We start from the raw sequence: 115343 nt of genomic DNA on the forward strand, positions 1-115343 counted from the left end.
GCGGAATTGGTAGACGCACCAGATTTAGGTTCTGGCGCCGCAAGGTGTGAGAGTTCAAGTCTCTCCTTCCGCACCATTATCGGAAAACCCAGCATGACTTTGCTGGGTTTTTTCTTTTTTTAGTTCTGGACTCGGGAAATCATTAGATTTGCCGAATTAAAAAAGCGAGCTCATGGCTCGCTTTTTTTCTATCTGTGATTTGAGTAGCTTACTACATACCTAACGCGTATTTCAGTACTTGAGCCTTAATTGGCCCTGAGTTTTCAGCAAGCTTCAATGCAGCATTACGTACGAACTTCAATGGCCCAAGATCGTTGCTAAAACCTTTATAGAAAAAGTCCATGCCCGTCTGCATGAGTAAGTTGTCAGGTCGACGTGCGCGTTCGTATTTCGCGAGTAAGGTATCTTCCAGCTTTTCTTGTTGTTCTGTTACCGAAAGGAGAACGTCTACATCTTTGAAGCCTAAGTTTACCCCTTGCCCTGCAAGCGGGTTGATCGTATGGGCAGAGTCACCCACTAACACGCAATTTTTGCTTGAGTAGCTTTGCGCATGACGACGAGTGAGTGGGAATGAGCCAAACTGTAAAACTTCAATATCGCCCAATTCAGCAGGGAAATGACGTAAGATTTCTTCCCTTAGTTGAGGTTTACCCATCGCACACAGTTGTTTAATACGTTTAGGCGAGTCATACCAAACCAAAGAACCTTGGCCTACTACTTGACCATTGTCGTTACTCAAAGAGCACAGAGGTAAAAATGAACGTGGGCCTGAAGGTGTAAATTGTTGCCAAGTAATATCTTGCTGAGGCAATTCTGTTTTCACGTTAATCAACATGCAGTGTTGTCGGTAATCCCACGCAGTTACACCAATTCCAGCCAATTGACGAACTTTAGAGTTTGCACCATCAGCACCAATCACCCAGTTAGCTTCAAACTGCGCCCCACTTTCTAGTGTCACAAGATTTACATCTGCAAACTCAATGGCTTTTAATCGCTCAGGACACATCACGGTTAGATTTTCATACTGAGAGAAGACTTGCCAAAGACCTAATTGGATTAGGCGGTTTTCAACGATGTAACCTAGCTGATCCAATGACAATTCATCAGAGTGAAAACGAGTACGGCACTCTGGGTGCTCCCAAGTTTCTAAGCGCCGATAAGGACAAACTCGCATCCTCTTGATCTCTGACCATGCTCCGAGTGAATCAAGTAACTCCACCGACTGGTGCGAGATTGCAGATACACGAATATCCATCGCCTGAGCGGCATCAAAAACTTTAGGTTTTGTACCTTCGACCAAGACAACGCTTCTGCCCTGCTTGGCAAATCCAACAGCGACGGCTGCCCCGACCATACCGCCACCGATCACGGCGATGTCATACTTGTTCATTTTTCACTCTTCATCGTGCTGATTAATTGGCGTTTTTTATTGTACTTTCCATGGCTATTTTTACAAAATTGTTTAACAAAAAACCTTGTTCTGCATAGGGCGAAAAACTAGATTTCATCAGGCTTTGCAGAGAATTAGCTAGATCACTAGTCAGGTGCTTTTTAAAGCAGTACAATACGCCGCTTACCGCCGTGATGGCGGCTATAATTTGAGCAATAGCTCTCCGATTTAAGTACAACTGAACGAGCGAAAGTGAGATGAGTAAGAAACTGCTAATTAAAACCTGGGGCTGCCAGATGAACGAATACGATTCATCAAAAATGGCCGACCTGCTTAATGCTGCAAACGGCTACGAGCTGACGGAAGAGCCAGAGGAAGCAGACGTACTTCTACTTAACACCTGTTCGATCCGTGAAAAAGCGCAAGAGAAAGTTTTCCACCAGCTAGGCCGCTGGAAAACACTAAAAGATAAAAAACCTGGCGTAGTTATCGGTGTAGGTGGTTGTGTAGCAACACAAGAAGGTGACCATATTCGTGAACGTGCACCATACGTTGACGTTATTTTTGGCCCACAAACTTTGCACCGCCTACCTGAGATGATCAAACAATCTCAGTCCGATGATGCACCAGTTATGGACATTTCGTTCCCAGAGATCGAAAAATTCGACCGCCTACCTGAACCTCGCGCTGAAGGTGCGACAGCATTCGTTTCTATTATGGAAGGCTGCTCTAAGTACTGTACTTACTGTGTCGTACCGTACACTCGTGGTGAAGAAGTAAGCCGTCCAATGGATGACGTACTGTTCGAAATCGCCCAACTTGCTGAACAAGGCGTACGTGAAGTAAACCTTCTGGGTCAAAACGTAAACGCGTACCGTGGTCCTATGCACGATGGTGAGATCTGTTCATTTGCAGAACTGCTTCGTTTGGTTGCTTCTATCGATGGTATCGACCGTATTCGTTTCACGACGAGCCACCCGTTAGAATTCACAGACGACATCATCGCAGTATACGAAGATACGCCAGAACTTGTGAGCTTCCTGCACTTACCTGTGCAAAGTGGTAGTGACCGTATCCTAACGATGATGAAACGCCCTCACACCGCTATCGAATACAAATCGATCATCCGTAAACTGCGTAAAGCTCGTCCTGATATCCAAATCAGTTCAGACTTTATTGTTGGTTTCCCTGGTGAGACAGACAAAGACTTCCAAGACACCATGAAGCTAATCAAAGATGTAGACTTTGACATGAGCTTCAGCTTTATTTTCTCTCCACGTCCAGGTACGCCAGCAGCGGATTACCCTTGTGATGTGTCAGAACAAGTGAAGAAAGAGCGCCTTTACGAACTACAGCAAACTATCAATGCTCAAGCGATGCGTTACTCTCGCTTAATGCTTGGCACAGAACAACGTGTTCTAGTTGAAGGTCCTTCGAAGAAAAACCTAATGGAACTACGCGCTCGTACAGAAAACAACCGTGTAGTAAACTTTGAAGGTAGTGCAGACCTAATTGGTCAGTTCGTTGATGTGAAGATCGTAGACGTATTTGCAAACTCACTGCGTGGTGAGCTAGTACGTACTGAAAAAGACATGGATCTTCGTAGTGTGATTTCCCCAACGCAGATGATGGCGAAAACACGTCGCGAAGATGAGCTGGGTGTAGCTACTTTTACGCCGTAAGCTCGTATAAATAGCCATAGAGAGCCTGGTCGTTATCAGGCTCTCACTAAGTGGCAAAAAATGAGAGGCAACATTGAGCAATAAAATCGTAACTCTAGAAATTAACCTAGAACCTTCAGACAACCGCCGACTAGCTAGCCTGTGCGGTCCATTCGATGACAACATCAAGCATTTAGAACGTCGTCTAGGCGTTGAAATTAACCACCGTAGTGACCACTTTACGATTGTCGGTAAACCTCATACCGCATCAGCTGCGTTGGATATCCTGAAAACTCTATATGTTGATACCGCACCTGTACGAGGTGAGATCCCAGATATTGAGCCTGAGCAAATCCATCTAGCGATCAAAGAGTCTGGTGTTCTTGAGCAGAATACTGAGTCTAACATCGAGCATGGTAAAGAAGTCTTCGTCAAAACCAAGAAAGGTGTGATCAAACCACGTACGCCAAACCAAGCGCAGTACTTGGTTAACATGGTCACGCATGATATTTCTTTTGGTATTGGCCCGGCTGGTACAGGTAAAACCTACCTTGCTGTAGCAGCAGCTGTTGACGCACTAGAGCGCCAAGAGATCCGTCGTATTCTACTTACTCGTCCAGCGGTTGAAGCTGGTGAGAAATTGGGCTTCCTGCCTGGTGATTTAAGCCAGAAAGTCGACCCATACCTACGTCCGCTATACGATGCCCTATTTGAAATGCTGGGCTTTGAGCGCGTAGAGAAGCTGATTGAACGTAACGTGATTGAGGTTGCTCCTCTTGCTTACATGCGTGGTCGTACTCTAAACGACGCCTTCATCATTCTTGATGAGAGTCAGAACACCACTGTTGAGCAGATGAAGATGTTCCTAACGCGTATTGGTTTTAACTCTCGCGCGGTTATCACTGGTGATGTCACGCAGATTGACTTACCTCGTGGTGCGAAATCGGGTCTTCGTCATGCTATTGAAGTACTAAGCGAAGTCGACGACATCAGCTTTAACTTCTTCTTAGCCGACGACGTTGTACGTCACCCTGTGGTTGCTCGTATCGTTAACGCGTACGAGAAGTGGGAAGCACAAGACCAGAAAGAGCGTAAAGAGTTCGAGAAACGCCGTCGTGAAGAACGCGATGCGAAGTTACTAGAAGCAGCAAAAGCCGAACTGAATGCACAAGTTGCTTCAACTAAGGAATAATCATGGCGATTGAACTTGATCTGCAACTGGCAGTCGAAAATGAAGAAGGTCTGCCTTCGCAGCAAGATTTCCAATTGTGGCTAGATAAGACAATTCCTCTCTTCCAGCCACAAGCCGAAGTCACCATTCGTATTGTTGATGAACAAGAAAGTCATACGCTCAACCATGAGTATCGCGGCAAAGATAAACCAACTAATGTGTTGTCGTTTCCATTTGAAGCACCTCCTGGTATGGAAATAGATTTACTTGGTGATTTGATTATTTGCCGCCAAGTTGTTGAAAAAGAGGCGGTTGAACAGAGCAAGCCTCTGCTAGCACATTGGGCGCATATGGTTGTACATGGCAGCTTGCATCTGCTAGGTTATGATCATATAGAGGATGACGAAGCCGAAGAGATGGAGTCCCTCGAAACCGAAATAATGCAAGGTATGGGTTATGAAGATCCTTACATTGCTGAAAAAGAGTAGCTATTGGCCACTCGACAGGGAAAGGCGAACCACCTAAATGACTCTCGTGTTCGCCTCTCTATGTGTGCTATCACACTTCTGATAGCGTTACTTAATTGAGAAACAATGAACGAAGATAATTCTCCCTCTTCTAACGAAGATAAGAAAGAAAAGGCAGAAGGTCCGAGTAGAAAGTCCTTCTTTGAACGTCTAGGTCAACTATTTCAGGGCGAACCAAAAGATCGCCAAGAGCTTGTGGATGTTATCCGCGACTCTGAAGTTAACGACCTGATTGACCATGACACTCGCGATATGCTTGAAGGTGTTATGGAAATCTCCGAAATGCGTGTGCGTGATATTATGATCCCGCGTTCGCAAATGGTTACAGTTGAGCGTACTCACGACCTTGATACCTTGGTTGCTTTGATTACCGATGCTCAACACTCTCGCTACCCTGTGATCAGCGAAGATAAAGACCATGTGGAAGGCATACTTCTAGCGAAGGACTTACTTAAATACTTAGGCTCAGGCAGTAATCCATTTGATATCGAAGAAGTCATTCGACCAGCGGTTGTGGTACCGGAAAGTAAACGCGTTGATCGACTGCTGAAAGAATTCCGTGAAGAACGTTATCATATGGCCATTGTTGTCGATGAATTCGGTGGTGTTTCTGGTCTTGTGACCATTGAAGATATCCTTGAGGAAATCGTAGGGGATATTGAAGATGAATTCGATGAAAGTGAAGAGACGGACATTCGTAAGCTGAGCAAGCATACGTTTGCTGTCAGAGCGCTGACAACCATCGAAGAGTTTAATGAGACATTCGGAACCAACTTCAGCGATGAGGAAGTTGATACCGTTGGTGGTATGGTCATGACTGCCTTTGGTCACTTACCTTCTCGTGGTGAACTGGTTGAAATTGAAGGCTACAACTTCAAAGTCACCGCTGCCGATAACCGTCGTGTCATTCAACTCCAAGTGACGATCCCAGACGAAGAAACCCTGGTTGAAGCCACTCAAGAGTAACGCGATACCCATTGGGAATCTCAGAAAATTACAATGATGAATGAACTCTTTCATCGCCTTAAGCGGCCCTTAGTGGCCGCTTTTGTTGGCGCCTCTACTACACTCGCTTTCGCTCCTTACCAGCTGTGGCCTATTGCCATTCTTAGCCCTGCAATTCTACTGATTCTTCTTGCTAACCAAACTCCGAAACGCGCACTATGGATTGGTTATGCTTGGGGGTTAGGTCAATTTGCAACTGGCGTTAGCTGGGTTTACGTCAGTATCTCCGGTTTTGGCGGTATGCCGCTCATAGCCAATTTATTTTTAATGGGCTTACTTGTTGCCTACTTGGCTGTTTATTCAGGCTTATTTGCTTGGCTCAACAACAAGCTGTTTTCTCAATTTACGCTCACAAAAGCACTTCTCGCTGCACCTGCTTTATGGCTGATCAGTGATTGGTTGCGTGGTTGGGTGATGACCGGCTTCCCTTGGTTATGGCTAGGCTATAGCCAGATAGATGCTCCACTCGCAAGCTTTGCACCAATTGGCGGCGTAGAACTGCTTACTCTATTTATCCTTATCAGCGCAGGGGCGTTAGCCTATGCATGGATTCATAAGCAGTGGCTGATGGTGATTATCCCTGCGGTACTACTCAGTACTGGCTTTGGGATTCGCAACTACGATTGGGTAACCCCCCGACCAGAAGACACGACTAAGCTCGCACTGATTCAAGGTAACGTAGACCAAAACCTAAAGTGGCTACCAAGTCAACGCTGGCCAACCATCATGAAATACGCTGACTTAACTCGTGAAAACTGGGACGCTGACATTATCGTTTGGCCAGAAGCAGCAATTCCTGCTTTTGAAATTGAAGTGCCTTCATTTTTGAGCAATATCGACAGCGCTGCAAAAATGAATAACAGCGCAATCATCACCGGTGTCGTCAACCAAGCTGACGACCGACAGTTCTACAACAGTATTCTGTCCCTCGGCATCACACCATACGGTGACTACAGCTTCGATTTAAGCGAACGTTACCATAAGCATCACCTACTACCGTTTGGTGAGTTTGTACCATTTGAAGATATTTTGCGCCCATTAGCGCCATTCTTTAACCTACCGATGTCGTCGTTTAGCCGTGGGGCTTTTGTGCAGCCAAACATCGTTGCGAATGGCATGCACATGGCACCAGCGCTTTGCTATGAGATCATCTTTAATGAGCAAGTGCGTCAAAATGTGACTGACGAAACAGACTTCATTCTAACGCTTTCGAACGATGCATGGTTTGGTCACTCTATCGGTCCTCTTCAGCATATGGAGATCGCCCGTATGCGTGCCTTAGAGTTGGGCAAACCGCTCATCCGCTCGACTAACAACGGATTAACAGCGGTAACCGATCACAAAGGTAAAATCGTTGAGCAAGTACCGCAGTTTGAAACTGCAGTACTGCGCGCAGAGCTCACCCCAACCGATGGGAAAACGCCATATCGAATCGTTGGTACTTGGCCATTGTATATTTGGGTTGGGTTAAGTTTAGCGCTGACTTTCGGTTTAAGAAGAAAACAGAGCTGATAACAGCTTGAAAGTAGAAAAGACAAAAAGAGGCGACTAAGCCTCTTTTTTCTTCATTGCATTATACAGTCGTTACTCGCCATTTATGGCTTTAATGACTGACGAGTGAAGCCTTTGTGACCACATTTAATACACGGAATGATTACAGTTGGGTGGTTATACGTTGTCTTGTGACCACACTCATCACAGACTAAAGTGCCTAAGCCTATCACCTCTCCTGCTTCATATAGCCCTTGATGCTCTAAGTCATCGAACAACTCAACCCACTCAACTTTAGTTCGGTCTGTAATCTCTAACAGCCCTTGCCATATCGAGTCCGCAATCGTTAAGTAAAACGGGCCGCTTTTACTGTCCTCGTAACTCTCTGAAAACTCTTTTAAGTCGGCTTTAAGGTACGCTTTGATTAAAGCCAATTCATCTTTGGTCAAGTCATTAGCAGCATCCACCACTTTGCCCGACGTCTCAATCGCTTTGTTAACTTCTTCCGGACTGTGCTTCAAGGTTTCAATCACATCCTCGAGCATTTCCTCATAACCTGTTTTACGTTTAGGCATAACTGACCTCCATCTTTCTCCTACCTGCGTCACTTAAGGGCGCATGGGTACAGATTGGCTATTGTTGTGATCCCTAGCTTTAGGTATTCTATGACGATCTATTTAAGTCTGTTCTAACCGAACTCACAAATTCCAAGATAACGGATACCATCGATGCAAGAACAATACAACCCACAAGATATTGAACAAAAAGTTCAAAAGCACTGGGATGACAACAAAACCTTTGTTGTAAGTGAAGACCCAAATAAAGAAAAATTCTACTGTCTGTCCATGTTCCCATACCCAAGTGGTCGACTGCACATGGGTCACGTGCGCAACTATACTATCGGTGATGTAGTATCTCGTTTCCAACGCCTACAAGGCAAAAACGTGATGCAACCAATCGGTTGGGACGCATTCGGTCTACCTGCAGAAAACGCAGCAGTAAAAAACAAAACTGCGCCAGCACCTTGGACTTACGAAAACATCGAATACATGAAGAACCAACTTAAGCTTCTAGGCTTTGGTTACGATTGGAACCGTGAATTCGCAACATGTACACCGGAGTACTACCGCTGGGAACAAGAGTTCTTCACTAAACTTTACGAGAAAGGTTTAGTTTACAAAAAGACTTCTTCTGTTAACTGGTGTCCTAACGACCAAACTGTTCTTGCAAACGAGCAGGTTGAAGACGGTTGTTGCTGGCGTTGTGATACGCCTGTAGAGCAAAAAGAAATCCCTCAATGGTTCATCAAAATCACTGAGTACGCTCAAGAGCTACTAGACGACTTAGACAAGCTTGAAGGTTGGCCTGAAATGGTGAAAACCATGCAGCGCAACTGGATTGGTCGTTCTGAAGGTGTTGAACTGAAGTTTGAAGTTAAGGGTCAACAAGACCTAGAAGTTTACACAACACGTCCAGATACGCTAATGGGTGTGACTTACGTGGGTATCGCAGCCGGCCACCCTCTTGCAGCTCTTGCAGCAGAGAACAATCCAGAGCTTGCAGCGTTTATCGACGAATGTAAGAACAACAAGGTTGCAGAAGCTGAGCTAGCGACAATGGAGAAGAAAGGTATGGCAACTGGCCTTACTGCTATTCATCCATTGAACGGCCGCGAAGTACCAGTATACGTAGCAAACTTCGTTCTAATGGACTACGGTACAGGCGCGGTAATGGCTGTACCTGCGCACGACCAACGTGACTACGAGTTCGCAACGAAGTACGGTCTAGACATCGTGCCAGTTATCAAGCCTGCTGATGGCAGCGAGCTAGACATCTCTGAAGCAGCATACACTGAGAAAGGTGTACTGTTCGATTCAGGTGAATTCGATGGCCTAGAATTCCAAGCGGCATTCGACGCAATCGCAGCGAAGCTAGAAGCAGAGGGCAAAGGCACTAAGACTGTAAACTTCCGTCTACGCGACTGGGGTGTATCTCGTCAACGTTACTGGGGCGCACCAATCCCAATGGTAACGACTGAAGACGGTGAAGTTCACCCAGTACCTGCTGACCAACTACCAGTGATTCTTCCAGAAGACGTGGTAATGGACGGCGTCACTAGCCCAATCAAAGCAGACAAAGAGTGGGCGAAGACAACCTTTAACGGCGAACCTGCTCTACGTGAGACAGATACGTTCGATACGTTCATGGAATCTTCTTGGTACTACGCGCGTTACTGTTCACCACAAGCGGACGACATCCTAGACCCAGAAAAAGCAAACTACTGGCTACCAGTAGATCAATACATCGGTGGTATCGAGCACGCTTGTATGCACCTACTGTACTCACGCTTCTTCCACAAACTACTGCGCGATGCGGGTTACGTAACTTCTGACGAACCGTTCAAGCAACTACTGTGTCAAGGCATGGTACTGGCTGATGCGTTCTACTTCGAGAACGAGAAAGGCGGCAAAGAGTGGGTAGCTCCAACAGACGTAGCCGTTGAACGTGATGGTAAAGGCCGCATTACTTCTGCTAAAGACACTGAAGGTCGTGATGTAACGCACTCAGGCATGATCAAGATGTCTAAGTCTAAGAACAACGGTATCGACCCTCAAGAAATGGTAGACAAGTACGGCGCTGACACAGTACGCCTATTCATGATGTTCGCGTCTCCAGCGGACATGACACTTGAATGGCAAGAGTCTGGCGTAGAAGGTGCGAACCGCTTCCTAAAACGTGTTTGGAAACTAGTTAAAGAGCACACAGCGAAAGGCGCAGCAGAAGCAGTAGATACCTCAGCGCTTTCTGGTGATCAAAAAGCACTTCGCCGCGACGTTCACAAGACTATCGCGAAAGTGACGGACGATATCGCTCGTCGTCAAACATTCAACACCGCGATCGCTGCGATCATGGAGCTGATGAACAAACTAGCGAAAGCGCCTCAAGAATCTGCGCAAGATCGTGCAATCCTTGACGAAGCACTGAAAGCTATTGTTGTCATGCTTTACCCTATCACTCCGCATATCTCATACGAGCTATGGGCAGCACTAGGTGAAACAGACATTGATAACGCGGCATGGCCGACGTTTGACGAAAAAGCGCTAGTTGAAGACGAAAAAACTATCGTTGTTCAAGTTAACGGTAAGCTACGTGCGAAGCTAACAGTCCCAGCTGATATCTCTAAAGACGATATCGAACAGCTTGGTCTAAACGACGAAAACGTGGTTAAGTTCACTGATGGCCTGACTATTCGTAAAGTTATTTACGTTCCAGGTAAACTGCTGAACATCGTTGCAAACTAATCGCAGCTGCCAATTTGTCTCTGTGTAGCGAACTTATTTGTTAACCAAGAGTCATTAAACAGGGTAGTTTTCTACCCTGTTTATTTACCTCAAACCATTCACATGAGTGGTTTAAGGTAAATAACCCCTTCAATTTAGGATGAATACAATCAATGCGCTTTTTCTCTTTGATTAAACTACCAGTGGTATTGGTATTAGCGGGGCTTCTTTCTGCCTGTGGTTTTCACCTTCGCGGCGAGTATTCCGTACCGGAAGAGCTGCACACTATGTCTTTCTCCAGCTACGATGAATACAGTGAATTAACTCGCTATGTTCGCTCTCAACTCGAACTGAACAAAGTTGAACTTGTTCAACCATCATCGACGGTACCCAACCTTCATTTGACGGAAGCGACAATCGATGAGCGTACACTATCGCTTTATCAAAATAGCCGTGCAGCAGAAAAAGAGCTGACATACGTAGTAAAATACCGTGTGACAATTCCTGGCTATGGCTCTAAAAACTTTACGACAACAGTAAACCGCAACTACCTAGACAACCCGTTGACGGCACTTGCAAAATCTGTTGAACGTGACGTAATTGAAGACGAGATGCGCTTGCAAGCTGCAAAACAGATGATGCGCCAGTTGGGCCGTATTCGTGCCGAATATGAAGCAGGACAAATCTCTGAGCCAGCGAACACAAACTCTTAATCACTATGCGAATTTATGCCGATAAATTAACGGATCATTTAACTAAACACGTTAAACAGGTTTACCTAATCTTTGGTAATGAGCCGTTACTGCTTCAAGAGAGCCGCCAAGCAATCCAAAAGGCAGCGTTTCAACAAGGTTTTGAGGAAAAACACCGTTTTGCGGTAGACGCAAGCATCGACTGGAATCAAGTTTACGATTGCTTCCAAGCGATGAGCCTGTTCTCAAACCGTCAATTGATCGAGCTTGAAATTCCAGAGAGTGGCGTGACAACCGCCGTCAGCAAAGAGCTGCAAACACTGTGTGATATGCTGCATGATGACATCATGCTCGTCATTGTTGGTAGCAAACTGACCAAAGCCCAAGAAAATGCGAAATGGTTCAAAGCATTAAGCTCAAAAGGCGACTGGGTAAGCTGTTTGTCGCCAGATCTACAACGCTTACCTATGTTCATTCAGGCACGTTGCCGCACGTTGGGCCTAAAACCCGATCAACAATCACTGCAAATGTTGGCTCAATGGCATGAAGGTAACCTATTTGCATTGACACAAAGCTTAGAGAAATTGGCCCTACTCTACCCGGATGGTGAGCTGACCATCATACGTTTAGAGGAAGCCCTAAGTCGCCATAACCACTTCACTACCTTTAACTGGATCGACGCCTTACTGGCAGGTAAAGCAAACCGTGCACAACGTATTCTTCGCCAACTTGAGGCGGAAGGGGTTGAGACCGTGATCTTGATTCGAAGTGTACAAAAAGAGTTGAGCCAACTTTTAAATATGCATCAAGACTTAACTCAAATGGGAATGAACCAGGTATTTGAGAAATATCGAGTTTGGCAAAACAAGCGTCCACTCTATAACGCAGCACTGGCCCGCTTATCAGCGAGTCGTATTTGTGCATTGCTCTCCTTGTTGGCTCAAGCCGAGATAAAAGCCAAAACTCAGTATGACGAGTCTGTATGGCCAACTATTCATCAGTTGAGCTTAGAAACCTGCTCTCCTGATATTAAGCTGGCAATTTAAAAATCAAAGCGTGATATAGTGCGCGACCTGTTTTGCAAGCAAGAATGTAAAACACTGTAGAGATAAGAGACAAACCGAGGAAAACCGAGTGCTTCGCGAAGAACTGAAAGACTTTTTAGCTGATAAAGCCGACGACATGAAAGCGGAAGACATTATCGTCCTAAATGTGGAAGATAAATCAAGCGTGACAGATTACATGATCATCTGTACTGGTACATCCAAACGCCACGTTTCATCCATCGCTGACCATGTTGCAACAGAGGTGAAAAAAGCCGGTCTTGAGCCACTAGGAATGGAAGGTGAAAACGAAGGTGAATGGGTAGTCCTTGATATGGGCGACGCCATGCTTCACGTGATGCAAGAAGAGCACCGCGAACTCTACCAGCTAGAAAAACTCTGGGGTTAATCTTTTGAAAATTCAACTAATTGCTGTTGGCACAAAAATGCCAAAATGGGTTGAGGAAGGCTTTCAAGAATATCGTCGCCGTTTCCCGCATGATATGCCGTTGGAGTTGATTGAAATCTCTGCTGGCAAGCGTGGTAAGAATGCCGATATCGCTCGCATCCTGCAAAAAGAAGGGGAAGCGATGCTCGCTGCGGTACCAAAAGGCAACCGTATCGTCACGTTAGATATCCCAGGTAAAAAATGGGACACTCCTCAACTCGCTGAGCAGTTAGAAGCTTGGAAATTAGATGGCCGTGATGTATCAATATTAATCGGCGGTCCTGAAGGACTCGCTCCTGCATGCAAAGCTGCAGCAGACCAAAGCTGGTCATTGTCTGCCTTAACGCTACCCCACCCTCTAGTGCGTATCGTAATGGCAGAAAGCTTGTACCGAGCGTGGAGCATCACCGCTAACCACCCTTATCATCGCGAATAATCGTTGTTTAACTTTAGAGCCAAGCGTTAATGATTCGTAAACGCCGCAGTCAAATCCGAGATTATCAAGCCGAAGCGCGTCTGTTTGCCAGCCGCGCTATTGTTGCTTTTATCGGCATTGTTGTCTTGATGGGAGCTCTGGTTGCCAACATGTACAACATTCAGGTGAACCAGTTTCAAGACTATCAAACCCGCTCGAACGATAACCGCATCAAAGTGGTGCCTATCGCGCCTAACCGAGGTCTAATTTATGACCGAAATGGCGTTTTACTGGCAGAGAACCGTCCCGTCTTTAACTTAGAACTGACCCCAGAAAAAATTAAAGACATTGATGCAACCATCCAAGAATTACAAACTATTCTGGAAATTACACCAGACCAGATTGAACGTTTCCACCACGAGCGTAAACGGACTCGTCGATTTAAATCGGTCCCACTGCTTACCCAACTGAACGAAAAACAAGTAGCGGTATTCTCCGTCAATCAGTACCGCTTTCCAGGTGTGGAAATAAGTGCGACCTTAAAGCGCTACTACCCTTTCAGCGAAGTCTTAACCCACGTGATTGGGTATGTTTCTCGAATTAATGATCGCGACATGCAACGCCTGATCCGAGAAGAAAAAGACGCAAACTATCAAGCCACTCGCGACATTGGTAAGCTGGGTATTGAAAAATACTACGAAGACCTCTTACACGGTACAGCCGGATATCAAGAAGTCGAGGTAAACAGCCGCGGCCGAGTAATTCGTACCTTAAAGTACGTTCCACCTGTACCCGGAAAAGACATCGTTTTAAACCTTGATATCAACTTGCAGTTGTACGTACACCAATTGTTGGACGGCCGCCGAGGCAGTGCTGTAGTAATCGATCCTAGAGACAACGGCGTACTGGCTATGGTTTCAAGCCCTAGCTACGATCCTAACTCGTTCGTGCACGGAATCTCAGGTAAAGATTATCGCGCCCTTTTGAACGATAAAAACCGTCCTTTGGTCAACCGCACTACACTTGGCATTTACCCTCCGGCCTCTACCATCAAACCATTTATGGCGGTAGCCGCGCTGCAAGAAGGTGTCGTCACACCTAACACCACACGAAATGATCCTGGTTATTGGCGCATACCAAACTCTAACACACGTCCGTTCCGGGACTGGTTGCGTTGGGGACACGGACGCGTCGATATCATTAAGTCGATCGAAGAGTCTGTTGATACCTTCTACTATCAAATCGCTTATGACATGGGCATTGACCGTATTTCGAATTGGATGATGATGTTCGGTTTTGGTGATTACACTGGCATTGATATCTACGAAGAAAGTAAGGCGAACATGCCGACTCGTGACTGGAAAATGTCTCGCCATAAAACCCCGTGGTATAAAGGTGATACGATCCCTGTAGGTATCGGCCAAGGATATTGGACAGCAACACCAATGCAAATCGCCAAAGCAACCTCCGTATTAGTAAACGAGGGAGAAGTGATCGCACCTCACTTGCTCAAAGCGACGATAGAAAATGGTAACGACTTCGAAGAGCAGCAAACGACAGAATACGTGACTTACCCACCAATCAAGAATGTGCCTAAAAAGTACTGGGATATGGCGAAAGAAGGCATGCGTCGGGTAAACCATGGCACGCGCGGAACAGCTCGTCGCTCATTCTACAAAATGAATTATGAAACAGCGGGTAAATCAGGTACTGCACAGGTCTTCGGTCTGGGTGAAAACGAAGAGTACAACGCCGATGAGATCGCCGAGCACTTACGTGACCATGCGTTATTTACTGGCTTTGCACCATTTGATGATCCTAAAGTGGTCGTCACTGTAGTACTAGAAAATGCCGGTGGTGGTTCTAGTAACGGTGCCCCAGTAGTAAGGAAAATTTTTGACCGAGTCGTTCTTGGTCCAGAAGAAATTGAGCCTGAAAACAATGCGAAGAAAGAGGTAAAACAGTAATGAAGATGGATCCCTCTACAGGTAAAAATCGCGCCCTGTTTGAACGCTTCCATATCGACTTACCACTCCTACTTGGCATACTGGCCCTGATGGGGTTTGGCCTGGTGATCATGTACAGCGCCAGTGGCCAAAGTTTACTGATGATGGATCGCCAAGCCATGCGAATGGTGCTTTCACTCGTTGTGATGCTCGTCCTTGCACAGCTTTCTCCACGAACTTACGAAAGCTTGGCACCTTTGATGTTCGTTGGTGGCGTTATACTGCTTTTCGGCGTGCTGTTTTTCGGTGAAGCATCGAAAGGCGCGCAGCGTTGGCTTAACCTCGGTTTTGTGCGCTTTCAACCGTCAGAGCTATTGAAGCTCGCGGTGCCATTAATGGTGGCTCGCTATGTTGGTAGACAGCCCCTCCCACCAACGCTAAGAACACTCATTGTTGCACTGATTATGGTCTGCTTACCAACCATTCTCATTGCAAAACAGCCTGACTTAGGTACCTCAATCCTGATCGCGGCTTCCGGTATTTTTGTTATCTTCCTCGCAGGCATTAGCTGGAAAATAATTGCTGGTGCTGCGATTGCATTAGGTGGTTTCATTCCAATTCTGTGGTTTTTCTTGATGCGAGAGTATCAAAAAGTGAGAGTTCGTACTCTATTTAACCCGGAGTCTGATCCGCTAGGAGCGGGCTACCACATTATTCAGAGTAAAATTGCGATTGGCTCCGGCGGTATTTCCGGCAAAGGTTGGTTGCAAGGTACGCAGTCACAACTAGAATTTCTTCCTGAACGACACACTGACTTTATCTTTGCAGTAATTGCTGAAGAATGGGGTATGATTGGCTTCCTTTGCCTTTTAGCCATCTATCTATTTATTATTGGACGAGGTTTATATCTCGCCAGCCAAGCGCAAACCGCATTTGGACGAATGATGGCAGGCAGTATTGTACTCAGCTTCTTCGTGTATATTTTTGTAAATATTGGCATGGTAAGTGGCATCCTACCTGTAGTAGGTGTACCGTTGCCACTCATCAGTTATGGCGGCACATCAATGGTAACCTTGATGGCTGGTTTTGGTATTCTGATGTCGATTCATACGCACCGAAAAGCATTCTCTAAGGCGACCTAGACATGCAAAAACGCGCTTTATATTCCTTGGTTTTCTCTGCTCTTATTTTGGCAGGCTGTTCATCAACTAGCCAAAAAGAACAAGAAGGCCGTTACGAACTCGAATCCGATGTTGCACCGGATACACCGCTTTCAGTCGAACACATCGAGGATGCGCATCCTAAATATGAACCGTACAGCCTAGGTGGGAACAAAGATTACCACTTGCGTGGCAAAGACTACAAAATAGTTCGCAATGCGAAAGGCTTTAAAGAAAAAGGCCGAGCATCTTGGTATGGGAAAAAATTCCAAGGTCATTTGACTTCTAATGGCGAAATCTATGACATGTACTCAATGACGGCAGCGCATAAAACGCTACCGTTACCAAGTTACGTAAAAGTTACCAATACTGACAACGGCAAAACCACCATAGTACGAGTTAATGACCGAGGTCCTTTTCACGATGGCCGTATCATTGATTTAAGCTATGCCGCCGCGCACAAGTTAGATGTCATAAAAACAGGCACCGCGAACGTGGAAATTGAAGTGATCAGTATCAATCAGCCTACGGACAAAAAGTCATTAGAAGCGCACCCTAGGTACGTTATTCAAGTAGCATCATCAAAAAATGAAGAGCGCGCGCGAACTTTAGGTACCGAGCTTGGTCAAAAATTGGATACAGAAACTTTCCTAGAGAGTGCGAAAGAGTCTTATCGCTTGTTGTTAGGGCCATTTACTGACTATTCCCTGACGCAAGCCACACTAGATAAAGTAAAGTTGCTCGGCTATTCGTCTGCATTTATTAAAAAACACAACACTGCCAAATGACCTCGTGTCATGAATTTCTCTTTGATCCCCCTCTTACATAACTAGGGATTCTGATAAGATGTCTGCAGTTAACCCAAAAATTTGAATTACCATGAATAAAAATAAGTTTGTGAAATCTATTCTCGTTTCTTCGGTTGCCCTTTCTGCAACTTTCGCTCAATCTGCTCTTGCATCACCTATCGTTGTTCCAGATGCCCCTCAAATCGCGGCGAAGGGCTACGTGCTGATGGATTATCATTCAGGTAAAGTACTGGCAGAGAAAGAGATGAACACAAAATTGTCTCCAGCTAGTCTGACTAAGATGATGACCAGCTATGTAATCGGCCAAGAGCTAGCGCGTGGTAATATCTCAGAAGATGATGATGTCACCATCAGTAAAAATGCGTGGGCGAAAAACTTCCCTGATTCATCAAAGATGTTCATTGAAGTAGGCACAACAGTTAAAGTACGTGACCTGAACCGAGGCATCATCGTCCAGTCAGGTAACGATGCCTGTGTTGCGATGGCAGAACATATTGCAGGTTCAGAAGATGCGTTTGTTGACCTAATGAACGCTTGGGCCAACACATTGGGTATGACTAACTCGCACTTTGCCAACGTTCATGGCTTAGATAACGCAGAGTTGTACTCAACACCATACGACATGGCACTGCTAGGTAAAGCACTTATCCGTGACGTACCAAATGAGTACCGAGTGTACTCAGAGAAGAAATTTACTTACAACGGCATCACCCAATACAACCGTAACGGTCTACTTTGGGATAAGAGCATGAACGTTGACGGCATCAAAACGGGTCACACAAGTAATGCGGGTTACAGCCTAGTAAGTTCAGCAACTGAAGGTCAAATGCGCTTGGTTGCGGTCGTTATGGGTACTAAAGATGCCAATGCTCGTAAGTCAGAAAGCAAAAAGCTGCTAAGCTACGGCTTCCGTTTCTTCGAAACAGTGGCACCGCACAAAGCAGGTGAAACGTTCGTAGAAGAAAAAGTGTGGATGGGTAACAAAGACACCGTAGCACTGGGTCTTGACCAAGATACTTACGTAACACTACCGCGTGGTGAAGCGAAAAACCTAAAAGCAAGCTTCGTCCTTGAAAAAGAGCTAGAAGCCCCAATTAATAAAGGTGATGTAGTTGGTAAGCTATACTATCAGATCGATGGTGAAGATATTGCCGAGTACCCACTAATGGCACTAGAAACCGTAGAGCAAGGTAGTCTATTTAGCCGCATGTGGGATTACATCGTATTGTTATTCAAGAGCTTCTTCTAAAAAGAACATTAGAGTAGCAAACTTATTCGCAAAGCCGCCTGAATGGGCGGCTTTTTAAGTTTGAGCTCCTCGTCTTGAGTTCCCCCTAATTTGACTGTACTATTTCGCACCGCAACGAATATCTACTGGAGTTATCGATATGCTAACCATCAACTCTGATGCAAAATTAAAAGACCTGCTTGAGTTCCCTTGTTCATTTACTTACAAGGTAATGGGTCATGCAAAGCCTGAACTTCCAGAGCTTGTTCTTGAAGTTATTCAGCGCCATGCTCCAGGTGACTACAGCCCGACCGTTAAACCAAGTGCTAAGGGCAACTACCACTCTGTGTCAATCAACATTACTGCAACCTCTATCGAGCAGGTCGAGACACTGTACAAAGAGTTAGGTGAAATTGACATCGTACGCATGGTTCTATAATTTTTTGATAGATTAAATTTTTTTTGAAAGCAGCCTTGGCTGCTTTCTTTTTATTTATCAAATAGATAACGAGGATTTACATCACTTTCAGTTAAAAATCTGTTACGCAGCGGTAGAGCATCAGGGTTATCCGGTTTATAATCCAAAAACTTTATATATTAGCAACAGGAATTCCCATGCAACACCAACTTGTTGTAAAACGACTTGGCCGCCAAGACTATGAGCCTGTATGGAAGGCGATGCATGAGTTCACCGACCAACGCACAGAAGAAACCCGTGATGAAGTCTGGTTGGTAGAACATAACCCAGTATTTACGCAAGGACAGGCAGGTAAAGCTGAGCACTTGATTAACACTGGCGATATTCCTGTTGTACAAAGTGATCGCGGAGGTCAGGTTACGTATCATGGCCCTGGTCAGTTGGTCGCCTACTTCTTGATCAACCTACGCCGCAAAAAATTAGGTGTACGAGATCTCGTTACCACAATCGAGAACCTCGTGATCAACACGCTAAAAGCATACAATATTGACTCAGCCGCGCGACCTGACGCACCAGGTGTCTACGTTGCCGGTAAGAAAATATGCTCTCTCGGTTTACGCATTCGTAAAGGATGCTCGTTTCATGGTTTAGCCTTGAACGTAAATATGGATTTAACACCGTTTCTGCGTATTAACCCTTGTGGTTATGAAGGTATGGAAATGGTTCAGGTCAGCCAATTTGGCGGCCCAGACAATGTAGAAGCCGTAGAAAAACAATTAATAGAAGAACTCGTTACTTTGCTCGATTATGAGCAAGTAGAATTCAGCACAGAAGCACCTTCTCAAGGTAATAAAGCATGAGCAAACCAATCCAGATGGAAAAAGGCGTTAAATATCGTGACGCCGATAAAATGGCATTGATTCCCGTAAAGAACATGCCTACAGAGCAGAAAGAAGTGCTACGTAAGCCTGATTGGATGAAGATCAAGCTACCAGCCGACAGCCAACGAATTCAAGACATCAAAGCGGCGATGCGTAAGAATAAACTTCACTCCGTATGTGAAGAAGCATCTTGCCCGAACCTAGCGGAATGTTTTAACCACGGTACAGCAACCTTCATGATCTTAGGTGCTATTTGTACTCGTCGTTGTCCTTTCTGTGACGTTGCTCATGGCCGCCCATTACCACCGGAAGCAGAAGAGCCTCAAAAACTGGCGAAAACCATTGCCGATATGAAGCTGAAATACGTAGTAATCACTTCTGTTGACCGTGACGATCTGCGTGACGGCGGTGCACAGCACTTTGCCGATTGTAACCGCGAGATCCGTGCGTTAAACCCGCATATTAAGATTGAAACACTGGTTCCTGACTTCCGTGGTCGCATGGATGTAGCGCTTGATCTAATGAAAGACAATCCGCCAGATGTCTTCAACCACAACTTAGAAACAGCGCCACGTCTTTACCGTAAAGCTCGCCCAGGTGCGAACTATAAATGGTCACTTGAGCTTCTTAAGAAGTTCAAAGAGCAGCATCCCGATGTACCGACCAAGTCTGGTTTGATGATGGGTCTTGGTGAAACCAAAGAAGAAATCATCGAAGTACTGAAAGATCTACGCGCACACGGCGTAACGATGCTGACTCTAGGCCAGTACCTAGCGCCAAGCCGTCACCACTTGCCAGTAGAACGTTACGTTCCACCATCAGAGTTTGACGAGCTAAAAGAAGTTGCACTAGAACTTGGCTTCACGCATGCAGCGTGTGGTCCATTTGTTCGCTCTTCTTACCATGCCGATATGCAGGCTCAAGGTATCGAGATTAAATAAACTCTCGCTTGTTTTGAAAAGCTTGTTTTGAAAAGAAAGGTTGGCTCAGTGCCAACCTTTTTTGCATCTGGCAAATGATGATAAAAAGCCATTCTACCACCGTCATTCTGAACTGCGAGGAACGAGCGTGATTCAGAATCTGTTTTCAGAATACTGATGATTTTTAGGGAAACTCTGAGTAAAAGAGTGTGCCTCAACAAGATTCCTGATCTCGCCTAGGCTCGTCGGAATGACGTGGTTTGGATATATTGAAAAGGGACAGTGTTGGTAGCCATCCCCTTATCACACTCTCTCGCTATATCTCATTCCAAACGCCAGACAAACAAAAAGGCCCTCAAATGAGGACCTTTCATCAATCAAATAATCAAACCGAATCGCAGAAATAGAACGAGTTCGCCTGAGTTATTTTCAAAAAATGTTAGGCGTAAACTGGTAGACGCTTACAAATTTCTAGCACTTTCTGTTTTGTCGCTTCGATAACTTCTTCGTTGCCGATGTTATCTAGAACGTCACACATCCAGTTTGCTAGCTCTTTTGCATCTTCTTCAGTGAAGCCACGGCGAGTGATCGCTGGCGTACCTACACGAATACCAGACGTTACGAATGGGCTGCGTGGGTCATTTGGTACTGAGTTCTTGTTTACAGTGATGTTTGCTGCACCTAGTGCCGCGTCTGCGTCTTTACCAGTGATATCTTTGTCGATTAGGTCAACAAGGAACAAGTGGTTTTCTGTACCGTTAGATACGATTTTGTAGCCACGCTCTTGGAACTGACCAACCATTGCTTTTGCGTTTTTCACTACGCGAGCTTGATAAGCTTTGAACTCTGGCTCCATCGCTTCTTTGAACGCTACTGCTTTACCAGCGATAACGTGCATTAGAGGGCCACCTTGACCACCAGGGAACACTGCTGAGTTCAATTTCTTGTACATATCTTCGCCAGCATTTGACAAGATAAGACCACCGCGAGGACCTGCTAGTGTTTTGTGCGTCGTTGTTGTTACCACATGAGCATGCGGTACTGGTGTTGGGTATTCACCGGCAGCGATAAGACCAGCTACGTGCGCCATATCAACAAATAAGTAAGCACCTGCTTTGTCAGCAATTTCACGCATGCGTTTCCAATCAACGATTTGCGAGTAAGCAGAGAAACCACCGATGATCATCTTAGGTTTGTGTTCAAGTGCTAGCTGTTCCATCTCGTCGTAGTTGATTTGACCAGCTTCATCGATACCGTAAGGGATAACGTTGTAGTGCTTACCCGAGAAGTTTACTGGTGAACCGTGAGTTAGGTGACCACCGTGCGCTAGGCTCATGCCTAAAACTGTATCGCCAGGGTTAAGAAGCGCCATGTAAACTGCGCTGTTTGCTTGAGAACCTGAGTGAGGCTGTACGTTAGCGTACTCACAACCAAATAGTTGGCATGCACGCTCAATTGCTAGTGCTTCAGCTTTATCTACGTACTCACAACCGCCGTAGTAACGCTTACCTGGGTAGCCTTCAGCGTATTTGTTCGTTAGCTGAGAACCTTGCGCTTCCATTACACGTGGGCTTGTGTAGTTTTCAGAAGCGATAAGTTCAATGTGTTCTTCCTGGCGAAGAGTTTCTTCCTGGATAGCTGCGAACAGTTCCGCATCGTAATCTGCGATGTTCATATCACGCTTAAGCATCTGTATCTCCTGACTCAGATTAGTACTGAAAGTTGCAAAAAAACTGTTGAATGACCCGACGCAAACGTTTTCGTCACCCTAATGGCGCGCATTCTACATAATTTGATTTAGGTCATAAAGAGAAATTTACAATTTTTCTCATGCAGTTTTTTCATGATGACAAGCAATGTTTATCATGCCAGCATTGCAATCGCATAACGACAATCTATTGCCTGTCAAATTTGTGCTTTACACCCTGTAAAACAGCAATTACATAGGTTTACCGTAAATTTTACCCTCTAGCTACCGAAAAGATCATCTTTTTACTACTATGCACGCCTTATTTATCACTAATGACTGCAACATTGATGGAAAAACACTCATTAAAAGAAGACTGGATAGCGATTCTCACGGGTACCTTTTTAGTAGCTCAAGGCGTTTTCTTTCTCCAATCCGCGAACCTTCTAACGGGAGGCACGACTGGATTGGCTCTGCTTATTAGCCAATTTACACCTTTTACCTTTGGTGTGCTGTACTTTTTAGCAAACAGTCCTTTTTACTTACTAGCATGGAAACGCTTCGGCCGTCATTTCGCCATTAATAGTGCCATTTCTGGCGCGTTGGTTTCTATCTTTGCCGATCATCTTTATTTGCTAATCTCGCTCGAATCGGTAAATGAAGTTTATTGCGCCGTCGCAGGCGGGCTTTTAATGGGGCTCGGTATGCTGATCCTATTCAGACATCGCTCCAGCTTAGGTGGCTTTAACGTGCTGTGTTTGTTTATCCAAGACAAATTTGGCATTTCAGTTGGCAAAAGCCAAATGGCAATCGATGCATGTATCCTGTTTGCTTCATTCTTCTTTGTCACACCAGAAGTGATTGGCCTTTCAATTTTGGGGGCGTTTGCACTCAATGTCGTGTTAGCGATGAACCACAAACCGCACCGCTATTCCGTGACCTACGGTTCATAAATTTTTGATAATGATTGAAGCGCGATTTATAAGATTTCGCGCTCCAATCGCTATATAATACTTCGCGATTTCCAAATAGATCGGTACGGTATGCGCGACTTTCTGCAACAAGCTAAACAGACTCACAGTTGTATTGCGATTGGAGAGCTGATCTATAACCCGAAGACACAGAGCCTTCATCAAGATGCTATCGCGATTGATCTTGAACCTCGCACCGTTGAATTATTAGAACTGCTGTTAACAAGCGTTGGCCACCCACTCTCTGCCGATACCATTATCGAAACCATTTGGCAGAGCAAATTCATCTCTAAGAATGTGCTCACGAACCGCATTAGCACCTTACGTGCACTGCTACAGCAGTACTTACCCGGATACGATGCCGCTAAGCTTTTAGTCACTTACCCCCGCAAAGGCTACTTTCTTAACCCTGCCAATATTCGTTTAGTGCCACCAGCGAAAAGCCATCGGCGCGTTATCTCAACCCAGGTGGCGAGTAATAAGAACTTCAAGCTGATTTTTGCTTACAGCTTATGTGCCGTACTTGTAGTTTGTAGCGTGACGCTCGCAAGCTTGTTATGGCAACGCCAAGAAATCTCAACACAACAAACACGTCATCAACTACTGATTCCCAAAGTCGAGCTACTACTCAACCGTGTCGATTCAATCGGCTCTCAGGCGCGAAAATACCGCATACTGGTCAAAGCCATCTTGCTGCAACAACAGGTCGAATATCCATACACCGACATCGCCAACCAAGATGCTCCTAGTTACTTTCTTGATCCTATCGGTCATACGCCATATTTCCCTGGCGCACGAAACATGCAGACCAGCGACTACGAGCTCAATATCGAGTTAAAAGACGGCACAAAACAGGGCATCTTGAAAGCGCAGATGAACCTTATTTATCCTGCGACGGGCAAGCTGGCGTTTCGCAATGAGTACACACTGCGTTTATCTGCCTTACAATCGGATATTTTCCAAATGCACTCGGATGTCGCGCAATACTTCAATCTGCCTGCACCTTCGGCAAGTTCGTGGCAGCTTTCGGATATTCACAAAAAAATGTTATTCGAGAATGCCTTTTCTAGCCAACCTCTCCGACAATCTGATGAATTTGCGGCTATAACAACGGCAAGACATCTCGCCTTATACGAGCACGAACATCAAAAGCTGGAAGCGTATTTAACTCAAGTACAATCGTCGTTTGATGTTTTGCCAGATGAGCTGAGCCTCTGGTTAGGTCTATTGCATTTCAAATTAGGTAACTTAGACAGGGCAAAAGCTCTGTTAACGACACCAGATGGCGACTCACGTATCCAAAACGCACTGATTTATACCTTTGTGTCTCACATTGCTTATAAGCAGAACAAACTTGAACAGTTCCGTCTCAACTACATGGAATCACTGGTGGCGCTGCTGCGCGTTTTACCTTCCGAAACCTTGTTTGAGCGTCTTTCTCAATCTGAATCAAAAGAGACTTGCCTCCAACCGTGGAAAACGTTGCATGTTAGTGTGACCGATCAAGAAATCATAAGCCGATGGAAAGCGCTCATTAACGAGTATTGCACTAACGTAGCCAACGAAATAACCCCAAACAAAACAAAGACCTAAATATAAAATTAAGCTTTCATTAACCCCTGTTAGCTTTTGTTTTTTGCCCTTTTTCTCTCACTGAACTTAGCATGCTCGCATTCAAGCAACGGCCCAACATGAAACGGCCTTATCAATCAGGAATGTAAACCATGCTAAACAAAATGACGCTTATCGCAGCAGCAACTCTGGCTCTTTACGGCTGTGGCGGAGGTTCGTCTTCTGGCAGTGCGAATCCAAACAAAATGCCTCAAGAAAGTTTCGACGTCTCGATTCACAACTCAATCTTCGCTCCTGTACCAAACACACAATTGAGCTATTCGTTTAGCTTGGATGGCCAACCAGAGGGCGACATGAAACTGAGCTTCCAAGCGATGGATAGCGAGCAAATATTGGCAGCATTGGCACAAATCCCAAACAGCGAGGCAATGGTCCAGTTGGTTAATGACTTGGTGAACTACGGCGCCGAACAGTTCTACTATTCAGACGAGCAGTACAACGACGACCAAGAGAGCAATACGCTTTACTTTGCAGGATCAGATGGTGCACTCCATGAAATCACTGACGCTTATTTCATTGGTCATCAGTTTATTGCCATGCTTATGCACAGCGGTCCGATTTTCCGCCTAAACGGTGACGACGTAAAAGAGAAAAGCCCGAATATTGACATCGGTGAAGAAACTATGTCTCTGCAAACCACTCTTACAGGCTACGCAGTTCACAACCTTCTAGACCGTTTTGAAGATCATGAGTGGGTACAAAACCTTCCTATGACAGCATCTTGCCAAGTGGTTTGGCAACAGCAAATCCGAGAGACTGGTATGCGTAAAGCGTTCTCGATCTCAGGCAAGAAAATTGAAGCGGCATACCTGATGGAAGAGAACATCTACAACCTAAACTGTGATGATATGGACTCAATGGAGTTCGCCACTTCGGCAGAACGTTGGTTTAATCCGAGCTTAGGTCTGATAGAACAAATTGAACTGCTGAAAGTACAACAAGTACAAATCAACGAAGAGAAAGTGCAGCTAACAGCGATTGAAACAAAATAAGCTCGCATTTTTTATAGATATCTCAATAAAAGAAGGCTTTGGGGAGCACACCAAAGCCTTCATCTCGAACATCAATCTTAGGGGTGATGACACCCGAGTTTATTCTTCTATCAATAAAATACGAGTTTCGTAAGGTCGTAACACTTGATGGTTTGACGCGACTGCGCTCGCTGAGTTTTGATAGTTAGATAGCAAGTTTTTCGCCTTACTCATATCAAAACGTTCTGGCAGAACGCATTCCACCTCTTCAGCGTAGTAGTTATTGATACACAGCAGCGTTTGCTTATCGTTCTGACGAGCGTAAGCGAAAATACGTTTGTGCTCTGGCAGTAAATCTTCATAACGGCCATCGGTGATGACTGGAACCTGTTTACGCAGTTCAATCAGACGCTTGTAAAAGTAGAACACCGAGTTCAAATCGGCAACCGCAGCTTCAGCATTGATTTCAGAGTAATTCTGCGCCACTTCAAGCCACGGCGTTCCCTCAGTAAAGCCCGCATGTTTTGCACTGTTCCATTGCATTGGTGTACGTGAATTATCACGCGACTTCTGTGCCAAGATCGCCATCATATCGTCATGAGATACACCATCACGGTTGACCATAATGTCGTACATGTTAGTACTTTCAACATCACGATATTGGCTGATTTCGGTATAACCCGGGTTGGTCATGCCGATCTCTTCCCCCTGGTAGACATAAGGCGTACCTTGCATCATGTGTACCGATGCCGCAAGCATCTTGGCAGATTCAACACGGTATTGCTCGTCGTTACCTAATCGGCTCACAACGCGTGGTTGGTCGTGGTTACACCAGAACAGCGCCCCCCACCCTTTGCCATTTAAGCCCGTTTGCCAATGATTGAAGATCTGTTTTAACTGAATGAAATCAAACGGCGCTTTGGTCCATTTTTCACCATTTGGATAATCGACTTTCAGATGATGAAAGTTGAACACCATGGATAGCTCTTTGCCGTCTAGCGAAGAATATTGCTGGCAGTGCTCTAGCGTGGTGGAAGACATTTCACCCACCGTCACGCTGCCGTATTTTTGAAACACAGATTCGCTAATCTCTTGAAGGTATTCGTGCACACGTGGACCATCCGTGTAGAAACGACGACCATCACCAATATCGTCACTTGGAAAATCTTGCTGCTTGGAAATCAGGTTGATAACGTCGAGACGGAAACCATCCACTCCTTTTTCTGCCCAGAAGTTGATGACTTCTTTCACTTCTTCACGCACTACTGGGTTTTCCCAGTTTAAGTCCGCTTGCTCTTTAGCAAAAAGGTGCAAATAGTACTGGCCTGTTTTTTCATCCAGCGCCCAAGCGTTGCCACCAAACTTTGATTGCCAGTTGTTTGGTTCTACACCATCTACCGGATCTTTCCAGATGTAGTAATCACGGTATGGGCTGTTTTTATCACCCAGTGCGGATTGGAACCACTTGTGTTCTGTCGACGTGTGGTTCACTACAATGTCCATGATGATACGAATGCCCAACTGATGCGCTTCTGCTAGCAAAGTATCGAAATCTTCCATAGTGCCGAACTGTGGATTGATCGAGTAGTAATCGGAGATGTCATAACCGTTGTCGATCATTGGCGATTGGTAAACCGGCGTCAGCCAAATCGCATCCACACCAAGATGCTTAAGATAATCCAGCTTAGAAATGATCCCTTTGATGTCGCCCGTGCCTTTACTGCCACTGTCACAAAAGCTTTTTGGGTAAATTTGATAGATGGTTGCGGTTTTCCACCAGCTCTCATCATGCTTGGTCATAGCCATTTCTAACACTCACTTACCAGTAATCGGAAACTTAAAATTTGAAAAGAAAAATAGGAGGAGGCAGCCAAGTCACTGCCTCAAATAGAATTACGCGTTTGCAGGCTCAAGCTCACCTTTGGCTTGTGCACGCTTATAAAGAATTAACGTTAATGCAGCAGGTACCAGCATTGCGACTAACATAGCCAAAGCAAAAATGCCCCAGAACTGCGGTTGGATAGACAAGATGCCCGGCAAACCGCCCACACCGATACCGTTCGCCATTACGCCCGCACTACCACAAATAGCAGCAGCACACGCACTACCGATCATCGCGCTCAACATTGGGAACTTGTATTTCAAGTTGATGCCGTACATCGCCGGTTCAGTCACGCCAAGGTAAGCAGAGATAGCCGCAGGCACTGAGATATCACGCTCGCCGTGTTTTTTACTGATGATAATGATGCCGACGACCGCAGACGCTTGAGCAATATTTGAAAGCGCAATCAGAGGCCAAATTGGCGTGCCGCCTAGCTCTTGCATTAATTGAAGGTCAACCGCGTTGGTGGTGTGGTGAATACCAGTAATGACCAATGGCGCGTATAGGAAGCCGAAGATGGTTGAGCCAATCATTGCGAAGTCACCCGTCATGGCTGCTTTTGCTGCGAATGCCACGCCGTCACCCAACATACGACCGAATGGACCAATGATAGAGTGCGCAAGAATCACAGACACAATGATTGAGACAAACGGCACGACCACTAGGTAAAGGTAAGACGGAATGATGCGTTTTAAGTTGGTTTCAATAAACGCCAGAGCCATACCAGCAAGCATTGCTGGAATCACTTGCGCCTGATAGCCCACTTTCTCGATGGCAAATAAGCCAAAGTCCCACACTTCGGGTACTTGCTTACCAATCAGGTAGGCGTTCATCAACTGTGGCGAAACCAATGTTACACCAAGCGTGATACCCAGAATCGGAGTACCGCCGAGCTTTTTCACTGTCGACCAACACACGCCAACCGGTAGGAAGAAGAAGATCGCCTCACCAATCAGCCATAAGAAAGAGTGTACCGTTGCCCAAAACTGGCTGATTTCCGTTAGCGTTTGACCATCAAACATCTTGATGTCGCCAATAACGTTACGGAAACCAAGGATCAGACCACCGGTGATGATCGCTGGTAGCAGTGGTACAAAGATTTCTGCAAGGTGGGAAATACCACGCTCAACGATATTCATGTTTTGACGAGCAGCGTTCTTCGCTTCGTCTTTGCTGGCTTCACTTTTACCCGTCAGTCCGATCAGTACCTTGTAAACTTCATCCACTTCAGTACCGATAACCACTTGGAACTGGCCTGCGTTGGTAAAACAGCCCTTCACCATCGGTAATGCTTCTAACTGTTTCGTATCTGCTTTGTCCGTATCATTTAGAACAAAACGCAAGCGAGTTAAACAGTGACTTACACTGGCAATATTGTCCGGCCCCCCGACCAGCTCAATAAGACGCTCCACGTCTTTACGCGCAATCTTACTCATAATTTTGTCCACCCTGTATTGGATACATTCGATTCATCATTTTGTTTTTATAAATGGGAACATTCCCATTTCTTAATTTTAATATTGCCATTCGAAGACAAAAAACAAAATGGGAACAGTCCCATTAATTGAGAATGATCACAGTATAATTTTAGAGCAGATCGTTTTAGTGTGGATTAACAAACGATAGGCTGTTGAGTAAAGTGAACCACTTCCTCATCGCCATTTAATTGATTGATCAGCATGTTAGCGGACTTCTCACCTGCAAGGGTATAACCTGGGTCGACACTAAACACTTTAGGAAAAAGGAAAGAGAGCAATTCATTACCACCAACACCTGTCACAACCACGTCTTCACGTCCTAACTCTTGAAGACGCTTAATCACGCCCAACGCGATAGTGTCACTGGCGCACACGATGGCCTGAGTGTCAGATTGAAGGACTTTGTCTACCAACTGATAAGCACTTTCATGGCTCAACTTACCCGTTTGGAAACAAGGTGCAATTTGCTTGCGTTGACACCAAGCTTTATAAGCATTTAGACGAGCTAAGCCAGTGGTTTTGTCTTCAGGATCAACACCAATATAAGCAATGCGAGATAAAGATTGCTGCTCAAGGTGAGACAAAGCCATGTCTATCACACCTTGGTTATCGTAGTTGATCGAGGAAACCATTTGCGTGTCCATCGCGATCACGACGATACGATTCCCCCACTCCGCCAATGCTCGCTCATCACATCCAGTAAAGCCAAACACGATCACCCCATCGACGTTGCGACGTTTAAGCACATCCAAATGTTCATTGGTTTTATCGCGATCGAATTGGCTCTCCATGATCACCGCATCATAACCAGCGGAATACAAAGCATTGAGCATTGTACCAACGGCGCGATTTTCTGATGGTGAATCTAAACGGGAGATGATAACCCCAATAACTTTTTGGCTGCCGCCACGCATTGATTGCGCAGATTTGGACGGCACATAACCAGATTCACGAATGATTTGCTCAACCTTCTCTCGCGTTTGGGGTTTCACTTTTGGATCGTTAGTAAGCACACGGCTTACTGTCGATTTGCCCACGCCTGCCAATTTTGCGATATCAAGAATGGTGAGTTTTTTGCTCATAAGTGTTCAGATTAAAAGAAGGAATCAAACAAAAGGGAAGCAGTGGCTTCCCTTATCTCAGTCAGTAATGAAGATTACTTGTTTAAGTACGCAGGCACATCTGCAATGCTATCTAATACTACCGTTGCAATGGCTTCGCCCTGTTCCGTTACTGGCTTACCAGTGCGAACCAAAATCTTAGTGCCAACGCCTGCCGCTTCTGCTGCCATCATGTCTTCAGCTTTATCGCCGATCATCACAGATTTCTCCATGTCGATCTTCAAGAAGTCACGCGCAGAAATGAACATGCCTGGTTTTGGCTTACGGCACTCACAATCTTGCTTGTACTCGCCAATGCCATGTTCTGGATGATGTGGACAGTAATAGATACCATCGAACTCAACACCATTATCAGCAAAGTTCCAATCCATCCATTGAGTCAGAGACAAGAAACGGTCTTCACTGAATTTACCGCGTGCGATGCCCGATTGATTCGTCACTAACACTAGAAGGTAGCCTTTATCTTTTAGCGCTTTCGTCGCTTCAAATACACCATCAATGTACTCAAAATCATGTTCGTCATGAACGTAGCCGTGGTCAACGTTTATCACGCCATCACGATCGATAAAAACAGCAGGTTTTGCCAAAACGTATTTCTCTATTAACTCGGTTTAATCAGATTATTACATACCTTATAAACTTCAACACTATCTAATTCATTCTAGGCCTCGACAAAACGGTTGATTTGTTGGGCAAGAATCGGTAAATCTGAGGGTGCCCCGCCGTCTACCTCCTGCTTGTTATCTATACATCTTCGTTTCAAAACAGAACATCCATACATTTAGACGTCTAGACGTAAAAATATCTATTGACTTCATTCTGCTTAACCCATAGCATCAACTGAAAATTGAGATAAAGCTCAACATTAAGTTCTGTCAAAGGCCGTTTTTGACAGCGAAGTTCCCCGTATCTTTGGGCAGGTTGAAACATGATAGAAATAAAAAACGTCAATAAAGTGTTCTACCAAGGCAGTAAGGAAATCCTTGCCCTGAAAGACATTAACCTACACATCGACAAAGGCACCATCTTTGGTGTTATCGGTTCATCAGGTGCTGGTAAAAGTACGCTGATCCGCTGTGTCAACATGCTAGAAGCGCCGACCTCTGGTTCCATCATCGTTGATGGTGTGGATCTAACCAAACTCAGTAAAAAACAACTAGTCGAAACACGCCGTAACATTGGCATGATCTTCCAGCACTTTAACCTGCTTTCGTCTCGTACTGTGTTTGATAATGTAGCACTGCCACTAGAACTGGCAGGTAAAGACAAATCGCAAATCACAGCAAAAGTAACTGAGTTGCTAAAGCTTGTAGGCTTAGCCGACAAACACGAGAGCTACCCATCTAACTTAAGTGGCGGACAAAAACAGCGTGTGGCAATTGCTCGTGCATTGGCATCCGATCCTAGCGTGCTGCTTTGTGATGAGGCCACTAGTGCACTAGATCCAGCAACAACTCAATCTATCCTTGAGTTATTGAAAGAGATCAACCGCAAACTCAACATCACGATTTTACTTATCACTCACGAAATGGAAGTCGTAAAAAGCATCTGTCACGAAGTAGCAATCATCGGTGGTGGTGAGCTGGTGGAAAAAGGCACCGTTGGCGATATTTTTGCGCACCCTAAGACAGAGCTGGCACACCAATTCATTCGCTCAACGCTGGATCTTTCCATTCCTGAAGATTACCAAGCTCGTCTGCAAGCAGAGCGTGTTGATGGCAGCTACCCGTTGGTTCGCTTAGAGTTTACTGGCGCAACCGTCGATGCACCGTTAATGTCGCAAATTTCTCGTAAATACAATATTGATGTGAGTATTTTGAGTTCCGACCTTGATTACGCTGGTGGCGTGAAATTCGGCATGATGGTCGCAGAGCTATTTGGTAACGAAGAAGATGACAACGCAGCTCTTGAATACCTGCGTAAGCACAACGTAAAAGTAGAGGTACTTGGTTATGTCCTTTAATACGATTTCTGAATGGCTGAGTTTAAACAGCAAACTACTTTTAGGTGCAACGTGGGAAACGCTTTACATGGTTGCGGTTGCCGGATTAGTCGGCTTTGCTGTGGGTATTCCATTAGGCGTAATCCTCCATATTACTAAGAAAGGCGGCCTACTTGAAAACACCAAACTAAATAGCGGCTTAGGCGCTATCGTTAACATTGGTCGTTCTGTGCCATTCCTCGTACTGATGGTTGCGATTATTCCAGTGACAAAAATGCTGGTTGGAACCTTTATCGGTACAACCGCAGCAATCGTCCCACTGACTATTGGCGCCATTCCTTTTGTCGCTCGTCTTATTGAAGGTGCTTTATTAGAAGTACCGACAGGCTTGGTGGAAGCAGCGCAGTCAATGGGGGCGACACCAACACAGATCATCACAAAAGTTCTACTACCTGAAGCAATGCCGACTATTGTTAACTCAGTAACGATTACCTTGGTCACTCTCGTTAGCTACTCAGCTATGGCGGGTACGGTAGGCGGCGGCGGCCTAGGCGACGTAGCCATCCGTTACGGTTTCCACCGCTACGATGTAACTATCATGGCCGTGACTGTCGTGATGTTGATTGTTCTAGTACAGATTATTCAGTCTATCGGTGACGCAGTGGTGCGCCGTGTAGACCACAGATAAGCATCAAAAATACAAATTATAAGGAGATAAAGATGAAATTTAGCCTTAAAGGTCTTTTGACCGTAGCAACGGCCGCCTCTGCTCTTGCTCTAGCGGGTTGCGGCGACAAAGAAGTAGACGTAAACAAAGTAAAAGTTGGCGTTATTGCTGGTGCTGAAGCACAAGTTGCCGAAGTGGCAGCTAAAGTAGCAAAAGAGAAATACAACCTAGACGTTGAGCTAGTAACATTTACCGATTACGTAACACCAAACGCCGCTCTGGATGATGGTTCAGTAGACGCGAATGCGTTCCAGCACAAACCATACCTAGACCAACAAGTGAAAGACCGCGGCTACAAACTGGCTATCGCGGGTAACTCATTCGTTTACCCTATTGCTGGTTACTCAAAGCAAGTAAAATCAATTGATGAAATTCAAGATGGCGCACGCATCGCAGTACCAAACGACCCAACTAACCTAGGTCGCTCACTACTGCTTCTTGAGCAACAAGGTTTGATTACGCTACGTGATGGCGTTGGTCTACTCGCTACAGTACGTGACATCGTAGGCAACCCTAAAAATATCGAAATCATTGAACTAGAAGCCCCACAGCTTCCACGTTCACTGGATGACGTAACGCTATCTATCATCAACACCACTTACGCAAGCTCTATCGACCTATCGCCAGAGCGTGACGGCGTGTTCGTTGAAGATAAAGACTCACCATACGTAAACCTAATTGTCGCTCGCGAAGAAAATGTTAATGCGCAAAACGTACAAAACTTCGTAAAAGCTTACCAAACGGAAGAAGTTTACGAAGCGGCAAAAGAACTGTTCAAAGGCGGTGTTGTGAAAGGTTGGTAATCCCACTTTTCAAAACATGACTGAAAACAACGTTCTAAACATAAACGTTCTAAACACAAAAGGGCTGATGTGAAAACATCAGCCCTTTCTATTTGTCTATCTACCCATTTAAGTAGCTTCAATTCGCTACTTAAGATGGTCCCAAGAGATATTCGACACGATTCGGCAGTCATCACACTTAAAATGAAATATGTCATGTAGTGGCTCATCGAGTAGCCACTCGCCATCGCATTTTGGACACTTGCGCGCTTTCTCGCTCTCCAGCGACTGACCACCGACACGATACTGGTAATAGTACGTAGGGATCTTCGTGATGTATTCGATACGGCCACGTAAGTCCCAACCTCGGCGAAACAGCACACTATCCACATCGCAAATTTCGTGCAGCGCCGCATGTTCCGCTCGGCAGCCCCCTGCCATTTGGATTTCATCACACGCTTGCCACTCAGTCTGCCACTTAATGACGGCTTTATGGTCTCCATTAAGTGTTGGCTCATTACGATACAAAGGAATTGGCAACAGGGTTTCACCACTTCGCAAAGGCGAACACGTATGAACATAAGTCGTGTACAACACTTGCCAGCTAGGTGTCTCTTCTTCGGCTGCTTGTTCTGAATTCAAATCACGCCCCAGCATACGCATTTTCGGTGCAAGCAAAGACGCATCCGACAAACGGTTCATGCACACTTTGACGAAATCTGAGTGATAACGTGGATGCAAGCTGTCTTGTTCTGGGCAAACAACACGAACGAAAAATTCACCTTCTCCCATCACTATCGGGAATTCACGACCTAATACTTGGCCGTTGTAACGCAGAGCATCCATCAAGCCATTAATGGCTTTGTCTACCGCGCTGACGGTGGTGTTATCAAAACACTCAAACTGCAACTCAACAACATACATACTTAGACGGCAGCCTCTAACTTATTCAAGAACTCAACCAATGAATCTGCCAATACATCACGTTTAGAGGTGCCCAAACGCTCTAGAATCACATTGCCAGTGAGGTTACAAATAGAAATCACATCCATTTCCTCATCTGTCGCTGCGATAAATACTGTTGGTTTAAGTTTCAAGCGGCGCTGCGTCACCAAATGACCAAGAATATTTTCTTGTAGACGCACGAAATCGTCATCGCTCCAGACTTGCAGCAGCGTCAACGAATTACCTTGCCAAGTTGCCTCCATATCAGCGCAGTATTGAGAACCATAAAAGGCTTTAACATCATCTTGCAGTGACAACTCAATCGCATTTTCCACATTGGTGAAATCGGCCATTTCATCACGTGCGACCGCTTTCCAAAGCACCTTTCCATCACGCTTCTCTTCGACACAAGGAGAAACAAGCTCTGCAAGCTCTTCACTGCTTGGCAACTCATTGTGCTTAGCTTGCCAAGCTTGTTGGTAGCGCAGGCTGAACTCTTGTAGCGCCTGAGTAACGTTTGGGGTCATGAAGGTCTCCTCATTCCTTATTTATCAGATAGCCGTGCTTGCCGGATGGCAATTGACCAGCGGATTCAGTAAAATTCTCGCCATTCTAATCGAAAACGACCACAAAGTATGAGCAAATATTCTGACGCTAAAGAGCTTGCTGGCTTAACACTAGGTAAAACGACCGAGTATGCGAACCAGTATGACCCAAGCTTGCTGCAACCAGTCCCTCGCAGCCTGAACCGAGATGACCTCCAGTTAGGCGATACTCTGCCTTTCATGGGGCACGACATTTGGACGCTGTACGAATTGTCTTGGTTAAATAGTAAAGGTTTACCACAAGTGGCCGTTGGCGAAGTATACATTCCAGCCACCAGCGCAAACTTGATTGAATCGAAGTCTTTCAAACTGTACTTAAACAGCTATAACCAAACCCGCTTTGCAAGCTGGGAAGAAGTGACTGAGCGTTTAACACAAGACCTTTCTGAATGCGCAGGTGAAAAGGTGCTGGTTGAGGTGAATCCAGTGACCCACTATACCAATCAACCTATCGTAACAATGGACGGTGAATGTATTGATGACCAAGACATTAACATCACCAGTTACGATTTCGATGCCGATTTGCTTGAAGGTGCAGCAGGTGAAGTACAAGTTGAAGAGGTGCTACATAGCCACCTATTGAAATCAAACTGTTTGATCACTAACCAACCCGACTGGGGCAGTGTAGAAATTCGCTACCAAGGCGCAAAAATAGCTCGTGAGAAGCTGTTACGTTACTTAGTGTCTTTCCGCGAGCACAATGAGTTCCACGAACAGTGTGTAGAGCGTATTTTTACGGATCTAATGAAATACTGCCAACCAAGCAAACTGACCGTATTTGCCCGCTATACGCGCCGTGGAGGCTTGGATATCAACCCTTACCGCTCAACGGAACAAGATAAGCCAGCTCACAATCACCGTATGGCTCGTCAGTAAGCGCATAGGCAACAGAAATAAGTTCGGCAATCTAAAGGGTTGCCGGACGTTTTTATTGTCCAAGCATGTTACTATATCAAATGGCTTCAACCCGCATTTAAACGGCTAATTGAGGCTTTTCGCCGTTATCGCCATATCTAAAAACAGTTCGAGGGAACGAAAGGATGTTTTGGGACAGTTCGCGTCTATTCAAATTGATTGGCTTTCTTTGCTTGCTGTTTGTACAGCCACTTCATGCAACCATTTTATCGTCCGCGTTACTCAACGAAGCACAACAATTGGCGGAAATAGAACCATCACAAGCAAAACAAGCGGCAACCAACTATTTGTCACAGCGTGAGCTAACAGAACGCAAAGAAAGTGACAGCCCTTCAGCCATGTCTCGCGACGAAACAGATCGTAGCGTTCGCACACCAAGCAGCACCATCGAAGCGCACAAGATTATCGCTCAGGCAGATTACGCCATGGGTAATGTTCGTTCGGCTATCGAGCACCTAAATAAAGCGGAACGCTTAGCGCAAGAATATCAATTGCCGTACATGGACTTAGATCTCCAGCTGATGCGCAACCAAATGATTTGGATGTACGACGAAAACTACTCAAAAGCGGAAGACACGCTTAACCAAATTGAACAACAGCTCGATGAAGCCGATGCCGTATTACAACGCACCGACAGCGTTCGCTACCGACTAGTGATGCAAAGAGCACTCCTCGCTTCACATAGTGGCGATATCATTAAAGCGGAAAACTTGTACTCTGAAGCAAAGACCATGCTTGACGATAGCCGCTCTGAGTTAGCCTTGATCGACTACTACACAGCCGTCGGCGAGTTTTACCTCAATAGCAAGAAATACAATTTGGCTTTGTCAGAGCTGCTATACGGTTATTGGCAATCTATTGAAAGTAACAGTGGTGCAAGATTAGCAAAAGTGAATCGCCTTTTGGCTAGGCTCTTCCAGGAGCGACGAGTGTACGACAAAGCGATCGAATACTTATCTCAAGCCGCAGATTTTTATGACTCTTACCCTAGCTCTCCGATCCTAGCGGACGTCCTAGAGCAAATGGGCGACATCTACTTTTATCAGGGTAAGTTTAACCTTGCGTTAGTGCATTACTTCAACGTGCTTGACCATGAAAGTACCAGTAAGAACATCAATAGAATCATTAAAATTCGCTTAAGCTTGGCGGCTACCTACCTACAACTCTATAACTACGCGCTAGCAGAGCAGTACTTAGACCGCTCTAAAGAGCTTTTAGAATACACCAATATTCCTAAGCTTGAAGCAAAGGCTGCCCTGCTTCAGTCAGGTCTGGCTTATCATCAAAATGACAGTAAAGACGTCATTACTAATGCTAAGCTGGCGTTAGCACTTGCTGAAAAGTCACCTGAAAATAACAACTTCATTAAGCAGCAGTCATACCGTTTACTTGGGTTGGGTTACGAGCAGGCAGGCGAATACAAACTTTCTCTGCAAGCTTATAAAAAATACACCAACCTCGTTCGTCTAGAACAAAAGCAGCTTAACCAAATCAGTGAGGATGCGTTCCGTCAGCAAAAAGAATTTGCCGAACAAACCATCCATTACATCGGTCAATCAGAACGCTTAGAGCAAGTGGAAAGAGAGCATCGTAAATTCCAGAAAATCTCATTTGCATTGTTTATTACTGTCTTGGTCATGTTTTTGTTCATTATGCGCCGTGGTGTCATTATGCAGCGCCAAGCAAGTGAAATCGAAAAACTGCGTAACGACCTCTTCACCCACTCTCGCTCTCGTTTACGTAACTTGCGTATGCTGAATGTTAAGCTTTCTCGCTCATTGAAAAAGTCGAGCGAAACTTTCGAGCAATGGCAAATGGGTGAATTGATCCACGAACCACTTAATGATCGCCTACGCTTTGTTATGATCGATTTGCCATTCTTACGAAGCATGTACGTCCATAACGGCTATAAGGCAGGTCTAGAACTAGAACGGGCATTTGGCGACTTCCTTGCGGAAAAAATAGAAAAACCGTCGCGTCTTTACCATTTCTCAGATGCGAACTTACTCTACATAGAACCGAACGCTGACCGTGATGCTTCTGCCGAAGTCATGTTCGAAAAATTCCAGACTTGGGTGGATGAGTTCGCACAGCAGCACAACGTCAATCGTATTATTCGTATGGGCATCAGCGATTATCCGTTCTTACCCCGAGCCTACACTGCAATTAACGATGAGGAATTACTCGATCTGTTATTGCTTGCTACTCACATCGCACGAGAAGTCAGCTTGAAGGATAAGCAAAGCCACTGGGTGTTCTTAAAAGCCATCGATAATGCGCCTGCTGCTAGCTTTGCAACAGGTAACATAAGAACTGCCTGTCAACATGCCATTAGCCAAGGCCTGATCAAGATCCATTCGTCCTACAAGAATGAGGACGACATCAAGAAAATATTAAAAAATGGATAATTAAACGCCTGTTGAACGTAATAACTAATGACGCTATAAAGTTTTTTGTTATTATCAGATAATTGTCAGTAGTACATGGACTTAACCGTAGTCACTTCATGGGAATCTTGGAATCCGATATTCAGTCGCAGCTGCATCAGCTGAGTTGTCAACTTGACCAACTCAGACTGACTCATCGTGATACTTCACTCAAATTCAAACGTGAACAACAAGTTCTTAAACGCGTTGTGGCATCATTGTCTTCAGCTTGCCAGGGTTCGAACACTCAGGTATCCAACTACCTATTTGAAATCCAACAAGAGCTGCAACATCAAAAAGATATCAGCACTCTTATCCCGCGTTTAGCGGTATTAGAGAGGATGCTCAAACAGCAGTCGAAGACGATGGATAAACAAAACGGTTACCTTGACGAACAAATCAAGCACAGTGGTGAAACACTGCAACGTGTCACGGGCTTACCTGCGCAGTTAAAACGTGAACTACGGAACCTGATGAGTTTCTCTGAAGTTCACGCCAGCAATAAAGCTGATCAAGCCACTAAGCTACTGAGTATTTACGAACGCGCTCTGAAAATCATTACGTCTAATTCACGTCTACATCTTAGTGAATTTGAAAACAATCCTGACAGATCTCAACTTGAATGCTTGGCCAGCGACCTTCAACATACTATTACAGAGCTGGATTTCGAGGGAGAATCAGGCGATAGATTGCTGGATATTCGCGCTAAGTTGCTCCTTGGCGTGAGTGCCGAGTCTCTCATTGAGCTTACGCTCTCAACGCTGAAATTGGTTGTCGAAGCAACAAAGTTCGAGCGCGAGGCGTCAAGCCAATTCCTTGATCAGCTGAACACTTCTCTCGCAAGTAACCTAAAAACCGTTCATCAGAACGTCGACCAGCATCATACCTACTTTGAACACCGCCAAGAGCTCAACACAGAAATGAACAGCTTGGTTGAATTAAGCCAAAAGTCACTTAATCAAGCTCAAGATATCGCGGTTGTGAAAAAAGAAATCACGCCTCTTCTCGAAAAAATGGCGTCGCTGACAGAGCGACTGAAAATGACGGAAGAGCGAGAGCAAGCGCTGCAAGAGCGGTTAAGTTACAGTAAGAACCAACTCGAAGCGGTATTTGAAACTACGCAAGATTATCGTCGACGCTTAGATGACCAAGCTCAGCGTATGTTGCTCGACCCGCTGACTAAAGTTTATAACCGCACTGCATTTAACGATCGACTAGAGCTAGAGTATCGCCGTTGGATTCGCTCTCAGCAAAACCTTCGTGTTGTGCTATTTGATGTAGACAACTTCAAAGCGGTGAATGATAGCTATGGTTATACGGCTGGCGATAAAGCGCTGAAGATCATCGCTCGTACTATTAACAAGCGTGTATCAGAAACGGAAACAGTGGCTCGCTTTGGTGGCGAGGAGTTTATTCTACTCGTCCCGGAACAATCTGAAGAATACACACTGGATCTGATTAAGCATATCCAGCGTGATATTAGCCAATTACCCTTTAAGTTCCGTGAGCAAAATATCATGATTACCTTAGCTGCTGTATCGACGTCTTTCAAAGAGTCCGATACGCCAGAGTATGTGCTCGATCGTCTTGGCAAGATGCTTGCGGACGCTAAAAAACGTGGAACAAACCAGCTTAACTGGAGCTAAGATTCGTACAAAAAGCGAGCAAACAAACCAAATTTGGTGCAATCTACGCTTTATAACCACCCATTTTCAACGAGTTATCACATTTCTTCCCTTTTAGTCTGCTAAGCTGTAAAAACCCAAGTCACTTCAAGATGATGTATTTATAAAAGGCAAATGTATCATCTTGAGGTTGCTTGGGAGTTGATAACCATAAAACCAAATCGGCCAACTACCTTTCATCAAACCATACGTATAACACCAAAAAGGTAAGTTGGTACTTTCCCTCAAATTAATGCAACACAAGGAGGCGTTATGATTACCCATATAAGCCCCGCTGGTAGCATGGACTTGCTATCTCAACTAGAAGTAGAGCGCTTAAAGAACACAGCCTCGAGTGAACTTTATCAGCTATACCGTAATTGCACATTAGCGGTGTTGAACTCCGGTAGCCATACCGATAACTCGAAAGAACTGCTCGATAAATACCAATCGTTTGATGTCAACGTCGTGCGTCGTGAGCGTGGTATTAAGCTTGAGCTGACTAATCCGCCAGAGCACGCTTTTGTTGACGGCGAAATAATTAAAGGTATCCAAGAGCATCTGTTCTCCGTATTGCGTGATATCGTTTACGTAAACATGCATTTGGCAGACGCCCAGCGGCTCAACCTTACTAACCCAATTCACATTACGAACCTCGTGTTCGGCATTCTTCGTAATGCCAGAGCATTAACTCCAGGTATCGCACCGAATCTTGTCGTATGTTGGGGTGGTCACTCTATCAATGGAGTGGAGTATCAGTACACACGTGAAGTGGGTAACGAACTGGGCCTGCGTGAACTTAACATCTGCACAGGTTGCGGCCCTGGTGCAATGGAAGGGCCGATGAAAGGTGCAGCAATTGGGCACGCAAAGCAACGTTATACTCAGCAACGTTATCTTGGTTTAACCGAACCCTCGATTATTGCGGCCGAGCCACCAAACCCAATAGTAAATGAGCTGGTCATCATGCCCGACATCGAAAAGCGCTTGGAAGCTTTCGTCCGTATGGCTCATGGTATCGTTATTTTCCCAGGTGGCCCGGGCACAGCGGAAGAGCTACTGTACATTCTTGGCATCATGATGCACCCGGATAACGCCGATCAGCCAATGCCTATCGTATTAACAGGACCAAAAGAGAGTGAAGAGTACTTCCGCTCTATTGATGAGTTCATTCGCGACACACTTGGTGAGGAAGGGCAAAAGCACTACGAGATCATCATTGACGACCCGGCAGAAGTCGCTCGTATTATGAAACGCTCCATGGACTCGGTACGCCTTCACCGAAAAGAGAAAGGCGATGCGTACAGCTTTAACTGGTCATTGAAAATTGAGCCAAACTTCCAACTGCCATTCGAGCCTACTCATGAGTCGATGGAACAATTGGATTTAAGCCTAGATCAAGAACCGCAAGTTTTAGCGGCCAACTTGCGTCAAGCCTTCTCTGGCATAGTGGCAGGTAACGTAAAGGCTGAAGGCATTCGAGAAATAGAACGTAGAGGGCCTTTCACCATTCATGGCGACGCAGTCCTCATGAAAAAACTCGATAAGTTGCTAAAAGACTTTGTCGAACAGCACCGAATGAAATTACCTGGCGGTTCAGACTACGAACCGTGTTATCGAATCGCTCACCCGGAAATTGGTGGTCGATAGTCAGGCTAGCATTCGTTACACTAGGGGCATTACGCCCCTTTTTTATTGCTAAGTCATTATGTCTATTCATCTTGTTATCATTGATGCCCTAAACCTGATCCGCCGAGTGCACTCAGCACAACCAGATCCAACCGACATAGCAAGAACCATAACCACAACGCAAAGAACCCTCACTCGCATTCTGTCAGAGGCCAACCCGACACACATCATCGCAGTTTTTGATCACCACGAACAAGACAGAGGTTGGCGCGCTGAAATTCTCCCTGACTATAAGCAAAACCGAAAACCAATGCCTCTGCCACTACTGCAAGGGTTAGATGCGATTCAACAAGCGTGGTGGGAGCAAGGTATTGATTCATTGCTGTCTGAAGGCGATGAAGCAGATGATTTGGTTGCTACACTCGCAACGAAAGTGGCCAGCCATGGTGAAAAAGTCACCATCGTTTCGACTGACAAAGGTTACTGCCAGCTACTTTCCCCTACCCTACAAATCCGTGATTATTTCCAACATCGTTGGTTAGATGAACCATTTATCGAAAAAGAGTTCGGCGTAAAACCAAGTCAACTAGCGGATTACTGGGGATTGACAGGGATAAGCTCTAGCCAGGTTCCGGGCGTACCTGGAATTGGCCCGAAAGCAGCGAAAGAGATTCTCACTCAGTTTGAGAGTATTGAAGCTGCCTACGCTAGTGAAGATCTCGTACCGAAATACCGTAAAAAATTGGATGAGCACATTGAGTCTGCTCGTTTATGTAAACGCGTCGCCGCTTTAAAGTGCGATATAGAACTAGGCTTTAACTTGCAAGATATTCGCTTTTTAGGGCCAAACAAAGCGGAGTAGTGTCCGATGGTAGTTTCACACCATGAAATCCGGCAGATATTAAAAAAGCGCCATTTGAAGGCGCTTTTTCTATTCTAATCACTATTCCCAAAAGACTCGGGGAATAAAGTTAGTAAGGTGAAATATTCGACAAACATTGGATATGAATCGTGATCTCTTCACGATCATGATACAAATGTTTAGCTTGTAGCTTGAACTTTACCTTATTATCAATGAGGAACTGCTTCAGATTTTCAAGGTCTTGCAGCACTTCGTCATAACGCCCTTTCATTGGCAGCTTAAGGTTAAAGATAGCCTCTTTTGCCCAACCTTTTAACAGCCACTGTCCCATCAGGTGAGCAACACGAGCTGGCTTTTCCACCATGTCACAAACAATCCATGTTACGTTCTTGCGGTCTGGTTCGAACTTAAAACCATCCACCATATGGTGTTTGATCTGGCCAGTTTCCATCAAACTGTCTGCCATCATGCCGTTATCAACGCAGTGAACGAACATTGAGCGCTTCACTAATTGGTACGTCCAACCGCCTGGACATGCACCTAAATCCACACCCCACATACCTGGTGCCAAACGCTCATCCCACTCTTCACGTGGAATAAAGACATGAAATGCTTCTTCCAGTTTAAGTGTTGAACGACTTGGGGCGTCTGCTGGGAATTTAAGGCGAGGGATACCCATGAAGAACTGTGAGTTGTTGTCAGTGTAAGAGTAACCAACGTAACAGTGGCCAGGCTCAACAAAGCAAATGTGCAGTACTGGTTTTTTCGCGTTATCTTTGTTCAGCATTAAGCCTTTGCCGCGCAACGCTTGACGCATTGGGACGGTAAACTTACGGCAGAATTTCAGTAGCTCTTTCGCTTCATTTGTATCTGGCGTTTCAATTCTCAAATCACCACAACGAGGGAATGCTTCGATGTCTGCTAGTTCATTCAAAATTGGACTAATTCGGTCATCACTTGGCAACGATTGAAACTCAGCTGCTACCGCAAACATTTGTCGAGCAAAAATTAAAGACTTAAAGTCTAAACCTCTCGCAAGTTTGTCGGCATCTCCATCTTGGTAACACTCGAAGACAACATAACCTGAGTTTCTCTTCACACGAGGGAAGCCATACACTTCCAACTGTGTCGCTTTGTCCTGAATTTCACCAGCACACTCTTTCTCAAAGCCAGAACGGCAATAGAGCATTAGTTGTTTCACTTGGAGACCTCTTTGATATTGAACGCAGCAAAAAAGAACAGACACCAACCAATCATGAACAGTAATCCTCCCACAGGAGTAATTGGCCCAAACCACTTAATGCCCGTCAGCGCCAGCGCGTAAAGACTGCCGCTAAAACAAAAGATGCCGATAATAAAGCAAATCGCCGCAATGAAAAAATATTTTTGTGCTTTTTGTCCCAAATTGAGCAGAAGCAGAATGGCACAAAACACAATCGCCAACGTGTGAATAAATTGATACAGAACTCCGGTCTCAAATACACCGAGCAAATAAGGGGCCAGTGTCGCTTTTAGCCCATGAGCAGCAAATGCTCCAAGAGCGACCGAAAGCAGCCCAGACAGACCAGAGAATGAGAGTAACCACTTACTTTTCACTGTACACCTCTTTTATAAACGCCGCTAACTGCTCTATCGCGAGTGCAATGTTACCCACTTCAGTATGACCTGAGCTCTTGCGCGGTTTGAAGCTGTGGTCACCATCAGGTAAAAAGCTCACCGTTACTTGTGACGAAAGGACGAAATCATCGAATTCCTCACGCTTACCAAAGGTGTCTCGTTCCCCTTGCAGAATCAGCGTAGGTTTCTCAATGGTTGCTAAGTGCTCGCCTTTGTATTTCTCTGGCTTTCCTGGCGGGTGAAATGGAAACCCTAAACAGGCAATGCCCGACACCAGCTCATTTTCAGCCAACAAGCTCGACATACGACCGCCCATTGACTTACCACCAATAACCACGGGAGAAGAAGTAAAGTGAGCGATCACTTCGCTGTATGCTTCGAGCAACTTTGGCGCGCGATCGGGCGGACGCTTTTTGCCATCTTCCGAACGTTTCACCATGTAAGGGAAATTAAAACGCACTACACGAATACCTTGCTCCACTAATCCTTTGGCGACCGCTGTCATGAAATCATGCTCCATCCCCGCACCTGCGCCGTGAGCAAAAATAAACAGCGGTCCGTTTTCAGGTCCCTCAGCTATCCAGTGATTCATCCAATACTTCCTCTTGTTCTTTTCTCGCGGTTGCTAACATCCAGTCTCTAAACGTTGCGATTCGGCCCATATCTGCCTGCTGTTCATGACACACCACATAGAATGCATTCTTAGATATCAACACCTCGTCGAATGGTGCAATGAGTCGTCCGGCTTCCATTTCAGGTTTGGCGAGTACGTTGTTACCGAGCGCGACCCCCTGACCGTGCGCAGCAGCCTGTAGCACCATCGTTGAGTGACTAAAAATAGGACCGTGGTTTACGTTGATGCCTTCAATGTTGTAATGACGAGCAAACTGCTTCCAGTCTTTACGCGAAGTATCGTGTAACAAAGTATGTAATTTGAGGTCACTTAAAGATTCTAATGGTTTGTTACCCAAAAGTAATGAAGGTGAACAAAGTGGGATCAAAAACTCTTGGTACAATTTATCTGCTCGCAAACCTGGCCAGTTCCCACGGCCATAGTAGATCGCCACATCAACATCATCAGTCAGTGAGCCTTCATCCATATCTACGGCTTTAATACGAACATCGATATCGGGCTCTTGAGCATTAAAATCGGCCAAACGAGGTACAAGCCATTGGATAGCAAAACTCGGCGGTAGGCTAATCGTCAATGCCCCTTTTTCGCTACGTTCCAACACCTTATCTGTCGCTTCCGCAATCGAGGTGAAAATATCTTTGATATCGAGAAAGTAACTTTGGCCTTCTTCTGTTAACAACAAAGAACGATTACGTCGACGGAAGAGCTTCAATGATAAGAACTCTTCAAGCGCTTTAATCTGGTGACTGACCGCGGCTTGAGTAACAAATAACTCTTCTGCTGCTCGTGTAAAACTGAGATGACGAGCAGCCGCTTCGAAGACTCGAAGCGAATTTAATGGAGGCAATCTGCGAGACATATGGGACCTCTAATAGGATTAGTTTTTTTAATCTGAAACATTATAAAATGTCCGTTGTCGAACAGCCAGATAAATTCTATATTTCACCCCGCAACACGGGCCTGAACGGCTTGATTTCTTTGGAAATCAATTGGCTTCGTTGTTGCGATGTTGTGTTTGCAAACTCGTATTTCGAGTTAGGTAGATTTCTACCATAATGTTTTGTCCACACTCCCTGTGACAAAACATATACTTCCTGTATTTATTTTTGACCTGTCTGTCAAATTTGTTACACCGCCTAAATTAGGCGGTGTTTTTTTATCTATCAAAAATCTCATCCGCATATCTGGCAGCAATATCACTTTATTACTCTTCTTTCGGATTAACTATCGTTATATCAACACAAAGTGTATGGCTTTGCGATAAGCCTCAACATTATGCTAAGTAATGGTTGTCTGTAACGCGATCAAAAACAAAAAAGGCGCAAATTGATGTCTCAATTTGCGCCTTTTAACGTATTTTATCAGTCAGCTATGGACGGTAAACTTTTACGTTGCTGAAGCCTTGCTCTTGCAAGTAAAGCGCTTGCAGACGGCTCATCACACCGCGGTCACAGTAAAGTAAGTATGTCTTAGACTGGTCTAAGTCACCAAACTGTGTACCCAGCTTGTAGAAAGGGATATGTTTCACATCCACACCTTCGATTTCAAGTGGGTTATCGTCTTCCTCTTCAGGACTACGAATATCTAGCACAACCGCGTGCTCTTCTACCGCTTGAACTTGCTCTACTTCTGGTGCGGCTTGCTCAGACTCTTTCGCGATATCACGAATGTCCATCATGCGAGCTTCTTGAACCACTTGCTCAAGGATACTAAAGTCGAATTTCTCTTCTTCAGCTTCTAGCTTGCCTTTCACCGCTTTCACGGTTGGCTTCTTAGAGATAACACCACAGTATTCTGGCATTGTCTTTGCGAAATCTTCTGTGCCGATTTCACGTGCTAGATTGATGATGTCTTCTTTATCCCAGTTGATAAGCGGACGCAGAATCAGCGTGTCAGTTACGTTATCGATATGGCGTAGATTGGTTAGCGTTTGGCTCGATACTTGACCTAGCGCTTCACCTGTTACCAATGCTTCGATCTTCATCTTCTGGGCGATCATGCCTGCTGCACGCATAAACATACGCTTCAAGATCACGCCCATTTGGCCGTCATCGACTTTCTCTAGGATTTCCGCAACCACAGGCTCGAAATCAACTGAGATAAAACGTACTTTTGCTGAAGAACCGTATTTGTTCCATAGGTAGTGAGAAACCTGCTTAACGCCGATTTCGTGTGCTGGACCACCTAAGTTAAAGAAGCAGTAATGTACTTTTGAACCACGCTTGATATGAAGATAGCTTGAAACACCAGAATCGAAACCACCCGAGATCAGGCTTAACACGTCTTCTTGCGTACCCAGTGGGAAACCACCTAGGCCTTTATGACGAGACAATACTTGGTTTAGCTTGTCGTTCGAGACTTCTACCTTGATCGTCACGTCTGGGTTTCGTAGCTTAACACTAGCGCTTTCAATCGCTTGATTTAAACCACCGCCTACATAACGCTCTAGTTCAATAGAGGTAAAGTCATGCTTGCCACGACGCTTCGCACGTACAACAAAGGTTTTATTTTCGAGTGCAGCACGGTTGAGTTCTAGCACTTGCTCGAAGATATCGTGCAAGTCTTTAAATTCAGTTTGCTTCACTTCCAGTACGTGGTGAATGCCTGGTGTATGAGTCAAAACCTCAAGAACTTCAGCGTGGAATTCGTTACTCTCAGAGGTCACTTCAATGTGATCACGACGGTTAAATACCGCGACAGACTCCGTGCGGCTCTTAATGATGTTACGAATGTTGCACTCTAAAATCTTTGTGAAGCGCTTACGCACAGATTCACTTTTTACAAAAATTTCTGGATGGGGCTTTACAATAAATTTCATAGTCTAATTCGCAGGTTAGTTTCGCAATCAACAAAGAGTGACACTCAACTTCAATACTTCATACGCAGTAAAACCGCGTTTCAGTCACAAAAAGTAGTCTGAGCTCACTTTTAAGGCGCAAGATTATACACCCAAGCGGATTGGAAAAACAAAAAAAGCGAGCAATCTGCTCGCTTTCTTATCTCTTTACTGACTTAAAACTAAAGCCTACTTATTGAATTACTGGCACTTCTTCACTGTAGAGAGGCTCGCCTTGCATAATGCTGATTTCAACCCGTCGGTTAAGTGCGCGATTGTCATCAGAATCATTCGGTAACAAGGGCTCCGTATCCGCCATACCTCGTACTCTTAAACGTTGATGAGAGAAGCCTCTCACTTTCTCCATCTCTTGCGCGACTGATACTGCGCGCTGAGAAGAGAGATCCCAGTTAGAACGATAAAGCTCCGAATCTAGCGGTCGATTGTCTGTATGGCCAGATACTCGAACAATGCCTGGCACGTCTTTTACTAGCTCTGCAATCTGACGAACTAAAGGACGAAACTTAGGCTGCAAGAAAGCCGAACCTTCTGGGAATGCACCTTTTTCACGCATACGTATAACAATCTGCTGACCGAGGTTTTCAACTTCAATGGCGCCTTGCTCAATCTCTCGCTCTAAGGCTTTCTTGATGCTTTCCATCAAGGTTTCCATCTCTTGCGACATCTCTTTAGATTGCTGTTGTTGCATGTCCGCTTCGGCAGACTCATTGTTTTGAGTTGACGTTTCTGGCGATTGCCCACCCGTTAACTTGCCTTCATCACGTTTTGTGCCACCAGCTCGATCAGACTCCCCTTCATGAAATTCGAGCGTCTGCTGAGTGATGTCCATGGTTTGCTGCATGATGACATCAATCGGAGTTGGTTCCGGCCGACCCGGTCGAAACTCTTGGGCAATAATGCTAGTGCCTTTGGGAATGTCTTTCACTTCAAGCTGATTTTGCACACCGAAGGCAAATTTCATTGACCCTGCAATTTGTTTGAACTTCAGTACATCCATCTCAGAAAACGAGAGCAGAAGAACAAAGAAACACATCAGTAGCGACATCAAATCTGCGAATGTCCCCATCCATAACGGGAGGCCAGGTGGCGGACAATCGCATTTGTTATCTTCATCATCCATCACGACTCTCCAAGTTACTCGTCAATCTCAAGGGCACGTTTACCTTCATTGAGGTAGTTCTTCAAGTAACTATCGATCACTCGCGGGTTTTGGCCATCTTGAATCGCTAATACGCCATCCATGATCAAACGGCGATTTAGCGTTTCTTGGTCACGGCGAAGAGAAAGCTTATCCGCAATAGGGAAAAACACCATATTGGACAGGATCGCGCCATACAATGTGGTCAAGAGTGCAACGGCCATTGCTGGTCCAATCGCTTTAGGGTCATCCATGTTTGAAAGCATCGCAACAAGACCAACCAAGGTACCAATCATTCCCATCGCAGGAGCAACGTCGCCAAAGGCGCGAAATACACCAGTACCTTGCGTATGTCGTTCATCTGTAAGCGCGATGTCTTTTTTGAGTGCCGCTCTCACAACGTCGGCATCATGGCCATCAACCAGTAGATCAATGCCTTTCTGCATGAATGTGTTGTTTATTTCCATCTCTTCAAGAGCAAGAAAACCACCTTTACGCGCCGCATCGGCCATTTCCACAATTTTTGCGATCAGGTCTTCGGGTTCATCCGCTTTAAACATGAAGGCTTTGCCAGCAATCTTTGTCGCACCAAAAAACTGTCCCATTGTGAACTTCATCAACACGACGAATATTGAGCCACCAACGACAATAAGGATCGACGTGACATCGACAAACATGCCGATGCTGCCACCAAGCACCATCGCCATAATGACGAATGCAAAACCACCAATCAAACCTAATAGGGTTGCTAAATCCACAAAGCACTCCTCACGCTATACTCAAATACTGCCATTGGGCGGATTATTACCTGTATCGACAACTCGCGCAGAATTTTTAGAAAAATCTTAGCTAATGGATCACAAATTACACCTAACAACCTCAACCAAAATATGGGGTTTCACCGCTTAGACTCGTTGAACGCTAATTTTGTGACAATTATATAAGGTTAAATTTGACCAAGTTACTAGGCTAAGGTAACTTTCGTGCATCTTACCCGAGGCTTGATTAAGGCAGAAAAAAGATGGCGGTCAAGAAACCAGAAAACATGACCTTTGAAGCAACCATTGAAGAGCTTGATAGCTTGGTTGATCAATTAGAAAATGGCGATCTTGCTCTAGATGATGCCCTGCGTAAGTTTGAACGAGGCATTGCCTTAGCTCGTGCAGGCCAAACTAAATTAAGCGACGCCGAACAGCGCGTGAGCATTCTTCTTAGTGAAGATGATGAAGCACCACTGAGTGACTTCAAACCAGATTCAGAATAACAATCAGTAGTGAGCAATGTGATGCAACAGACATTGACGTCTTTTCAACAAAGAAACAATCAGCAATTGAATTTGTGGCTCGATCAGCTTCCATATCAAGAGCAGCCATTGATTCAAGCAATGAAATACGGCCTTTTGCTAGGTGGAAAACGCGTTCGCCCTTTTCTTGTTTACATCACAGGTCAAATGCTCGGCTGTAAACCTGAAGACTTAGACACCCCAGCCGCTGCTATCGAATGTATACATGCCTACTCACTCATTCATGATGATCTGCCAGCCATGGACGATGATGAACTGCGTCGAGGTCAACCAACTTGTCATATTAAGTTTGATGAAGCAACCGCAATACTGACAGGTGATGCACTACAAACCCTTGCCTTCACTATTATTGCTGATGGTCAATTAAGCCCGGCGGCAGAAGCTCAACGCATCAACATGATCAAAGCATTAGCGCATTCTTCTGGTGCCAGCGGCATGTGTGTAGGGCAAGCCTTAGATTTAGGCGCGGAAAATCGCCAAGTTTCTCTTGAAGAAATGGAAGAGATACACCGTAAAAAAACCGGAGCTCTGATTGATTGTGCGGTAAAATTAGGTGCATTAGCTGCTGGTGAGAAAGGTATCGAGGTTCTACCTCACTTGGAGCGCTACTCAAAAGCAATTGGTTTGGCGTTTCAGGTTCAAGACGATATTCTTGATATCATCAGTGACACAGAAACACTGGGTAAGCCTCAAGGTTCCGACCAAGGTCTGAATAAGAGCACTTATCCTTCCCTGCTGGGTTTAGAGGGAGCCATAGAGAAAGCTCACACTCTGTTACAGGAAGCACTTCAAGCATTGGAAGCTATCCCATACAATACTCAGTTACTCGAAGAGTTCGCCCGATATGTCATCGAGCGCAAAAATTAACACTATAAGCGCGCATTTATATGACTCTTGATATTTCAAAGTACCCAACACTGGCGTTAGCAAATACACCGGAAGAATTACGTCTTCTTCCGAAAGAAACATTACCAAATCTGTGTGATGAACTGCGAACGTATCTGCTAAATTCAGTGAGCCAATCTAGCGGACACTTAGCGTCTGGCTTAGGCACCGTAGAGCTAACTGTCGCTCTGCATTATGTTTACAACACCCCTATCGACAAATTGATCTGGGATGTTGGTCATCAGGCTTACCCGCACAAAATCCTCACCGGACGTCGCGATAAAATGCCAACAATTCGCCAAAAGGATGGTCTACACCCTTTCCCTTGGCGTGAAGAAAGTGAATATGACACTTTGTCTGTCGGTCACTCTTCGACATCTATCAGTGCAGGCCTTGGCATGGCCATCAGCGCACAAAAAGAAGGCAAAGGCCGTAAAATTGTCAGTGTGATTGGCGATGGCGCAATTACAGCAGGCATGGCATTCGAAGCCATGAACCACGCTGGCGACGTTCATCCTGATATGTTGGTGATTTTGAACGACAACGAAATGTCGATTTCAGAAAACGTCGGCGCCCTGAATAACCACCTTGCAAAGGTACTTTCTGGTAGCTTATACACTTCTATCCGTGAAGGCGGCAAGAAAGTGCTGTCTGGTGTTCCACCTATTAAAGAGTTGGTTCGCCGTACGGAAGAGCACCTAAAAGGCATGGTAGTGCCTGGTACTCTGTTCGAAGAGTTCGGCTTTAATTACATTGGCCCGATTGATGGGCACGACGTCAATGAACTCGTCAAAACGCTGAAAAATATGCGTGAGCTCAAAGGCCCTCAGTTCCTACACATCATGACCAAGAAAGGCAAAGGTTATGAGCCGGCCGAGAAAGATCCTATCGGCTACCATGGTGTTCCTAAATTCGATCCAACGCATAATTGTCTGCCGAAGAGCAGTGGCGGTAAGCCAACTTACTCAAAGATCTTCGGTGACTTTTTATGTGACATGGCGGCCCAAGATCCTAAGCTAATGGCAATTACGCCAGCAATGCGCGAAGGATCAGGTATGGTGCGTTTCTCAAAAGAGTACCCAGACCAATACTTTGATGTGGCGATTGCTGAGCAGCACGCAGTGACACTTGCAACAGGTATGGCAATTGCGGGCGATCATCCAATCGTAGCTATCTATTCGACTTTCTTGCAACGTGGTTATGACCAACTGATCCACGACATCGCGATCATGGATTTACCAGTGATGTTTGCGATCGACCGCGCAGGTCTCGTTGGCGCAGATGGTCAAACTCACCAAGGTGCGTTCGATTTGAGCTTTATGCGCTGTATTCCGAACATGGTGATCATGGCGCCAAGCGACGAAAACGAGTGCCGACAAATGCTTTACACTGGCCATAAGCATTCTGGCCCGAGTGCGGTTCGATACCCTCGTGGTAGCGGCATGGGCGTAGAAATCGAAACTGAGTTTACGGCGTTAGAAATCGGTAAAGGGCGCATGGTTCGCCAAGGTGAAAAAGTTGCTATTCTGAGCTTTGGTACTTTCTTGGGTAACGCGCTAGAAGCGGCAGAATACCTTAACGCCACTGTTGCTGATATGCGCTTTGTGAAGCCGCTCGATGAAGCATTAATTCGTCAATTAGCCGCAGATCATGACGTGCTCGTGACGTTAGAAGAAAATGTTATCGCAGGTGGTGCAGGTGCGGGTGTCGTTGAGTTCATGATGAAAGATAAAATCATTAAGCCAGTCTTAAACCTAGGTTTACCCGATGAGTTTATTCATCAGGGAAAACAAGATGAACTGCATGAAGAGCTTGGTCTCGATGCAAAAGGAATTGAAAAATCCATCTTGGATTATTTAGCAAAATAGAATGTAAAAAGGGATGTTCATAGCATCCCTTTTTTACGTTCAGTGTTTAGTTCATCCAGCCCGCATATTTTGCGACTAGAAACAGGGCAACACCGGCCATAACTCCCGCCACGATATCATCAACCATAATACCCAGCCCACCGTGAACTCGCTTATCTAGCCACCCAATTGGCCAAGGTTTTACCATATCGAAAAAACGAAATAAGATGAAGCCAGTTATCAACCACTTCCATTCAGTGAGTGGAATATTCAGTGCAGGTACAATGCTCATCGTAATCCAAAAGCCTGCAAACTCATCCCATACGATTGAACCATGATCATGCACCTTCATGTCTGCAGACGTCACTTGGCATATTTGAATGCCGATCACACACGAAATCAGAACAACAATGACATACGCCGTAAATGGTAATTGTGCCAACAACAAAAAGAAAGGCACGGCCGCCAGTGTGCCCATTGTTCCAGGGATAAACGGGGATAATCCACTGCCAAAACCCGTCGCCAATAGATGCCACGGGTTCTTTAATGAAATCAGAGAAAGAGGGTTGGTCATATCCTTAAACCTATACTGCTAGTTTGGTTTCAATCGTCATGCCTGTGAGTTGCTCAATAGTTACAGGCTCTTGGCTAGAGCTTAGCTCAGATCATTTAAAGTGGTCGAAGCCACTTAAGTCCCAATCAAGTGGTTGATTGTTATCATGCAGCTCGAAGGTTCCATTTGGTCGGATTTGACCAATACATGTGACCTTACAGCCAGTATGAGATAAAGCGCTTTGTAACGAGCCTCGATTTTGCTCCGGCACGGTAAAACACAACTCGTATTCTTCGCCACTTGCTAAAGCATACTGCTGCGCGCTGATCTTATCATCTAAAAACTGGACTAATTCTGAAGAGATCGGTAGCTGAGAGACATCAATACTCACCCCAACCTGAGATCGCTGTAAAATGTGCTTAATATCAGAGATTAAACCATCTGAAATATCTATCGCCGACGAGGCTAAGCCAACAAGAGCTTGTCCAGCAAGCACACGCGGAGAACTAAGGTAATGAGCTCGCTCTAGTGCTTCCGCGCCGGCTCTGCTGCGCAGAGAGTCATCTAGAATCACATCCAAGCCAGCTTTTGCATCGCCAAGGTTTCCCGTTACATATACCCAATCCCCAGGCTTTGCGCCGGATCGCGTGAGCGCTTTGTCTTCAGGTACAAAACCTTGCACCGTGAGTGTCAGACACAATGGCCCTTTGGTGGTATCACCGCCTATTAACTGAATACCATAGTAATCAGCCAGTTCGAAAAATGCATCACAGAAAGGAGCAAGCCATTCTTCATCTGGCTCAGGCATCGTTAATGCAAAGCTCACCCACGCAGGCGTTGCGCCCATCGCCGCCAAATCACTGATGTTAGAAGCCAATGCTTTGTGTGCGACCCATGCTGGGTTCGCGTCGGCTAAGAAATGCGTTCCAGCTACCAATGTATCCGTGCTAATCGCAATCTGAACATTAGCTGGCGCTTTGACCAAAGCACAATCATCACCAGCGGCTAGATGGACATCTTTACGTTGGCTCTGACGACCGACGAAGTACTTGTCTATCAGATTAAATTCACCAGACATAATTCACTTACTTTTTGATGTAAAAGCTTTTGATACAAAAAAGGTCAGCATGTGCTGACCTTTTCATTGAAGAAATCGTTATTTCTTACGAATGTGAGGTGCTGCTTTATCAAGTACACCATTCACAAACTTGTGGCTATCTTCTGCTGCGAAAACTTTTGCAAGTTCAATCGCTTCATTGATAACAACTTTGTAAGGAACATCTTCGCGACGAGTCATCTCGTACATAGCAAGGCGAAGAAGAGCAAGTTCCATCATATCTAAATCCTGCATAGGACGAGAGATGTATGGACGAATTTTGCTATCTAGCTCAGCGTGGCTAAGTACAACACCGCTTAATAGTTCACGGAAGTAAGCTACGTCTGTCTCTGGAGCAGCAAGCGCTGGCTCAGATGCATGAAGTTCTTCTTCATCGTATTTGTCGCCAGACAAAAACTGTTCTTCAATCTTGGCAACATTCTCTTTAGTAATTTGCCATGAGTAGATCGCCTGTAGAGCGAATTGACGTGCGTTACGACGTGCGGCTGGTTTCACACTGGCCCCCATTAGGAATCAATTTCAGATAGTACATTAATCATTTCAAGTGCGCTTAGTGCAGCCTCTGCACCTTTATTACCAGCCTTGGTTCCTGCGCGTTCAATCGCTTGATCGATCGTATCAACAGTCAAAACACCAAATGCTACTGGAATGCTGAATTCCATAGACACTTGTGCTAGACCTTTGTTCATTTCACTACAAACATAGTCAAAGTGAGGCGTTCCACCGCGAATAACAGACCCTAGAGAAACAATAGCGTCGAATTTGCCAGTTTTAGCAACACGCTGAGCTACTAGAGGTAGTTCTACGGCACCTGGACAACGCACAACCGTGATGTTGTCTTCGCTTACTTGTCCGTGACGCTTTAGTGTATCGATCGCACCAGAAAGTAGGCTTTCGTTAATAAAACTGTTGAAACGAGAAATAACGATAGCAATTTTTGCATTTGGCGCTGGGAAGCCACCCTCGATCACTTTCATAAGCTTTCCTTTAACTCTATTTATAAGTGAAATATGTTCATCAAGTGAGAATCGCCGGATTCTAGCACAAATTTGTGAGCAATATCTAATGGAAATTGGAGGCAAATCACCGGTTCCTAGCCATTGACGAGTTAAGCACGTCAAAGACTAGGAACTTATTGTTCGGTTGTTACTCGCAGACGTACTCAACAACGTTCAGACCAAAACCACCTAACGCGTGGTACTTTTTGTTGGTCGATGACAGAAGGCGCATATCATGTACACCGAGATCCGCAAGAATCTGTGAACCAACGCCAACACGGCGAGACGTGCCTTGTTTTTTAGCAAGCGTTGGGGCTTCACCTTTGTCTTGCGCTTCGAACATCTTCACGCGATGAATAAGTAGATCGGTCGATTCTTCATGGCCAAGAACAACCAGCACACCGCCTTCTTCACCAATGCGTTTCATTGCCTTATCTAGTGTCCAGCTGCGCTCTGCATTACGATCGCTACGTAGTAAGTCGGTAAAAACGTCTTGAAGATGAACGCGAACCAGTGGCGCTTTTTCTTTCAAATCGCCCTTGCACATTGCGTAGTGCACTTGGTTATCAATGGTGTCTTTGTAAGTGACTAACGTGAACTCGCCAAACTCTGTCGGTAGCTTGCACTCTGCCACACGTTCAATCGTTGTCTCAGTGTTATTGCGGTACTCAATTAGGTCGGCAATAGTGCCCAATTTAATACCGTGCTTCTCTGCAAAGATCTCTAGATCTGGGCGACGAGCCATGGTGCCGTCGTCATTTAAGATCTCAACAATCACCGATGCTGGCTCTAAACCAGCAAGACGAGCCAAATCACAGCCAGCTTCAGTGTGACCTGCGCGAGTCAGTACACCGCCGTCTTGAGCTGCGAGAGGGAAGATGTGACCAGGCTGCACCAAATCCGCAGCTTTAGCGTTTGGCGCGACTGCTGCTTGAACGGTACGTGCGCGATCTGCGGCTGAAATACCAGTCGTTACCCCTTCTGCTGCCTCAATCGAAACAGTAAAGTTGGTGGTGTATTGCGCATTATTGTCTTGCACCATTGGTGGCAGACCTAGACTTTCGCAACGATCTTTGGTCATGGTTAAACAAATCAGGCCACGGCCATAGGTTGCCATAAAGTTGATGGCTTCCGGCGTAATATGCTCGGCAGCCATGATCAAGTCACCTTCATTCTCGCGGTCTTCATCATCCATTAGGATGACCATTTTGCCTGCGCGAATATCATCAATAATTTCTTGTGGCGTACTGATTGGCATAGTCTGTTATCCCGTTATTCTAAATTTGTTATTGCGACAGCAATGAAAAATTACGTTGCAGTGAATGCTAGTTAGGTCAATAGTTTGAGCTTTGCATTAAGCAAGTCAATGAATCTCGCGGTGTTCTGTGAGTCTGCTCTTTATCGCATGCCTCACGCAGCCACTCCCAAGACTTATGCAAAACCGTTTTGCTGTAAAAAGTCCATCGTGATACGAGACTCGGCCTTATCTTCTTGTTGTCCTTGCAGTAAACGCTCCATATAACGCGCAAGTACATCAACTTCTAAGTTGACTTTGCGCCCCACTTGAAACTGGTCAATCGTAGTTTCTTCACTCGTATGAGGAACGATCGTCAGCTTAAAAGCATTTTTACGTAAGTCGTTGACGGTTAGGCTAATACCATCAACAGTAATCGAGCCTTTCTCTGCAACGTACTTGCTAATTTCCGCAGGCATTGCAACCCAAAACTCTATCGCACGGCCAACTGAATTGCGTTCGACAATTTCACCACCCCCATCGACATGGCCAGAAACGATATGTCCACCCAATCGCGTTGTTGGCAACATGGCTTTTTCTAGATTCACCTTATCGCCTACTTGGTAATCAGCAAACCCAGTTTTCTTCAAGGTTTCTAATGACAGATCAGCACTGTAATAGTGGCTTCCGAAGTCAACTACCGTTAAGCAAACACCATTGGTCGCAATGCTATCGCCTAACTTAACGTCTGACATATCAAGCGTACCCGTTTCAACCGTGACGGTGATGTCTTCGCCCTTCGGCGTAATCGCAGCTAACTTGCCAACTGCTTCTACTATTCCTGTAAACATACTATTTCTTATCTAATTTCATTACGTTTTATGGTGGCGGTGATGCGAATGTCTACCCCAACCATACGAACGTCTGTAATGTTTAAATCTATGACGTCAGCCATAGCGCTTAACCCTAAAGCACCGATAAGCCCCCGACCATCGCTGCCCATGAGTTTTGGCGCAAGGTAAACAATGAGCTCATCTACAAGATTAGCCTTTATCATCGCACTCGCTAGCGTAGCTCCAGCTTCAACCCATAAGTGATTGATGTGGTGCTCATCCGAGATACGTTTTAATGTCGTTGATAAGTCAATTTGGTCAGCGCTGTCCAATAGAGGGATACAGTCTCCATCAGAGCGAATAATAACTCGCTCTCCATCGGTGTGGAACAGCTTGAGCGCACCCGTTAAATGGTTCTGACGGTCTAAGATTACACGTACTGGTTGACGAAGTTCTTCTCGTAAATACTGCGCTTGAACACTGGTAGGTAAGTCATCCCAACGCACATTGAGTGACGCATTATCATCAATCACCGTTTTGCTGGTAGAGAGAATACCACCACTCATCGCTCGATAACGCTGCACATCTTGGCGGGCCGCAGGGGAGGTGATCCATTGGCTCTGACCATTATTGAGTGCGCTTTGCCCATCCAAACTGGCTGCCATTTTTAATTGAACAAACGGCATGCCTGTGCGCATGTACTTTATAAAACCAGGGTTAAGGGCAAGGGCATCTTGCTCTAACAAGCCGATTTGTACTTCAATTCCGGCATCACGTAACATCTGGATGCCGCGACCTGCAACTTTCGGGTTTGGGTCTACCATGGCGCAAACCACACGTGCCACTTTGGCTTTAATCAGCCCTTCGGCACATGGCGGTGTACGGCCGTAATGAGAGCAAGGTTCTAGCGTCACATAAGCGGTTGCACCAACTGCTTTTTCACCCGCCATGCGCATCGCGTGCACTTCGGCATGCGGCTCACCAGCACGATGGTGATAGCCTTCACCGACAATTTCTTCATCACGAACGATGACACACCCTACATTTGGATTAGGGGCGGTGGTATAAATGCCACGTTTCGCTAACTTAATAGCTCGTGACATCATGGCGAAATCTAAATCAGAAAACGCTCTTTCAGGAGTGTGTTGAGTCATGAGCTACTCAGTCTTCTAGGCGGGCAATCTCTTCGCCAAACTCGCGAATATCTTCAAAGCTGCGGTAAACGGAAGCGAAACGAATGTAAGCCACCTTATCGAGCTCTTTGAGCTGGTCCATGACTAAATTACCAATCATTTCACTCGGAACCTCTCGCTCACCCGTCGCACGCAGTTGTGATTTGATCATACTGATCGCTAACTCTATAGAATCGGCACTCACTGGGCGTTTCTCTAAAGCGCGTTGAATACCGCCAACCATTTTATCTTCATCAAATGGTTCACGGTTGCCATTCGATTTGATCACTTTAGGCATCACTAACTCTGCGCTTTCAAACGTAGTGAAACGCTCGCTACACGCCAAGCACTGACGGCGACGTCGAACTTGATGGCCATCAGCCACTAAGCGGGAATCAATAACTTTGGTATCGTTCTCGGAACAAAAAGGACAATGCATATCACCTCCATATCTATACCAAAATAACCTCATGAGCAATCACGGATAACCACGCGTTCATGGTTATACGGACTCTATTAAAGCTATTTGGGTATAACGCTTTCAAACCGAAATAAAAGCTCATGTAGTGTAGCGGAATTGGTATGTTAGACAAAACAAAAAGGGGCGCAAAGGCCCCTTTTTCACTCAAGATCTCGTCGAATGTGTTAACTGCGTGCTAAGTAGTTCGCTTTACCAACCCACTTGTAGCTAGTTAGCTCTTCTAAGCCCATCGGACCGCGTGCATGTAGCTTTTGTGTAGATACTGCGACTTCTGCGCCAAGGCCAAATTGCGCACCGTCTGTAAAGCGCGTTGAAGCATTCACATAAACCGCCGCCGAACCGACAGAATTGATGAACAGTTCTGAGTTTTCCAAACTATTGGTCATGATCGCATCTGAGTGGCTCGCGTTATGGACACGCATATGATCAATGGCATCTTTCACATCAGACACAACTTTTACACCAAGAGTGTAGCTCAACCATTCCGTATCAAAGTCACCTTCAACAGCATCGCGAATTTGTGTTGCTTGAGCCATCAGTGCTTTTGCCTTAGGCTCTGTCACGAAGGTCACTTTATCGTTCATGCGCTCTACGATCATTGGTAGGAGTTGCGCTGCAATTTTTTCATGCACGAGCAGCGTATCTAATGAGTTACACGCAGATGGACGTTGAACTTTAGAGTTCTCAACCACATTCAGGGATTTCTCTAGATCAGCGGATTCGTCGACAAAGATATGGCTGATACCAAAGCCACCAATAATCACCGGAATCGTGCTGTTTTCTTTACACATTTTGTGTAGGCCAGCACCACCGCGTGGAATGATCATGTCGACGTAATCGTCCAACTTAAGCAATTGAGAAACAAGCTCACGATCTGGTTTTTCAATGTACTGCACAGAAGCGGCAGGAAGGTTCGCCTTTGCGAGCGCAGACTGAATAACCTTCACTAATTCCATATTCGAGAAAAAGGTCTCTTTGCCACCACGTAAAATGCTTGCGTTGCCGGTTTTCAAGCACAACGCTGCGATATCAATGGTTACGTTTGGACGCGCTTCATAAATTACGCCCACGACACCAAGCGGCACGCGACGACGAGACAGTGACATCCCATTTTCCAGTACCTTACTGTCTATTTCGCTGCCTACAGGATCGTTCAGGCTAATGACGTTGCGAACATCATTCGCAATTGCAGTCAATCGTTCTTCGTTAAGCAAAAGGCGATCGAGCAGCGCATCGGTTAAACCCGCTTCACGGCCAAGTTCGATGTCTTTAGCGTTTGCCGCCAAAATAGCAGCAGAGTTTGCTTCTAGCTCATCAGCAATGATGGCTAATGCTTGGTTTTTTTGCGCAGTTGACGCTGTCGCTAATTCGAAAGCTGCATCTTTAGCAGCTTTACCCATATTCGTTAAATCCACTTTGCTTCCCTCTAATTCTATTCCTGAATGACGACCAAATCATCGCGGTGAATCACCTCAGAGCCATAATCATGACCCAAAATAGAGATGATATCTTTACTGTGCTTACCCGTAATTTTAGTTAGGTCATCACTTGAGTAGGCGCTGATGCCACGAGCCACCAACTTACCGTGAGCGTTTGTTACACGCGCTACTTCGCCTCGTGCGAAGTCACCACTAACTTTGATGACCCCTTTAGCAAGTAGGCTACTGCCCTTGCCAACCACAGCATTGACTGCACCATCATCAATAACGATGTCGCCCGATGCCGCAGGTCCCGCTAGAATCCAGCGTTTACGATTCTCTAAGGCTTCAGCGCAAGGTAGGAAGCGCGTGCCCTGAGGTTCAGCACTTAAAGAGTCAAAGATAACATTCGGCGCGCTACCAGCAGCAATAATAACCTCTATACCTGCGCGGCGAGCGATGTCTGCGGCTTGCAGCTTCGTTGCCATACCACCAGTACCCAATGTTGTACCGCTTCCACCTGCGATTTTACGCAGCGTATCGTCGATGGTTTTTACTTCCTTGATAAGCTCTGCGTTCGGATCTTTACGAGGGTCAGCAGTAAACAGACCTTTTTGGTCAGTTAAAAGCAAGAGCTTATCTGCACCACATAAAATGCCTACCAAAGCGGAAAGGTTGTCGTTATCGCCAACTTTAATCTCGCTAGTCGCAACGGCATCATTTTCGTTTACGATAGGAACAATATCGTTCGCAACGAGCGCATTAATAGTGTCGCGCGCGTTAAGGAATCGCTCACGATCTTCTAAATCGGCACGGGTTAGTAGCATTTGGCCGATCTTGATACCATAAATACCAAACAAAGACTCCCATGTTTGAATCAAGCGACTCTGCCCCACCGCGGCAAGTAACTGCTTACTCGCCATCTCGTTGGGCAATGCGGGGTAACCAAGATGCTCACGGCCTGCTGCAATCGCACCAGACGAAACCATTACGATTGAATGGCCTTGTTTTTTAAGCTCAGCACACTGGCGTGCTAACTCAACCATGTGTGCACGGTCGAGTGCCAGAGTGCCGCCTGTCAGCACACTTGTACCCAGTTTCACAACGACAGTTTGTGGTTGTGAAACAACTGCATTTTGTTGATTCGTTGTCATGATGTCTTCTGAAGTGAAAAACAAATAAAGAGAGGATGTTTTAACAATCAAATAGGGAATTAACAAGAGAAAAGGTGCGTTTTCGCACCTTTTTGTTTGGTATTAAATGAAAACAACCAAATTAAGCGAAATCGAAAGACTCCGTGTGATATTCGACTTCTAATTTGAAGTGTTCTTCTAAAGTATCAACCAGCTTTTGATGGAATGTGCTCTGCGTGAGATACACTTCCTCTACTACTTTTTTGGGAAGGGCTTCAGATACCCATTGCCCTTCTTTGTTGTACTTGCCAATATGATATTTAGCAGTAAAGCCTCCCTCGATGGATTCCAAATCCATCCACCAGCCCCAAAATTCACGCTTCTCAGGCGATTTTTTGTCGTCTACACATACAGATAAACAATCAAAATAATAGCGCCCTTCTTGCGATTGTGGTTCGCGCAGGTAAGGCCCTATCGCCTTCAACTTTGACATCAAGCGAAAGTGAGTCGGGCCCTGAGTCGTCTCTGACATATGAATCTCCGTTTTCATAGTTAAAAGTAAACACCCAAGAATGATTATTATTTTTAATTATCATGAGCTTATTTTTTGCTCAGATATATCACTCTTAACTAATTTAGGAGAATTGTCACCCTAATAATTCATCTTCTAGCCACTTTATGGCTAAATCGAGGGATTGCTCATATCCTTTTGTAATTGTTTTGGAACTGATTTTTTTCGCTCTACCATACTGGCTAAATAGAGCAACAAGTTGATTATCACTGTGTGGCGACACTGGATCGCCCTCAAGACTCAAAGCCAAAATAGGCACTTTGGTTTTTCGACTGCTCAGGAAGCCCTGAACCTTCAATGACCACGCCATCATCTGACCAGCCATGCTATTAATATCAACCGCATTTTTCCCCAAACGGGAAGCCAAAAGGTCTAAATACATCTTCGGCATTTTTTGTAACTTCTGAGGGGAAGTAAAAATATCATGTACGGGTGCGCCTAGAGCGACACAAGCTTTGATCTTTTCCTGCTCGACAAAAGAGAGTCTGATCATGGCATTACCACCAAAACGAAACCCAACTAACCCCACTTTGTGATGATCAACCCAAGGTAGCGAGTAAAGCTCATTCAATACCGCTTGATGTAGGCAACTTGAATTCTCGGTCAAGGGCCAATGAGAGCTATGCCCTACCGAAGGCATGTCCACAGTTAACATCGCAATATCTCGCGGTGCAAGACGATTACGGAACAAACGCCACATGTCGGTTTGTAGGGTATCCAAACCAGCGCTCACCATGACCACAGGCAACTGTTTATCCGTTCTTGGTAAATGGAGGTTCGCGATGATTTTGCGATTTTGGTAAGGCACTTCAATTTGCTTGATGGTGTACTTAGTTTTTTCTGCGCCGTCAGAATACGCTTTGTTTGCCAGAACTTGAGCTTGCGATGCCAAGTTGTCATTTTTTAAATGTGGGTAGCCTGCAATACTAAAACACAAAGAAGCAGTGAAGAGTTCATCCGCTGCCTCTTCTCCTTGCATTTCATTTGCTCGCTTCTGATGATCCATACCAAGCTTGATCCACTCAAATGTCCAGTTACCACTGTGATAACCCATTACAGTGTCTAACCAATCATCATTGGTTCGCGAGTGAGAAGATGAAGCAATTTTGGACAGTACGCCTTCCATTTCGATCGGAGACAATCCTTGCCAAGCCCATTGCAAGCGACGCAAATGACGATACCAAGCACGATCACCTTGCGCTTCTCGTTCATCAAGTATTTTTTTACTGGTCGGCATGTACTGGGTAAGCGCGGAGGTTTCTTTTGCTTGCTTATGTTTCACGAACAAAGTTTCGGAAAGATTTTTACTGACGTCTTCAGACATAGGAAGAACCCTAGGCTATTAGCATGATTTAATATCATAATAAAAAAAATGCCCCTATAAAGGGGCATTTCTCAATATTCTTTAACCGCGTTTATTTTTGCTTGCGGTTTACTGGCTCAGCATACTGGATTGACATATCCCAAGGCTGCTCGATCCAAGTGTCTTGAGCAATATCTACAACGTAATCATCCAGCAGCTCTTTGCCTGATGGTTTCGCACACACAGCGATCATTTTCGCTTTTGGATACATCTCACGTAGTTTGCGCGCTGTATCACCACTGTCTACTAGGTCTTCAACGATTAGGTAACCTTCGCCATCACCTTCAGGTGCTTTTAGTACCGTCATATCGCGCTGATGATCATGGTCGTAGCTTGAAATACAGATTGTATCAACGTAACGAATACCCAGTTCACGAGCCAAAATAGCGCCAGGAACCAAACCGCCGCGGCTTACCGCCCAAATTCCTTTCCATTGCTCAGCTGGCATTTGTTTTTCAGCCAGTTCACGGCAGTAAGTCTGCATTGCATCCCAAGTGATAATGAATTTTTTACTCATTGTAATAACCTAATAATTTGAAAATATGCATCCTCAAAATCTAGCGAAGTCACTCAAAAGCGGAATGCTCACTAACTTCTCCAAAATGTTTGGAGACGAGGATTTCAAGCTGCGCAAACGATTATTCTACCGAAACACACCGCTAATACCAACGGTGATATCAAAATTCTCTGCCTATTCCGCAGAAAAACCGTCTTCTGTGAACAACGTAAAAAAAGAAAAAGCCAGCGTGAATAAATCCACACTGGCTTTTTGCTCGAGAAATTAACCGACGAGGTATTTAACGATGAAGATGGCTGACATCACCCATACACTCATCGACACTTCACGGCCCTTACCGCTGAATAACTTGATCGCCGCGTATGCGATAAAGCCTAACGTGATACCTTCTGCAATCGAGAATGTTAGCGGCATAACTAAACAAGTCACAACAACTGGGGACGCTTCAGTTAGGTCACGCCAATCAATGCTTACTAGCCCAGACAGCATCAAGATCGCCACATAGAATAGCGCACCTGACGTTGCATAAGCAGGGATCATACCCGCAAGTGGTGAGAACAATAGAGCAAGTAGGAAGAGTACACCAACAACCACGGCTGTTAGACCAGTACGCCCACCCGCAGCTACACCAGAAACGCTTTCAATATAAGATGTCGTGTTGGAGGTACCAAGTAATGCACCTACTGACGTTGCTGTTGAGTCTGCAAGTAACGCTTTGTTTAAACGAGGGATGTTGCCATTCTCATCAGTTAGGCCTGCTTTTTGAGAAACGCCAACGAGCGTACCTGCGGTGTCAAATAAATCGACAAATAGGAAAGCAAATACGACGGAAATCATGCCTACTTCAAACAAACCAGAGAAATCCAGTTGCATGAAAGTTGGCGCAATGCTTGGTGGCGTTGACATAATACCGCCCCACTGCACATCACCAAATAGAAGACCAAGCGCTGTAACGCCAAGAATGGCGATCATCACCGCACCTTTCACACCACGGTGAACCAATGCAATCGTAAGAAAGAAACCAATCGCGGCCAATACAGATGGCAATGATGTGATCTCTCCCATAGAAACTAATGTCGCTGGGTTATCAACGACGATACCTGCATTTTTTAATGCGATAAACGCTAAGAAAAGACCAATACCAGCTGAAATACCTGTTCGTAGAGAATGCGGGATCGAGTTAATAATCCACTCACGGATCTTAAATACGCTTAAAAGAATGAACAGAAGGCCAGAAACAAATACAGCCGCTAACGCAACTTGCCACGTATAACCCATTCCCAATACAACAGAGTAAGTGAAAAATGCGTTCAGGCCCATTCCTGGTGCCTGTGCGATTGGGTAATTGGCAACAAATCCCATAATAAAACAGCCGATTGCGGCAGCAAGACAAGTCGCAACAAAAATGGCGCCACGGTCCATACCGGTATCCGACAGGATCGCTGGGTTTACAAAAATAATGTAAGCCATAGTTAGGAAGGTCGTAACACCTGCAATGATCTCAGTGCGCACATTTGTGCCATTTTCACTGAGTTTAAAAAGCCTCTCGAGCATGATCGAATCCTGTAAAGGTAAAAAGTAAACGGTTGCGTAATCGATTGGCGGGAATTATAAAGTTATCAAATAGCAAATTCTAGATAGAATCTTCACTCTAATGCGTTTTTTTTCTTTGGATATGAAACACATTCTCTAATCTATCAAAGCAAGCAAAGAAATATATTCTTATAAAACAATAGGTAACCCAGATAACACAGTTCTCTAAAAGAGAATAAAAACTGAGCAATGTACTAAACTTTCAGATGAAAAAGGCCCATTTTAAACATGGTATCTAACAGATTTGATGGAAAAGTCGATAAAACCGAAGAATGGGGAATAGAAGAAGGCTTTGATGGCAATAAGTGAGTCAGGAAGAGAAAATAGAGATAAAAAAACGCCACCCAATTTGGGTGGCGGTGAATCATGTCAGCACTATCACTGAAAAAAAATTCCAATTTATAGGGGTGAACAAACTGTTCGAGTCACATGCGTTGACTTCACTTAGTAGCCAAAGCTTGTTGGGTATACAAAGTTACCGGTGTAAACAGACTTGCTATTCCAGAACATTGTACTTGGTAAACCTTTCATAACTATCACCTTTTAAATCAATTAAACATTCGTTGATTTCTCGGTTCCTTGGAGGCGATAAAACGGACTCATCCTTTGAGCATTTCATTCTTCTCTCAGAAGCTGGTTACAAATATACCACCAAGAAATTTAATTACAAGCATTTTAGTGATTAAAATCACAAAAAATGCATAAATTGACCTTTATCAAAGTTTATGTGTAATTAAATTACAATTTTATGAATTGAAAAATAAAGCCACTTTCAGAATGTATGATAGAGAACACATAGTGCTTGTTATTGTATTCACAAACTGTGACAGTTCTGAGAGAAATCCTTGTGATCGCGACTACTCGTACTCCTTATCTGGTGGTATGCTAACGGCAATTTGAAGGCCAAATCGTCTAGCATTTAATGCTACCTTGACAATATTTTTACGGTATATATTTGGCAAAGCACATCAAAAGGAGTCCTCCGTGTCTGAGTTCCATTCTGAGATCAGTACCTTATCACCTGCTCCACTTTGGCAGTTTTTCGATAAGATTTGTTCAATCCCTCATCCATCGAAACATGAAGAAGCATTAGCACAGTACATTATCAACTGGGCAACAGAGCAAGGCTTTGACGTTCGCCGTGATCCAACCGGTAACGTGTTCATCAAAAAGCCCGCGACACCAGGAATGGAAAATAAGAAGGCTGTTGTACTTCAAGCACACATCGACATGGTGCCGCAGAAAAACGAAGACACTGAACACGACTTCACCAAAGATCCAATCCAACCTTACATCGATGGCGAATGGGTAACTGCGAAAGGCACGACGCTTGGTGCAGATAACGGTATTGGTATGGCTTCTTGCCTTGCTGTATTGGCATCTAAAGATATTAAGCACGGTCCACTCGAAGTTCTGCTGACGATTGATGAAGAAGCAGGCATGACTGGCGCATTTGGCCTTGAAGCTGGTTGGTTAGAGGGTGAGATTCTTCTAAATACAGACTCTGAGCAAGAAGGCGAAGTCTACATGGGTTGTGCAGGTGGCGTTGATGGCACCATGACTTTCGATATTTCTCGAGAATCAACGCCTGCAGGTTTTGTAACACGCCAACTGACGCTGAAAGGCCTAAAAGGTGGTCACTCAGGTTGTGACATTCACACAGGTCGCGGTAATGCCAACAAATTACTTGGTCGTTTCCTTGCCGGTCATGCTCAAGAGCTTGATTTACGTTTAGTCGAATTCCGTGGTGGTAGCTTACGTAATGCAATCCCTCGCGAAGCGTTTGTTACTGTCGCGCTTCCTGTCGAAAACCAAGACAAGCTTGCTGAGCTGTTCAACCACTACACTGAGCTGCTTAAAACTGAATTGGGTAAAATCGAAACAGGTATCGTAACCTTTAATGAAGTGATCACGACTGACGCCCAAGTATTTTCAATCGCCGATCAGCAACGATTCATTGCGGCACTTAACGCTTGTCCAAACGGCGTAATCCGTATGAGTGATGAGGTGGAAGGCGTTGTTGAAACTTCTCTAAACGTTGGTGTGATCAGCACAGAAGAAAATAAAGTCACCGTGCTTTGCTTGATTCGTTCTCTCATTGACTCTGGCCGTAGCCAAGTGGAAAGCATGCTGCGCTCGATTACTGAGCTAGCAGGCGCACAAATTCAGTTCTCAGGCGCTTACCCTGGCTGGAAGCCAGATGCAGATTCCGAGATCATGGCAATTTTCCGTGATATGTATGAAGGCATTTACGGTCATAAGCCGAACATCATGGTCATCCATGCTGGTCTTGAGTGTGGCCTATTTAAAGAACCATACCCACACATGGATATGGTTTCTTTCGGTCCAACAATAAAATTCCCTCACTCTCCAGATGAGAAAGTGAAGATTGATACTGTTCAGTTGTACTGGGAACAGATGGTCGCGCTTTTAGAAGCGATTCCAGAGAAAGCATAATTCAATCACGAAAAACGACAAAGGGTGCCATACGGCACCCTTTTTTTGGTTTAGTTGAACCCAACTACACACGGTTTTGCGCGTAAGCGGCTAACTCATCCATTGAGGTTTGTGCAGCAACTTCACCATCAATGTAGTAAGTAACAAACTCACCATCGCGTACACCCATGAGTGTCGCCTTTTCACCGTTACTGTAAGTAATATCCATTTGAACGGTGTTCTCATCGATTTGCTGCATTCGCCCCTGCTCAATGACACGGTTATCCGCTAATGGTGCGATTGGTGCAGTCGTTAACGACTTATCTAACTGGTGATTGACATCAATGTAAGTATCTACCTTTGTATCGAAGATATGTGGCTTACCATTTAACGGGTTCTTACCCGTCCAAAATTCTAGAGAGTTAAACACGATATAATCCGCTGCGATCGCGACACCATAAACAGGCGCTAAAAGCATATTTAGACCACCTCGAGCGTAACGGTTGTCAACAGCTTTCAAGTTAAACCCCATAACATAACCTGTCACGGCATTACTACCTACGCAACCTGAAAGTGAAACTGCTACCGCAGTCAATGCACCAATTTTAGCAATTGCCTTTTTCATCAAAACCTCTAGTTAGAAAGTGTGAAACCTCAAATTCGGCGCGGATATTATCGGATAAAAAGTAGGGTTAAAAGTCCGTTTTTTTGTCCTCCATGAACAGTATTATTTTTAATACAGTCACATTTTTTAAGGCTATTATTGCGCACTCTTCTCTATGTCTTGTTATGTATTAAACTGATAGAAAAGATCATATTGAAAACAAAAACTTCACACATACCAAAATTTCACGCATGACGATTAAAGTAATTTGTCGTGTCCTTAATGAGAATGATTAGTGCGATTTTGCAGCAATTGTTACATTGCTGATGACGCATTTGACAGAGATGGTTTATGGCCAGAAGTAAAAAAAGCAAAGTGTTTGAGCTCTTAGGACATCAAATACAACCAGGACAACGATTAGAGATCGAATTTGAAGCAGCGAAGCTATATACACATTCGCCTTTATCTATTCCTGTGGAAATCATCCATGGGAAACAAGAAGGACCAGTGTTAATGGTGAATGCTGCTATCCATGGTGATGAGCTTAATGGCGTAGAAATCGTTCGTCAGATCATTAACCAACTGGATCCACAAAAACTGAAAGGCACTGTCATTGCAGTACCTATCGTTAACGTTTTTGGTTTCATCCATAAATCTCGTTACTTGCCCGACCGACGAGATCTCAACCGTTGCTTTCCTGGCAGTGAAAAAGGCGCACTTGCATCTCGTATGGCACACGGGTTCTTTAACAACATTGCCAAGCGTTGTGACTACATTTTGGATCTACACACAGGAGCCATTCACCGCACGAACTTGCCACAGATTCGCGCAAACTTAAGCAACCCAGAAACTCTACGTATTGCTCAAGCATTTGCGACGCCAGTGATTGTTGATTCAGCATTGCGTGATGGCTCTTTACGCAGTGAAGCAGAAAAATGCGATATTCCAGTGCTCACCTACGAAGCTGGCGAAGCATTGCGTTTTGATCCACTTTCGATAAGCGCTGGTGTACTCGGGGTTCGGCGCGTAATGCAAGCCATTGGTATGTTGCGTGCGAGCAGGAAAAAGCTGCCTGAGCCTATCATAGCGAAGTCCACCAGCTGGGTTCGCGCGTCAGGTAACGGCATTTTGCGTACTGTCGTTAATCTGGGAGACAAAGTAGAACAGGGGGAAACGCTCGCTTATATTAGCTCTCCTCTTGGTCATGATGAGATAGAACTAAAAGCCCCGAAGCGTGGTTTGGTTATCGGTCAACAAACATTACCATTGGTGAACGAAGGCGATGCAATTTTCCACCTTGCCTATTTTAACCAAGGTGATAATGCTTTAGAGCAAGCAGTCGAAAGCTATATTGAAGGCCTCACTGAATTCGATGCCGAGCCGCTGACAACCGGACAGATACCGTTAGAAACTCAGTAATTCCTATCAAATAGGCGCCTGATTAGCTCAAAAGGAGCAACAGTGCTCGCACTATCTTGTTTAAAGCCAATAAGCTCAGCGTCCATGATGCTGGGCTTTTTGTTTTATGTACGCTAACGATACTTATCGTAGTTTCCACGAATGGATAAAAAACTTTACAATCCGTCGCAAAAACACATTTGATAATTAATCTCATTATCATTTATTAATCGTAATAATGTTCTTATAATCCCAGCTTCATAAAAACACTATAAATCATCAATATGAAACGATTAAAAAGTCATCCATTCAAAGTAAATCTCATTTCACTGGCTTTGCTCTTCCCTCTTTATTCATATGCCGAGACAGCGCCAAATGAAGAGCTTGAAGTCATAGGCGTTCGTTATGCCAAACCTATTACCATTGCTGAGCCTGCGCAAACCACCATTAATTGGTCAGAGATTGAAGAGCAACAGTACTCTAATTTTGCCTCAATGATCGATGCCGTTCCCGGTGCATCAATAGATGGTGGCGGTCGTTCTGGTGGCGAACGTATTAACATTCGTGGTTTTGATGATCCAAGCGATATCGCCGTCTTTGTCGATGGCGCTCCAATTGGCTTTCAACAATACCGCTACGGTACCTTCTTTTTTGATCCGTTCTTAATTGGCGAAGCAGAAATTATCAAGGGCGCGCACGACTATCGAGCACTCAACGGGAAGTTTGGTGGCTCCATTCGCATTAAAACCAAAAGTGTCGATGATCTCCTGTACGGCGAAAGAAACTTTGGTGCTCGCATCTCAAGTGCATACAACACCAACGGCGATGAGAACGCCTACACGCTAACACTCTATGGTAAAAACGATACTGGTTTTTATTTTCTAGCGAATGGCTCGGTAAAAGATTCTGATGACATTAAAGTCGGAGGTGGTGAAACGCTAGATTACTCAGGTTATGAGCAAGAAAACATGCTCGTAAAGGTCGGTTATGAAAATAACGATCACGAGTTTGAAATTAGCCATACTCGCTACAAAGATGAAGGTCGTAAACCTTGGGCTAACCGTCGCGGAAAAATGCCTAACATCACCGAATACAATATCAAGAAATACGGCTCATTAGAAAAAGCCCAATACGCTTACACCGTCGATAACAAATACACGGACAACACCACAACCATCTCTTACCACTACATGCCGACTAACCCGTATATTGATTTCAATATCAAAATGGCACGTTCCGAAAACGATCGTCATTGGGTTCGCCCTGACGTAGCATTCGAGAAAATGTTCGTTTCTGTTGGCAGTTACGGTCATGAGTCATGGCTGAGTTACGAGCGTGACTACGTTGATGTGTTTAACCAAGCACAATTCGGAGACCACACTCTAGTCACTGGGCTTCAATATCAAAAAACCGATAGAGACTCGTTAGTATTCAACGCATCATACGACAGTAATGAAGCGAAAAACTACGGTTGGTACACCCCTTACTACGAACCATCTGGCACGCAGTCAATTTATGCCGCTTACATTGCTGATCACTATCAAGCAACAGACCGCCTAACAATCACACCTTCTCTGCGTTACGAATACATCAAGAGTGAAGGAAAAGGGAACGCAGCGCCGGATTATAATGATCCAGCTGCCGGACATAACTACGGTGAAACGACGCATAAAGGCTTTAGCCCACGTTTGGATATCGACTTTGATGCGAGCAATAATACGCGTTTAAACGCCTCCTACGCCTACGCTTTAAAAGCACCAACCGTTGATAACATCTACTCAGTGCAATATGCGCGAGCTACCGCTACGGCTACTGCTTTGAATCTGGACGTGTCTCGTATCCATGCTTATCAAGCAAGCGTTATCAACTTAACGGAAGGGCTGGTGAACTCTCGCGATAACCTCGCAACAGAGTTAACTATGTTCTATAACGATGTTAGCGACACAGTTGATATACGAACGGGCGAAAACCTCGACAAAAATACTACTGAGTTACAAAGCTGGAATACAAACCTAGATGGCTTTAAAAACTATGGCTTTGAGCTAATTTCACAATACCGGATTGAAGATTTCTACAGTAATTTCTCAGCAAGTTACATTCGCGGCAAAAACAAAGGTAGCCTATCTGACTCTACAGGTTCAGATGATGATCATCCTGATGTACCGCCATTAAACATTAATCTGGGTTTAGGTTACGAATGGATTCCTGGTTTACGTACGGGCTGGGAAGTCCGTTGGTATGATGCGCAAACCAAAACCAAGGCAAGCGGTAATAATTTAAAAGTGAAATCGCCAAGTGAGCAATACACGCTACAAAACGCTTACGTGGTTTGGGAAATACAACAAGTCGAAGGCTTGAGCGTTGGCGCGGTTGTGAAAAACTTAACCGATCGTTACTACGAAGCATACCTATCTAATGGCGTGCCTTCGCCTGGTCGCGAAGTCAAACTGCACCTCACTTATCAATACTAACCATACCTAAAAGATGCAGGGCAGACATTAACTGCCCTGTTATATCGTATCCAATGGCCATAATTGCACGCCGTTTTATTTATCAGTATTATCATTTCCTTTTGCTTGCATACACATTATGAACAATCTAAAAACACGGCTTCTTCTGATTTGCTTCTTCCCTGTAGGTAGCCTAGCGCAAGCTTCTGAGAACATTGCAGACTACTTACAAGAACAAAGCAAGCACCAAGTTTCAGAAGATTTTTACGCACAGCCAACAGCAAATAACCTGAATCTAGATGCAAAAACTAACTCTTTAACTTGGCACGAAGATGGTAAGCCGGATCACTGTCGTTACGCCAAGCAGCCCAAAGACGTCGCAACACATTTCGACTACGGTGAAGCAAACGATCTATCTGACGGCTTACAACACTTTGATTTACCGGAAAGACATTCTGCAAAGGTCAAATCGACACATCGCACTTATGCTAATAACCCTCACCTTCTTCCTGGCAATAAACAATTTGCAGCCCCTGAAGACGGCACGTTTAGCTTGTCCGTATCGTCGGATTGTTTTTAGCCGATATAAATAAAAAATGCCCTGAGACAAAACTCAGGGCATTTTCACTATTTGTTTGATGGGTAACGTCACCATCTCACCGATTTAAACTTATTCTTCGTCAGTGTCTACTTCGGTTTCACGTGCTTTGCGGGCTTCTTCTTTACGAACTTTTGCCGCTAGTTGTTCTGCTTCACGCTCTTGACGTTGCGCTGCTTTACGCTCGTTACGAACCACTTGGTTTTGGATAAATCCAGCCAGTTCTTGTTCAGCCCAAGCTTGTGCTTTCTCTTCGCTGTCAAAGCCTGTTTCACGCTTTGATACTACAGTCTTACGAGATGTCACTTGGCGAGTGATTTCTGCGCTCCAGCCGTTACGTTTTTCAGTGACGCGGATAGCAAATTTTGGATTCTTAGACATTTCTTTCATTTCCTAAGGGATTTAGGGATCAATCAGGGATTCGGTCAACTTGATAACTCCATCTAAGCTGAGCTGTTTAACACCATCCCTTGGTAAGCGCGGTATTAGAGCATAAAAGTAATCTAAACGCTGCAAGTTTTTTACGCTAGATAATAGATGACAAAGAAGAGGCAGAACAAAGCAACGTTTCGCCAAGTCACTAGAAAGAGCGACGAAGAAAAAAGAGTGATAAGAAAAAAGAAAGCGCTGGTCTCTCAACCAGCGCTTTACTTAAGCTAGATTAACCTTTGGTTAATTAACCGATATTCTTACGGGCATTTTGGAACATACGCATCCAAGCGCCATTTTCACCCCAACCTTCCGGAGCCCAAGAATTTGCAACTGTGCGGAATACGCGCTCTGGGTGAGGCATCATGATAGTTACGCAACCGTCTGCTGTTGTTAAACCGGTAATCGCGTTTGGCGAACCATTCGGGTTGTTCGGGTATTGTTGTGTTGGGTTACCGAGGTTATCCACGTAACGAACCGCAACCGTACCTGATGCCTCGATCGCTGCTAGGTGCTCTGCATCACGTACTTCTACACGCCCTTCTCCGTGGGAAACCGCGATTGGCATACGCGAACCAGCCATGCCATCAAAGAATACAGAATCAGATTTCTGAACTTCAACTAGACTAAAGCGCGCTTCAAAACGCTCAGATTCGTTGCGCACAAAACGTGGCCACAAGTCTGCACCTGGGATCAGCTCTTTCAGGTTTGATAGCATCTGACAACCGTTACATACACCTAAAGAGAACGTCTCTTCACGGTTGAAGAAGGCTTGGAACTGTTCACGAGCTTGTGCGTTAAACAGGATAGACTTAGCCCAACCTTCACCCGCACCTAGTACGTCGCCGTAAGAGAAGCCACCACAAGCTACTAAGCCATGGTATTCATCCAGTACCGCTTGGCCCGTTAGGATATCGCTCATATGGATGTCGGTTGCTTCAAAACCTGCGCGGTCAAACGCTGCTGCCATTTCGACGTGGGAGTTAACGCCCTGCTCACGTAAGATTGCCATCTTAGGTTTAGCACCTTTCGCAATGTACGGTGCTGCAACGTCTTCATTTACGTCGAAGCTGAGCTTAACGTTTAGACCAGGGTCAGAGTTGTCTTTCTTAGCTTCGTGCTCTTGGTCTGCACACGCTGGGTTATCACGTAGACTTTGCATCTTATGCGTTGTTTCAGCCCAGATAACGCGTAGTTCGGTACGTGAACGTTCAAGCACAACTGCATCACCAGAAGTGATAACAAAGTCGTCTGAAGCTTCAACAGAACCAATCACATGTGAGCATGCCTCTAAGCCGTTTGCCGCCAGAGTAGATAGAACTGAATCTAGATCATCATTCTTAACTTGAACAACCGCACCTAGCTCTTCGTTAAATAGAACGGCTAGCGCATCATCACCCAGCTCTGCGATGTTCGCTTTTACGCCACAGTGACCCGCGAACGCCATCTCAGCCAGTGTAACAAAAAGACCGCCGTCGCCTTTATCGTGGTAAGCCACTAGCTTGTCATCACGTACTAACGCTTGCATTGCATCAAAGAAGCCTTTTAGCTGCTCTGCATTATCTACGTCAGCAGGTTTGTCACCCAGCTGTTTGTATACTTGTGCCAATGCTGTCGCACCTAAGCGGTTTTTTCCGTTACCCAAGTCAACAAGAACTAGAGAGGTATCTCCTTTGTCAGTGCGTAGTTGTGGAGTCACGGTCTTACGTACGTCTTCCACACGACCAAATGCCGTGATAACTAGCGACAGTGGAGAAGTGACTTCTTTGCTCTCGCCGTTTTCTTCCCACTTGGTTTTCATCGACATGGAGTCTTTACCAACTGGGATAGTCAAACCTAACGCAGGACACAATTCTTCACCAACCGCTTTCACTGCTTCGTAAAGACCCGCATCTTCACCTGGGTGACCCGCTGGAGACATCCAGTTCGCAGACAGTTTAATGTGTTTAATATCACCGATGTCTGTTGCCGCAATGTTCGTTAGTGACTCACCAACGGCTAGGCGAGCCGATGCTCCAAAGTCTAGTAATGCCACTGGCGTGCGCTCACCCATCGACATTGCTTCGCCATGGTAAGTGTCGTAGCTTGCCGCTGTTACTGCGCAGTTTGCTACTGGTACCTGCCAAGGACCAACCATTTGATCACGAGCAACCAGACCCGTTACTGTTCGGTCACCGATAGTAATTAGGAATGTTTTTTCTGCAACAGCAGGAAGACGAAGTACGCGATCCACCGCTTCATTAAGCTCAATACCATCACGAACAATGGCAGGGCTTTCCACTTTTAGTGTGGTTGCGTCGCGGTGCATCTTCGGTGGCTTACCAAGCAGGATATCCATTGGCATATCGATTGGCGTATTGTCGAAGTGAGAATCTTCTAGCGTTAGATGACGCTCTTCTGTCGCCACACCCACCACTGCATACGGTGCGCGTTCACGCTTACAGATGGCGTCGAATGCTTCCATGTTTTCTGGCGCTACCGCTAGAACGTAACGTTCCTGTGATTCGTTACACCAGATTTCCAGTGGGCTCATGCCCGGCTCATCGTTTGGTACATCGCGTAATTGGAACTTACCGCCACGCTCACCGTCGTCGACAAGTTCAGGCAATGCGTTAGAGATACCGCCTGCACCCACATCATGGATAAATGCGATTGGGTTGTCGTCGCCTAACTGCCAACAACGGTCGATCACTTCCTGACAGCGACGTTCCATCTCTGGGTTTTCACGCTGTACTGAAGCGAAGTCCAGATCTTCTGCTGACTGACCAGATGCCATGGAAGATGCCGCACCACCACCAAGACCGATGTTCATTGCCGGACCACCAAGTACGATTAGGCTCGCACCCACTGGAATCTCTTTCTTCTGTACGTGTTCATCGCGGATGTTACCCATACCACCAGCAATCATGATTGGTTTGTGGTAACCACGAATTTCTTCACCCGCATGAGAAGTGACTTTTTCTTCGTAAGTACGGAAGTAACCCAATAGATTTGGACGACCAAACTCGTTGTTGAATGCCGCGCCGCCAAGAGGGCCTTCAAGCATGATGTCTAACGCATTCACAATACGACCCGGCTTGCCGAAGTCGGTTTCCCATGGCTGTTCAAAACCAGGAATACGTAAGTTAGAGGTTGTAAAGCCAACCAGACCCGCTTTTGGCTTACCGCCGATACCCGTCGCGCCTTCGTCACGGATTTCACCGCCTGAGCCAGTCGATGCGCCCGGCCATGGAGAGATTGCCGTTGGGTGGTTGTGCGTTTCTACCTTCATCAAGATGTGCGTATCTTCATGGTGGTACGTGTATTGACGAGATTTAGGGTCAGGGAAGAAACGCCCCGCTTTAGAACCTGTCATAACGGCTGCGTTGTCTTTGTATGCAGACAGTACATAGTCAGGTGTCGTTTCAAAAGTGTTTTTGATCATTTTGAACAAAGACTTAGGTTGATCTACCCCGTCGATAGTCCAATCTGCGTTAAAAATTTTGTGGCGACAATGCTCTGAGTTCGCCTGAGCAAACATCATCAATTCAATGTCGTTTGGGTTACGCCCAAGCTTAGTAAAGTTCTCGACCAAGTAATCAATTTCATCTTCTGCGAGTGCCAAGCCAAGGGAAACGTTTGCCTCTTCAAGCGCAAGACGACCGCCAGCTAAGATATCAACATGTGCGACAGGCTTAGGCTCTGCAACAGTAAATAATGCTGATGCGGCTTCAAATTCTGTGAATACTGTTTCCATCATGCGGTCGTGAATTAACGCTTTAACAGCGTCAGCTTGAGCTTCTGATAGAACAACTGAAGACTCGACATAATAAGCCGTACCACGCTCTAGACGTTTCACTTTATCCAGACCACAGTTAACAGCGATATCGGTAGATTTAGAAGACCAAGGCGAGATAGTGCCAGGACGAGGCGTGACAAGAAGTAGAAGACCTTCAGGCTCATGCTCTTCGATGGTTGGGCCGTAAGTTAGTAACTTTTCAAGTTTTTCTAACTCTTGGTCATCAAGGTCTGACTTTAGATCGGCAAAGTGCATAAACTCGGCATAAATGCCAGTTACAGGCAGATCTTGTTCACGACAAAGTTCCAGTAGTTTATTAACACGAAACTCTGAAAGAGCTGGGGAGCCACGCAAAATTCTCATGTGCTTAGGTCTCTTATGCAATTGATTAAGGTGATATTGGAATAAATTCAGACACTTAAAATAAGCCCTGTCGAACCTATGCCGATTCCACCTCGTCATTGCGAGCGCATTATATAGTAATTGTTTTTGTGATGTAACACCAAAAGCAACCGTTTGCGTCATTTTTTTTGTCAAATTTGAATTACAACTAAAATGTCGATAAAACACACAATGTCACGTTATAAGTGTGTGATTCACTTTGCCCCATGAGCTCGCTTTGATATAAAGGCAAATAGAAATTTTCCAAGATGTACCTATTAATGCAAATAAGTCACTTCAACCGCCTCAAGCGCAGTGCTCTAATTTTAGTTTCTGTTCTTTTGCTCTCAGCTTGCCAGATTGAGTCGGAGCCCAAAAGTGAATTTGAAAAAATTCAAGAACGTGGTGTGCTTCGTGTTGGCACGCTAAACAATCAGCTTTCCTACTACATAGGTCCCGATGGTCCCGCAGGGTTGGATTACGAATTGGCGCGTCAGTTTGCGGAACAGCTCGGCGTCAAACTCGAGATTAAACCAGCCTTTCGCCAGGCTGAGCTTTTTCCTGCTCTTAAGAAAGGAGATATCGATATCATCGCTACGGGTTTAAATCAAACGTCACAAGCAGTCAAACGATTTAGACCAGGCCCTGCCTATTATTATGTAAGCCAACAAGTGGTATACAAAAAAGGGCAACTTCGACCACGTGATATCGAACAACTCATTGAATACCAAGCCTCGAAAGACGACGAGTCCGACGAAGATACAAATGCAGGCGCTCAAACATTAAAGATCGTTGAACAATCGCAATATGTTCCGACCCTAACAGCGTTAAAGAAGCAGTATCCAGAACTTCAGTTTGAAATTGTTGGTGATGCTGACACGAGAGACTTACTCAAATACGTATCGACGGGTGAGTTACGTTTTACTGTGACTGATTCGGTGGAACTTTCCCTTGCTCAACGCCTTTACCCCGATCTTGCGCTCGCGTTCGAACTTACAGAAGATCAACCAGTATCTTGGTTTACTCGACGTTCTGAAGACGAAAGTTTGTATGCGATGCTGATAGAGTTTTTCGGTAACATCAAACAATCAGGAGAACTGTCCACCCTCGAAGAAAAGTACATTGGTCATATTGAAGCATTTGACTACGTTGATACTCGCGCATTCATTCGAGCTCTGGATGACAAATTGCCTAAATGGGCACCTTTATTCCAAAAATACAGCGAAGAGTTCGACTGGCGCTTAATTGCAGCATTGGCTTATCAAGAGTCACACTGGAAACCAACAGCAAAATCGCCAACAGGTGTTAGGGGGATGATGATGCTGACTCTGCCAACAGCGAAAAGCGTCGGGGTAACAAACCGTTTAGACCCTGAGCAATCTGTTCGTGGTGGTGTCGAGTACTTACGTCGTATTGTAAGTCGCGTGCCTGATAGCATTAACGAGCATGAAAAAATATGGTTTGCGTTAGCTTCATACAATATTGGTTACGGCCACATGATGGACGCACGACGACTCACCAAAGCACAAGGTGGCGATCCGAACGCTTGGGCCGATGTAAAAGACAGGCTGCCTTTACTTCGTCAGAAGCGCTATTACAGCCAAACTCGCTATGGGTACGCCAGAGGCGATGAAGCGCGTAATTACGTAGAAAATATTCGACGTTACTACCAATCCATCATTGGTCATGTCAGCCAACAGCCAGCGATTGATGAGAATAGCGATGACTTACAAGTGATTCCGCCGCTCACCCCCGACATTTTGATATCGGGCGCAGTAGAGACCGTCGTAGAACAAGTCTCTGGCGCTTCTGACGTCACGGTTGAAGAAGACACCAAACAAGAAAGCATTGAAGAATAAACCCGCGGTAAACTAAAAAATGACGAGCCTATGAAGCTCGTCATTTTTATTGAGTCCTAACGAAAACTTATCTAGAATCCAATATTCTGAGTGACACCAACCACACTCAACCATTCCTTTGGTTGGTCGCCTTTTCTTCATCGTTAGTAAAACTGATTGCTTTGTAACAGATTACTTTACAACCAAATGGTTTAGCTCACTTGATGAAGCGGCGCCTTCGGCTACACTCTGCCGAAATAACGTCACTCCTATTATTAAGCATCGTATTGAAATTGTTTGCTGGCTCTGTGCAATGCAGAAGTCAAATGAAGAACGTTTAAACCATACAATGTTTAGTGCGATTATCGAGCCTATTGCCAAGCATCGATGAGCCGCGCTTTACTGGTATAAGTCTTGTCTGCAGGAGGTTTTGAATATGAGAAGACGTAGAGTGCAGTCAAAGCGTTTAAATAACACAGTAGCTGCTATCCGACGTAAACGTAAACTGACATGTATGAAAAAGAAAGTAAGTTCACGTAATCGTGTTTTTGTACATTTAGTCAATCACTAGTGCGTCCAAGCAAACATCTACCACGTTGTAGGTGTTTGCTAGCCCTCACTACTCCCACTACCTTGTTCGCTCTCTCCATTTTCTAATGCTTTTTGTGCTTGCTTCTTCGCTTTAATTTCCTTTCGGCGGCGCTTAAAAAACGCTTGTAGCTGAGTGCGGCACTCATCTTCTAGCAGCCCCTTTTCAACTAAGGCGTAATGGTAAGCTGCTTGGCTTTCAAACAAATTAAGCACTGTTCCTGCTGCTCCAGCTTTTAAATCTGGCGCTCCAAAAACAACCCGCTTAACGCGGCTATGCAATAAGGCTCCGGCACACATTGGGCATGGCTCAAGTGTTACATATAACGTCGTATCCAGAAGGCGGTAATTTTCTAGCTTTTGGCCTGCTTTACGCAGTGTTTGGATCTCAGCATGTGCGGTAGCGTCATTAGTACCAATAGAGCGATTCCACCCCTCAGCGATAATTTCACCATCTTTGACAAGCACTGCGCCGACAGGTACTTCCCCCTCAGCTTCTGCTTGCTCGGCAAGCACCATCGCTCTGCGCATAAACAATTCATCTTGAGGGGTAAACGGATGGTTAGACAAAGGAGGCTCCAAAGAAACAAAAAACGATTGAAGTCGGGAATTTTATCACCAACTTCGGTTTCACTACAGCAACACATCACGGGACAAAGTCTGCAACCCCAAAAAACCTAGTTACAAGACCTATCGATGTTCGTTGTGCGAGAACAAAAAAGCGCAGATCGAAGACCTGCGCTTTTCGGCTGCCAATTAGCGGCTTTCACACCCTACACGTTTTTACATTGTGTAAGTGTAAGGAGCTTGAATGCCTAGCGGGATACCTACCATCCAATAAGCAACTAGGAAGATAGACCAACCGATCAGCATTGCGATCGAGAATGGCATCATTAGTGACGCAAGCGTACCGATACCAGCCGACTTCACATAACGCTGACAGTAAACCACTACAAGAGGGAAAAATACCATTAGAGGCGAAATGATGTTCGATACAGAGTCACCCACACGGTAAGCCGCTTGAGACAGCTCAGGCGAGATACCAACCGCCATTAGCATTGGCACTAAGATTGGACCAATTAAAGCCCATTTTGCCGATGCCGAACCAATAAGTAGGTTTACAGACGCGGTTAGAAGTATCATACCGATGATGGTCACTTCACCTGGTAGGTTCATCGCTTTTAAGCCTTCTGCGCCATACAACGCTAGCATCGTACCGATGTTTGACTGAGCAAATGCAGATAGGAACTGAGCACAGAAGAACGACATAACAATGTATGCGCCCATGGTTGACATAGTATCAGCCATCGCTTTGATAATGTCGTTGCTGGTCTTGAACGTTCCAGACACTTTACCGTAAACGTAACCAGGAATGATAAACAGAATAAAGATCAACGGCACGATAGACTTCATGATCGGTGCTGAGAAGGCAGTAATTTCACCTTCAGGCGAGCGAAGTGCTGATGTTTCTGGAATTAACGCTGCAACAAGTAAAGCAATACCCGCCATCATTGCCCAACCTGCATAACGGAATGCTTTTGATTCCAGTTCAGTAAATGAACCTAGGTTTGGCGCGGTTTCCGCATCATCATCAATTGGCATTTTTGATAAACGAGGCTCGATGATTTTCTCTGTCACGTACCAACCAATCCCCACAATAATGATAGAGGATAGGCCAGTGAAGAAGATGTTCGCTAATGGGTTAACCACATATTCAGGATCAAGAACCTGCGCCGCAGTTTGCGTAAAGCCTGCTAGTAGTGGATCGATACCTGAAGGGATAAAGTTTGCAGAGAAGCCACCAGATACACCTGCAAATGCTGCCGCAATGCCTGCTAGAGGGTGACGACCTGCCGCATGGAAGATAATACCGCCAAGAGGAATAACCAGAACATAGCCTGCATCTGCCGCAGTATGCGATACAATGGCAACCAAAATAAGCATTGGAGTAAGAAGCTTAGCTGGCGTGAAGTTCAGCATCTTCTTAAGACCCGTCGTAATAAAGCCCGAAGAATCTGCAACACCCACACCTAACATTGCGACAAGTACGATACCCAGTGGCGCAAAGCCAGTAAACGTCGTCACCATGTTAGCAAGGAAACTTGCTAGCGCTTCGCCCGTAAGTAAGTTGGTGATAGTAAGAGCTTCGCCCGTTCGAGGGTTTGGAAGATCGAATGATACATTCGACAAAAGTGCTGACGCCGCCCAAGTAATGATCAATGCCCAGAAGAACAAAATCGCAGGATCAGGAATTTTGTTACCTGTCCTCTCGATAAAGTTTAAAAAGCGCTCCATCCCGCTCGGCTTCGATGATGGTGCCTTATTTACAGCTTGGTTACTCATGGTAACTCCATAGTGAATGATGTTGGTGCCAAGGCCTATTTGAATAATTATAACGACCTACTATCCAACGAGTATTCTAGTAAACACTAATGGAGAAAGCACAAGGTTCTAGATTTTTTTTCATAATTGGAGACATATTTTGCAAAAAAACAAAACCAAAGATACAAGCCTGAAACATTATGGAAAAATCAACATATACATTTAGTAAACGAGCTGGCAAAAACAGAGGTTGCATAGAGCGATGAATAGATAGTTTTAAGAAAAGAAACTATACGTGATGAGAAGCAAGAAATAATTCTCTTCAATATAAAAAGGGCAACGCGGACAGTGAACACCTTATCCAGAACTCCAATCGGTTTTGATTGAATCGGCATAAAACAGGAACCTAGACTATTTAATCAAATTCGCTATGTTTAGAGATCATGGTTTTCAGCTCTACCGATTGTATTTTACCGTGGCGATCTTGCCATAGAGCTTCCATATGTATCGTTTTAAGTGCGCCCGACAGAGTTGCCGTTGGCACAGACCAAGATAAAGTATACAAGGGGTGCGTAGTATCTTCCCCAGAGACAATATTTGTATCAAAATTAGCGGCGGGCATCGAGGGGACTGCAGAAATAGCCCCACGCGTACGAAACCACTCTAATTTCTGCTCAGCAAGATTTAGCGCTTCAATGCTATGCATCGCGTAATCTGCCCGCAGCTCAATGTAAGCTTGCAACTTAACCAATCCAAGAGCACCGACACCAATTAAAATAAAAGAAATCATTATTTCAATTAAACTAAAACCATGTTGTTTACTTGGCATTCCAACTTCCCTCTTGCCAACGAACATCATTTCTCCTTGTTGTAGGTCTTTTGCTGGAATCAAATAGTAACTCCATTGAGCCCGCAATTGAGGTTTTTAACCCATCAGTATCAAAACCATAACCACCCGTTGCGTGAAATGCCCCTGCATCAACATAAACAGTTTGTGTAAGATCAGTATATTGTTTACCAATGGTAAAATTAGTCGGTGAGCCATCAGCATTCGAGAACAAACTTTCCCAATAGCTTTTTAACTCATTAGGAGCAAACTGTGGTTTAGTTTTATCGACTAAATGAAAAAGCGAACCCTGAAATGTTGTTGAACCAGTATTGATAAAAATACCATCTTGAATAACTAACGTATATTTCTCATGGTTGCCTTGAAGTGCTAAATTCCCGTGAATGGCGCAGTCACCAGTAATCCAAACCTTATCTACTTCCTTAAAAGCATTTTCGATAGCTGATTTACACTGTGTCGCATTTGACAAATTGATTTTCCCAGCTTTCGGAAATGAAGCTTTGACTTTATCAATATTTTCCGGTGTTTTTTTGTAATCAAAAAAGGTTTGGAATGGATCGACTTCAGAGTCATAAACAAAATCGCCTTTTAGCTGCGGATCAGAAGTTTCAGGTTTATTAGTTTTCGTAATTGCATTCCCAGCTTTTACTGTAACATTGGTTGTCGTTGCAGCGGTACACCCTCCAGAAGGAGAACCATCATATAAGCTATTCGCTCTTATTGATGCAGTGTTATATTTTGATCCTGTGCTTCCGCCTTCCATGGTATAACTATACCGATAAGTCAGTGATATGCATTCATACAGATTGTCAGAATTAAGATCACCTTTCGCATCTGGATGAACCTTTAAATCACCATAAGTAGTTAACTTGGATGTGGTTTGTATCGCTCCTTTTCCACGATTACTTAGTGTACTGAAAGTTTTATTGAGCTGGGCCCAACCATTGTGAGATATAGAATTAATACGATAGACTCCTGCCCCTATATCAGTAACGTTCAGCTGGCTAAGGTTTAATTCCCTCTTACATAAGGTATTTAAATTATTGTGATTAATTGGGATGAGCTCGTTCACTATGGATACATCATCTGTGACATAAGCAAATAGACACTCAAGCCCCCCTTCCGCTTCCCAGTGCTGTTGCCGAGAACTAACTTCATTCTGCGCACGCTTAATTTGATAAAATAGATTCTTATATGACCCTAACGTCACAACCAAAGCGACAGAGAGCAGTATGGAAGTAATAAGTAACGTGGCCACTCCTTGTTGATGCTTACGTATCATTGCCAATTCCTTTGCTGAACTTGTAATAAAATGGCGTGAGAAATTGCCGGATCATTTTTTAATTCAGCGGCCATTGAAATAGAAATAAACGCACTCTCTATTGACGAACCTGATAGTAATGTTCGACTAACACCAAATTGAGTTACTTTAATTTGCTTAGGATCAAAAAGATCAAAACATCCACTAGCAGCAGACACGATACTTAAAGGTGATGGTGAATCATCCTGGCAATATTCCAACATATTATCCTTTAACCGATATATCGTATTACTCACAGAGCTTGCTGTGTTTCGATAAACATAACCGATTTTTTCGGATTGTTGATATAGAACGCTAGGAGAACCGGAAAGCATCATTGATTTTGTCGTAATACCATCAAACCCTGCTCGTTGAATATCCTCTTTCACTTGTTGAATTACACTACTCATCTGCTGAAGTAGCATTATTTCCTTGCTTCGCTGCACAGCTGTTTTTTGGTTAGAAAGAAACACTGCGCCAACAATGCCCAAAGCGACAAGTCCTAACAACGCAGCAATCATAAACTCAACAAGTGTACTACCCTGCTGTTTAGCATTGTTCAAAGCCATATTTTGCCTTATTCATAGCGCACACTTTTACTCGCCCTGCTCCGTTATGAACAGTTACTTTTATCGGACTGGTATCCGCTTGAGATTTCTTCAGGTGAATACTTCCCGCATTTTTGGGATTCCCCATAACACGATCAAACTTGACGCTAGTTATATTACTCGACACCACCAGACCCCGATATAGATGACCTTGCAGCTCAGCAACAGTATTCATTGAAGTAATGTCAGTGACATTCGATACACTCGAGAGTGTGAGCTTCCAGCTTCCGGTGGATGAAGGTAAGCCTTGAATATGAACCCAAAAATCTTGATTTCTCATCACCGATTCCGATTTCGCTTGGATCAAAAAACCCTGTAATTCGTTGGCTAAATTCACTATTTTCATGTGTTGGCTAACTTTTGAAAAACTTGGGGCGACAAAAAGTAGTAGCACTGACAAGACAGCAACAGTAATAAGAAGCTCCAACAACGTAAACCCGCGAGGCATTTCCCAAATTCCTATGTAAACGGCAAAAGGGCCGTAATTCATCTTGCACAGATGCTATCACCTGCCAAAAATAGGCGGAAAAGTGAAAAGGAAACTACTCGTGATGATTCGAATTTCTCGTTGTAACGGCTACAAAAAAGGATTGAGAGGGATGACATTGATCGAATTACTGATAGCTGTCGTGATTGTCGGGATCATTGCTGCGATCGCCTACCCTTCTTACACTAATCATGTAATCAAGTCTCATAGGACGGTTGCCTTGAGCGATCTTAGTCGAATTCAGCTAGAGCTAGAGACATCTTATGATGGTGGGTACGACTGGAGTCATATTCTCTCTGGAGGAACATGCACTCTATGTGACTCAGACAAAAATAGATTTTCTTTCGATATTGCTAGCTCTGCAAGTACGGCCTATACCATTACAGCAACAGCAAAATCACCTCTTGGACAAGACGACGACGAGTGCTTGACTGGTTCTAAAACGATTACTTTAACGTCAACAAATGTCGAAGAACCAAGTGATTGCTGGAACTAGCAAGAACACCGAGATGCAAAAAGGCCTGCATTTTAGCAGGCCTTTGTATTTGTGCTTTTCACTAACGTCTTAGCTGGTTAAATCATCAAAGAACTTTTTCACACCGTTGAAAAAGCCTTCTGATTTAGGCTTGTGCTTTGTCGCCGCTTCACCACCACAAGACTCTTCAAACTCTTTGAGCAGTTCTTTTTGGCGTGAGCTTAGGTTTACTGGTGTTTCAACAACCAACTTCACAATAAGATCACCAACACCGCCACCGCGAACGCCTTTCACACCTTTACCACGCATGCGGAACATACGACCTGTTTGCGTTTCTGAAGGTACTTTTAGGCTTACGCGACCATCTAGAGTTGGCACTTCAACTTCACCACCTAGAGCCGCCATCGCAAAGCTTACTGGCACTTCACAGTATAGGTTGTTGCCATCACGCTCGAAGATATGGTGCTCTTTCACGTGCACTTGTACATACAAGTCGCCAGCAGGCGCCCCCATTTCTCCCGCTTCACCTTCGCCAGATAGACGAATACGGTCGCCAGTATCAACACCTGCTGGGATCTTAACGTTAAGTGTTTTTGTTTTCTGCTTACGACCTTGACCATGACACTCATTACAAGGGTCTTTAATGATTTTACCTTTACCGTGACAGGTAGGACAGGTTTGTTGCACTGCGAAGAAGCCTTGTCGCATCTGTACTTGACCATGACCATGACAGGTACCACATGTTTCAGCAGATGAACCTTTCTTCGCGCCACTACCATCACAGGTATCACAGTGTACTAGTGTCGGTACTTCGATCTCTTTCGTTACACCACGAACTGCTTCTTCTAGCGTTAATTCCATGTTGTAACGTAGGTCAGCACCTCGCTGGGCACGGTGGCCACCACCGCCACGACGACCACCACCAAAGATGTCACCGAATACATCGCCAAAGATGTCGCCGAAATCAGCACCGCCGCCGCCAAAGCCGCCGCCACCGAAACCACCGCCGCCTTGTTCAAAAGCAGCATGACCGTATTGGTCGTACGCCGCTTTCTTTTGAGGGTCGGTCAGAACTTCGTACGCTTCTTTTACTTCTTTAAACTTGTCCGCCGCAGAATCATCACCCTGGTTTCGGTCTGGGTGGAATTTCATCGCTAGACGCTTATACGCCTTTTTGATATCGCGCTCTGAGGCATCACGGCTTACGCCTAATACTTCGTAAAAATCACGTTTTGACATGTTCTTCGTCACCAGTTAATTACTACAAACGGCATCGATTCACCGCTTGGTGTTTGTATCGTTCTAGGTAAGTGCACTTGTCTGCAACATACTTAACTAGAAAGACAGCGTTTACAAACAGACGGGCGTAAGAGTTGCCCCAAACGCCCGCACACGAAGTCTTATCGACCCCAGATGGCTATGCAGCCATCTGGTTAAGAAATATTATTTCTTGTCGTCTTTAACTTCTTCGAACTCAGCATCTACAACGTCGTCTTCTTTAGACTGTGCACCTGCGTCAGCACCTTGTGCTTGCTGCGCTTGAGCTTGTTGTTGAGCGATTTCCATCAGCTTTTGAGAAGCAGTCATTAGTGCTTGAACTTTAGCATCGATAGCTTCTTTGTCTTCGCCTTTACGTGCTGTTTCTAGCTCAGAAATTGCTGCTTCAATCTTCTCTTTCTCTTCTGCAGGTAGCGCTTCACCAGCTTCTTCGACTTGCTTACGAGTACCGTGAATCATTTGGTCAGCTTGGTTACGTGCAGTCGCTAGCTCTTCGAACTTCTTGTCCGCTTCTTTGTTAGCTTCTGCTTCTTGAACCATTTTCTCGATGTCTTCATCGCTTAGACCGCCAGAAGCTTGGATAGTGATCTTCTGCTCTTTACCAGTCTGCTTGTCTTTCGCAGACACGTGTAGGATACCATCCGCATCAAGGTCAAAAGTAACCTCGATTTGTGGCATACCACGTGGTGCAGGCTGGATGCCTTCTAGGTTAAATTGGCCTAGAGACTTGTTGTACATCGCTTGCTTACGCTCACCTTGTAGAACGTGGATAGTTACCGCGCTCTGGTTATCTTCCGCTGTAGAGAAAACTTGGTTCGCTTTAGTTGGGATAGTTGTGTTCTTCTCAACTAACTTAGTCATCACGCCACCCATTGTCTCGATACCTAGAGACAGTGGAGTTACGTCTAGTAGTAGTACGTCTTTAACGTCACCAGCAAGTACACCACCTTGAACTGCAGCACCCATTGCTACTGCTTCGTCAGGGTTTACGTCACGGCGCGCTTCTTTACCAAAGAACTCAGCAACTTTCGCTTGAACCATTGGCATACGAGTCTGACCACCAACTAGGATTACGTCAGTGATGTCGTTTACTGATAGGTCAGCGTCAGCTAGAGCTACTTTTAATGGCTCAAGAGAGCGTTGTACTAGGTCTTCAACTAGAGATTCTAGTTTTGCACGAGTCACTTTAATGTTCATGTGCTTAGGACCAGTTGCATCTGCAGTAACGTAAGGTAGGTTTACGTCTGTTTGAGAAGTAGAAGAAAGCTCGATTTTCGCTTTCTCTGCTGCTTCTTTAACACGCTGCATTGCTAGTGGGTCGTTCTTAAGGTTGATGCCTTGCTCTTTGTTGAACTCATCAACCAAGTAGTTGATTAGACGGTTATCAAAGTCTTCACCACCTAGGTGAGTATCACCGTTAGTTGCTAGAACTTCGAATGTTTTCTCGCCTTCAACTTCATCAATTTCGATGATTGAAATATCGAATGTACCACCACCAAGGTCGTATACCGCGATAGTGCGATCGCCGCCCTTCTTATCAAGACCGTAAGCTAGCGCAGCTGCTGTTGGTTCGTTGATGATACGTTTAACTTCTAGACCTGCGATACGGCCAGCATCTTTTGTCGCTTGACGCTGAGCATCGTTAAAGTAAGCAGGTACTGTGATAACTGCGCCAGTTACTTCCTCACCAAGGAAGTCTTCAGCAGTTTTCTTCATTTTCTTAAGAACTTCAGCAGAAACCTGAGGAGCTGCCATTTTTTGGCCTTTCGCTTCTACCCAAGCATCACCGTTGTCAGCCTTAACGATTTTGTAAGGCATGATTTCGATGTCACGCTGAACTTCTTCGTCTTCAAAACGACGACCGATTAGACGCTTAATTGCAAATAGCGTGTTTTCTGGGTTAGTTACTGCTTGACGTTTCGCTGGTTGACCTACTAGCGTCTCACCGTCAGTGTAAGCAATAACCGATGCAGTAGTACGTTCGCCCTCTGCGTTTTCAATTACACGTGGTTTGTCGCCGTCTAATACAGCAACACATGAGTTAGTAGTACCTAAGTCAATACCAATGATTTTACCCATCTGGCTATCTCCGAATAAATTCTATTTTCGTTTGGTTATAACCCCAATGTGGGGGGAGGAGAATCGGGTTTCAACCCTTGCTCACAAACAAAAATAATCAATGTTTGCTTCTCTATGCCACATAGATAAGGGCGGCAAAATGCTTTTCAAGGGCAGAATTAAAAAAAAGCGTCTTTTTTCGAAATTTATGTGTTTCTTTCTGATTAGTTTGGAACTCGTCACACTGCTGTAGCGCAACAAAACGTCATTTCCCAGATAAATTTATTTATGTCCGACTCTTCCTAAATAAAAAACGAGCTCATAAGAGCTCGCTTCAATATTAGGGTTAAAATAAATTATTCAAGGTATTAGGCGTTCGCTTGAGCAGGCTCAGCATCAACACCTTCTTCTTTACCTATCTCACCTTCTGTTTTTGCAACAATGGTGTTCACTGCCGTATCGCCGACAACGTTAGATGATGTACAGAACATATCATTGATACGGTCGACCGCTGCAATGATTGCTAAACCTTCAGGTGGTAAACCCAGCTGGTGAAGCAAAACGCCTACCATTACCACGCCGCCACCAGGAACGCCGCCAGCACCAATAGATAACAGAAGAATAGTTAAGCCAAGTGTGAAGATGTCTGCGGTGTTAATAGGCTGGCCAAAAGCGTTCGCAACAAACATCGTTGCTAGAGCAATATAGATAGACACACCAGACATATTCATCGTTGCGCCCAGTGGTACACCGAAGCCAGCAACCGATTTAGAGACCTGAAGCTTTTCTGTCAGTGTGCGCATCGTTACCGGGATAGTCGCGTTTGAGCTCGCGGTAGATAGAGAGAAAAGAATCTGCTCACGAGTTGCACGTAGGAAAGTCTTTGGAGAAGTTCCTGTCGCAATACTCACTGCCATTGGGTAGAAGAAGAAGATCCAGAACACCAACATCGCAACCACCAAAGCCACGTAACCGGCAACGGACATTAATGTATTGGCGTTTAGCGTTGCACCTAGTTGAATCATTAGTGCGAACACACCATATGGTGCAAGACTCATCACTAATCCAACCAATTTCATCATGATTTCATTTGCCATTTTGAATGTGCGAATAGCTGGGCCACCACGAGAATCCAAAGCTTGAATTGCAAGCCCCGTCAAAATTGCCATAAAGATGATTTGCAGCATGTCGCCGCTAGCAAACGCTTGCACAGGGTTGCTAGGAACAATGTTAACAACTAAAGAGAAAATGTCCGGCGTATCTGTCGTTGTCAACTGTACAGCCTCAGATACCGTTCCTGCTAGATTAGCGCCCGCTCCTGGCTGGAAGATCAAGCCGACAGTCAAAGCCGCCGTAATCGCAATGATGGTGTTAAGAATGTAAAGGGTAAAAGTTTTTCCACCAAGACGACCAAATGCACTGATGTCTTTCAAGTCAACAATGCCGCATACGATTGAAACGTAAACTAAAGGAACAACAAGCAATTTGATCAGTGAGACGAACATGCCGCCAACACCTTCTGCTGCTCCAAGTAGGTATGTATCAAAAATCGCAATACCGCTAAATAAGTACTGAATTGCTGTCCCCAGCACAAGGCCGGCAAACAAGCCTATAAAAATCTTACTAGAAAGCGATTTATCCATTATAAATCTCCGATATGTTGTGTTTACTATTTACATTTTTGTAGTTATATATGCTTACTTTTAAAGCATTAGTCGCAAATCATACACACCGAAGTTACAAAATAAAGTGATAATTTACATTTTTGTTAACGAAATTGTTTTGGAAAAAATGACTATATTTACATTCCTATGCAGAACAAACATTCACACAGCGAATGATTACAACCACTTATAGCCCTTTCCGTTAATAAACACGCAGCGAGATGAGAGAAAATCTCCTATAGGAAAATAATTAACCAATAGGAAAAAATATGAAGGGGATCAAATTTTCATTTATCGATATACAACGTAGTTCGATGCAGTCATTTATGTTTAAAACAAAAAAGCGCCCATCAAAAATGATGGGCGCTTTTATATTTAAAAAAAAACAGGTAGTTAAAGTTACTTAGCAACCATTACCATTGCCGGACGAATCACACGGCCGTTTAGTTCGTAACCTTTTTGCATAACAAACATAACAGTGTTTGATTCATGATCAGGGCTCTCCTGAATCGACATCGCTTGATGGAACTCTGGATTGAATGCTTCACCTTCAGGGTTGATTGCTTTCAAGCCAAATTTCGCGACAACGTCTACAAACGTTTTATGTGTTAGTTCAACGCCTTCTAGGAACGGCTTCACAGTTTCATTCTCTGTATCTGCCGCTTGAATTGCACGCTCTAGGTTATCAATAACAGGAAGCAGCTCTTCTGCAAACTTGTTCAACGCAAACTTACGTGCTTTATCGATCTCTTGCTCAGTGCGACGACGCATGTTTTCTACTTCAGCTTTAGAACGCAACACCGCATCTTGTTGCTCTTTTACTTTTGCCTCGCTAGACAATAGTGCCGCTTCTAGTTGAGCAATCTTAGCGTCTGTCTCATCACCAAGCTCTTCAAGCTCAGCTTCAACTTCTTGTGCTTCAGCTTCTACTTTTTCAGCCTCTTCGATGATTTGATCAAGCTCTTCTTCTGTAACTTTGTTTTCTTCGTTGCTCATGATATCTCCAGAATTCAACATAATGCCCTTAAAGCCATGCGCGTTTTTGCGGGCTTTAACCACATAAAAATTCGCATATTTAGGTGACTTGCCATTATTATGGGGATGAAGATTCCTGATTCAAGCCTCTTTAATGCGGAAATGCTATGAAAAATCCATGTAACGTGATCGCGATTATCGGAAAACCAAGAGATCAACAAGCAATTCAAACTCATAAAGAGTTGTACCAATGGTTGACCTCTGAGGACTATAAAGTATTCATTGACGATCGCCTTGCCGCAATACTGGATGATATCCCACAGAGTCAGTTTGCTAGCTTAGTTGAACTAGGAAAAAATGCCGATCTAGCCATTGTGGTTGGTGGCGATGGCAACATGCTAGGTGCAGCAAGAATTTTATCCCGATTTGATGTACCAGTTATAGGCGTGAACCGCGGAAATTTGGGCTTCTTAACTGACTTGAACCCAGACGACTTCCAAGCGTCTCTGCAAGCGGTACTCGACGGTGAGTACATTGAAGAGGAGCGTTTTCTTTTAGAGGCGGAAGTACACCGCCACGGACAAATAAAGAGCCATAACGCTGCGCTAAACGAAGCCGTACTTCACCCAGGGCAAATTGCTCATATGATTGAATTTGAAGTGTATATTGATGAAAGCTTCGCCTTCTCTTTACGGGCCGACGGTTTGATTGTCTCCACTCCGACTGGCTCGACGGCATATTCACTTTCTGGCGGCGGCCCAATTCTTTCTCCTAGCTTGAATGCCATTTCACTCGTGCCAATGTTCCCTCATACATTGTCGAGTCGACCTTTGGTGGTTGATGGAAAACGTCGAATTAAATTGGTGGTATCACCAGAAAACCGTGGAACACAAGAAGTTAGCTGTGATGGACAAGTCTCACTTCCAGTTACCCCTGGCGACGAAATTCACATCTATCAAAGTCCAAATGTACTAAAGCTCATCCATCCAAAAGACTACAGCTACTATCACGTCTTACGGAATAAGCTTGGCTGGTCTAGTAAATTGTTCTAACACTTGTTACTCAGGGTAATAACTTCAATAAAAAAGCCAGCAGCTCAATTGCTACTGGCTTTTGGCTTTCTTAGACAAGAAATAGACACAAAGTAGTGAGGCGACACGATATTTGTCATCATTAAAGAGAAGCTTATAAATTTTGATCCTGTGGGCAAACTTTACACAAAAGATAGAAAAGCAAATTCAATGATCTATGTCCGGTGATATTCTCACCATGAATAGAGTATTAACTCTATTTCATACAATCAATAAAGGACATATTATGAAGAAAACCATCATTCTGTCTGTTCTCAGTACATTAGCACTTATTGGCTGCCAATCAGAGGAAACGCAAGTCAACAGTGTGTCCAACGCAAAAGCGGAAGATATCACTAAGACGAAACGGGCCCTAGCTCAACAATTGAGTGAGAATTATGCTGCCATTGAACCCATGCTGAGAAGAGATATTACTCCGCAACAGACTAACGTTTCTGTATTAGCATTTGTTAAGCAAAACCCTAACTCAGAGTTCAGCCGCCAGCTTGTACAAGCTGACACTCAAATTCGTAGCTGGAAAGGTATTTCTGAATACTCAGATCAGTTGTTAGAAGTTCGCTTGGCAAATGAAGCCATGATAACAGCATGGCAAAGTGGCGAGGTCGAGCCATTATTTGCATTTGAACCAAGTGGTGATGATGAGAATTGGCAATACATCGAAGCATTTGATGTTTATGGCAACATCCATCAACTCGATGTTTACCAGCTCCCTGAGGTACCTGTACTTGTCGTTGATAACAATAGCTCTGCAGAGCTAAAAGCAGGCTTGCAAGCTATGCAAGCTGAGATGAAAAAACTCGGTCAACCAGCTTTAGTTCAACCATATATTGCTGATGAACAACGCCAAAATACACCGCTATTGTCAAGTAGCGCAGTGGGCGAAGCGGCTCCAATTCAAACCACGCAGTTGAAAAAGATCCGTCTAGCCGATGACAAAGAACCTTGGATCTCTGGCAAGGCAGAAATCTACGCTATCGTAACGGGCGTCAATCCAAGTCGTGATGAACCGACTCTCGATTTGGTGGAGCTTCCATACTTAGACTACGATAACCAAGATTACTATCCAAATCAGATCATTATTCACTGGTCTCGTTACCGCTGGGGTGCGGCAGACATTGTGCTCATGGAGCAAGATGACGGCACAGACTATAAACAATTGGCAAAACTCCTTGTTCAAGTTGCCGAAGAAGTATTGAAAGCGATTCCAGATCCAGAAGTTCAGGCTTACGCAATTATTCCGCAAATCACGAACAAGATCATCGACACTATCCCCGATGGTGTACTCACGAATGATGATGACTTCGTCGACGTTTACTACACTCTAATGCAAGACACTTCATACGTGGATCACCCAGGTGCAGGTGTGAATGCAGTCGTCACACTAGAACCACTAACGATTAACCCAACTCGTCCGTAACCTGTTCAATTTTAATGAGTCGTTGTAATCACATCGGCTCATTTTTCCCACTTCATCACAAAAAAACAGCCTACAAAGAAAATTTTCCTTACCTGACTTTACTGTATAAAGAAACAGTATATACTGTTCTCTTATACAGTATTGTTCAGTTATACAGGTAAATAAAATGCTGGCTCATCTAAGTGTTAATAATTTTGCGATTGTTAAGTCTTTACAACTCGAGCTTTCTAAGGGCATGACCACCATTACAGGTGAAACAGGCGCGGGTAAATCCATTGCTATCGATGCTTTAGGGCTCTGCTTAGGCGGACGAGCCGATGCCGGCATGGTGCGACAAGGTGAAGAGAAAACCGAAGTTAGCGCCGCTTTTTTATTGGACAACAACTTACATGCAACACGTTGGTTAGAAGATAACGATCTGCTAGATGGCAGTGAGTGTATTTTGCGTCGTATTATCACAAAAGAAGGCCGCTCAAGAGCCTTCATTAATGGCAGCCCTGTTCCACTATCACAACTCAAATCTCTAGGGCAGCTACTTATCAATATCCATGGGCAGCACGCTCATCATCAATTGATGAAAAGTGAGCACCAAATGGCCATGCTCGACCAATATGCTGGGCATTTAAACCTACTAAAAAGCACACGAAGTGCTTACCAGCATTGGCGTCAGGCGGATAATAACCTCAAGCAGCTAAAAGAAAATAGCCAGCAAAACCAGGCGCAAAAACAGTTGCTTGAATACCAAATCAAAGAACTGAATGAGTTATCGCTAGGTGAAGAAGAATTTGCAGAGCTCGAGCAAGAGCATAAACGACTATCCAACAGTGGTGAACTCGCCACTACCTGTCAGCAAGCCATCGAACTTATTTACGAAGGTGAAGAAGTCAATGCGCTTGGTATTTTGCAATCGGCCAATCACTCCCTAATTCAATTAGCCGAATTAGATGAAAAGCTATCTGAGCTACCTAACATGCTGTCAGAAGCGATGATTCAACTTGAAGAAACGAAGAATGAATTACGCAGCTACTTAGATGGCATCGATGTTGATCCAGCTCGTATGGCTTATGTAGAAGAACGTTTTTCTAAAGTGATGTCTGTAGCTCGTAAACACCACGTAATGCCAGAAGAACTCTACCAGCATCATCAAGATCTTCTGGCCCAAGTAGAAGCGTTAGATTGCTCCGATGAACGTTTAGATGAACTTGCTCAAGAAGTAGAACACAAGTACCAAAGCTTTCTAACACAAGCAGAAAAACTGCACAAATCACGCAGCCGTTACGCAAAAGAACTGAACAAACTGATCACACAAAGCATGCACGAATTGAGCATGGAGAAAGCAGTATTCAGTATCGAAGTTAGCAATGACAACACGCACCCATCGCCGCTTGGCATGGACAGCGTGTGCTTCTTAGTATCGACCAACCCGGGACAACCATTGCAACCTATAGCAAAAGTTGCGTCAGGCGGTGAGCTATCACGTATCTCTCTAGCTATCCAAGTGATCACCGCTCAGAAAGTAGATACACCAAGTTTAATCTTCGATGAAGTGGACGTAGGTATTAGTGGCCCAACAGCTGCCGTAGTGGGCAAAATGCTACGCAAGCTTGGCGAATCTACTCAAGTATTGTGTGTCACTCACCTCCCTCAAGTTGCCGGATGCGGCCATCAACAAATGTTTGTTGCTAAGCAAACCAAAGCAGGCCAAACCGAAACCCAAATGCACGCATTAGATGAACAACAACGTGTGGCAGAATTAGCTCGCTTACTTGGTGGTAGTCAAATAACCGACTCAACGTTGGCAAACGCAAAAGAACTGCTTATCGCCGCTTAATAAATCGACAAGGGATGAGATATGGATATCAGAGCAATACACAAAACCAACTGCTTAGATCTCATCCCTATTTTTATTGAGTTAGAACATTACTACTTCAAAGAAAAAGCTTCATCAAAACACGATCTGGTCCATTATCTAAAGAGCCAAGTCTTCTCTGAACATTCTGGTGTTAATATCATTGCGGTTTACGATAATGATGACGTCGTAGGCTTTGCATCTTATACCGTCATGTTCCCTGCCCCAAAACTCTCAGGGCAGATGTACTTAAAAGATCTGTTCGTATCTTCGAAGGTTCGAGGAAAAGGGGTTGGTCTCAAGTTAATGAAGTATCTGGCATCTTTGGCGATCAAGTGTGAATGAAGTATCTGGCATCTTTGGCGATCAAGTGTGGATGCCAAAGGTTGGACTGGACAGCTGAAAGTAGTAACCCTACCGCAGGTCAGTTTTACCGCTCAATTGGTGCAACACTAATTCATGAAAAAGAGTATTATCGTTTTTCAGGTGATGCATTACGCGAATTCGCCAAAACCGACTAACGAGTCACTAGGCTTGGCTCACCGCTGAAAGCGTCCATCACCCTACTTCCGATTGAAATTTGCTCTTCGTCACCTAACTAATACGTCATGTGGTGACATTTACCGCCTAATATCGGTGAATAAATGCAACTCAACTCAAAATTCGTTGTCAGATTGTCTACCATACGACGCATAGCTTTTTACATCTGCGTCGAGCTTGTTTATTATCAGCGCAGTATTTTAAAGGTTACTAAGAAATTATTATGCAATTAAAGAAGTGGTTAGTTGCCGTACCATTAGCAATGACATTGCTGACAGGATGTTCGGTATTGGAAAGACTGGTTTATCGTATTGATATCAACCAAGGCAACTATGTAGAACAAAGTGCGGTTGATAAATTAAAGTTTGGGATGACTAAAGCACAGGTTCGCTTCGTATTAGGGTCGCCAATGCTTATTGAAAACGGCTATCCAAACACTTGGTATTACATCTATCATCATACTCCTGGCCATGGCGAACCAGTACAGAAAGATCTGATTGTAAACTTTAATGACCAAGGCACGCTCGCAGACATCAGTGGTGACTTTCCAAAAAGTGACGCATTTTACGAGCAAATTCAGTAAACTGACTTTTGCAAAAAAACCTCCCGTTTGGGAGGTTTTTTATTATATAGAAATCATGTTAGTCAAACTTTGAGTAACTCACATGAGCTATTGGGTTAATATTAATCCTGCTTATTTTTACGTACAGAACTAGGCTTGCCACCGGTGACTGGGTCTGCACTCCCCTCGGTTTTAGCCTGCTCCGCCCGCTTACGGCGAATCTCTTTCGGATCGGCAAGTAACGGACGATAAATCTCTATTCGATCTCGATCTCGAACGGTCGCATCCAACTTCACGTTACGACTAAACACACCCACTTTGTTCTTGGACAAATCAATTTCAGGGTACAACTCCAATACACCGGATTGTCTAATGATCTCTTCTACCGTTGCGTGATTATTTACCACTAAGTTAAATACACGCTGTTCATGAGGAAGAGCATAGACAACCTCAACGTGAATCATATCTGACTCAATACTCATAACACTCGTAGACCTGTTTTGCGCGTTTAGTAAATGCATTTACCATATTACTAGTAAGCTCGTTAAAAATCTTACCGAAGGCCATCTCAATCATTTTACTTGAGAATTCAAACTCAAGCTTTAGTTCAACCTTGCAAGCTTGCTCGTCTAGCGCGGTAAAAATCCAACCACCACGCAACGTCTTAAACGGGCCATCCACCAAGTTCATCATAATTGCCTGACCGGGGATCAACTCATTTGAAGTCGTAAACGTTTTGCTGATTCCAGCCTTCGCCACATCGACAGAAGCCACCATACCATTCCCCGAAGACTCAATGATTCTAGAGCCCGAGCAACCAGGCAGAAATTCAGGGTATTTAGCAACATCATTAACCAGATTGAACATCTGTTCGGCGCTAAAAGACACAAGCGCAGAACGGCTGACTTGCTTCATACATACTCCTATCGATACATGTACAGATTTAAAGCTACTCGCCAATTTTACTTTTATTCCACGATTGCGCAAATAAAAGGATTTCCTATCCGATATCCAACCCGTATAATGACGCTATTATGGCAAAGAAAAAAACGAAACAAAAAGCGGGTAGCAATACTATCGCGCTGAATAAAAAAGCTCGCCACGAGTATTTCATCGATGATGAAATCGAAGCTGGCTTGGAGCTCCAAGGTTGGGAAGTGAAAGCCCTTCGCCAAGGTAAAGCCAATATTTCTGAAAGTTACGTATTTATGCGTGACGGTGAAGCCTTTGTGAGTGGCATGACAATCACTCCTTTAAATCAGGCATCGACACACGTTGTGGCGAACCCTACACGTGTGCGTAAACTACTAATGAGTCGTCGTGAGCTGGATAACCTATTCGGACGTGTAAACCGTGAAGGTATGACATTAACGGCCCTCTCACTGTACTGGTCTCGCTCTTGGGTGAAACTAAAAATTGGCGTAGCAAAAGGTAAAAAGCTGCACGATAAACGTACGGATCTAAAAGAAAAAGACTGGGCAAGAGAAAAAGCACGCGTAATGAAGAGCGCGCTGCGTTAATCTTGACCACTTAAACGCATAGTACTGGACAGCCAATGCTTTTCTGTTACTATGCGAATATTACCTGGGGCTGATTTAGGATTCGACGGGAATTCAGAAGTCTGAGGTGCATGCCGAGGTGCGGTAGGCCTCGTTAACAAACCGCAAAAAAATAGTCGCAAACGACGAAAACTACGCACTAGCAGCTTAATAACCTGCTAAGAGCTCTCTCGCCCTAGCTTCCGCACGTAAGACGGGGATCAACGAGGGATCAAACCCAAACGCGCTAGCCCGGATTCTCCCGCCTGAGAGATGAACGGCGAATTTTAATTCAGGCTAGTCATTCATTAGCGTGTCGGTTCGCAGGTGGGTGGCGAAATTAAAGATCGACTAAGCATGTAGTACCAATGATGAACGGTTTTCGGACGCGGGTTCAACTCCCGCCAGCTCCACCAAACGTTTGGAAAAGGCCACCTTCGGGTGGCCTTTTTTGTATCAACTAAAATAGTCTCTTTTTTCAAACATTCATGCTTTCTGAAATCTTACTACATGGATTACCGCATACCTTTGGCCCATGTAGGTTTACAAACTCGTTGAGTATTAATCAGTAAACAAGAAGTTCATAAGTACTAATCAAAAAGGCAGAAAGCATGGTACTAAAAGCCCTGCAACTTAAAAGTCTTCTGCTTACCTATCCTTTCTAAGAGATAACTAGATCTAAGTCTAAAGTCTAAAGTCTAAAGTCTATACTCATCTCCCTCGATGAATTGATTGATGTATTCATTGTTAGTCCCTACTCGCTTGTTTCATTACAACTCTATAGATGTAATGACTACAAACAGTAGTTACAAAAAATAATGTAACTCTAATCACAAAGTTAACCTTAGATATTGAACAGAAACACAACATATATAGATTTTTAAATTTCAAAATGAAAATATTGTTGTGAAAAATTAAGTTGCTGGAATTATTACAGTCATATTAGTGAGCATTGTAATGAATTTTGAAGAAAGTAAATTGAATGACGAACACGTTAATCAATACACACCGAAAATCAATGGTGTGTTAACAAAGAAAGGAAAACCACTTAGTAGCCTGAAGGTTAGCCTTAGTATTGGTTTAAGCACCTCAGGGAAATCAATAGACTTATCAACATTCACAGACAGTACTGGTCGCTTTGAATTTTCTCCAGTCTATGAAAATAAAAACATCATAAGCACTCCTCTTATTGAGCACTATGTAACTATTGTTTTAGTCGCAGAACTCAGTAATGATGAAAGTACTATTATTTGGGAAGGAAGCTTTGATGGTTATAAAATAGAGGATTACGTAAAAAATAACATGGCTAACCTTTCTTGTGACACTGAGAGCCCTCTTAAGTACTTTGCTTTTTCAATTGATGATGAAGAAAACGATGACTACTACGTGAACAGTCAATGTAACTTATTTGGTTATATAGACTCTGACTTGTATGGAAATTAAATAATGCACTCATGATGCAACTCCAGTTCCTATGTCTCCTCTTTGGCCATTTACTCACGGTGGTATTGAGTATCGGCTAGATGGAAGTTCTGGCATCTACTTCTGCGCTCATGGACTAGGAAAAAAATCTGTTCCGGGTTATGTCAATACCGCTACAAGTAATGAGTGGTCGGCACTACAACCCAAATCTCAAGCTTACCTAGAACGCAACGTATTTCTTGACTTCAACAATAGATATAATGCTCGGATGACTGATGGTTGGGTAAGTAAAATAGTCTCTTCAACTTTGACTTTACTAAGAATTTCAGGTCTGGGTCATATAATACAACAGATGCGACCGTAGGCCTTGCTACTTGGGTTCAATTAGCTAATTTCAGAGCTAAAAGATGAATGTAACGAACACGTGCGCGGTATTATAGGCCACATAAATGTAATGTCAGGCAATGCGGAAATTAACCTATCTAATATTACTTGTAGAGCAATAAAGCTTTGTTTTTCAAGGTTAGTAAAAAGGCTAGACAGTCATGCTAGTAACGTATTAAATACCCTGGAGTAACAATAAAATAAATTAGCCATCGTTTTATATATACGCTTCATCGGTCTTAAATTATTTGAATGATAAATAAGAAAAGTACGAAGCTATTTTGCTTCGCACTTTTATTGAGTCCAGCACGGCTAACTATATTAGAAGCGATACTCTACACCTAGTGATGCTTGGTTAAAGTCTGTTTCCGTGTTTGCACCGTTCGCGACATTCTCCGCATTGAGTTCTACGTCGTACCACATATATTCTGCGTTAACTAAGAAGTTATCAGTAACTTTAAAACCGACACCGGCACCAGCGAATACACCTTCATCATCTTTGTTGCCTTGGAAGCCCGCAACGTTGTAATCCGTCGAGTACCACATTTGACCGCCTTTTGCGTAAAGGTCGACACGATCAGCAATGGGAGCGGTAACTTTTAGAGCCGCTGTATAGCCGTCCGTTTCGGCATTTGCTAGGTTATTACCATAGCTACCGAAATCAATGTAACCACCTTCCAACGCTAAGTAAGGATTAAAACGGTAACCAACTAAACCTTGAATAACATCGCTGTCATCATCAAAGTCATCTTGTCCATCAACTTTTAAGTAACCGTAGTTGGTGCCAACATATACACCATGATCGTTGGAGTCCGCAGCATGTGATAAAGTACTAAACGTTGCTAAAGAAAAAAGGCTAATCAAAGTAACAACATTGCTTTTCATTTCGTTCTCCTAATATAAGTTCCATTGAAGGTTCGAATAGTAAAGAGCAAATGCAATGCCAACTTTAAATTAATGAAAAATATATTTAATTTTATAGAACACTGACAATCCTCTAAAGAACGCCGAACAAAAACAGAAAAAAAGAGCTGTCTGTTTACTTTATATAAACAATACTAAATTGAGGTTAATCGCTGATGTGAAAAAGATTCTTGTTAATTTGTAGATTTTTCAAAGAAATTAAATAAACATCTAAAATACTCTTGTAGATTAATCAGTCAAAAAACGCTTAGCTAGTTTTTATAAGAAAGGAAGCTAATCACACATACGTTGCATCTTACTTTGCTTCAAGCCGTGAATACTCTACTCTTTGCCTAAGCAGAGTTTAATGGAACTGAAGTATGTTAAAAGGCAGTGAATACCCTTCTATTCGAGCATTAAGGACGTTTGTCGCGGTCTCTAATTACCTCAGTTTCTCTAAAGCAGCGGATGCCCTATGTATTACGCAAAGCGCAGTAAGCAAACAAATCGCATCGCTGGAGCAATTGGTGGGTTTACCTTTAATACAAAGAGGGGCGAGTGGTATTGAGTTAACCGAAGAAGGCAAGCGTTATCTGCCGCAAGTCACAGAAGCTTTGGAGCTTATTCAGCATGCAACTGCCAACTTAATCCAGTCAGATTCAAAGCAAGAATTACTCACCGTGGACGTAACCCCTTCTTTTGCCAGTCTTTGGTTGATACCTAATATTGATGACTTCCACCAGCAACATCCTAACATCCGAGTAAGAGTCTGTACTGGGGATGGGAACGTCAAAGATTCGAGCAACGAAAGTGACTTACATATTCGCTGCCTTCCATTATCCACGCATTATGAATACAGCCACTTACTATGCGAAGAAATACTACTATTGGTCGGTTGTACTAACGCTCCTGCACTCAAGAATGTGCACGCTGTTAGCGACTATCCGCTGATACCTCAAATCACTCGTCCTCAGTTGTGGGAGCAATTTAAGGCGGCACATGCAGTAGAATCAACCGTTACCTATCACTCTGTAGGCTTTGAACATTTTTACCTAGCTTACGAAGCCGTCAAAATGGGAAAAGGACTCGCCTTACTTCCTGATTTTATGGCGCAGAATTCTATTTTGAGAGGGGATATCCAACATATTCTCAACCTAACTTTACAGAGTGGTTATGGTTATTACGTGATGATCCCGAATTATCGCCTATCGGCTAAGAAAGTGGCGGCGTTTTACGAATGGTTGAAGAGCAAACTAAGCTAATATTGTTTTCTTGAAATGCTTTTGGTAAACCAAAACAACTCAAAGACTTCAGTATCTGTCTGCTCCAAATTGTGGCATTCTCATTAACACTGTTTCAAAAGGATAAATGGATTGAAAGATATGGACAGCAATTCGCCCAAACTCTCATTACGTACCATTGAGCCAACGGATTACCCTGAGCTTGCAGAACTAATGGACTTAGTGTTTCCTGATGTTGGCGGCTCATGGCCACGGCTGACTATTATGGATCTCATTCATCAGTTTCCTGATGGCCAAATCTGTATTGAAGATAACGGCAAAATAGTCGGTGCAGCATTAACCATTAAAGTGGACTACAACCGCTTTTCTCTTCCTCATCTATATACCGACATCATTACCGAAAACAACGTCATACAGAATCAAGTAACCGGTGATGCAATGTATGGTCTCGATGTATTTGTCCACCCGGACTATCGAGGGCTACGTTTAGGTCGCCGTCTGTATGATGCGCGTAAAGAACTTTGCCGGAGTAAAAACTTCAAAGCAATTTTAGCCGGTGGTCGCATCCCGAATTACCACAAATATGCTGACGAATTGAGCGTGGCTGAATACATCGACAAAATAAAACGCCGTGAGCTTCACGATCCTATTTTGTCTTTTCAGCTTGCAAACGACTTCGATGTAAAACGTATTATGCGCGGTTACTTGCCAGAGGATAGTGCTTCTAAAGGCTACGCAACTCTGCTGGAGTGGGATAACTTCTTCTACGAAGAGGATATTCAATCCGTACATGATGTAGAAAAAACGCTGATTCGTATTGGTGTTGTGCAGTGGCAAATGCGCGCCATGAATGACTTAGAGGACTTGCTCGATCAGGCTGAGTTCTTCATTTCTTCTCTTGCGAACTACAAAGCCGATTTCGCCCTATTCCCTGAATTCTTTAACGCGCCGCTGATGGGCTTGCAAAACGACCAAAACTCCGTCGAAGCAATTCGCTTTTTGGCTAGCTTTACAGAAGAGATCAAAAACCGCTTCTCGCAGATGGCAGTCACCTACAACATCAACATTATTGCTGGCAGTATGCCCGTCATCGAAGATGGCAAGTTGTATAATGTGGCCTACTTACTGCAACGAGATGGTGAAATAAACGCTCAATATAAGATTCACATCACGCCCCATGAGCAAAAAGACTGGGTGATCGACGGTGGTGACAATGTTCAGGTGTTCGAAACCGATGCAGGCAAAGTCGGCATACTGATTTGTTATGACAGCGAGTTCCCAGAGTTGGGAAGAATGCTCGCCGAGCAAGGCGCACAAATTGTGTTCGTTCCTTTCTGGACAGACACAAAAAATGGCTACCAACGAGTACGAATCTGTTCCCAATCACGAGCCATCGAAAACGAATGCTACGTTGCAATTGGGGGCAGTGTCGGCAACTTACCTCGTGTTGATAATGTCGATATCCAGTACGCACAATCTGCCGTATTCTCACCGTCGGATATCTATTTCCCACACGATGCGACCTTGACAGAAGCAAGCGCCAACACCGAAATGATAATCTTCGCTGATGTTGATTTGACTAAGTTGAAACAGCTTAATACCGAAGGCTCTGTCACCAACTTACGTCATCGCCGCCTTGATTTGTATGGCGCATTCACCAAAGCCAAAGAGTCATAAGGATCTCCCTAATTCGCCGCTACCAAAGAGCGTGGCGGCGAGTAAAGCCAGCTGCAGGTTGATTCTGCGCAATTATCAGAGGCATGTCAGTTTTTCTCAATGGTGAGAAACAAGAATTGACCCAATAGGACATTCGGAGTATCACTCCAACTTCGTTCCGCTTTTATTAGGGGAAAGCTTTTGGAACATATTAACGAACTTCTCATGTCAATGAAGCCTTTGCTTGAGCAATACGGCTACGTTGCGCTGATTGTCAGTATATTTCTAGAAGGGATAGGTATCCCGATGCCTGGTCAATCACTGATGATCGCGGCATCTTTGCTCTCGTCAGAACAAGTCATGAACCTAAGTATGGTAATGATGGTATCGTGGCTGAGCTGCTTTTTTGGTAATACCTGTGGCTACTTAATCGGTTATTACTTTGAGGGGTGGTTAGATAAAAAAGGCTACATTTCCGGCCCGAAGATGCAAACGCTTCAATTGACTATCCAGAAATACGGCCCTACGTGCTTGGTGGTCAGCCGCTTTATTGAAGGAATGAAGCAATTTATGCCTCTTGCATGCGGTATCGCGAAAATGCCACGTAGAGAGTTTTTGCTCGGTAACGCCCTCGCGGCGACGGTTTGGGTATTGGTATTCAGCTTGTTAACTCACTTTGCATTTGAACATTTAAGCGTGTTGAGCAACCTGTACACCGAATACAAATATCTGGTATGGGCATTTGCTGCTGTCTTATTTACGTGGATGGTTTTAGGTATTGTTAAACGCAAAAAAGCCAAATCAATGCAATAACGACAGTCTCTTCATTAGCGCATAACTAAAGCTCGTGGTATCAGTGAGATACGCAACACGAGCTTTTATCTTTTTCTTTACGTGTAAAATTTAAACAGCCATTTAGACGTCTAGACGTTGACAATGTAGAAATGTGATATTAGTCTGCTCTTCTCTCTTATCATTAACATTGTCGTTTACATGTCCGGTTCCCAACAAACTACTAAAACAGTTGCACCGTCTGCGGTCGCACTGATCCCATTAATTGTATTCCTTGCGCTATTTATTGGCGTAGGCACTTACTTATCTTTGCAAGGCGTGGAATTTGCCTTCTACCAGCTGCCTGCACCCATCGCGGTATTACCAGCCATCATCATTGCGTTTCTTTTAAGTAAAGAGAAACTTAACCGCTCAATCGAACACTTCATGCGTGGTGTTGGCCACCCAGACATCATCGCAATGTGTATGATCTATCTGCTTGCAGGTGCCTTTGCTGCGGTAGCAAAAGCCTCTGGTGGTGTTGATGCAACAGTGAACCTTGGTTTATCCGCTATTCCAACCAGCATGATTTTACCGGGCATTTTTCTGATTTCTGCTTTTATCGCAACAGCAATGGGGACTTCGATGGGTACCATCGCAGCCGTTGCCCCCGTAGCGTTGGGGATTGCTGAATCAGCAGGAATGAGCTTACCGTTAACCGCTGGTGTTGTGCTGAGCGGCGCTATGTTTGGTGATAACCTTTCTATCATCTCTGACACCACCATCGCGGCGACACGCTCTCAAGGTTGTGAGATGAAAGACAAGTTTAAAGAGAACATTCGTATTGCTTTACCTGCGGCGTTGATCGCGATTGCAGTGTTCGCTTTCAACAGTACCGCGACTCAAGTGCCTGAAACTGGCGATATTGAGTGGCTAAAAGTCTTGCCGTACATCACTATTTTGATCCTAGCGGTATCTGGTGTGAATGTGTTTGTGGTTCTGTCGATTGGCATTCTTTTGGCTGGCGGCGTGAGCTTGGCATCGATTGACAATTACGGACTAACTAATCTAGCCCAAGACGTATACAAAGGCTTTGGTAACATGCAAGAGATCTTCTTGTTATCCATGCTGATTGGTGGTTTGAGTGAACTGATGCGTCGCCAAGGTGGTCTTGCTTTTCTAACAAATTTCGTTAGTAGCCTTATCCACGCGTTTGGCTCTAGTCACTCTAAGCATGCGAACAGTCGTGCAAGCGAGCTAGGTATTGCAGGTTTGGTATCAATGGTCAATGGCTGTACGGCAAACAACACCGTAGCCATCATTGTATCGGGCAGCGTTGCTCGCCAACTGGCGGAAGAGAATAATGTCTCTCCTCGCCGCTCAGCAAGCTTGTTAGACATTTTCTCATGCGTGGTGCAAGGCGTGTTGCCTTACGGTGCTCAAGTACTGCTGCTAGGTTCCGTATTCAACCTATCGCCACTTGAAGTAGTTGCCAATTCTTACTACTGTTTTGCATTAGCGATAGCGGCTGTTGTCGCGGTGTTTATCAAACATCCCGCTCGTCAACCTGTAGCGCAAACTGAGAACTAACGACAAATACCGAAAAGGCTCTGATGGAGCCTTTTTACTTTCCTTTCTTCTTTTTTTCTTTTCCGCGAGCAGATTTACTTCAAAGCTGAACGCAAACTTTGCGCACTGTGTAAAGGAATAGCAAAGCGATGCGCCACATCGCGTAGAGCTTCCACCTGAGCCGCGTTACTGATTGCTAATTCGCCTGCCACATCGACGTGGTTATTCTCAAACCCCACTCTCACATCGAATCCAAGTAACATCGCACTCGCTAAACAGTCTTGCTCTCGCGCGCCAAAAGCACAAATGGCACATCGAATTTCTTCCTCGACAAAACGCGCCAAATTCAAACCTCGTAAATCCCATGGCGAAGACTGTTGAGCTTGGTGATAACGCCCTAACACCACTAATGCATGCTGATGCGTTTTAGGTAACACGCCCGCATCACGCAGTTGGAAATAACGTTCAATGTCGGTTGCATCGTAGAGAATAATTTGGCTCACGATGTTGTGTTCTGCCACCCAATGGAAAAAGGCATGCCCTTCTTTCTCACTTGCGCGATCAGGGATTAACTCCCTCAATGCAAAAGAAGCCGCTTCTGGTTTCACAGCTTTAACTAACGCCATCTGTTGTGGCGGAGAATACAAGCCCACCGCCTCTGTGGTGAGCTGTACCATCATGTTTTGTCCCACCGCTTCTTTCACGGCATGGTAAATTGCCATGTTGTCGTCGATGTCTAATGAATGACGTCCGTTGGCGTCTCTAGCATGCAAATGGATCATGGCAGCCCCTGCCGTTTGACAAGCGATAGCCTCTGCAACCAGTTCGTCTGTTGTCATGGGTAAGCTGGCGTGATCGTGCTTAGTTTTTCTTGCACCGTTTGGGGCCACGATAATAGCGATAGGCTCTCGTATACATCGATTTTCTAATTCCATTCCTTCGCTACCTCTTTTAGCGTTAATGAGAGTTTGCCAACTAGCTCATCAATATGGTGAGGCTGAATAATGAATGGCGGCGCAAGCAAGATATGGTGCCCATTAACGCCATCAATCGTTCCGCCCATTGGATAGCACATTAAGCCATTTTCCATTGCTCGCTGTTTGATGCGTTTGTCTGCCAATGTGGCTTTACTCAGAGGCGCCTTGCTTTCTTGATCCGCCACCAGCTCAATGCCAAAAAACAAACCTTTACCACGAATGTCGCCAATGTACGGTAAATGGGCCAATGCAGAAGTAAGCTCATTACGCAGCAAAGCACTTTGCCGATTCACCGCCGTTAACAAATTATCTTGGAAGATGGTTTGAATGGTCGCCACGGCAGCAGCGCACGCCACAGGGTGCGCCATAAAAGTATGACCATGTTGGAAAAAACCGCTTCCATCAGCAATAGCTTGATAGACTCGATCATTCGCAACCACCGCGCCAATAGGTTGATAACCCGCACCAAGCCCTTTAGCCATACACACCAGATCGGGTTCTGCCTCTTCTTGCTCAAACGCAAAAAAACTGCCACTGCGTCCAACGCCACACATGACTTCATCCAAGATCAATAACACATCGTATTGGTCGCATATTTCGCGAATACGCTTGAAATAGCCTTGCGTTGCAGGCACAGCTCCAGCGGTGGCACCCACAATGGGCTCGGCGACAAAAGCCATGACATTATCAGCCCCCAACTCAAGAATTTTTGCCTCTAGCTCATTCGCCGCTCGCAATGAGTAATCCAATTCCGACTCATGACTCTGCTGATAACGATAAGCATAGCAAGGGGCGATATGATGGCTCGGGTGTAAGATGGGTTTGAACGGTTCACGTCGCCATTCATTACCTCCGACAGCCAAAGCCCCCAAGGTATTGCCGTGATAACTTTGCTGACGCGCGATGAATTGCTTTTTCTCTGGCTTACCTGATTCCACGAAATACTGCCGCGCCATTTTTAGTGCCGACTCCACCGCTTCTGATCCTCCACTGACTAAGTACACATGGTTGAACTGTTCAGGCATGTGCTGACAAATCAATTCTGCTAGGCGCTCACTGTTGTCACTAGTAAAAAATCCAGTATGAGCAAATGGCACTCGCTCGATCTGTTCCAACATGGCTTTTTTAACGGCGTGATGACTGTGGCCAAGGTTTGATACCGCAGCACCACCACAAGCATCGAGATACTGCTTTCCATGCTTATCGAATAGATAAACACCTTCACCTCTATCGATGATTGGTAGCGTGGCATGGCAATGACGGTGAAATACGTAAGACATTTGAGTCCCTTCCAATGTGTAATACTTGCACACATAATCAGGAACAAACCCAAACGTGACAAGAGAATAAATCTCACCCTCTATGAGCTTTTGGAATACCACAAACCAAAAACACCAAAACCCTTGATATTTAAACAATAAAATAAAAATAGGCCAGCTTTTTTAAAGGCTGGCCTATGGGTAACCCAAAGCTAAAAACAGAATCGTTTTACGCGTTTAGTGCCTGTTCTAAATCGGCTAGAATATCGTCAATATGTTCAATACCCACCGATAAACGAATCATCTCTGGAGACACACCAGCTTGTTTTTGTTCTGCTTCGCTCAATTGACGATGAGTCGTCGATGCAGGATGGCAAGCCAATGATTTTGCATCGCCAATGTTCACCAAACGCTTAAAGATTTTCAAAGCATCATAAAAACGCACACCAGCGTCATAACCATCTTTTAAACCAAACGACAAAATCGCAGAAGGCTTACCTTTCATGTATTTTTCGGCGAGATGGAAGTGTTCAGAACTTGGCAATCCGGCATAACTTACCCAACTGACTTTGTCATTCTGTTCCAAGAATTCAGCCACTTTGAGTGTGTTCTCGGTATGGCGCTCCATACGCAGCGGTAACGTTTCTAACCCTTGCATAAGCATAAATGCATTCATCGGTGATAATGCTGCTCCGGTATTACGCAGTGGTACGGTACGCGCACGCCCGATAAACGCCGCCTCACCAAACGCTTCGGTATACACCACGCCGTGGTAAGAAGGTTCTGGTTGGTTGAAAACAGGAAAGCGGTCTTTGTGCTGTGCCCAAGGGAATTTACCGGAATCCACAATCACGCCACCTAATGTGGTGCCATGCCCACCAACGTATTTAGTGAGAGAGTGAACTACGATATCCGCACCAAATTCGATGGGTTTGCAAAGCACTGGCGTCGCAACGGTGTTATCCACAATCACAGGTACGCCTTGTGCATGAGCAAGCTCCGCCACACGTTCTAAATCGATGATATTACCCGCAGGGTTACCAATGCTCTCGCAGTACACCGCTTTGGTATTTTCATCAATTAATTCGGCCAAACTTTCTGGCTTGTCATCTTTAGCAAACTTCACCTGAATACCTTGATTTGGGAGCATGTGCGCAAACAAGGTATAAGTACCGCCATAAAGTTGCGGCGTAGAAACGATGTTATCGCCCGCTTGCGCTAACGTCAGAATCGCATAGTTAATCGCTGCACTCCCCGCACTCACGACCAATCCAGCAATGCCGCCTTCTAACGCTGCCATGCGTTTTTCCAGCACGTCATTAGTCGGATTCATGATGCGAGTGTAGATATTCCCCGGCACTTCCAAGTTAAACAGATCAGCGCCGTGCTGCGCGTTATCAAACTCGTACGCGACCGTTTGATAAATCGGTGTCGCGACAGATTTGGTGGTCGGGTCAGTTTCGTAACCAAAATGGATAGATAGCGTTTCGTCTTTCATGTTCTTCCCTGTCTTTCATCACTCAAATAGCGGCAAGCAAAGCACTTACCTTGCTTATAAAACTTATATTGCCCAATTTTTCAACAAATAACGTAGGGATGAATCACAGAGATAAAACGCTAATTCAACTGTCCAAGTAACCAGTGACGAAACGTTTCTGTCGCATTCGTACGTGTGTTCATGATCAAGTAATACCCTGCATTGGCAGGAATCGGTTTGAATGGAGAAACCAAACGCTCTGTCGTCAATTCATCCTCAATCAATGCCATTCGAGCCATCGCAATCCCAACGCCAGCTTCGGCTGCAGACATCGCCATATCCGTTCGATTAAAAAAGTGTCCGATATCGGTTTTAAAATCCAACCCCATCGCTGACGCCCAATATAGCCACTCATAGTCACGCGTCGCTTTTTCCCATGGCATCGCATCGTGTAGTAGCGTCGCCTCTTGCCATTGCTTCACTGGCATTGAGTTTTTTTGCTCACCAAACAACGTTTTTAGCCAGCCATGATCCTCAAGGTATTTTGGACTCATCACCGGTAGCAGATGCTCATCCAAAATCAGCTCCGCGTTAGCATTTCTATAAGGATGAAGACCATAGTCAATTGCGACGTCATAGTCTTTTATCTCACTATTTACCAGCGCACCTTCCGCAAAGATTTGTACTTGGATATCCGGATTATCATGATGGAAGCTTTCGAGCTTTGGGACTAACCATTTGAAAGCAAAAGAAGGCGTCAACTTCAAACGAATTTCATTGGTTTGCTTTTCTACTTTGAGCTCATCAAGCAATTTGCTCAGTTCCGAAAAGTGACACTGCGTCGCTTGGTGTAACTGAGTGCCTTTTACGGTTAAACGAATACCGCGAGAGTGGCGTTCAAATAAAGTAAAACCTAATAACGCTTCTAAATGAATAATTTGTTGGCTTATGGCACCAGTGGTGAGGTGTAAATGTCTTGCGGCACCAGTAAAGCTGCTGTACTCCGCGACTTGGCTAAATAGGCACAAACCACTTATCAGATTACTTTTCATCCTTGAGCCTATAGTTTTTCTAAACGCAGTGTGTAATTTATATCGATTGTTAACAAAAGGTAAAGAAAAGAAACTGAGCACTCTGATAAATGTGTGGAGTGCATCAATGGAAGTCATCGTATTAGGCAGCGGCGTTATCGGCTTAACCTCTGCTTGGTATTTATCTCAAGCAGGCTATCAAGTTACCGTCATTGACCGCCAACCAAGCAGTGCCATGGAAACGAGCTTCGCCAATGCCGGGCAGATCTCATATGGTTACTCTTCACCTTGGGCTGCGCCTGGTGTTCCTGTTAAAGCCATTAAGTGGTTAATGGAAGAGCATGCTCCACTTAAAATCAAACCCACCCTGAATGCCGACATGATCCGCTGGGCGAGTAAAATGGTCGCGAATTGCACCCTACCTCGCTATCAAGTTAACAAGGCTCGCATGCTTTCTATCGCTAACCACAGCCGTATTTGCTTAGAACAGTTACGCCAAGAACACGCCATTGAGTATCAAGGGCGTCAGTTTGGGACCTTGCAAGTATTCCGAACACATCAACAGCTGCAAGCTATTGAAAAGGACATGCAGCTCCTTGAACAAAGCGGAACCCGATTTAAGCTAATGGACGTCGAACAATGTATTGAACAAGAGCCAGGGCTTGCACTTGTGAAAGACAAACTGGTTGGTGGCTTGCATCTACCTGATGACGAAACGGGCGATTGCCATCAATTTTGCCAACAACTAACGGAGCTTGCTAAGGCACACGGTGTCCGATTTGAGTTCGATACTGAAGTAAGCAATTGGGTTACAGTAGGCAAAAAGATCATAGGTGTCCAAACGAACCGAGGACAATTTAAAGCAGACCAATATGTGGTGGCCTCTGGCAGCTACTCTACAGCGCTACTCAAGCAACTCGATATTGATATTCCGGTCTACCCTGTCAAAGGCTATTCACTCACCATCCCGATGGAAGATGAACACTTCTCTCCTCGATCTACTGTGATGGATGAAACCTATAAAGTCGCTATGACTCGATTTGATGACAGAATTCGCGTAGCTGGCACCGCAGAATTAGCAGGGTTTGATGCTTCCCTTCCACAAAAGCGCAAAAACACCATCGAAATGGTCATCCGTGATCTTTTTCCTCGTTGTGGTGACTTCAGCCAAGCTGAGTTTTGGAGCGGCTTTAGGCCAATGACGCCTGATGGCACACCAATTATCGGTGCGACTAAATACGATAACCTTTTTACTAACACCGGACACGGAACTCTGGGCTGGACGATGGCTTGTGGCTCAGGTCAATTGCTAGCAAGCGTAATGAAAGGTGAAAAAGCAAAAGTGATGGATAATGCGGAGCTTAACCTTTGTCGTTACGCCTGAGGACATGACTGAACAAAAAACAGGCAGACACTTACTCCACAAAATGCATAACCACTGGCATTTTTAACTCATCAAAATCGCAGCACATTTAAATGACAATGTGCTGCATAATTAATCATCAGGCAAATCTTCTACCTAAAAGGAGCAAATAAGCAACAAGAACCAAATTTTAACAACTACTCTCCATTCTGTGTTCATCATCACGCTACAAAGGATTTGTAGCTAAAAAAGTTAACAATTGCATTACATAAAGGGTAATGTATTGTGTGAAAAACAACCACAAACACAACTAACAGGGAAAATACTCATGCAGTCATTAGTTGATTTTCTGAATGGAATTATTTGGAGCCCGGTACTGATCTATTTGTGCCTTGGCGCAGGTTTGTTCTATTCAATCATGACGCGTTTTGTACAAATTCGTCACTTCTTTGAGATGTGGCGCTTATTACTTTCAGGGAAGAGTTCAACAAAAGGGATATCATCATTTCAGGCACTTGCCGTTTCACTATCTGGCCGTGTAGGTACAGGTAACATTGCTGGTGTTGCCGCTGCTATCGGTTTCGGTGGCCCAGGCGCCGTATTCTGGATGTGGGTCGTTGCCTTCTTTGGCGCTGCAACCGCATACGCAGAATCAACACTTGCACAAATTTATAAAGAAGAAGACGAAGGCGAGTTCCGTGGTGGCCCTGCTTACTATATTGAGAAAGCAATGGGACAAAAATGGTACGCTTGGATCTTTGCTATCGCGACCATCTTTGCTTGTGGTGTTCTACTTCCTGGCGTTCAATCGAACAGTATCGGTAACGCAGTAGAAGCCGCATTTGGCTCAGGTGACATGATTGAAACCGCTATTGGTACCTTCAGTTTTGCTAAAATTTTCACTGGTACGGTTGTTTGTGTCATTTTGGCTTTCATCATTTTTGGTGGCGTAAAGCGTATCGCGAACTTTACCCAAGTCGTTGTACCATTTATGGCGTTAGCTTACATCATTACTGCGTTTGTCATCATCCTTCTAAACATTGGTGAGGTTCCGCGCATTTTCGGCATGATTATTGGTGACGCGTTCACACCAATGGCAGGCGTTGGTGCAGCAATCGGCTGGGGTGTAAAACGTGGTGTCTACTCCAACGAAGCAGGTCAAGGTACTGGTCCTCACGCAGCAGCAGCAGCGAGTGTTGATCACCCAGCTCAGCAAGGTCTTGTTCAATCTTTCTCTATTTACATCGATACACTACTTGTGTGTTCAGCAACCGCGTTCATGATTCTTATCACTGGCGCGTACAACGTAAATGGTGCGATTGAAGGTACATTCCTGGTTCAAAACCTACCAGCGGATATTGGTGCAAATGGTCCTGTGTTTACACAGATGGCGATCGAAAGCGCACTACCTGGCGTGGGTAAACCATTCATCGCAATCGCTCTATTCTTCTTCGCGTTTACGACCATTCTGGCTTACTACTACATTGCAGAAACGAACATTGCTTACATTCGTCGTACGTTCAAAGTAAATGGACTGATGTTTATTCTGAAAGTCATCATTATTTCATCCGTGTTCTACGGAACCGTGAAAACCGCCAACTTAGCATGGGCGATGGGTGATGTAGGCGTAGGACTGATGGCGTGGCTAAACATCATCGGTATTTTGATCATCTTCTTTATGTCGAAGCCTGCACTCAAAGCACTGAACGACTACGAAGAGCAACAAAAACGTGGTGTGACCGATTTTACATTTAACCCTGTTGCACTGGGCATTAAAGGCGCAGATTACT

99 protein-coding genes, 1 other RNA gene and 1 pseudogene (1 of these 101 running past the window's edge) are annotated in these 115343 nt (G+C 44.7%); 51 read left to right on the forward strand and 50 right to left on the reverse strand.

The annotated features are described in order from the left end of the window. Window positions 1-211 precede the first annotated feature (211 nt). Window positions 212-1390 carry a 2-octaprenyl-3-methyl-6-methoxy-1,4-benzoquinol hydroxylase gene (locus R7E78_RS06780; RefSeq protein WP_318057771.1) on the reverse strand — a complete coding sequence of 393 codons (1179 nt, stop codon included), beginning with the start codon at window positions 1388-1390 and terminating at the stop codon, window positions 212-214. A 257-nt stretch (window positions 1391-1647) separates the two neighbouring features. Between R7E78_RS06780 and miaB the strand changes: the two genes are divergently transcribed. The 5 genes from miaB (at window position 1648) to lnt (ending at window position 7266) form a co-directional block, all read left to right on the forward strand. Next, a complete protein-coding gene (gene miaB, locus R7E78_RS06785) occupies window positions 1648-3072 on the forward strand; it encodes a tRNA (N6-isopentenyl adenosine(37)-C2)-methylthiotransferase MiaB (protein WP_005373038.1) in 1425 nt (474 codons plus the stop codon). A 73-nt stretch (window positions 3073-3145) separates the two neighbouring features. Then, the gene (locus R7E78_RS06790) at window positions 3146-4243 is read left to right on the forward strand and encodes a PhoH family protein (protein ID WP_005373033.1); all 1098 of its coding nucleotides are present in this window, start codon (window positions 3146-3148) and stop codon (window positions 4241-4243) included. A 2-nt stretch (window positions 4244-4245) separates the two neighbouring features. Then, the gene (gene ybeY / locus R7E78_RS06795) at window positions 4246-4710 is read left to right on the forward strand and encodes an rRNA maturation RNase YbeY (RefSeq protein WP_005373030.1); all 465 of its coding nucleotides are present in this window, start codon (window positions 4246-4248) and stop codon (window positions 4708-4710) included. Window positions 4711-4815: 105 nt separating this feature from the next. Beyond that, complete coding sequence (gene corC, locus R7E78_RS06800) at window positions 4816-5715, forward strand: CNNM family magnesium/cobalt transport protein CorC (RefSeq protein WP_005384118.1); 900 nt, start codon at window positions 4816-4818, stop codon at window positions 5713-5715. 33 nt (window positions 5716-5748) lie between these two features. Beyond that, the gene (gene lnt / locus R7E78_RS06805; protein WP_262591629.1) at window positions 5749-7266 is read left to right on the forward strand and encodes an apolipoprotein N-acyltransferase; all 1518 of its coding nucleotides are present in this window, start codon (window positions 5749-5751) and stop codon (window positions 7264-7266) included. A gap of 83 nt (window positions 7267-7349) precedes the next feature. Here lnt and R7E78_RS06810 read toward each other — a convergent pair whose 3' ends face one another. After that, window positions 7350-7820, reverse strand: a complete 471-nt coding sequence (locus tag R7E78_RS06810; protein WP_005373024.1) for a zinc ribbon-containing protein — start codon at window positions 7818-7820, stop codon at window positions 7350-7352. 153 nt (window positions 7821-7973) lie between these two features. Between R7E78_RS06810 and leuS the strand changes: the two genes are divergently transcribed. The 12 genes from leuS (at window position 7974) to lipA (ending at window position 20507) form a co-directional block, all read left to right on the forward strand. Next, window positions 7974-10547, forward strand: coding sequence for a leucine--tRNA ligase (gene leuS / locus R7E78_RS06815; RefSeq protein ID WP_005384121.1), 2574 nt, complete (start codon window positions 7974-7976; stop codon window positions 10545-10547). Window positions 10548-10699: 152 nt separating this feature from the next. Then, window positions 10700-11239 carry an LPS assembly lipoprotein LptE gene (lptE, locus tag R7E78_RS06820; protein ID WP_005373019.1) on the forward strand — a complete coding sequence of 180 codons (540 nt, stop codon included), beginning with the start codon at window positions 10700-10702 and terminating at the stop codon, window positions 11237-11239. Window positions 11240-11244: 5 nt separating this feature from the next. Continuing rightward, the gene (gene holA, locus R7E78_RS06825; RefSeq protein WP_047102059.1) at window positions 11245-12264 is read left to right on the forward strand and encodes a DNA polymerase III subunit delta; all 1020 of its coding nucleotides are present in this window, start codon (window positions 11245-11247) and stop codon (window positions 12262-12264) included. An 88-nt stretch (window positions 12265-12352) separates the two neighbouring features. Further along, window positions 12353-12670, forward strand: a complete 318-nt coding sequence (rsfS, locus tag R7E78_RS06830) for a ribosome silencing factor (protein ID WP_005373015.1) — start codon at window positions 12353-12355, stop codon at window positions 12668-12670. Window positions 12671-12674: 4 nt separating this feature from the next. Further along, window positions 12675-13145, forward strand: coding sequence for a 23S rRNA (pseudouridine(1915)-N(3))-methyltransferase RlmH (rlmH, locus tag R7E78_RS06835; protein WP_017821762.1), 471 nt, complete (start codon window positions 12675-12677; stop codon window positions 13143-13145). A 29-nt stretch (window positions 13146-13174) separates the two neighbouring features. Beyond that, the gene (gene mrdA, locus R7E78_RS06840) at window positions 13175-15091 is read left to right on the forward strand and encodes a penicillin-binding protein 2 (protein WP_005384126.1); all 1917 of its coding nucleotides are present in this window, start codon (window positions 13175-13177) and stop codon (window positions 15089-15091) included. Further along, window positions 15091-16212, forward strand: a complete 1122-nt coding sequence (gene rodA, locus R7E78_RS06845; protein WP_005384128.1) for a rod shape-determining protein RodA — start codon at window positions 15091-15093, stop codon at window positions 16210-16212. The genes mrdA and rodA overlap by 1 nt, the downstream gene beginning before the upstream one ends. Before the next feature lie 2 nt (window positions 16213-16214). Beyond that, window positions 16215-17018, forward strand: coding sequence for a septal ring lytic transglycosylase RlpA family protein (locus R7E78_RS06850; protein WP_017635670.1), 804 nt, complete (start codon window positions 16215-16217; stop codon window positions 17016-17018). 91 nt (window positions 17019-17109) lie between these two features. Continuing rightward, a complete protein-coding gene (locus tag R7E78_RS06855) occupies window positions 17110-18288 on the forward strand; it encodes a serine hydrolase (protein ID WP_005384132.1) in 1179 nt (392 codons plus the stop codon). A gap of 139 nt (window positions 18289-18427) precedes the next feature. After that, a complete protein-coding gene (gene ybeD, locus R7E78_RS06860; protein WP_005384135.1) occupies window positions 18428-18706 on the forward strand; it encodes a DUF493 family protein YbeD in 279 nt (92 codons plus the stop codon). Window positions 18707-18882: 176 nt separating this feature from the next. Further along, window positions 18883-19545, forward strand: a complete 663-nt coding sequence (gene lipB, locus R7E78_RS06865; protein ID WP_005384137.1) for a lipoyl(octanoyl) transferase LipB — start codon at window positions 18883-18885, stop codon at window positions 19543-19545. Continuing rightward, on the forward strand, window positions 19542-20507 hold the full coding sequence (lipA, locus tag R7E78_RS06870; protein ID WP_005391329.1) for a lipoyl synthase: 966 nt from the start codon (window positions 19542-19544) through the stop codon (window positions 20505-20507). Before lipB ends, lipA begins: the two co-directional genes overlap by 4 nt. A gap of 418 nt (window positions 20508-20925) precedes the next feature. Here lipA and glyA read toward each other — a convergent pair whose 3' ends face one another. Continuing rightward, entirely contained in the window at window positions 20926-22176 is a 1251-nt protein-coding gene (gene glyA / locus R7E78_RS06875) for a serine hydroxymethyltransferase (protein WP_005381985.1), read from the reverse strand. A 347-nt stretch (window positions 22177-22523) separates the two neighbouring features. On the opposite strand from glyA, the gene R7E78_RS06880 reads away from it, so the two are divergent. The 3 genes from R7E78_RS06880 to R7E78_RS06890 all read left to right on the forward strand — a co-directional run bounded on the left by R7E78_RS06880 (window position 22524) and on the right by R7E78_RS06890 (window position 25768). Next, a complete protein-coding gene (locus R7E78_RS06880; RefSeq protein WP_031780204.1) occupies window positions 22524-23126 on the forward strand; it encodes a YitT family protein in 603 nt (200 codons plus the stop codon). Between the two features lie 90 nt (window positions 23127-23216). Further along, window positions 23217-24737: a transcriptional regulator gene (locus R7E78_RS06885; RefSeq protein ID WP_318057772.1), complete on the forward strand. Its 1521-nt coding sequence runs from the start codon at window positions 23217-23219 to the stop codon at window positions 24735-24737. A 131-nt stretch (window positions 24738-24868) separates the two neighbouring features. Further along, a complete protein-coding gene (locus R7E78_RS06890; protein ID WP_226083964.1) occupies window positions 24869-25768 on the forward strand; it encodes a hypothetical protein in 900 nt (299 codons plus the stop codon). A gap of 99 nt (window positions 25769-25867) precedes the next feature. On the opposite strand, the gene treC is transcribed toward R7E78_RS06890, so the two are convergent. The 4 genes from treC to gmhB all read right to left on the reverse strand — a co-directional run bounded on the left by treC (window position 25868) and on the right by gmhB (window position 30815). Continuing rightward, a complete protein-coding gene (treC, locus tag R7E78_RS06895; RefSeq protein ID WP_318057773.1) occupies window positions 25868-27553 on the reverse strand; it encodes an alpha,alpha-phosphotrehalase in 1686 nt (561 codons plus the stop codon). 87 nt (window positions 27554-27640) lie between these two features. After that, window positions 27641-29065, reverse strand: a complete 1425-nt coding sequence (gene treB, locus R7E78_RS06900; RefSeq protein WP_005381959.1) for a PTS trehalose transporter subunit IIBC — start codon at window positions 29063-29065, stop codon at window positions 27641-27643. Window positions 29066-29241: 176 nt separating this feature from the next. Further along, on the reverse strand, window positions 29242-30189 hold the full coding sequence (gene treR / locus R7E78_RS06905; protein WP_005381960.1) for a trehalose operon repressor TreR: 948 nt from the start codon (window positions 30187-30189) through the stop codon (window positions 29242-29244). 74 nt (window positions 30190-30263) lie between these two features. Next, entirely contained in the window at window positions 30264-30815 is a 552-nt protein-coding gene (gmhB, locus tag R7E78_RS06910) for a D-glycero-beta-D-manno-heptose 1,7-bisphosphate 7-phosphatase (protein ID WP_005381961.1), read from the reverse strand. A 341-nt stretch (window positions 30816-31156) separates the two neighbouring features. On the opposite strand from gmhB, the gene metN reads away from it, so the two are divergent. The 3 genes from metN to R7E78_RS06925 are packed head-to-tail and all read left to right on the forward strand — an operon-like array spanning window position 31157 to window position 33700. Further along, window positions 31157-32191, forward strand: coding sequence for a methionine ABC transporter ATP-binding protein MetN (gene metN, locus R7E78_RS06915; RefSeq protein ID WP_053306522.1), 1035 nt, complete (start codon window positions 31157-31159; stop codon window positions 32189-32191). Continuing rightward, entirely contained in the window at window positions 32181-32858 is a 678-nt protein-coding gene (locus tag R7E78_RS06920; protein WP_005383604.1) for a methionine ABC transporter permease, read from the forward strand. The genes metN and R7E78_RS06920 overlap by 11 nt, the downstream gene beginning before the upstream one ends. A 32-nt stretch (window positions 32859-32890) precedes the next feature. Next, window positions 32891-33700: a MetQ/NlpA family lipoprotein gene (locus R7E78_RS06925; RefSeq protein WP_005381966.1), complete on the forward strand. Its 810-nt coding sequence runs from the start codon at window positions 32891-32893 to the stop codon at window positions 33698-33700. Between the two features lie 126 nt (window positions 33701-33826). On the opposite strand, the gene R7E78_RS06930 is transcribed toward R7E78_RS06925, so the two are convergent. Then, on the reverse strand, window positions 33827-34603 hold the full coding sequence (locus R7E78_RS06930) for a Zn-ribbon-containing protein (protein ID WP_005383605.1): 777 nt from the start codon (window positions 34601-34603) through the stop codon (window positions 33827-33829). Between the two features lie 2 nt (window positions 34604-34605). Then, the gene (gene syd / locus R7E78_RS06935) at window positions 34606-35151 is read right to left on the reverse strand and encodes a SecY-interacting protein (protein WP_025768899.1); all 546 of its coding nucleotides are present in this window, start codon (window positions 35149-35151) and stop codon (window positions 34606-34608) included. A 108-nt stretch (window positions 35152-35259) separates the two neighbouring features. On the opposite strand from syd, the gene queF reads away from it, so the two are divergent. The 5 genes from queF to xni all read left to right on the forward strand — a co-directional run bounded on the left by queF (window position 35260) and on the right by xni (window position 42725). Continuing rightward, window positions 35260-36105 (forward strand): NADPH-dependent 7-cyano-7-deazaguanine reductase QueF, encoded by an 846-nt coding sequence (queF, locus tag R7E78_RS06940; protein ID WP_025768898.1) that lies wholly within the window; start codon window positions 35260-35262, stop codon window positions 36103-36105. Window positions 36106-36269: 164 nt separating this feature from the next. Further along, on the forward strand, window positions 36270-38552 hold the full coding sequence (locus R7E78_RS06945) for a tetratricopeptide repeat protein (RefSeq protein ID WP_017635678.1): 2283 nt from the start codon (window positions 36270-36272) through the stop codon (window positions 38550-38552). Window positions 38553-38650: 98 nt separating this feature from the next. Beyond that, on the forward strand, window positions 38651-40216 hold the full coding sequence (locus R7E78_RS06950) for a sensor domain-containing diguanylate cyclase (protein WP_005381978.1): 1566 nt from the start codon (window positions 38651-38653) through the stop codon (window positions 40214-40216). A 291-nt stretch (window positions 40217-40507) separates the two neighbouring features. Continuing rightward, on the forward strand, window positions 40508-41884 hold the full coding sequence (gene ppnN / locus R7E78_RS06955; RefSeq protein WP_005383611.1) for a nucleotide 5'-monophosphate nucleosidase PpnN: 1377 nt from the start codon (window positions 40508-40510) through the stop codon (window positions 41882-41884). Window positions 41885-41942: 58 nt separating this feature from the next. Beyond that, window positions 41943-42725, forward strand: coding sequence for a flap endonuclease Xni (gene xni / locus R7E78_RS06960; protein WP_005381982.1), 783 nt, complete (start codon window positions 41943-41945; stop codon window positions 42723-42725). 109 nt (window positions 42726-42834) lie between these two features. On the opposite strand, the gene rlmM is transcribed toward xni, so the two are convergent. From rlmM to pomA, 7 genes are all read right to left on the reverse strand, one after another. Next, complete coding sequence (gene rlmM / locus R7E78_RS06965) at window positions 42835-43926, reverse strand: 23S rRNA (cytidine(2498)-2'-O)-methyltransferase RlmM (protein WP_017820611.1); 1092 nt, start codon at window positions 43924-43926, stop codon at window positions 42835-42837. Continuing rightward, the gene (locus R7E78_RS06970) at window positions 43923-44321 is read right to left on the reverse strand and encodes a DUF423 domain-containing protein (protein ID WP_047010151.1); all 399 of its coding nucleotides are present in this window, start codon (window positions 44319-44321) and stop codon (window positions 43923-43925) included. The genes rlmM and R7E78_RS06970 overlap by 4 nt, the downstream gene beginning before the upstream one ends. Further along, a complete protein-coding gene (locus R7E78_RS06975) occupies window positions 44311-44934 on the reverse strand; it encodes an alpha/beta fold hydrolase (RefSeq protein ID WP_053302995.1) in 624 nt (207 codons plus the stop codon). Before R7E78_RS06975 ends, R7E78_RS06970 begins: the two co-directional genes overlap by 11 nt. Next, complete coding sequence (locus tag R7E78_RS06980) at window positions 44915-45835, reverse strand: transcriptional regulator GcvA (protein WP_005383616.1); 921 nt, start codon at window positions 45833-45835, stop codon at window positions 44915-44917. Before R7E78_RS06980 ends, R7E78_RS06975 begins: the two co-directional genes overlap by 20 nt. Before the next feature lie 510 nt (window positions 45836-46345). Next, entirely contained in the window at window positions 46346-47794 is a 1449-nt protein-coding gene (gene thiI, locus R7E78_RS06985; protein WP_005383617.1) for a tRNA uracil 4-sulfurtransferase ThiI, read from the reverse strand. A 211-nt stretch (window positions 47795-48005) separates the two neighbouring features. Continuing rightward, complete coding sequence (locus tag R7E78_RS06990) at window positions 48006-48953, reverse strand: flagellar motor protein MotB (protein WP_005383619.1); 948 nt, start codon at window positions 48951-48953, stop codon at window positions 48006-48008. A 14-nt stretch (window positions 48954-48967) separates the two neighbouring features. Next, a complete protein-coding gene (gene pomA, locus R7E78_RS06995; protein ID WP_005381564.1) occupies window positions 48968-49729 on the reverse strand; it encodes a flagellar motor protein PomA in 762 nt (253 codons plus the stop codon). 263 nt (window positions 49730-49992) lie between these two features. Between pomA and xseB the strand changes: the two genes are divergently transcribed. Genes xseB through dxs form a run of 3 tightly spaced genes read left to right on the forward strand, consistent with a single transcriptional unit; the run spans window position 49993 to window position 53027 of the window. After that, window positions 49993-50235 (forward strand): exodeoxyribonuclease VII small subunit, encoded by a 243-nt coding sequence (xseB, locus tag R7E78_RS07000; protein WP_005381566.1) that lies wholly within the window; start codon window positions 49993-49995, stop codon window positions 50233-50235. Window positions 50236-50256: 21 nt separating this feature from the next. After that, window positions 50257-51141 (forward strand): (2E,6E)-farnesyl diphosphate synthase, encoded by an 885-nt coding sequence (gene ispA / locus R7E78_RS07005; RefSeq protein WP_005383621.1) that lies wholly within the window; start codon window positions 50257-50259, stop codon window positions 51139-51141. Window positions 51142-51161: 20 nt separating this feature from the next. Further along, entirely contained in the window at window positions 51162-53027 is a 1866-nt protein-coding gene (gene dxs, locus R7E78_RS07010) for a 1-deoxy-D-xylulose-5-phosphate synthase (RefSeq protein WP_318057774.1), read from the forward strand. Between the two features lie 46 nt (window positions 53028-53073). Here the strand turns inward: dxs and pgpA are convergent, their stop codons facing one another. The 14 genes from pgpA to R7E78_RS07080 form a co-directional block, all read right to left on the reverse strand. Further along, window positions 53074-53580, reverse strand: coding sequence for a phosphatidylglycerophosphatase A (pgpA, locus tag R7E78_RS07015; RefSeq protein WP_031780838.1), 507 nt, complete (start codon window positions 53578-53580; stop codon window positions 53074-53076). Window positions 53581-53671: 91 nt separating this feature from the next. Next, entirely contained in the window at window positions 53672-54637 is a 966-nt protein-coding gene (gene thiL, locus R7E78_RS07020) for a thiamine-phosphate kinase (RefSeq protein WP_005381570.1), read from the reverse strand. A gap of 78 nt (window positions 54638-54715) precedes the next feature. Next, entirely contained in the window at window positions 54716-55183 is a 468-nt protein-coding gene (nusB, locus tag R7E78_RS07025; protein WP_005381571.1) for a transcription antitermination factor NusB, read from the reverse strand. Beyond that, window positions 55183-55653, reverse strand: a complete 471-nt coding sequence (gene ribE / locus R7E78_RS07030; protein WP_005381572.1) for a 6,7-dimethyl-8-ribityllumazine synthase — start codon at window positions 55651-55653, stop codon at window positions 55183-55185. The genes nusB and ribE overlap by 1 nt, the downstream gene beginning before the upstream one ends. Window positions 55654-55822: 169 nt before the next feature. Continuing rightward, the gene (ribBA, locus tag R7E78_RS07035) at window positions 55823-56932 is read right to left on the reverse strand and encodes a bifunctional 3,4-dihydroxy-2-butanone-4-phosphate synthase/GTP cyclohydrolase II (protein ID WP_005381573.1); all 1110 of its coding nucleotides are present in this window, start codon (window positions 56930-56932) and stop codon (window positions 55823-55825) included. 173 nt (window positions 56933-57105) lie between these two features. Then, window positions 57106-57759, reverse strand: a complete 654-nt coding sequence (locus tag R7E78_RS07040; RefSeq protein WP_318057775.1) for a riboflavin synthase — start codon at window positions 57757-57759, stop codon at window positions 57106-57108. A gap of 8 nt (window positions 57760-57767) precedes the next feature. Continuing rightward, window positions 57768-58895 carry a bifunctional diaminohydroxyphosphoribosylaminopyrimidine deaminase/5-amino-6-(5-phosphoribosylamino)uracil reductase RibD gene (ribD, locus tag R7E78_RS07045; RefSeq protein WP_151514559.1) on the reverse strand — a complete coding sequence of 376 codons (1128 nt, stop codon included), beginning with the start codon at window positions 58893-58895 and terminating at the stop codon, window positions 57768-57770. A gap of 7 nt (window positions 58896-58902) precedes the next feature. Next, on the reverse strand, window positions 58903-59352 hold the full coding sequence (nrdR, locus tag R7E78_RS07050) for a transcriptional regulator NrdR (protein WP_005381578.1): 450 nt from the start codon (window positions 59350-59352) through the stop codon (window positions 58903-58905). Window positions 59353-59558: 206 nt separating this feature from the next. After that, window positions 59559-60809, reverse strand: coding sequence for a glutamate-5-semialdehyde dehydrogenase (locus R7E78_RS07055; protein WP_031780851.1), 1251 nt, complete (start codon window positions 60807-60809; stop codon window positions 59559-59561). A gap of 17 nt (window positions 60810-60826) precedes the next feature. Beyond that, a complete protein-coding gene (proB, locus tag R7E78_RS07060; protein WP_005383771.1) occupies window positions 60827-61966 on the reverse strand; it encodes a glutamate 5-kinase in 1140 nt (379 codons plus the stop codon). 121 nt (window positions 61967-62087) lie between these two features. Then, window positions 62088-62477 (reverse strand): sigma factor-binding protein Crl, encoded by a 390-nt coding sequence (crl, locus tag R7E78_RS07065; RefSeq protein ID WP_005381584.1) that lies wholly within the window; start codon window positions 62475-62477, stop codon window positions 62088-62090. A gap of 115 nt (window positions 62478-62592) precedes the next feature. After that, window positions 62593-63840 carry an esterase FrsA gene (frsA, locus tag R7E78_RS07070; RefSeq protein WP_005381586.1) on the reverse strand — a complete coding sequence of 416 codons (1248 nt, stop codon included), beginning with the start codon at window positions 63838-63840 and terminating at the stop codon, window positions 62593-62595. Between the two features lie 91 nt (window positions 63841-63931). Further along, a complete protein-coding gene (gene tet(34) / locus R7E78_RS07075; RefSeq protein WP_005381590.1) occupies window positions 63932-64396 on the reverse strand; it encodes an oxytetracycline resistance phosphoribosyltransferase domain-containing protein Tet(34) in 465 nt (154 codons plus the stop codon). Between the two features lie 264 nt (window positions 64397-64660). Then, window positions 64661-65950, reverse strand: a complete 1290-nt coding sequence (locus tag R7E78_RS07080) for an NCS2 family permease (RefSeq protein WP_005381592.1) — start codon at window positions 65948-65950, stop codon at window positions 64661-64663. A 1023-nt stretch (window positions 65951-66973) separates the two neighbouring features. On the opposite strand from R7E78_RS07080, the gene R7E78_RS07085 reads away from it, so the two are divergent. Next, on the forward strand, window positions 66974-68446 hold the full coding sequence (locus tag R7E78_RS07085; RefSeq protein ID WP_053350265.1) for an aminoacyl-histidine dipeptidase: 1473 nt from the start codon (window positions 66974-66976) through the stop codon (window positions 68444-68446). 64 nt (window positions 68447-68510) lie between these two features. Here the strand turns inward: R7E78_RS07085 and R7E78_RS07090 are convergent, their stop codons facing one another. Next, window positions 68511-69050: a DUF3332 domain-containing protein gene (locus R7E78_RS07090; RefSeq protein WP_005381596.1), complete on the reverse strand. Its 540-nt coding sequence runs from the start codon at window positions 69048-69050 to the stop codon at window positions 68511-68513. 330 nt (window positions 69051-69380) lie between these two features. Here R7E78_RS07090 and R7E78_RS07095 point away from each other — a divergent pair, with 330 nt between their 5' ends. From R7E78_RS07095 to R7E78_RS07105, 3 genes are all read left to right on the forward strand, one after another. Next, on the forward strand, window positions 69381-70448 hold the full coding sequence (locus R7E78_RS07095; protein WP_017820600.1) for a succinylglutamate desuccinylase/aspartoacylase family protein: 1068 nt from the start codon (window positions 69381-69383) through the stop codon (window positions 70446-70448). Between the two features lie 263 nt (window positions 70449-70711). Then, window positions 70712-72898: a TonB-dependent receptor domain-containing protein gene (locus R7E78_RS07100; RefSeq protein WP_053306531.1), complete on the forward strand. Its 2187-nt coding sequence runs from the start codon at window positions 70712-70714 to the stop codon at window positions 72896-72898. A gap of 118 nt (window positions 72899-73016) precedes the next feature. Next, window positions 73017-73457, forward strand: coding sequence for a hypothetical protein (locus tag R7E78_RS07105; protein ID WP_005381599.1), 441 nt, complete (start codon window positions 73017-73019; stop codon window positions 73455-73457). A 90-nt stretch (window positions 73458-73547) separates the two neighbouring features. Here R7E78_RS07105 and R7E78_RS07110 read toward each other — a convergent pair whose 3' ends face one another. Together R7E78_RS07110 and purL are read right to left on the reverse strand one after the other, a co-directional pair. After that, a complete protein-coding gene (locus R7E78_RS07110; RefSeq protein WP_025998700.1) occupies window positions 73548-73856 on the reverse strand; it encodes a DUF3622 domain-containing protein in 309 nt (102 codons plus the stop codon). Window positions 73857-74151: 295 nt separating this feature from the next. Continuing rightward, window positions 74152-78045 (reverse strand): phosphoribosylformylglycinamidine synthase, encoded by a 3894-nt coding sequence (purL, locus tag R7E78_RS07115; protein WP_318057776.1) that lies wholly within the window; start codon window positions 78043-78045, stop codon window positions 74152-74154. A 299-nt stretch (window positions 78046-78344) separates the two neighbouring features. Between purL and mltF the strand changes: the two genes are divergently transcribed. Next, complete coding sequence (mltF, locus tag R7E78_RS07120) at window positions 78345-79922, forward strand: membrane-bound lytic murein transglycosylase MltF (protein ID WP_053303011.1); 1578 nt, start codon at window positions 78345-78347, stop codon at window positions 79920-79922. 588 nt (window positions 79923-80510) lie between these two features. Here mltF and tadA read toward each other — a convergent pair. The 6 genes from tadA to R7E78_RS07150 form a co-directional block, all read right to left on the reverse strand. Then, window positions 80511-81020, reverse strand: a complete 510-nt coding sequence (gene tadA / locus R7E78_RS07125) for a tRNA adenosine(34) deaminase TadA (protein ID WP_064376798.1) — start codon at window positions 81018-81020, stop codon at window positions 80511-80513. Between the two features lie 252 nt (window positions 81021-81272). After that, complete coding sequence (locus R7E78_RS07130) at window positions 81273-82832, reverse strand: AbgT family transporter (protein WP_017635695.1); 1560 nt, start codon at window positions 82830-82832, stop codon at window positions 81273-81275. Window positions 82833-83226: 394 nt separating this feature from the next. Then, window positions 83227-83640, reverse strand: a complete 414-nt coding sequence (locus R7E78_RS07135; protein ID WP_017635696.1) for a prepilin-type N-terminal cleavage/methylation domain-containing protein — start codon at window positions 83638-83640, stop codon at window positions 83227-83229. Next, window positions 83630-84940 carry a hypothetical protein gene (locus tag R7E78_RS07140; RefSeq protein WP_053302988.1) on the reverse strand — a complete coding sequence of 437 codons (1311 nt, stop codon included), beginning with the start codon at window positions 84938-84940 and terminating at the stop codon, window positions 83630-83632. Before R7E78_RS07140 ends, R7E78_RS07135 begins: the two co-directional genes overlap by 11 nt. After that, complete coding sequence (locus R7E78_RS07145; RefSeq protein WP_318057777.1) at window positions 84937-85527, reverse strand: pilus assembly protein PilW; 591 nt, start codon at window positions 85525-85527, stop codon at window positions 84937-84939. Before R7E78_RS07145 ends, R7E78_RS07140 begins: the two co-directional genes overlap by 4 nt. After that, on the reverse strand, window positions 85508-86014 hold the full coding sequence (locus tag R7E78_RS07150) for a GspH/FimT family pseudopilin (RefSeq protein ID WP_017635698.1): 507 nt from the start codon (window positions 86012-86014) through the stop codon (window positions 85508-85510). The genes R7E78_RS07145 and R7E78_RS07150 overlap by 20 nt, the downstream gene beginning before the upstream one ends. Before the next feature lie 103 nt (window positions 86015-86117). On the opposite strand from R7E78_RS07150, the gene R7E78_RS07155 reads away from it, so the two are divergent. Continuing rightward, window positions 86118-86549, forward strand: coding sequence for a type IV pilin protein (locus tag R7E78_RS07155; protein WP_053302986.1), 432 nt, complete (start codon window positions 86118-86120; stop codon window positions 86547-86549). Window positions 86550-86618: 69 nt separating this feature from the next. Here R7E78_RS07155 and dnaJ read toward each other — a convergent pair whose 3' ends face one another. The 4 genes from dnaJ to grpE form a co-directional block, all read right to left on the reverse strand. Continuing rightward, complete coding sequence (gene dnaJ / locus R7E78_RS07160) at window positions 86619-87767, reverse strand: molecular chaperone DnaJ (RefSeq protein WP_005381620.1); 1149 nt, start codon at window positions 87765-87767, stop codon at window positions 86619-86621. A 204-nt stretch (window positions 87768-87971) separates the two neighbouring features. Beyond that, window positions 87972-89885, reverse strand: coding sequence for a molecular chaperone DnaK (gene dnaK, locus R7E78_RS07165; RefSeq protein ID WP_005381623.1), 1914 nt, complete (start codon window positions 89883-89885; stop codon window positions 87972-87974). Between the two features lie 347 nt (window positions 89886-90232). Then, window positions 90233-91507, reverse strand: a complete 1275-nt coding sequence (locus tag R7E78_RS07170) for a dicarboxylate/amino acid:cation symporter (protein WP_053302985.1) — start codon at window positions 91505-91507, stop codon at window positions 90233-90235. Between the two features lie 420 nt (window positions 91508-91927). Next, the gene (grpE, locus tag R7E78_RS07175; protein ID WP_021034134.1) at window positions 91928-92524 is read right to left on the reverse strand and encodes a nucleotide exchange factor GrpE; all 597 of its coding nucleotides are present in this window, start codon (window positions 92522-92524) and stop codon (window positions 91928-91930) included. Between the two features lie 146 nt (window positions 92525-92670). Here grpE and nadK point away from each other — a divergent pair, with 146 nt between their 5' ends. The 5 genes and pseudogenes from nadK to bamE all read left to right on the forward strand — a co-directional run bounded on the left by nadK (window position 92671) and on the right by bamE (window position 97983). Further along, window positions 92671-93555: an NAD(+) kinase gene (nadK, locus tag R7E78_RS07180; protein ID WP_053302984.1), complete on the forward strand. Its 885-nt coding sequence runs from the start codon at window positions 92671-92673 to the stop codon at window positions 93553-93555. Between the two features lie 265 nt (window positions 93556-93820). Further along, window positions 93821-95011 (forward strand): DUF3103 domain-containing protein, encoded by a 1191-nt coding sequence (locus R7E78_RS07185; protein ID WP_080996636.1) that lies wholly within the window; start codon window positions 93821-93823, stop codon window positions 95009-95011. A 166-nt stretch (window positions 95012-95177) separates the two neighbouring features. After that, window positions 95178-96842, forward strand: coding sequence for a DNA repair protein RecN (recN, locus tag R7E78_RS07190; RefSeq protein ID WP_005383750.1), 1665 nt, complete (start codon window positions 95178-95180; stop codon window positions 96840-96842). 21 nt (window positions 96843-96863) lie between these two features. Continuing rightward, a pseudogene (locus R7E78_RS07195) lies at window positions 96864-97381 on the forward strand (GNAT family N-acetyltransferase). 242 nt (window positions 97382-97623) lie between these two features. Next, entirely contained in the window at window positions 97624-97983 is a 360-nt protein-coding gene (gene bamE, locus R7E78_RS07200) for an outer membrane protein assembly factor BamE (protein ID WP_017820585.1), read from the forward strand. 101 nt (window positions 97984-98084) lie between these two features. Here the strand turns inward: bamE and R7E78_RS07205 are convergent, their stop codons facing one another. Next, complete coding sequence (locus tag R7E78_RS07205; RefSeq protein ID WP_025768875.1) at window positions 98085-98444, reverse strand: RnfH family protein; 360 nt, start codon at window positions 98442-98444, stop codon at window positions 98085-98087. Continuing rightward, window positions 98434-98877 (reverse strand): SRPBCC family protein, encoded by a 444-nt coding sequence (locus R7E78_RS07210; RefSeq protein ID WP_005381641.1) that lies wholly within the window; start codon window positions 98875-98877, stop codon window positions 98434-98436. Before R7E78_RS07210 ends, R7E78_RS07205 begins: the two co-directional genes overlap by 11 nt. A gap of 119 nt (window positions 98878-98996) precedes the next feature. Between R7E78_RS07210 and smpB the strand changes: the two genes are divergently transcribed. The 3 genes from smpB to R7E78_RS07225 all read left to right on the forward strand — a co-directional run bounded on the left by smpB (window position 98997) and on the right by R7E78_RS07225 (window position 100943). Beyond that, on the forward strand, window positions 98997-99482 hold the full coding sequence (gene smpB, locus R7E78_RS07215) for an SsrA-binding protein SmpB (protein WP_005381642.1): 486 nt from the start codon (window positions 98997-98999) through the stop codon (window positions 99480-99482). A 66-nt stretch (window positions 99483-99548) separates the two neighbouring features. Continuing rightward, window positions 99549-99916: a transfer-messenger RNA gene (gene ssrA / locus R7E78_RS07220) on the forward strand. 541 nt (window positions 99917-100457) lie between these two features. Beyond that, window positions 100458-100943: a DUF6795 domain-containing protein gene (locus tag R7E78_RS07225; protein WP_318057778.1), complete on the forward strand. Its 486-nt coding sequence runs from the start codon at window positions 100458-100460 to the stop codon at window positions 100941-100943. Window positions 100944-101627: 684 nt separating this feature from the next. On the opposite strand, the gene R7E78_RS07230 is transcribed toward R7E78_RS07225, so the two are convergent. Beyond that, complete coding sequence (locus R7E78_RS07230; RefSeq protein ID WP_054730034.1) at window positions 101628-102191, reverse strand: porin family protein; 564 nt, start codon at window positions 102189-102191, stop codon at window positions 101628-101630. A 398-nt stretch (window positions 102192-102589) separates the two neighbouring features. On the opposite strand from R7E78_RS07230, the gene R7E78_RS07235 reads away from it, so the two are divergent. The 4 genes from R7E78_RS07235 (at window position 102590) to R7E78_RS07250 (ending at window position 107467) form a co-directional block, all read left to right on the forward strand. Then, on the forward strand, window positions 102590-103471 hold the full coding sequence (locus tag R7E78_RS07235; protein ID WP_047102126.1) for a LysR family transcriptional regulator: 882 nt from the start codon (window positions 102590-102592) through the stop codon (window positions 103469-103471). 120 nt (window positions 103472-103591) lie between these two features. Beyond that, on the forward strand, window positions 103592-105127 hold the full coding sequence (locus tag R7E78_RS07240; protein WP_047102129.1) for a bifunctional GNAT family N-acetyltransferase/carbon-nitrogen hydrolase family protein: 1536 nt from the start codon (window positions 103592-103594) through the stop codon (window positions 105125-105127). Window positions 105128-105331: 204 nt separating this feature from the next. Next, window positions 105332-105919, forward strand: coding sequence for a DedA family protein (locus R7E78_RS07245; RefSeq protein ID WP_005383738.1), 588 nt, complete (start codon window positions 105332-105334; stop codon window positions 105917-105919). A 180-nt stretch (window positions 105920-106099) separates the two neighbouring features. Further along, window positions 106100-107467, forward strand: coding sequence for a Na+/H+ antiporter NhaC family protein (locus R7E78_RS07250; RefSeq protein WP_017635705.1), 1368 nt, complete (start codon window positions 106100-106102; stop codon window positions 107465-107467). Between the two features lie 74 nt (window positions 107468-107541). On the opposite strand, the gene R7E78_RS07255 is transcribed toward R7E78_RS07250, so the two are convergent. The 4 genes from R7E78_RS07255 to R7E78_RS07270 form a co-directional block, all read right to left on the reverse strand. Beyond that, window positions 107542-108381 carry a 3-keto-5-aminohexanoate cleavage protein gene (locus R7E78_RS07255; RefSeq protein ID WP_047102133.1) on the reverse strand — a complete coding sequence of 280 codons (840 nt, stop codon included), beginning with the start codon at window positions 108379-108381 and terminating at the stop codon, window positions 107542-107544. Continuing rightward, window positions 108372-109703: an aspartate aminotransferase family protein gene (locus R7E78_RS07260; protein WP_137281745.1), complete on the reverse strand. Its 1332-nt coding sequence runs from the start codon at window positions 109701-109703 to the stop codon at window positions 108372-108374. Before R7E78_RS07260 ends, R7E78_RS07255 begins: the two co-directional genes overlap by 10 nt. A gap of 208 nt (window positions 109704-109911) precedes the next feature. Then, on the reverse strand, window positions 109912-111180 hold the full coding sequence (locus R7E78_RS07265) for an O-acetylhomoserine aminocarboxypropyltransferase/cysteine synthase family protein (RefSeq protein WP_005381677.1): 1269 nt from the start codon (window positions 111178-111180) through the stop codon (window positions 109912-109914). A 119-nt stretch (window positions 111181-111299) separates the two neighbouring features. Then, complete coding sequence (locus R7E78_RS07270) at window positions 111300-112211, reverse strand: LysR substrate-binding domain-containing protein (protein ID WP_318057779.1); 912 nt, start codon at window positions 112209-112211, stop codon at window positions 111300-111302. A gap of 106 nt (window positions 112212-112317) precedes the next feature. Between R7E78_RS07270 and R7E78_RS07275 the strand changes: the two genes are divergently transcribed. Further along, window positions 112318-113574: a D-amino acid dehydrogenase gene (locus tag R7E78_RS07275; protein WP_047102136.1), complete on the forward strand. Its 1257-nt coding sequence runs from the start codon at window positions 112318-112320 to the stop codon at window positions 113572-113574. 307 nt (window positions 113575-113881) lie between these two features. Beyond that, a protein-coding gene (locus R7E78_RS07280; protein WP_005381681.1) for an alanine/glycine:cation symporter family protein crosses the window boundary here: on the forward strand, window positions 113882-115343 show its 5' portion. It continues 86 nt past the right edge of the window; 1462 of the gene's 1548 nt are visible here — the first part of the coding sequence; the start codon lies at window positions 113882-113884; its stop codon lies beyond the right edge, outside the window.

The sequence above is a fragment of the Vibrio sp. YT-19(2023) genome (assembly GCF_033337395.1).

Coding starts and splice junctions, on each gene's coding strand:
- R7E78_RS07230 (WP_054730034.1), bottom strand. CDS start 102,191: ATGAAAAGCAATGTTGTTACTTTGATTAGCCTTTTTTCTTTAGCAACG.
- R7E78_RS07135 (WP_017635696.1), bottom strand. CDS start 83,640: ATGCCAAGTAAACAACATGGTTTTAGTTTAATTGAAATAATGATTTCT.
- lnt (WP_262591629.1), top strand. CDS start 5,749: ATGATGAATGAACTCTTTCATCGCCTTAAGCGGCCCTTAGTGGCCGCT.
- nrdR (WP_005381578.1), bottom strand. CDS start 59,352: ATGCATTGTCCTTTTTGTTCCGAGAACGATACCAAAGTTATTGATTCC.
- R7E78_RS06780 (WP_318057771.1), bottom strand. CDS start 1,390: ATGAACAAGTATGACATCGCCGTGATCGGTGGCGGTATGGTCGGGGCA.
- R7E78_RS06885 (WP_318057772.1), top strand. CDS start 23,217: ATGCGCGACTTTCTGCAACAAGCTAAACAGACTCACAGTTGTATTGCG.
- corC (WP_005384118.1), top strand. CDS start 4,816: ATGAACGAAGATAATTCTCCCTCTTCTAACGAAGATAAGAAAGAAAAG.
- mrdA (WP_005384126.1), top strand. CDS start 13,175: ATGATTCGTAAACGCCGCAGTCAAATCCGAGATTATCAAGCCGAAGCG.
- recN (WP_005383750.1), top strand. CDS start 95,178: ATGCTGGCTCATCTAAGTGTTAATAATTTTGCGATTGTTAAGTCTTTA.
- R7E78_RS06810 (WP_005373024.1), bottom strand. CDS start 7,820: ATGCCTAAACGTAAAACAGGTTATGAGGAAATGCTCGAGGATGTGATT.
- R7E78_RS07105 (WP_005381599.1), top strand. CDS start 73,017: ATGAACAATCTAAAAACACGGCTTCTTCTGATTTGCTTCTTCCCTGTA.
- grpE (WP_021034134.1), bottom strand. CDS start 92,524: ATGAGCAACGAAGAAAACAAAGTTACAGAAGAAGAGCTTGATCAAATC.
- R7E78_RS06925 (WP_005381966.1), top strand. CDS start 32,891: ATGAAATTTAGCCTTAAAGGTCTTTTGACCGTAGCAACGGCCGCCTCT.
- syd (WP_025768899.1), bottom strand. CDS start 35,151: ATGACCCCAAACGTTACTCAGGCGCTACAAGAGTTCAGCCTGCGCTAC.
- R7E78_RS06920 (WP_005383604.1), top strand. CDS start 32,181: ATGTCCTTTAATACGATTTCTGAATGGCTGAGTTTAAACAGCAAACTA.
- R7E78_RS07265 (WP_005381677.1), bottom strand. CDS start 111,180: ATGAAAGACGAAACGCTATCTATCCATTTTGGTTACGAAACTGACCCG.
- R7E78_RS07235 (WP_047102126.1), top strand. CDS start 102,590: ATGTTAAAAGGCAGTGAATACCCTTCTATTCGAGCATTAAGGACGTTT.
- mltF (WP_053303011.1), top strand. CDS start 78,345: ATGCAAATAAGTCACTTCAACCGCCTCAAGCGCAGTGCTCTAATTTTA.
- frsA (WP_005381586.1), bottom strand. CDS start 63,840: ATGTCTGAAGACGTCAGTAAAAATCTTTCCGAAACTTTGTTCGTGAAA.
- treB (WP_005381959.1), bottom strand. CDS start 29,065: ATGAGTAAGATTGCGCGTAAAGACGTGGAGCGTCTTATTGAGCTGGTC.
- R7E78_RS07205 (WP_025768875.1), bottom strand. CDS start 98,444: ATGAGTATTGAGTCAGATATGATTCACGTTGAGGTTGTCTATGCTCTT.
- R7E78_RS07130 (WP_017635695.1), bottom strand. CDS start 82,832: ATGAGTAACCAAGCTGTAAATAAGGCACCATCATCGAAGCCGAGCGGG.
- R7E78_RS07100 (WP_053306531.1), top strand. CDS start 70,712: ATGAAACGATTAAAAAGTCATCCATTCAAAGTAAATCTCATTTCACTG.
- R7E78_RS06855 (WP_005384132.1), top strand. CDS start 17,110: ATGAATAAAAATAAGTTTGTGAAATCTATTCTCGTTTCTTCGGTTGCC.
- pgpA (WP_031780838.1), bottom strand. CDS start 53,580: ATGACCAACCCTCTTTCTCTGATTTCATTAAAGAACCCGTGGCATCTA.
- R7E78_RS06930 (WP_005383605.1), bottom strand. CDS start 34,603: ATGTATGTTGTTGAGTTGCAGTTTGAGTGTTTTGATAACACCACCGTC.
- thiI (WP_005383617.1), bottom strand. CDS start 47,794: ATGAAATTTATTGTAAAGCCCCATCCAGAAATTTTTGTAAAAAGTGAA.
- R7E78_RS07095 (WP_017820600.1), top strand. CDS start 69,381: ATGGCCAGAAGTAAAAAAAGCAAAGTGTTTGAGCTCTTAGGACATCAA.
- R7E78_RS07270 (WP_318057779.1), bottom strand. CDS start 112,211: ATGAAAAGTAATCTGATAAGTGGTTTGTGCCTATTTAGCCAAGTCGCG.
- R7E78_RS07110 (WP_025998700.1), bottom strand. CDS start 73,856: ATGTCTAAGAATCCAAAATTTGCTATCCGCGTCACTGAAAAACGTAAC.
- treR (WP_005381960.1), bottom strand. CDS start 30,189: ATGAGCAAAAAACTCACCATTCTTGATATCGCAAAATTGGCAGGCGTG.
- dnaJ (WP_005381620.1), bottom strand. CDS start 87,767: ATGTCAAAACGTGATTTTTACGAAGTATTAGGCGTAAGCCGTGATGCC.
- nusB (WP_005381571.1), bottom strand. CDS start 55,183: ATGGGGGCCAGTGTGAAACCAGCCGCACGTCGTAACGCACGTCAATTC.
- R7E78_RS07090 (WP_005381596.1), bottom strand. CDS start 69,050: ATGAAAAAGGCAATTGCTAAAATTGGTGCATTGACTGCGGTAGCAGTT.
- ybeY (WP_005373030.1), top strand. CDS start 4,246: ATGGCGATTGAACTTGATCTGCAACTGGCAGTCGAAAATGAAGAAGGT.
- R7E78_RS07245 (WP_005383738.1), top strand. CDS start 105,332: ATGTCAATGAAGCCTTTGCTTGAGCAATACGGCTACGTTGCGCTGATT.
- R7E78_RS07185 (WP_080996636.1), top strand. CDS start 93,821: ATGAAGAAAACCATCATTCTGTCTGTTCTCAGTACATTAGCACTTATT.
- glyA (WP_005381985.1), bottom strand. CDS start 22,176: ATGCTTAAGCGTGATATGAACATCGCAGATTACGATGCGGAACTGTTC.
- holA (WP_047102059.1), top strand. CDS start 11,245: ATGCGAATTTATGCCGATAAATTAACGGATCATTTAACTAAACACGTT.
- thiL (WP_005381570.1), bottom strand. CDS start 54,637: ATGTCTGGTGAATTTAATCTGATAGACAAGTACTTCGTCGGTCGTCAG.
- R7E78_RS07155 (WP_053302986.1), top strand. CDS start 86,118: ATGATTCGAATTTCTCGTTGTAACGGCTACAAAAAAGGATTGAGAGGG.
- dxs (WP_318057774.1), top strand. CDS start 51,162: ATGACTCTTGATATTTCAAAGTACCCAACACTGGCGTTAGCAAATACA.
- R7E78_RS06980 (WP_005383616.1), bottom strand. CDS start 45,835: ATGTCTCGCAGATTGCCTCCATTAAATTCGCTTCGAGTCTTCGAAGCG.
- R7E78_RS07040 (WP_318057775.1), bottom strand. CDS start 57,759: ATGTTTACAGGAATAGTAGAAGCAGTTGGCAAGTTAGCTGCGATTACG.
- miaB (WP_005373038.1), top strand. CDS start 1,648: ATGAGTAAGAAACTGCTAATTAAAACCTGGGGCTGCCAGATGAACGAA.
- ispA (WP_005383621.1), top strand. CDS start 50,257: ATGCAACAGACATTGACGTCTTTTCAACAAAGAAACAATCAGCAATTG.
- queF (WP_025768898.1), top strand. CDS start 35,260: ATGAGCAAATATTCTGACGCTAAAGAGCTTGCTGGCTTAACACTAGGT.
- xseB (WP_005381566.1), top strand. CDS start 49,993: ATGGCGGTCAAGAAACCAGAAAACATGACCTTTGAAGCAACCATTGAA.
- leuS (WP_005384121.1), top strand. CDS start 7,974: ATGCAAGAACAATACAACCCACAAGATATTGAACAAAAAGTTCAAAAG.
- ribBA (WP_005381573.1), bottom strand. CDS start 56,932: ATGCCAATCAGTACGCCACAAGAAATTATTGATGATATTCGCGCAGGC.
- ribE (WP_005381572.1), bottom strand. CDS start 55,653: ATGAAAGTGATCGAGGGTGGCTTCCCAGCGCCAAATGCAAAAATTGCT.
- treC (WP_318057773.1), bottom strand. CDS start 27,553: ATGGCTATGACCAAGCATGATGAGAGCTGGTGGAAAACCGCAACCATC.
- smpB (WP_005381642.1), top strand. CDS start 98,997: ATGGCAAAGAAAAAAACGAAACAAAAAGCGGGTAGCAATACTATCGCG.
- R7E78_RS07140 (WP_053302988.1), bottom strand. CDS start 84,940: ATGATACGTAAGCATCAACAAGGAGTGGCCACGTTACTTATTACTTCC.
- R7E78_RS06880 (WP_031780204.1), top strand. CDS start 22,524: ATGGAAAAACACTCATTAAAAGAAGACTGGATAGCGATTCTCACGGGT.
- ppnN (WP_005383611.1), top strand. CDS start 40,508: ATGATTACCCATATAAGCCCCGCTGGTAGCATGGACTTGCTATCTCAA.
- R7E78_RS06890 (WP_226083964.1), top strand. CDS start 24,869: ATGCTAAACAAAATGACGCTTATCGCAGCAGCAACTCTGGCTCTTTAC.
- R7E78_RS07150 (WP_017635698.1), bottom strand. CDS start 86,014: ATGCCTCGCGGGTTTACGTTGTTGGAGCTTCTTATTACTGTTGCTGTC.
- R7E78_RS06950 (WP_005381978.1), top strand. CDS start 38,651: ATGGGAATCTTGGAATCCGATATTCAGTCGCAGCTGCATCAGCTGAGT.
- crl (WP_005381584.1), bottom strand. CDS start 62,477: ATGTCAGAGACGACTCAGGGCCCGACTCACTTTCGCTTGATGTCAAAG.
- R7E78_RS07275 (WP_047102136.1), top strand. CDS start 112,318: ATGGAAGTCATCGTATTAGGCAGCGGCGTTATCGGCTTAACCTCTGCT.
- lipA (WP_005391329.1), top strand. CDS start 19,542: ATGAGCAAACCAATCCAGATGGAAAAAGGCGTTAAATATCGTGACGCC.
- bamE (WP_017820585.1), top strand. CDS start 97,624: ATGCAATTAAAGAAGTGGTTAGTTGCCGTACCATTAGCAATGACATTG.
- tadA (WP_064376798.1), bottom strand. CDS start 81,020: ATGCGCAGAGCGATGGTGCTTGCCGAGCAAGCAGAAGCTGAGGGGGAA.
- lptE (WP_005373019.1), top strand. CDS start 10,700: ATGCGCTTTTTCTCTTTGATTAAACTACCAGTGGTATTGGTATTAGCG.
- xni (WP_005381982.1), top strand. CDS start 41,943: ATGTCTATTCATCTTGTTATCATTGATGCCCTAAACCTGATCCGCCGA.
- R7E78_RS06975 (WP_053302995.1), bottom strand. CDS start 44,934: ATGAATCACTGGATAGCTGAGGGACCTGAAAACGGACCGCTGTTTATT.
- purL (WP_318057776.1), bottom strand. CDS start 78,045: ATGAGAATTTTGCGTGGCTCCCCAGCTCTTTCAGAGTTTCGTGTTAAT.
- proB (WP_005383771.1), bottom strand. CDS start 61,966: ATGACAACGAATCAACAAAATGCAGTTGTTTCACAACCACAAACTGTC.
- nadK (WP_053302984.1), top strand. CDS start 92,671: ATGAAAAATCCATGTAACGTGATCGCGATTATCGGAAAACCAAGAGAT.
- R7E78_RS07210 (WP_005381641.1), bottom strand. CDS start 98,877: ATGAAGCAAGTCAGCCGTTCTGCGCTTGTGTCTTTTAGCGCCGAACAG.
- R7E78_RS07225 (WP_318057778.1), top strand. CDS start 100,458: ATGAATTTTGAAGAAAGTAAATTGAATGACGAACACGTTAATCAATAC.
- R7E78_RS06945 (WP_017635678.1), top strand. CDS start 36,270: ATGTTTTGGGACAGTTCGCGTCTATTCAAATTGATTGGCTTTCTTTGC.
- rodA (WP_005384128.1), top strand. CDS start 15,091: ATGAAGATGGATCCCTCTACAGGTAAAAATCGCGCCCTGTTTGAACGC.
- R7E78_RS06850 (WP_017635670.1), top strand. CDS start 16,215: ATGCAAAAACGCGCTTTATATTCCTTGGTTTTCTCTGCTCTTATTTTG.
- metN (WP_053306522.1), top strand. CDS start 31,157: ATGATAGAAATAAAAAACGTCAATAAAGTGTTCTACCAAGGCAGTAAG.
- ybeD (WP_005384135.1), top strand. CDS start 18,428: ATGCTAACCATCAACTCTGATGCAAAATTAAAAGACCTGCTTGAGTTC.
- R7E78_RS07145 (WP_318057777.1), bottom strand. CDS start 85,527: ATGGCTTTGAACAATGCTAAACAGCAGGGTAGTACACTTGTTGAGTTT.
- R7E78_RS07255 (WP_047102133.1), bottom strand. CDS start 108,381: ATGGAATTAGAAAATCGATGTATACGAGAGCCTATCGCTATTATCGTG.
- lipB (WP_005384137.1), top strand. CDS start 18,883: ATGCAACACCAACTTGTTGTAAAACGACTTGGCCGCCAAGACTATGAG.
- R7E78_RS07240 (WP_047102129.1), top strand. CDS start 103,592: ATGGACAGCAATTCGCCCAAACTCTCATTACGTACCATTGAGCCAACG.
- R7E78_RS07250 (WP_017635705.1), top strand. CDS start 106,100: ATGTCCGGTTCCCAACAAACTACTAAAACAGTTGCACCGTCTGCGGTC.
- R7E78_RS07260 (WP_137281745.1), bottom strand. CDS start 109,703: ATGTCTTACGTATTTCACCGTCATTGCCATGCCACGCTACCAATCATC.
- R7E78_RS07080 (WP_005381592.1), bottom strand. CDS start 65,950: ATGCTCGAGAGGCTTTTTAAACTCAGTGAAAATGGCACAAATGTGCGC.
- R7E78_RS07170 (WP_053302985.1), bottom strand. CDS start 91,507: ATGGATAAATCGCTTTCTAGTAAGATTTTTATAGGCTTGTTTGCCGGC.
- dnaK (WP_005381623.1), bottom strand. CDS start 89,885: ATGGGTAAAATCATTGGTATTGACTTAGGTACTACTAACTCATGTGTT.
- ribD (WP_151514559.1), bottom strand. CDS start 58,895: ATGACTCAACACACTCCTGAAAGAGCGTTTTCTGATTTAGATTTCGCC.
- R7E78_RS06990 (WP_005383619.1), bottom strand. CDS start 48,953: ATGGATGATGAAGATAACAAATGCGATTGTCCGCCACCTGGCCTCCCG.